Here is a 112,867-nt window from a genome sequence, read left to right as displayed (position 1 = left end):
GTACGACCGCCCATCACCGCGGAGATCAAACGCATCTGGCCTTCTGTTGCCGAGGCGACCAGGTTGTAACCCGCTGCGTCTGTGTGGCCGGTTTTAATGCCATCGACGTTCAGGCTGGTATCCCACAGCAAACCGTTACGGTTGGTCTGCTTGATATTATTAAAGGTGAAATCTTTTTCACGGTAAACCGCGTACTCATCGGGTACGTCACGGATCAGCGCCTGGCCGATCAACGCCATATCGCGCGGCGAGCTGTATTGGCCTTCGGCATCCAAACCGTGCACGGTCTGGAAGTGGGTGTTTTTCAGACCCAGCGCGCCAACGTAGTTGTTCATCAGGTTGACGAATGCGTCCTGGCTGCCAGCAACGTAATCCGCCATCGCTACACAAGCGTCGTTACCTGATTGCAGCACGATACCGCGCGTCAGCTGAGAAACCGGCACACGATCGCCAGGCTTGAGGAACATCAGTGATGAACCTTTGAATACCGGATTACCGGTTGCCCAGGCATCTTTACCCACGGTCACGATGTCATCGTTATGGATTTTTCCCGCTTTGACCGCCTGACCAATCACGTAGCTGGTCATCATCTTGGTCAGGCTTGCCGGATCGCGGCGTGCATCCGCGTTCTTTTCGGCCAGCACTTTGCCGGAGTTATAGTCGATCAGCACATAAGCTTCAGCATCAATGTCCGGTACACCCGGAATCATAGTCTTAAGATTAACATCGTCCGCAAATGCGGCATGGCTGAGAGAAAGGGCGACCAGTGATCCCACTGTCAGGCGTTTCAGAAAACGAGAAGGTTTCAGCGTATTCATGTTCAGGACTACAACATCCGTGGGTTTAGAGTGAAAAAAGTGCCTAACTATAGCAAACGTCCGATCGGGCGACATCTTGCTTTGCAAATCAGTTTCAGCAGGAAATGTCACTGTCCGTTACATCGATGGACGGGCAGTGGTAATAAATGAGCTCATTTGCGCTTCAGTGTTAAGACGTTGCTGCAAGGCAGCGGCTTCGGCACGGCTTTTATAGCCACCTAACTGAATGCGATAGACGTTGCCATTGGCTTCAACCGCGCCCGGCACGCCAAAGCGTTTACCCAGACTTTCGGCCAGCTGACGTGCACGCGCCGGATCGTTAATCGCGCCGACCTGAACCACATAACCGCTGCCGGCATGGGCATTCTGGCTGGTAGCGGGTGCGGCGGCTGGCGTGGAAGACGTTGCTGGGGCTGGGGCGGCAACCGGCTCGTTGCCTTCCAACACGCCCGTAGCTAACGGCTGTGGTGCGCCGAGAAAACCGCTGCTCTGGACGGGCGCACCCATGCTGTCATTGCTTCGCAAGGTGCTGTTATCGACAGCGCGCACATCCTGCGGTGCAGGCGCTGGCGCCGCATTGGCGCTGCCGCCCATCATCACCATGCCGCCGCCGAGATCGGGACGCGCGGGCAGGGCGTAGCTCTGTTTGGCGACGGTGGTACCGATGGTGCCGGGACCGGAAACGGAACCATCCGGCGCCACTTTAATGTAATCAACGCGCACGCGGGTGTTGTTAGAGATATTCAGGCGATCGCCCGCCGCACGCGACAAGTCGATAATGCGGCCTGGCGTGTAAGGGCCACGATCGTTGACGCGTACCACAATTTGGCGGCCGTTGGCGAGGTTAGTGACACGCACATAGCTCGGCAGCGGCAGCGTTGGATGCGCGGCGGTCATGCCTTCCGGATCGTAAGATTCACCGATAGCGGTGCGATTCCCCTGCGCTTCGTCACCGTACCAGGTGGCTAAACCCACTTCGCTGTAGTTCGAGGGATCTTTGATCACGCGGTAGTTTTTACCGTTGACGCTGTAATCCTGGCTGGTGGAAGGATTGATCGGTTCATAGCGTGGTTCCACGCCAGGAATTTCCACTACCGGGCCGTTATAGGCCGGTTGCGGTGGCGCAGTATTATTCTGCGGTTCCGGTGTGGAACAGGCAGCCAGTACCAATGATGCCAGTGCAACCCCAAGCCAGTCCTTACGCATGTGCAGCCTCTTAAACGCTTTTAGATAACATTTTTCGATGAGTATGGATCGACATCACGATGCCAAATCCAGCCATTAACACAATCAATGCCGATCCGCCGTAGCTCACCAGCGGCAGCGGTACGCCAACCACCGGTAAGATACCACTTACCATGCCAATGTTAACGAAAACATAAACGAATAAAATCAGCATCAAACCGCCCGCCATCACGCGACCAAAGGTGGTTTGCGCACGCGCCGCGATAATCAGTCCGCGCATGATCAGCAGCAAATAGAGTACCAGCAGTAACAACACGCCAACCAGACCAAGTTCTTCCGCTAAAACGGCAAAAATAAAGTCGGTATGGCGTTCAGGCAGGAATTCCAGCTGCGATTGGGTGCCGTGCAGCCAGCCTTTGCCGCGCAGGCCACCGGAACCGATAGCAATCTTCGACTGAATGATGTGATAACCGGCGCCGAGCGGATCGCTTTCCGGGTCCAGCAGCATCATCACGCGGGCGCGCTGGTAATCGTGCATCAGGAAGAACCACAAAATCGGGATAAAGGCGGCGACCAGCAATACCGCGATACCAATCAGCTTCCAGCTCATGCCGGATAAGAACAGTACAAACAGGCCGGAAGCGGCGATCAGAATCGAGGTGCCGAGATCGGGTTGTGCCGCCACCAGCAGCGTCGGCATGAAAATCAGAATCAACGCGATGCCGGTGTTTTTCAGCGTCGGCGGGCAGACATCGCGGTTAATAAAGCGCGCCACCATCAGCGGCACGGCAATCTTGGCAATCTCCGAGGGCTGAAAACGCACAAAACCAAGATCGAGCCAGCGCTGTGCGCCTTTACTGATGTGACCAAATGCGTCCACCGCTATCAGCAATATCACGCAGACAATATAGAGATAGGGCGCCCAGCTTTCATAGACGCGCGGCGGCACCTGCGCCAGCACCAGCATAACGATGATGCCCATGGCAATTTGCCCGAACTTACGCTCGGTCATGCCTGGATCCTGTCCGCTGGCGCTCCAGATGACGATGGCGCTGTAGGTCAGCAAGCTGAGAATGATCAGCATAAACAGGGGGTCGATATGGATGCGCGTCCAGATCGATCTTTTCTGCGGACTATCGTTCATGGACATTGTCATTCACCTTCGTAGCCGGGCGGTGTCGGTGCGGCTTCTGGCAGCACGGTATTGTTGTCGCCTAACATAATGTGGTCGAGAATCTGGCGCATCACGGTGCCGACAGCCGGGCCTGCGCCGCCGTTTTCCAGAATCATGGTGACGGCCACGCGCGGTTTATCGTAAGGCGCATAGGCAGTCATTAATTTATGGTCACGCAGACGTTCGGCAATCTTGTGCGCGTTATAGACTTCATTTTCTTTCAGTCCGTAAACCTGCGCGGTACCGGATTTGGCAGCGATTTTGTAGGGCGCATCGGCAAAGCTCTTGTGCGCGGTACCGTTGGCGCGGTTGGCTACGCCATACATGCCGTCTTTGGCAATTTCCCAGTAACCTGAATGAATATCGCCAATCGGCGCATCCGGAACCTGGCGATAGGGCACCATGACCTGGCCTTCACGCGTGGCGCGCAGTAAGTGCGGCACTTTGATCACACCGTCATTAATCAGGATCATCATCGCTTTGTTCATCTGAATGGGGGTCGCGGTCCAGTAACCCTGGCCGATACCCACCGGAATTGTATCACCTTGATACCACGGCTTCTTAAAGCGCTTCAGCTTCCATTCGCGCGTGGGCATGTTGCCCGCGCTCTCCTGCGGCAGATCAATGCCGGTGCGATGGCCGTAACCAAACTTGGTCATCCACTCTGACAGGCGATCGATGCCCATATCGTAGGCAACCTGATAGAAGAAGGTATCCGCCGATTCTTCCAGCGATTTAGTGACGTTCAGGCGACCGTGGCCCCATTTTTTCCAGTCACGATAGCGCTTTTCCGAGCCGGGCAGTTGCCACCAGCCGGGATCGAACAGGCTGGTATTGCGGTTGATCACGCCTGCGCTCAGCGCCGACACGGCAACGTAAGGTTTCACCGTTGACGCTGGGGGATAGGAGGCCTGCAGCGCACGGTTATACAGCGGACGGTTTTCGTCGCTTAACAGCGCTTTATAATCTTTGCTCGAGATACCGTCGACAAACAGGTTCGGGTCGTAGCTGGGGGTAGAAACCAGTGCAAGAATTTCGCCGGTGCGTGGATCGCTCACCACCACTGCCGCGCGGCTGCCGGTCAACAAGGTTTCGATGTACTGCTGCAGTTTGAGGTCAACCGTCAGGTAGATATCGCGTCCGGCCTGCGGAGATTGCTCGTGCAGCTGTCGAATGACGCGGCCACGGTTGTTAACTTCAACCTCTTCATAACCGGTTTTACCGTGCAGCACATCTTCGTAATAGTTTTCGATGCCGAGCTTGCCGATATCATGCGTAGCCGCATAGTTCGGCCATTTGCCTTCCTGATCGAGGCGTGTAACGTCGCGATCGTTGATTTTGGAGACGTAGCCCACTACGTGCGTCAGCGTCTGGCCATACGGATAGTAGCGGCGCTGATAGCCTTTTACTTCCACGCCAGGAAAACGGTATTGATTGACGGCGAAACGCGCCACCTGCACTTCGTTTAAACCGATTTTGACCGGAATCGAGGTAAAGCGGCGCGAGCGTTTGCGCTCTTTGTCAAACGCATCGAGATCGTCGTCGGTCAGATCCAGTACCGGACGCAGATCCTGCAAGGTCTGCTTCAGGTTGTCGACCTTTTCCGGCATCAGTTCGGCCTGATAAATCGTGCGGTTTACTGCCAGCGGGACGCCGGTGCGATCGAAAATAATGCCGCGGCTCGGTGCCACCGGCACCAGCTTAATGCGGTTTTCATTTGAACGGGTGCTGTAGTCGTCAAAGCGCAGAATTTGCAGGTGGTACATGTTGACCACCAGAATGCTGGAGAGCAGCAGAATGCCAACAAAAGCCACCAATGCTCGGCGGACAAAAAGTTTCTGTTCGGCAGTGTAATCGCGAAAGGCGTTGCTCTGTAATTTCATCCGCTACATTTATTGTCTGGGGTTGTCAGGCGTTTATTCACGATGATAAGGATGATTCGTGGTGATGCTCCACGCACGATACAGGCTTTCCGCTACCAGCACACGCACCAGCGGATGTGGCAACGTGAGCGCTGACAGTGACCAGCTTTGTTCAGCAGCGGCTTTGCACGCGGGCGCCAGTCCTTCCGGACCGCCGATTAACAGGCTGACATCGCGGCCATCCAGTTTCCAGCGTTCAAGCTGCTGCGCCAGCTGTGGGGTTTCCCACGGCTGTCCGGGGATATCCAGCGTGACAATACGATTGCCTTTACCCACGGCGGCCAGCATCGCTTCACCTTCTTTTTCCAGAATGCGTTTGATGTCAGCGTTCTTGCCGCGTTTGCCGGCAGTTACTTCGATCAGTTCAAACGGCATATCTTTCGGGAAGCGGCGCAGATACTCCATGAAACCGGTCTGAACCCAGTCGGGCATTTTGGTGCCGACGGCCACAAGCTGCAGTTTCACGTCTTAGCTCCAGAGTTTTTCCAGCTCGTACAGCTGGCGGCTCTCTGCTTCCATCACGTGCACAATCACGTCACCCAGGTCAACGACCACCCAATCGGAGGCGGTTTTACTGTCTACACCCAGCGGCTTAAGGCCCGCAGTGCGCGATTCCTGCACCACATGATCGGCGATAGAAGCGACGTGACGTGTTGAAGTGCCGGTGCAAATGATCATGCAATCGGTGATGCTGGATTTGCCCTGAACATCGATAGCAATGATGTCCTGGCCTTTGAGATCATCAATCTTATCAATAACGAACTCTTGGAGTGCTTTACCTTGCAAAAGGTTCCCCTTAAAAACAGGTGATTACGGACGGGCTAACGATGCGAGAAAGGTAGCCGAAAATGAAGCGGCGCAGTATAGCATGCTGCCTTTAGCTGCGATATAAGCCAACGCTATCGATGTAGCCGATCACTGCATCTGGCAGTAAATCCGCGCAGGAGATGCCCGCATGGCGGCGCTGACGGATTTCGGTGGCGGAAATGTCGAACAGCGGCGTATCCGCCAGCCAGATGTGTCCCGCCGGTGCGTGATGGAGTTGCTGCACCTCATCGGCGAGATGCTCATCAAGCCACTGCTGCATCTCTTTCGTCTCCATCTGCGCGGCGTAACCTGGACGCTTACACACCAGCAAATGGCACAGCGACAATAGATCCTGCCAGCGATGCCATTTGGCTAAAGTTAGCAGAGAATCCTGACCAATGATAAACCCGAGGGGCTGTTTTGGGCCGCGTTCCGCACGCAGTGCTTCCAGCGTGGCAACTGTCCAGGACGGCGTTGCACGCGCCAGTTCGCGCGTATCAATATCAAACAGCGGGCGATCGGCAATAGCACAGCGCAGCATCTCAACGCGCTGTTGTGCACAGGCTTCCGGCTGCGGGCGATGCGGCGGCACGTTGTTCGGCAGCAGCGTGACCTTTTTTAATCCCACTTGCTGTGCCAGCGCTTCTACCGGGCGCAAATGGCCGTAGTGAATCGGATCGAAGGTGCCGCCAAACAGAGCGTAGAGTTTAGACATCAGTAAAGCTCAATGGGAAATCGCGGTGACACAGTAGTAGCGACAGTGTTTCCAGCTGCGGCCACAGGTTTTGTCCGTAATCCTGCTTCATGCTGAGTTCCAGCTCTGCCAGCAAATGCACCGCGCGCTGTAAACGCTGTGCATCAAGGCGCTGCAAGGCTTCAGTAAACAGCGCGCGACGGTTTTGCCAGATACGTTGCTGATCCATCAGCGTGCGCAGCGCTTGTTTCGCCTGATTCCGCTGCAGGTGCAGCAGCGTGAGTAAATCGCGTTGCAGCGTGCGCAGTAGAATCACCGCTTCGCTGTCCTCTTTTTCCAGCTGATGCAGGATGTGCAGGGCGCGTTTACTTTTCCCTGCCAGCAATGCATCCACCCAATGGAACGGGGTAAAGTGCGCAGCATCGTTGACGGCGGCTTCCACGCGCGGCAGCGTTAATTTGCCATCCGGCCACAGCAGCGATAAGCGTTCCAGCGCCTGCGACAGCGCCAGCAGATTCCCTTCGTAGCAGTAGCAAAGCAGCTGGATCGCCGCATCATCTACGCTGAGTTTCATCGTTTTGGCGCGACTCGCCACCCAGCGCGGCAGCTGTGCCTGTTCAGGCGTCTGGCACGGAACCATTACCGCCTGCGTACTCAGCGCTTTGAACCAGGCGCTGTTCTCCTGCGCTTTGGTCAGTTTCGCCAGGCGCAGCACCAGCAAAATATCGCTGTGCAGCAGCGTGGAGAGTTTCACTAACTGCTCGGCGATAGCGGCATTGGGGCCGTTTTCGGGCAGTTGCAGCGTCAGGGTTTGGCGTTGGGTAAACAGGCTGAGCGATTGGCAGCTAACGAAGATCGCATCCCAATCGGTTTGCGCATCAATGGTGACGCTGAAGTGCTCTTCAAATCCCTGTGCGCTGGCGGTAGCACGGATTGCATCTGCGCTTTCCTGAATCAGCAGAGGTTCATTACCGGTAAGAAAATAACAGGCGCGCAGCCCCTCTCGAAGCTGCGCGCTCAGTTGTTCAGGATAAATCCTGATCATTGCAGACTGGTAGCTGACGAAGAGGACACTTCCGGTGAGTTCTGTCCCGGTGCAATCGTCTCAGGCTGCGGCAAAGTATCTTTGTTGCTTTCCTGCGCGGCATGCACGGTCAGCAGTTTACGTACTAACTGCTCGGACGCGCGCTGACGCATCTCCTGCACGATCATATCTTGCTCGGCATCCTTCGCCAGTGCGGCGTTCGGGTTGTCGAAGAAAGAACGATACACGGTGGTGCTGATCGGGTAGATACCTTTACCCGGCAGCAGAACCTGTGCGGTGACCGTCATCACCAGCGAGTATTCCGCGGTGGTACCGCTGATAAACACCGATGCGGTATCGCGTCCCTGGCCTTCAGCACCCAGACGCAGCGTTGGGTATTTGGCGCTGGCCGCTTTGCTGTCTTCAATGATGGTGACATTGTTGATGCGCAGCTGCTGGCGCACGGCACGTGCCAGTGGGCCATAGGGATCGCCGCTCTGGACGATAAGGGTTTTCATCTCACTCGGCACCGAGGTGGTGCCGCGCGGGTGGAAACCACAGCCTGCGGTAATCACTACCGCAAACAGGACAAACAGCCTGATAATCAGTTGTCGCACAGTTCCTCCTGAACTTAACCTACGACCAGGTTAAGCAGTTTGCCAGGGACATAAATCACTTTACGAATGGTGACGCCATCCAGATATTTCGCCACCAAATGCTCCTGCGCAGCACGCGCCTGCACCTGCTCCTGCGTGGCATCCGGCGCAACGGTAATCTTGCCGCGCACTTTGCCATTCACCTGCACCACCACCAGCAGCGAATCTTCCACCATGGCCGCTTCATCGGCTACCGGCCAGCTGGCTTCGTCGATGCTGCCTTCGCCGCCCAGCGCTTGCCACAATACATAGCTGGCGTGCGGGGTGAATGGATAGAGAAGACGCGTCACTGCGACCAGCGCTTCCTGCAGCAGCGCGCGATCTTGCTCGCTCTCCTGCGGGGCACGGATCAGTTTGTTCATCAGCTCCATAATGGCAGCGATGGCGGTGTTGAACGTCTGACGACGACCCACATCATCGGCCACTTTGGCGATGGTTTTGTGCAGATCGCGACGCAACGCTTTCTGGTCGTCATTCAGGTTATTGACGTCCAGCGCCACGGTCGCGCCTTTCGCAATGTGCTCGTAAGCCAGTTTCCATACGCGCTTCAGGAAGCGGTTAGCACCTTCAACGCCCGATTCCTGCCACTCCAGCGTCATCTCTGCTGGCGAAGCAAACATCATGAACAGACGAACGGTATCTGCACCGTAACGCTCAACCATCAGCTGGGGATCGATGCCGTTGTTTTTCGACTTCGACATTTTGCTCATGCCGGCGTAAACCACTTCACGACCTTCGTTGTCAGTGGCTTTGATAATGCGGCCTTTCTCGTCGCGTTCTACGGTCACGTCAACCGGAGAAACCCAGTTACGCTCGCCGTTCACGCCGAGGTAGTAGAACGCATCAGCCAGCACCATGCCCTGACACAGCAGGCGTTTAGCCGGCTCATCAGAGTTTACCAGGCCAGCATCACGCAGCAGCTTGTGATAGAAGCGGAAATACATCAGGTGCATGATGGCGTGTTCGATACCGCCAACATACTGATCGACCGGCAACCAGTAGTTCGCCGCCGCCGGATCCAGCATGCCTTCATGATAGTTGGCGCAGGTATAACGCGCGTAGTACCAGGATGACTCCATAAAGGTGTCAAAGGTGTCGGTTTCACGCAGCGCAGGCTGGCCATTAACGGTGGTTTTGGCCCACTCAGGATCGGCTTTGATTGGGCTGGTGATACCATCCATTACCACGTCTTCTGGCAGGATGACCGGCAACTGATCTTCTGGCGTTGGCATCACGGTGCCATCTTCCAGCGTCACCATTGGAATTGGCGCGCCCCAGTAACGTTGACGGGAAACGCCCCAGTCGCGCAGACGGTAATTGACTTTACGCACGCCCACGCCTTTGGCAGCCAGCGCATCGGCGATGGCGTTAAAGCCCGCCTGATGATCCAGACCGTTGTATTCACCCGAGTTGAACAGCGCGCCTTTTTCGGTCATCGCGGCAGCACTCAGGTCCGGTTCAGAACCGTCGAGATTCAGGATCACCGGCTTAATGTTCAGGTTGTACTTGGTAGCGAACTCCCAGTCACGCTGATCGTGGCCTGGAACAGCCATTACCGCGCCGGTGCCGTATTCCATCAGCACGAAGTTAGCGACCCACACCGGAATTTCTTCACCGGTCAGCGGATGGATAGCGAACAGGCCGGTGGCCACGCCTTTCTTCTCCATCGTTGCCATGTCGGCTTCGGCGACTTTGGTGGTACGGCATTCGTCGATAAATTCAGCCAGCGCAGGATTAGTGGCAGCTGCTTGCTGCGCCAGTGGGTGACCTGCGGCAACCGCCACATAGGTTGCACCCATAAAGGTGTCTGGACGGGTGGTGTAAACGGTCAGCTTCTCAGCGCTGTTGGCAACGTCAAAGGTGATTTCCACGCCTTCAGAGCGGCCAATCCAGTTGCGCTGCATGGTTTTGACCTGCTCCGGCCAATCTTCCAGCTTATCGAGATCGTTGAGCAGCTCTTCCGCATAGGCGGTGATTTTGACGAACCACTGTGGGATCTCTTTGCGCTCAACTTTGGTATCACAGCGCCAGCAGCAGCCGTCGATAACCTGTTCGTTGGCCAGCACGGTCTGATCGTTCGGGCACCAGTTCACCGCCGAGGTCTTTTTATAGACCATGTCTTTTTCATACAGCTTAGTGAAGAACCACTGTTCCCAGCGATAGTATTCTGGCTGGCAGGTCGCCAGTTCGCGGCTCCAGTCATAGCCAAAGCCCAGTAATTTCAACTGGTTCTTCATGTAAGCGATGTTGTCGTACGTCCACGGCGCCGGCGCGGTGTTGTTTTTCACCGCAGCACCTTCGGCTGGCAGACCAAACGCATCCCAGCCAATTGGCTGCAGAACGTTTTTGCCGAGCATACGCTGGTAACGCGCAATCACATCGCCAATGGTGTAATTACGCACATGCCCCATGTGCAGGCGGCCAGAAGGATAGGGCAGCATCGAAAGGCAATAATATTTCTCTTTGCCTTCCTGCTCGGTCACTTTAAAGGTTTCGTTTTCGTCCCAGTGTTGTTGGACGCGGGATTCTATCTCTTCCGGGCGGTATTGCTCTTGCATGGCTGCCTGTGGTCCTTTGTGAAAATCGCTAAGCATACTTTTAGATCCGCATAGCATACCCATAAGGCTGCGCATCAACAACTTTTCACGCCCTCGCCGGCCGGATTTCTGCCGAATGCGCCGCCGCTTTCACCCTTTTGTGATTTCTTAGGTTGCTGCCGATGCAATTGTGACAAAACCGCTAAACTTAACAGCAGTATCCGCAGCGGAAAGGAGAATAAAATGAATAACGTGGCGCAGGAATACCGTGCAACGATTGAAGCATTATCCCAACGATTGGATCATGGCGAGCGCGATGTTGATGCGTTGGTGGCCGAGGCGCGGCAAAGTTTGCTGGCGAAAAAAACGTTGTCACCCGCCGAGGTCAATGAAGTGATGCGCGCCGTGCGGCGCGATTTACACGAGTTTGCGCTGAGCTATCAGGAGTCTTCTGATGTGGTCGGCGATTCAGTGTTTTTGCGCGTGATTCGTGAAAGCCTGTGGAAAGAGCTGGCGGATATCACCGATAAAAGTCAGCTCGAGTGGCGTGAAGTGTTTCAGGATTTGCGCCATCACGGCGTCTACCAGAGCGGTGAAGTGGTGGGGCTGGGGAATTTAGTCTGTGAGAAGTGCGGCTTCACACGGGCGATTTATACGCCAGAGAGCTTAACGCGCTGCCCGGAGTGCGGGCACGATCAGTTCCAGCGCCAGCCGTTTGAACCCTGATTTTATGAATGTATAACCCCCGCGCGATGAATCGCGCCGCTACGGGTACGAGCACTTATCGTAGCGGCGCGATTTATTGCGCTAATCAGTGCAGGATCTTCGCCAGGAAGTCTTTCGCACGATCGGATTGTGGATTGTTAAAGAAGTCATCCTTATTGGTGTCTTCGATAATTTTCCCTTCATCCATAAAGATCACGCGGTTAGCGACTTTGCGCGCAAAGCCCATTTCATGCGTTACCACCATCATGGTCATGCCTTCATTCGCCAGCTCAACCATCACGTCCAACACTTCGTTGATCATTTCAGGATCAAGCGCTGACGTCGGCTCATCAAACAGCATCGCCACCGGATCCATGCACAACGCACGCGCGATTGCCACGCGCTGCTGCTGGCCGCCGGAAAGCTGGCCGGGAAACTTATCCGCGTGCGCAGAGAGCCCAACACGTTTTAGCAAGCCCTGCGCTTTCTCACGTGAGGCCGCTTTATCACGCTTCAGCACTTTGACCTGCGCCAGCGTCAGGTTCTCGATGATGCTGAGATGAGGGAACAGCTCGAAATGCTGGAACACCATGCCCACTTTGCTACGCAATTGAGCGAGGTTGGTTTTTTTGTTGTTCACTTCGGTGCCGGTCACCTGAATGCTGCCCTTTTGAATCGGCTCCAGGCCGTTCACGGTTTTAATCAGCGTTGATTTACCTGAGCCAGACGGACCGCAGACCACTACCACTTCACCTTTTTTCACTTCGGTGGAGCAGTCGGTCAGCACCTGAAAGTGCCCATACCACTTTGAAACATTTTTCAGGCTAATCATTTAAACCGTCCTCTTTCTTTTCAGATAGGTAACCAACAGCGAAGCGCTCAGGCTGATCACAAAGTAGACCAGACCAGCAAACAAAATCATTTCAACCTGGGTTCCGTCACGCTCACCTATGGTCGAAGCGGTGCGGAAGAAATCGGCCAGGCTCAGTACATACACCAGCGAGGTATCCTGGAACAGCACGATGCCCTGCGTCAGCAGCAGCGGCACCATGGCGCGGAACGCCTGCGGCAATACGATCAGTTTCATCGATTGCCAGTGCGTCATGCCGAGCGCCAGCGCGGCATTGGACTGCCCGCGTGAGATGCTCTGAATACCGGCGCGGATGATTTCCGAGTAGTACGCGGCCTCAAAGAGCGCAAATGCCACCATGGCAGAAATCAGGCGGATATCTGATTTAGGCGATAAGCCCAGCACCTGTTGCAGGAAGGCGGGCACCACCAAATAGAACCACAGCAGCACCATCACCAAGGGTACGGAGCGGAACAGGTTGACGTACAGCTTGGCAAACCAGCGTATCGGCGCAATCGGCGACAAGCGCATCACCGCCAAAATCGTGCCCCAGATAATGCCAAACACCACGGCAATCGCGGTGATCTTGAAGGTAATGATCAACCCGTTCCACAAGTAAGGCAGGCTGGGAACAATTGAACTCCAGTCAAACTCGTACATTATTTGCCTCCCATATTGCCAGGCAGGCGAATTTTGCGTTCTACCACACTCATAATCAGCATGATGACCAGGTTAATGCCGACGTACGCCAGAGTGATGGCGGTAAAGGATTCATAGGCATGCGCGGAGTAATCCAGCAGCTTGCCGGCCTGCGCCGCCATATCCACCAGTCCGATGGTTGAGGCGATCGCCGAGTTCTTCACCAGATTAAGCATTTCCGACGTCATCGGCGGCACAATCACGCGATAGGCATTCGGCAGCAGCACATAGCGATAGGTTTGCGGCAGCGTCAGGCCCATCGCCAGGCCGGCATTTTTCTGACCGCGTGGCAGCGACTGAATCGCCGCGCGTACCTGTTCACAGACGCGCGCTGCGGTGAACAAACCAAGGCAAATCGTCGAGGAGACGAAGAACTGAATATTGGGATCCAATTCTGACTTAAACCACATGCCCAGCTTTTCGCCCACCAGTTCTGGCGCAACCAGATACCAGAAGAAGAACTGCACAATAAGTGGGATATTACGGAATAGCTCCACGTAGCAGGTGCCAATTGCCGCCAACAGGCGGTTGGGCACGGTACGCAGAATGCCAAATAAGGAACCTACCAGGAAGGCGATAATCCAGGCGCAGCAGGACACCGCAATGGTGACCTGAAAACCGGACCACAGCCAGCCGAGGTAAGTCGTATTGCCGAACGGGGCCTGTTCAAGAAAAATGCCCCAGTTCCAATCGATACCCATAACGAGCTCCGGTAAAAAAAGGGTAGCGAGGCTACCCATAAGATTGTTGAGCGGTGTCTTGCATCCTGCTTCAGGGGAACGGCCTGTTACAGTCTGTCTGTCCGCACCGCATGTTCAGCAATCGAGAGGGCAGCGGGGCTGCCCTTGTTGTCGTTGTTAATTCAGAGTGCTTTGTCGTTCGGTGCTTTGAACAGGGCCTGCATATCGCTTGAGAGTTCGAAGTTCAGGTTCAGATTCTTCGGTGGAATCGGTTTTTTGAACCAGGTTTCAAACCATTTTGAGGCTTCGCCAGAGGTTTGCGCTTTAGCAATGGTTTCATCCATCAGCTGTTTGAACTGTGGATCCTGATTACGCAGCATGCAGCCGTAAGCTTCTTTCGACTGCGGTGTACCCACGATGTCCCAGTTGTCTGGCTTCTTGGCTTTGGCACGTTCACCTGCCAGCAGCGCGTCATCCATCATGAAGGCCACAGCACGACCGGTTTCCAGCGTACGGAAAGAATCGCCATGATCTTTCGCGCTGATGATACGCATATCCATTTTTTGCTCGTCGTTCAGTTTGTGCAGCAGAACTTCTGAAGTGGTACCGGAGGTCACGACAACGGTTTTACCCTTCAGATCAGGGAAATCTTTGATGTCGCCGCCTTTTTTCACCAGCAGACGCGTACCGATGATGAACACGGTGTCAGAGAATGCCGCTTGCTTCTGACGCTCCAGGTTGTTGGTGGTAGAACCGCACTCAAAATCGTAAGTTCCGTTCTGCAACAGAGGAATACGGTTCTGCGAAGTAATCGGCAGCATTTTGATCTGCAAATCAGGCTTATTCAGTTTGGCTTTAATAGCCGCGATGATGGCGTTTGAATAATCCTGTGAATAGCCAACCACTTTTTGCTGGTTGTCATAGTAAGAAAAGGGAACTGATGATTCACGATGCCCAACGACGATCACGCCGCTATCATTGATTTTTTTCAGGGTACCGGTGAGATCTTCCGCCTGGGCCGCTCCCGCTGCTGCTCCCAACAGCAAAAGAGATAATGCCACTTTGCGTATCTGCATGTTCCAACTCCTTCGTATGGATGTCGCGCAGAACATAAACTGCGCAGATTGTGATGTTGTGTGTATTTCGTGCTGCTTTTTTTGTTATCCCATAGCGCAACTGCACGCAGGATAGTGATTAACATAGCGAATTGTTAACGCAATGAAACAAAAAAGTTTCTTTTTTGCGAGCCGCTCCGCACCAATAAAAGGCAAAAATTCCCCGATGCGCTAATAGAGTGCGCATCATTGCCATAAATTAGTGCGTAAAGGTTGCACTACGCTGACAAAAGCCGATGTTTGCGAAAATCACTGAAATAAATAGCAATGATCGTGCCAGCACGATGAAGAAGTGTAAAAAGCCAGCAGAGAATCGGGGAAAGCACCACGGAAGGAAGAGAAAACAGCGCATAAAAAAGGCGAAGTATTCACTTCGCCTTTTTGCATAGCTGCCTGAACTAGTGGCGACGGCGCAGAATGGCCACCACAATGCTAATCAACGTCACTAGCCACACTGGCCAGATGCCCGCTTTCGCATACGGCGTTTCACCCTTGGTTGGCGTGACTTTGGCTTCCAGCACATTGCGTGTGAACTGCGGCAACGCTTTCTCCACCTCACCATTGGCATTTACTACTGCGGTAACACCGTTATTGGTAGAGCGCAGTAACGGACGTCCCAGCTCCAGCGCACGCATGCGCGCCATCTGGAAATGCTGCCACGGTCCGATGGAGTGACCGAACCAGGCATCGTTGGAGACGGTCAGCAGGAAGTTGGTATCGGGACGGAAGTTGGCGCGCACTTGTTCGCCCAGCACGATCTCATAGCAGATAGCGCTGGTCAGGTGATAACCCGCTACTTTCAGCTGCGGCTGGACATAGGCGCCACGGCTGAAGGAGGACATCGGCAAATCGAAGAACGGCGCCAGCGGACGCAGCAACGCTTCCAGCGGCACAAACTCACCAAATGGCACCAGATGATTCTTCTGATAGCGGTTCTGGCTTTGATAGCTGTAAGGCAGCTCACCACCCAGCACAATTACCGAGTTATAGTCGTGATAGCGATTATCGCCTTCCACGCGAGAATCCACGATACCGGTAATCAGTGAGCTGCCGCGCGCGCGCAGGTCAGCATCCAGCGCCCGCAGGAACGGCTGCTGGTTGCTTTCCAGATCGGTAATCGCTGATTCGGGCCAGATAATGATCGGTGCTTTGCCGATAAACGGCTGGCTATAGGAGGTGTAAACGCGCAGCGTGTTCAGCAGTTGCTGCGGATCCCACTTCATCGACTGCGGAATATTGCCTTGCACCATCACAACATCAACGCTGCGTTCCGGCAGCGGCTGATACCACTGCATCATGCGCAGCGGCCACGGCAGTAACAGCAGGAGCGCGGCGGCTATCAAGCTTTTCACGGTACGATGATGCAGCGCGTGCACCAGCAGGCCCGCGATCACCATTAACAGGAAGGTAATGGTTTCCACACCGGCCAGCGGCGCGAGGCCTTTTAGCGGACCGTCAATCTGGCTGTAGCCAAACTGCAGCCACGGAAAGCCGGTGAGCACCCAACCGCGCAGGAACTCGCTAATCTGCCACAGCGCGGGTGCCGCTAAAGCCAAACGCCAGATTGTGGCGCGCGGCCAGAAACGGTTGAGCAGGATGGCAAACAGCATCGGATAAAGCGACAGATAAGCCGCCAGCAGAATCACCAGTAAGATGTTTACCGGGCCGGGCATGCCGCCAAAGGTGGCGATGCTGACGTAAACCCAATTGATGCCGCTGCCAAACAGTCCAAAGCCCCAAGCGAAGCCGATTGCCGCAGCCTGCGCAGTGCGACGTTCCAGCAGCAACAGTTGCAGACCAAACAGCGAAATTATCGCCGCAGGCCAGAAATCGTAGGGGGAAAAGGAAAGGGTGCCAATGGCACCCGTAACTAACGCCAGCAGCAGGCGAACCCGCTGCTGCGAGTAAAGAGAGGCTAAAGCCATAAAGTTATTCGTCTTCCAGTTGCGGTTGTGGTGAGTCTTCCGGAATTTTTACATGCACCTGGATGATACGGCGGCTGTCAGCCATGGCGACTTTGAACTGATAGCCATCAATAACAATACTTTCGCCGCGAGCGGGAAGGTGGCCGAATCCCTGCATGACCAATCCGCCAATGGTATCGACTTCGTCATCGCTGAAATCGGTGCCAAAGACCTCATTAAAATCTTCAATTGGCGTTAAGGCGCGCATGGTATAGGTGTAACGATTGAGCTGGCGGATATCACGATCTTCTTCATCGTCATACTCATCTTCAATTTCGCCAACAATCAGCTCAAGAATATCTTCAATGGTCACCAGACCAGAGACGCCACCAAATTCGTCAATGACAATCGCCATGTGATAACGCTGCGAGCGGAACTCCTTCAGCATGCGATCGACGCGCTTGCTTTCAGGAACCACCACGGCGGTGCGCAGCACTTTTTCCATGCTGAACGGCTCAGACGCGCTGGCCATAAACGGCAGCAGGTCTTTGGCCATCAAAATGCCTTCGACGTGGTCTTTGTCTTCGCTGATCACCGGGAAACGTGAGTGGGCGGATTCAATAATCACCGCAAGGCACTCTTCCAGCGTTTGGTTGCGTTTCAGGGTGATCATTTGCGAGCGAGGGATCATGATGTCGCGCACGCGCTGTTCGGCAATGTCCAGCACCCCTTCGAGCATGTCGCGGGTGTCCTGATCAATCAGCTCTTTTTGCTCAGAATCGCGGATTAACCCCAGCAGTTCATCACGGTTTTTAGGTTCACCGTGAAACAGTTGGTTGATTAACAGGGAGAAAAATCCCTTTTTACTACTGGGTGCGTCGCTGTTTTGAGAATGGTCGTCGCTCATGGCGTTTTTATTTCGTTCTCTCTAATGAGGGATTGGGGCTGCTAGCATCCGCGCCAGCAGCGCAATAACCTGAACCAGCGGCTCAGGCGTCTTCTTTCTCCGAAATGTACGGATCAGGATAACCAAGAGCAAGCATTATCTCGGTCTCCAGCGCCTCCATCTCTTCGGCTTCTTCATCTTCGATATGGTCGTAACCCAGCAGATGCAGCGTACCGTGCACCACCATATGCGCCCAGTGGGCTTCGACGGTTTTGCCTTGTTCAGCAGCCTCTTGCTCGACAACCTGACGGCAAATAATCAGATCGCCGAGCAGTGGCAGTTCAATCCCCGGCGGTGCTTCAAACGGGAATGACAGCACGTTGGTCGGCTTATCTTTGCCGCGATAAGTCAGATTAAGCTCATTACTCTCGGCTTCATCCACCAGACGAATCGTGACTTCGCTTTCTGGTTGAAACGGCGTTACCGCCGCTTCCAGCCAGCGTTGAAAATCACTCTCCGCTGGCAGATGGTTTTCATCGGCGCAGGCCAGTTGTAAATCAAGAATCACCGCGCTCATGAACGCTCCTGCGGGCTGGTTTGGCTGGCAAGCTGAGCCGCGATAGCTTCGCGTTTGCGCTCTTCTGCCTGTTGATCACGGCGTTTCTGGTCGGCGGTTTCCCAGGCTTCATAAGCATTCACGATGCGTGCGACAACCGGATGACGCACCACGTCTTCGCTGTGGAAAAAGTTAAAGCTAATCTCATCGACTTCTGCCAGCACTTCAATGGCGTGGCGCAGGCCGGATTTGGTGCTGCGCGGCAAGTCAATCTGCGTGATATCGCCGGTAATGACCGCTTTCGAATTAAAGCCGATACGCGTCAGGAACATCTTCATCTGTTCGATAGTGGTGTTCTGGCTCTCATCGAGAATCACAAAGGCGTCGTTCAGCGTGCGTCCGCGCATGTAGGCCAGCGGAGCTACTTCAATCACGTTGCGCTCAATCAGTTTCTCTACGCGCTCAAAGCCGAGCATTTCGAACAGCGCGTCGTACAGCGGGCGCAGATAGGGATCGACCTTCTGGCTGAGATCGCCGGGCAGGAAGCCGAGTTTCTCACCCGCTTCAACCGCCGGACGCGTCAGCAGAATACGGCGAATCTCCTGACGCTCCAGCGCATCCACTGCGGCAGCGACCGCCAGATAGGTTTTACCGGTACCGGCCGGGCCGATACCAAAGGTAATGTCGTGCGAGAAGATATTGGCGATGTATTGCGCCTGGTTAGGGGTACGCGGTTTGATTACGCCACGCTTGGTTTTGATGTTCACCGCTTTGCCGAATTCCGGCACGCTCTCAGCGCTCTGTTCCAGAACGCCGCTCTCTTTGATTGCCAGGTGAATCTGGTCCGGTTCGATATCTTTGATCTGACCGCGCATTGGGGCGGTATCAACATACAGCGTGCGCAGGATATTGACGGCAGCGTCCACACACAGCGAGCGGCCGGTAAGCGTGAATTGGTTGTCACGGCGTTTGATTTCAAGGCCCAAACGGCGCTCCAGCTGTTTCACATTGTCATCCATCGGACCGCACAAGCTCATCAGTCGTTGGTTATCTGCCGGTTCAAGGGCGATTTCACGCGTTTCGATATTCAAATGAATCCTTAAGGTCACTCAGGGCCAGTTGAAAAGGTGTGCCGGATGTCGAAGAGCAATCTCTCCACATCTTTATGAAATTATTTATGGCGCTGCGCACTGGCGCAAGCTTCAGAGTCGATATTTGGGCAGCACTTGTGGAAAGCAAGGGCCTGGGGATGAAACAGGCGACAGCGCTTTGTGCGCTATCGCTCAACGTTCGAGGTTTCAAGGCTGGAACAGTCCGACGCCGATGTCGTTCTCTTTGCGGGTACGCGCAATCACTGACGCCGGGCTTTCGGCCACACGGAGCGCCATTTGATCTTCGGTGCGCACCAGCACGCCGCGCAGGGAGCTGGCATAGACATCAACAATTTCGACATCAACAAACTTCCCGATCATTTCAACCGGTGCTTCGAAGTTCACCACGCGGTTATTATCGGTGCGGCCGGTCAGTTCCATCACATTTTTACGCGAAATGCCTTCCACCAGCACGCGCTGCGTGGTGCCCAGCATGCGGCGGCTCCACGCCATCACCTGCTGATTGATGCGGTCCTGCAGGATGAAAAGACGCTGCTTTTTCTCCTCTTCTGTCACATCGTCGGGCAGATCGGCGGCCGGCGTGCCTGGGCGCATGGAGTAGATAAAGCTGAAGCTGACATCGAAATTCACTTCACCGACCAGCTTCATGGTCTGCTCAAAATCCTGCTGCGTTTCGCCGGGGAAACCGATGATGAAATCAGAGCTCAGCTGGATATCCGGACGTGCGGCTTTCAGCTTGCGGATAATCGCTTTGTACTCGAGTGCGGTGTGCGCGCGCTTCATCAGCGTCAGGATGCGATCTGATCCGCTCTGAACCGGCAGATGCAGGAAGCTCGCCAGCTCGGGTGTATCGCGGTAAACCTCGATGATGTCATCGGTAAATTCAATAGGATGGCTGGTGGTGAAGCGAATACGGTCAATGCCGTCGATCGCCGCCACTAAGCGCAGCAACTCAGCAAAGGTGCAGATATCGCCATCAAAGGTGGCGCCGCGATAGGCGTTGACGTTCTGGCCCAGCAGGTTGACTTCACGTACGCCCTGAGCGGCAAGCTGGGCGATTTCCAGCAGAATATCGTCGCTCGGACGGCTGACTTCCTCGCCGCGCGTGTAAGGCACCACGCAGAAAGTACAATATTTGTTGCAACCTTCCATGATCGACACAAAGGCGGTTGGGCCATCGGCGCGCGGTTCTGGCAGGCGATCAAACTTCTCAATTTCAGGGAAGCTGATGTCAACAACCGGGCTTTTACTGCCGCGCACGGTGTTAATCATCTCCGGCAGACGATGTAAGGTCTGCGGGCCAAAGACGATATCGACGTAACTGGCGCGCTGGCGCAGACGTTCACCTTCTTGTGAGGCCACGCAGCCACCCACGCCGATGATCAGATCGGGATTGCTCGCTTTCAGCTTTTTCCAACGGCCTAACAGAGCAAAAACCTTCTCCTGCGCCTTTTCACGGATGGAGCAGGTGTTGAGCAGCAGAACGTCCGCCTCTTCAGCTTCCTCGGTAAGGGTGTAGCCGTGCGTGCTGTTCAGCAGATCGGCCATCTTCGATGAATCGTATTCATTCATCTGACAGCCCCAGGTTTTGATGTGCAGTTTTTTGGTCATCGAACTAGCCATTGATTCAAGCGAAGTGCAGGGCGCGTATTGTAATGCTTCGACGCTGTTGTTACCAGGCTTCACGCATCTGCATCGCATCGCGCTGCTAATTTCCGGTACACTTTAGCTATCAACGTGATGCTGGAAGGTTTCACGGCAAAAAGAAGGATTAGAGTCGATGCAGGATTCACATTTTGATGTGGTGATCGTGGGCGGTGGCATGGTTGGTGCGGCGCTGGCGTGTGGCCTGGCGCAGCAGCAGTTTCGCGTAGCGGTCATTGAACGGGCGGAACCGGCAAGCTTTGATGCCGGCAGCGAGCCAGATGTGCGTATCTCCGCCATCGGTGCGTCGTCGGTTGCGCTGCTGCAGCAACTGGATGTCTGGCAGCGTGTGCAGGCGATGCGCTGTGCGCCCTATCGCCAGCTGGAAACCTGGGAGTGGCAAAACGCGCATGTGAAGTTTGATGCGGCGTCGCTTGGGTTGCCCGAGCTGGGCTTTATGGTGGAAAACAGCGTGCTGCAGCGTGCGCTGTGGGAAAAAATGCAGCAAGAGGGCATCACACTGATCTGCCCGGCGAGCTTGCAGGGTTTGCAGCCGCACAGCGCTGGCTGGCAGGTGCAACTCGATAACGGCCAAACGTTGGATGCGCGTTTAGTGGTCGGCGCAGATGGTGCTAACTCGCGTGTGCGTCAGTTAGCGGGTATTGGCGTGCGCGGCTGGAACTATGCGCAATCCTGCATGCTGATAAGCGTGGAGTGCGAGCAGGAGGCGGGCGATGCCACCTGGCAGCAGTTTACGCCGCAAGGGCCGCGCGCTTTCCTGCCGCTGTTTGATCGTCGTGCTTCGCTGGTGTGGTACGACGCGCCAGCACGAATTCGTCAGCTGCAAAGTTTGCCGCTCCCGCAACTGGAGAAAGAGATTTATGCTCACTTCCCGGCACGCGTTGGCCGTATTCAGGTCAAAACTGCGGCCTCTTTCCCGCTGGTGCGACGTCATGCAACACGTTATGTGATGCCGGGATTGGCGCTGGTGGGGGATGCGGCGCACACCATCAATCCGCTGGCCGGACAGGGCGTTAATTTGGGCTATCGGGATGTGAATGCGTTGATCACGACGCTGGTCGAGGCGCGCAACCAGGCGGAGCTCTGGTCATCGGATGCTGTGCTGCAGCGTTATCATCGTCAGCGTTACAAAGATAATTTACTGATGCAGGGCGGTATGGATCTGTTCTACTTCGCGTTTAGCAATAAACTGCCGCCGCTGCGTTTTGCGCGAAACTTGGCGCTGATTGCGGCGGAGAATGCCGGAGAGTTGAAACGTAAGGTGCTGCGTTACGCATTAGGTTTGTGATTGTATGGAGCGCATTGATGCGCTCTTGGTTAAAAGTTTGCTCGCCACTTTGCCAAACGCAGAAAACAATAAAGCCCGCATAAGCGGGCTTTATTGTGCAATTTGGCTGGGGTGCAGGGATTCGAACCCCGGAATGCTGGTATCAGAAACCAGTGCCTTACCGCTTGGCGACACCCCAATAGGTGTTTGATCAAATTGTCTTTTTATGGCTGGGGTGCAGGGATTCGAACCCCGGAATGCTGGTATCAGAAACCAGAGCCTTACCGCTTGGCGACACCCCAATAATTTGGTGGCTACGACGGGATTTGAACCTGTGACCCCATCATTATGAGTGATGTGCTCTAACCAGCTGAGCTACGTAGCCTTTGTACTGCTTACTGCGTCCGACGATGGCTGGGATACCTGGATTCGAACCAGGGAATGCCGGTATCAAAAACCGGTGCCTTACCGCTTGGCGATATCCCATTCGTCGACTTTGTATCCACAACATAATCCGGATTGGCTGGGGTACCAGGATTCGAACCTGGGAATGCTGGTATCAAAAACCAGTGCCTTACCGCTTGGCGATACCCCATCCGGCTGCCGAAGACTGAAATGGTGCGGGAGGCGAGACTTGAACTCGCACACCTTGCGGCGCTAGAACCTAAATCTAGTGCGTCTACCAATTTCGCCACTCCCGCAAAAAGATGGTGGCTACGACGGGATTTGAACCTGTGACCCCATCATTATGAGTGATGTGCTCTAACCAGCTGAGCTACGTAGCCATCTTTTTCGCGTAACCTTCATCGGCGTTGCGGGGCGCATTATGCGTATTGAGTCTTGTAGCGTCAACAATTTTTTTGCCGTTTTTCGCCTTAAAACGCCTGTTTGTCTGGCTTGTAACCAGGCTGGTGATTTATTCGGCTAATTTCACAGGCTGTACGATAGATTGCATAAAAAAGGGGCTCGAATGAGCCCCATATCTTGTTGAGTAAAAACCTTATTTATACGCGGACTGATGCACACCAACGGCACGACCAGAAGGGTCATCCATGGATTTAAAGGCTTCATCCCACTCGATCGCTTTAGCCGAAGAACAGGCCACCGACGGACCGCCTGGCACACACTCTGCGGCGCTGGCGATTGGGAACAATTCCTCAAAGATTTCGCGATACAGGTACGCTTCTTTCGAGTTCGGCGTGTTGTACGGGAAGCGGAAGTGCGCAGTCGACAGCTGTTGGTCGGTGATTTGCTTCGCCGCCACTTCTTTCAGCGTATCGATCCAGCTGTAGCCCACACCATCAGAGAACTGCTCTTTCTGACGCCACGCCACGCTCTCCGGCAGGTAAGAAGAGAAACATTCGCGTAGGATGTGTTTTTCCATCTTGCCGTTGCTGCCGCACAGTTTGTCTGCCGGGTTGATGCGCATCGCCACGTCGAGGAATTTCTTGTCGAGGAACGGCACACGCGCTTCCACGCCCCAGGCGGACATCGCTTTGTTGGCGCGAGCACAGTCAAACATGTGCAGAGCCAGCAGTTTACGTACGTTCTCTTCGTGGAATTCTTTGGCGTTTGGCGCCTTATGGAAATAGAGGTAGCCGCCAAAGACTTCATCCGCACCTTCACCGGACAACACCATTTTGATGCCCATCGCTTTGATCTTACGCGACATTAAATACATCGGCGTAGAGGCGCGAATGGTGGTCACATCATAGGTTTCGATGTGGTAAATCACGTCACGGATCGCATCCAAGCCTTCCTGCACGGTGAAATGGATTTCGTGGTGCACGGTACCGAGGTGTTCTGCGACTGATTTCGCTGCTTTCAGGTCTGGAGAACCTTCCAGGCCAACCGCGAAGGAGTGCAGCTGCGGCCACCATGCATCGCTCTTATCCGCATCTTCAACACGTTTCGCAGCAAAGCGTTTGGTCACGGCAGAGATGATGGATGAGTCCAGGCCGCCAGACAGCAGAACGCCGTAAGGCACGTCAGACATCAGGTGACTTTTTACTGACTCTTCCAGCGCATGTTTCAGCTCGGCGGCATCCGTGGTGTTGTGCTCAACAGCGGAATATTCCATCCAGTCACGCTGCCAGTAACGACGGATTTCACCATCGGCGCTCGACATGTAGCTTCCCGGCGGGAACTCTTTGATGCTGCGGCACACCGGCACCAGCGCTTTCATCTCGGAAGCGACATACAGGTTGCCGTGCTCGTCGTTGCCCATATACAGCGGGATAATGCCGATATGGTCGCGACCAATCAGATATTGTTGCTTCACGCTGTCCCACAGAATGAAGGCGAACATGCCTTGCAGCTCGTCGAGGAAATCGACGCCTTTTTCCTGATACAGCGCGAGGATCACTTCACAGTCAGAACCGGTCTGGAAAGCGTAACGATCGCTCAACTCAGCACGCAGCGCCTGATGGTTGTAAATTTCGCCGTTAACAGCCAGTACGTGGGTGTGGTCAGCGTTATACAGCGGCTGTGCGCCGTTGTTAACGTCAACAATCGACAGACGCTCATGCACCAGAATGGCTTTATCATCCGCATAAACACCTGACCAATCCGGGCCGCGGTGACGCATCAGACGAGAAGATTCCAGCGCTTTCTTGCGCAGCTCAATAGGATCGCTTTTCAGATCCAGCACACCAAAAATTGAACACATAACTGACTCCTGATCTCACCTTGTGGCGAAGTTATTTCTACGTTTGTCCGGCAGCCTTGGCTGCGTGATGTATAAGAAAATGCGCTAAATGGCGGTGTTAGTGCAAGCATAATTGCGATTCTTTGATAAAAAGAATGTTGATGGGCAAATAATATTGAATATTATTCAATTGATAAGCGTTTATTTTAGATGTCATCTAATAAAACTGCATTATCGTTCGTTTTGTAGGCATAAGGCGAGCGGTAAAGAAAGGCATAACCACAGAAAAAACAAAAGCCCTGCATAAGCAGGGCCATAAGAAGAGGTAATGGCTGGAATCAGAACAGGTCGATATCGGCGACCGATGGGTAAATCCAATCCGGGCGGAAAGGCATCGCATCAATATCACTCAGTGTGGAAACGCCAGACAGCACCAGAATGGTTTCCAGACCCGCCTGGAAGCCTGCCAGAATGTCTGTCCGCAGGTTATCGCCCACAATGACCGTCTCTTCCGAATGCGCATGCATTTTGTTTAACGCTGCGCGCATGATGTACGGACTCGGTTTTCCGACGTAAAACGGTTTACGGCCGGAGATGGTTTCGATACCGGCGCAGAGTGCTCCGCAGGCAGGAACAAAGCCGCGTGCATGTGTATCGGGATTAGTGGCGATAAAGCGGGCGCCATTGGCCACGAAGAAAGCGGCTTTGTGCATCATTTCCCAATTGAAGGAGCGGGTTTCGCCGACGATAACGAAATCTGGATTAACGTCAGTGATGGTGAAGCCAGCTTTATACAGCTCATGAATCAGCGCACCTTCGCCAATTACGTAGGCTTTTTTCCCTTCCTGACGGCGCAGGAAATCGGCGGTGGCCATCGCCGAGGTGTAAAACACCGAATCTGGTACGTCAATGCCGGCGTTGGCAAAGCGGTTCGCCAGATCCGGCGCGGTTTGCGAAGGATAGTTGGTCAACACCACCAACGGCATATCCTTCGCCAGAATTCGCTGCAGAAATTCTTTCGCGCCGGGAACGGCGGTATTGTCATGCATCAACACGCCGTCGATGTCACAGATTACGCTTTTAATCGTCATAGATTGCATCCGGTCGGGCCTGCTTGACAGCAGGCTGGTGATTACTCTTCCAGCAGATGTTGCAGCAAAATGCCATTCAGCATTGCGCGTTTTGCCAACGCAAAGGCGCCAATCGCCGAGCGATGATCGAGCTCGGAACGCACCACCGGCAGATTTTTACGAAAGGCAGGCAGCGTCTGCGTATTGATACACCCTTCAATAGCAGGAAACAGTACTTTATCCGCTTCAGTGATTTCACCGGCCAACACCACTTTTTGCGGATTGAACAGGTTGATGGCGATAGCAATCGCCTTGCCTAAATAGCGGCCGACATGTTCAATCACTTCGCACGCCAGCGCGTCGCCATGATTAGCGGCGCGGCAAATCTGCGGCATCAGGCAATCATTCAACGTTAATGAACTGGGATAGCCTTGATTCAGCAAGTGACGCACGCGGTTTTCAATCGCGCCGTTAGCCGCAATGGTTTCCAGGCAGCCAAAGTTACCGCAGTGGCAGCGTTCACCCAGCGGATCAACCTGAATATGGCCAATCTCGCCCACGTTGCCGTTACTGCCGAGGAAAATGTGGCCGTTGGCGATGATTCCGGCACCGGTGCCGCGATGCAAACGCACCAGAATGGAGTCTGCGCAATCGCGACTTGCACCGAAGTAGTGCTCGGCCAGCGCCAGGCTACGGATGTCATGACCAACAAAGCTGGTGACGTTGAAGCGTTTTTTCAGGCTGGAAACCAGCGGCCAATGACTTACCGCGATGTGCGGCATGTAGCGAATGATGCCGTTAATGGGATCGACCAATCCGGGCAGAATCACCGAGATAGCAATCAGTTCATGAATCTTACGCTGATGCGCGGCCATAAAGGCGCTGATGGCATTGAACAGCGCGTTCTCCAGCGTTTCCTGCGTGCGCTCGGGCAGCGGATAATCTTCCTGCGCCAGCGATTTCCCGCTCAGATCAAACAGCGTCAACGTCGCGTCATTACGCCCTAAGCGCACGCCGATAGTATGAAAATGACGGGTTTCAGTAATGATGGAGATCGCGCGACGCCCACCGGTGGAGGCTTGTTGCTCCACCTCTTTGATAAGGCCGCGCTCAATGAGCTGGCGGGTAATTTTGGTGACACTGGCGGGCGCAAGCTGACTGTGTTCGGCAATCTGAATGCGCGAAATTGGCCCCTGCTGATCGATTAGCCGATAAACGGCTGCACTATTGAGTTGTTTAACAAGATCAACATTTCCTATTTGAGACTGGCCGCCAGTGGTCATTCAATGCTTACTCGCTGAGGACGTTGTCTCCGTTGACGAACGTCTTAGTGATTTGATAATCGCGGGTAAAGACAGTCAGGTTGGCGACTTTTCCTGCTTCGACCGTGCCTAACTGCTTCTCCACACCCATCGCCTGCGCTGGATAGAGCGTCGCCATACGCAGCGCTTCATCAAGAGCGATACCGCAATGTTCAACGCTGTTCTGCACCGCTTCAATCATGGTCAAGGCAGAACCGCTGAGCGTACCGTTCTCGTCAACGCACAGGCCATCGCGATAGTATATTGTTTTGCCTGCAAAAATAAATTGATCAATCGATGCGCCCGCCGGTGCTGTGGCATCCGTCACTAACACCAGCTTGTCGCCTTTAATGCGTTTTGCATTGCGCACATTAGCGTAATGGACATGTAAACCATCCGCAATGATGCCGCAGTATACATCAGGCGAATCAAACAGCGCACCGATCAGACCTGGCTCACGTCCAGCGAAGGTTGGCATGGCATTGTAGAGATGCGTAGCAAAGCTGACGCCCGCGCTGAAGCCAGTTTTTGCTTCTTCATAGGTCGCGTTGGAGTGACCCGCTGACACGATGATGCCGGCATCACGCAGCTGACGAATCACCTCGCTGCCCGTATTTTCAGGTGCCAGCGTGACTTTAGTGATGACGTCGGCATTGGCGCAGAGGAAATCCACCAGCTCGGCATCCGGCAGGCGAATTAATTCAGGATTGTGCGTACCTTTTTTAGCTTTATTCAGCCACGGACCTTCCAGATGCAGGCCGATTGCCTGATTCTGATGCTTAGCCAGGTAGGCGCGCATGGTTTCGACTGCGCGTCTCATCAGCGCATCGGTGCTGGTAATCAGTGTTGGCAAATAGCTGGTGCAGCCTGATTTCTCGTTGGCGCGTTGCATGATCTCCAGCGTCTCAACGCTTAATGCATTGATGTCATCATTGAACTGCACGCCGCCGCAGCCGTTAAGCTGCAAATCAATAAAACCAGGAGCGATAAACGCACCAGCCACATCCTGCTGTGCAATTGCCGCGTCCAGGGCATCACGCGGACACACGCGCTCAATCAGGCCATCTGCAATCACAACTGCATGATTGTCCAGAATTTCATGACCAGTAAAAATCCGGCCGTTCACTAATGCGTACATCGTTTCTCTCTCCCGGCTAAGCCTGCTGCCTGAAAGCAGCAGGTTTTGTTACAACGTGTTTTCACACACCTTTCATATTTTCCGCTTCCATTTCGCGGAAATATTTCACGGTTTTCACTTTCAGTTCCATGGTGGCTGGCTCGTCACATACCACGACAGATTTGGCATGCAGCTGCAGGCAGCTAATGGTCCACATGTGGTTGACGTTACCTTCAACCGCAGCCTGCAGCGCTTGCGCTTTCAGGTGGCCGGTAACCAGAATCATCACTTCTTCAGCATCCAGCAGCGTACCGACACCAACCGTCAGGGCGTATTTCGGCACCTGATCCACATCACCATTAAAGAAGCGTGAGTTTGCAATGCGCGTATCGTGCGTCAGGGTTTTGATGCGGGTACGTGAGGAGAGGGAAGAAGCCGGTTCGTTAAAGGCGATGTGACCATCGTTGCCCACGCCGCCCATAAACAGGTTAATTTTGCCGTAAGCGCGGATCTTCTCTTCGTATTGGCGACATTCTGCGTCAATATCTTCGGCATTACCATTCAGAAGATTGATATTTTGCTGTTGAATATCAACATGATCGAAAAAGTTACGGTACATGAAACTGTGGTAACTTTCCGGATGCTCTTTTGGCAGGCCAACGTACTCATCCATGTTGAAGGTGACGACGTGCTTGAAACTAACCTGGCCCGCTTTGTGCATATCGATCAGGTGCTTGTAAGCTTCCAGCGGTGTTCCACCGGTTGGCAGACCCAGCACGAAGGGACGTTCTGCGCTAGGATTGAACGCATTAATGCGGTTAACAATGTGGCGTGCAGCCCATTTACCCACTTGGGTCGGTGTGGCCAAAGGGATCAGTCTCATGTCTTCACCTCAATTAAGATTGGAAATGTGGAGTTGCCGTTTCTCTGACAGTTTTTGCCCTTAAGCGTAATGCGTTTAAGCGTAGCCACCAGGGATAAGTGCGACTCGATATTTTTTATCATAAAATAAGTTTGTGGTGCTGGCTAGCATTTCGCATTATCAAACCACCATTTTGGTGATTAAAATCACAGTTGTAGTGGTTTTAATTTGCGAGGCGAATTAATTTATCTTTACACTGCGCCTCGTGGTGAAAAGTGTCATCAAGGTACCGGGCGACGGGATAATAAAATCAACCTGCGCCCCGGCAAAACGCCAGTCTCATAGGGGGAGAATAAGGTGAGTATTCTAGGATATCTGCAAAAGGTCGGCCGCGCGCTTATGGTGCCGGTAGCGACTTTGCCGGCAGCGGCAATCTTGATGGGCGTTGGATACTGGATCGATCCAGATAGCTGGGGCGCAGGCAATGCGCTGGCAGCACTGTTGATCAAATCCGGTTCGGCAATCATCGACAATATGCCAGTGCTGTTTGCCATTGGTGTGGCATACGGTATGTCAAAAGATAAAGATGGCGCTGCAGCTTTAACCGGTTTTGTCGGCTTTCTTGTTGTGACCACACTCTGTTCTCCGGCAGCGGTGGCAATGATTCAGAAGATGCCGGTGGAGCAAGTTCCCGCTGCCTTCGGTAAAATTAATAACCAGTTTGTTGGCATTCTTGTCGGGATTCTTTCTGCTGAAGTCTATAACCGCTTTAGTCATGTTGAACTGCCAAAAGCGTTGTCCTTCTTTAGCGGTCGCCGTCTGGTGCCGATCCTTGTATCGTTCCTGATGATCCTGGTTGCGTTCATTCTGATGTATATCTGGCCGATCATTTTCGGTGGACTGGTAAGTTTTGGTGAGCATATTCAGAAGCTGGGTTCCGTCGGTGCGGGCATCTACGCCTTCTTTAACCGTCTGCTGATTCCTGTTGGCTTACACCACGCATTGAACTCGGTATTCTGGTTCGATGTTGCCGGTATCAACGATATTCCTAAATTCCTTGGCGGCGCGCAGTCTATCGCTGAAGGTACAGGTATCCCAGGCATCACCGGTCGTTATCAGGCGGGCTTCTTCCCAATCATGATGTTTGGTCTTCCAGGTGCAGCGCTGGCAATTTACCACTGCGCACGCCCGGAAAACCGCGCTAAAGTCGGCGGCATTATGCTGGCGGCGGCCTTTGCCGCCTTCTTTACGGGTATCACTGAACCGCTGGAATTCTCCTTTATGTTCGTGGCGCCGGTGCTGTATGTGATTCACGCGGCACTGACCGGTCTTTCAGTTTTCATCGCCGCGAGCATGCAGTGGATTGCCGGTTTCGGCTTCAGTGCGGGTCTGGTGGATATGGTGCTGTCAACGCGTAACCCGCTGGCGGTGCACTGGTGGATGCTGATCCCACAAGGTCTGGTGTTCTTCGTTATCTACTACGTGGTATTCCGCTTCACCATCCAGAAATTCAACCTGATGACGCCGGGCCGCGAACTCTCTGCGGGCGATGAAACCGATGGTTATGACGTCAATGTCGATAACAGCGGCAACGGTGAAAGCCAAACTGAATCTCTGGCGCGTCGTTATATTGCGGCGGTAGGTGGCTCAGAAAACCTGACCAACATCGATGCCTGTATCACACGTCTACGTCTGAACGTTAAAGATTCCGCGCAGGTTAATGAAGGTGTCGCTAAACGTCTCGGCGCTTCAGGTGTGATTCGTCTGAACAAGCAGAGCGTACAGGTTATTGTCGGTACGCAGGCGGAAAGCATTGCAACAGCAATGAAAACCGTACTGAGCAAAGGTCCAGTTGCGGCATCTGCCGCGGCGTCAACGGCTGCTCCTGCTGCTGCAGTAAAACCGCAGGCGGTGCTGAACAGCGAAAAAGCCGTGATCGCTACGCTGCTGGCGCCAGTAACCGGTGACATCGTTACGCTGGAAAATGTGCCTGATGAAGCATTCGCCAGCAAGGCAGTCGGTGATGGTCTGGCCATCAAGCCAACCGGCAAAACCGTGGTTGCGCCAACCGCCGGAACCGTGGTGAAGATCTTCAATACCAACCATGCGTTCTGCCTTGAGGCGGAAAACGGCGTCGAGATCGTGGTACATATGGGGCTGGATACAGTAGCGCTGGAAGGCAAAGGCTTCACGCGTCTGGTTGAAGAGGGCGCAACGGTCACTGCAGGTCAGCCAATCCTGGAAATGGATCTGGACTTCCTCAATGCCAACGCCCGCTCGATGATCAGTCCGGTTGTGGTCAGCAATAGCGATGATTTCGCTGGTCTGAATTTACTGGCAACCGGTTCAGTGGTTGCAGGCGAAACCCCGCTGTACGAGGTTAAAGGCTAAGTCCTTGTGATTGAGCCAGAAGGCAGGAAGCGATTCCTGCCTTTTTTGTTTTAAAACGACCAACAAACGGTTGTTTCCCTCCTGCGCTTTGTGGATCATACTCCGTTACTTCGTGGTACAAATCACCCGTTATAGTTTTTGAGGATTTTGAGATGAGTGAGGCTGAAGCCCGCCCAACGAACTTTATTCGTCAGATCATCGACGAAGATTTGGCGAGCGGTAAGCACAACAGTGTGCATACCCGTTTCCCGCCTGAGCCCAATGGTTATCTGCATATTGGCCATGCGAAATCTATCTGCCTGAACTTTGGTATCGCGCAAGACTATCAAGGTCAGTGCAATCTGCGTTTCGACGACACTAACCCAGTTAAAGAAGATCTGGAGTTTGTCGAATCCATTAAGCGTGACGTGCAATGGCTGGGCTTTGAGTGGAGCGGCAACATTCGTTACTCCTCAGACTACTTCGACCAACTGTTCAACTATGCGGTTGAGCTGATCAACAAAGGTCTGGCTTACGTTGATGAACTGTCGGCGGATGAGATCCGTGAGTATCGCGGTTCACTGACGGCGCCGGGTAAAAACAGCCCATACCGCGATCGCAGCGTGGAAGAAAACCTGGCGCTGTTCCAGAAGATGCGCGATGGCGGTTTCGAAGAGGGCAAAGCCTGTTTGCGTGCCAAAATCGACATGGCGTCCAGCTTTATCGTGATGCGCGATCCGGTACTGTACCGCATTAAGTTTGCCGATCACCATCAGACCGGCAGCAAGTGGTGCATCTACCCGATGTACGACTTCACTCATTGCATTTCGGATGCGATCGAAGGCATTACGCACTCTCTCTGCACGTTGGAGTTCCAGGATAACCGTCGTCTGTATGATTGGGTGCTGGATAACATCACCATTCCGGTTCATCCGCGTCAGTACGAGTTCTCACGCCTAAATCTGGAATATGCGGTGATGTCGAAGCGTAAACTGACTCAGCTGGTGAGCGAGAAGGTGGTAGAAGGCTGGGACGATCCGCGCATGCTAACCGTTTCGGGTCTACGTCGTCGTGGTTATAGCGCCGCTTCTATCCGTGAGTTCTGCCGCCGTATTGGTGTGACCAAACAGGACAATATCGTGGAGATGGCTTCACTGGAATCGTGCATTCGTGACGATCTCAATGAAAACGCACCGCGTGCGATGGCGGTAATGGATCCGTTGAAAGTGGTGATCGAGAACCTGCCTGCAGGTCACGATGAGATCATCACTATGCCGAATCATCCGAACAAACCGGAGATGGGCACGCGTGAAGTGCCATTCAGCCGTGAAGTGTGGATCGATCGCGCTGACTTCCGTGAAGAAGCCAACAAGCAGTACAAACGTCTGGTGCTGGGTAAAGAAGTGCGTCTGCGTAATGCTTACGTGATCCGTGCCGAACGTGTGGCGAAGGATGCTGAAGGCAATATCACCTGCATCTATTGCACTTGTGACGTTGATACGCTAAGCAAAGATCCGGCCGATGGCCGTAAAGTGAAAGGCGTTATCCATTGGGTTTCTGCAATCCACGCGCTGCCAGCGGAATTCCGCCTGTACGATCGTCTGTTCAGTGTGCCAAATCCGGGCGCGGCTGAGGATTTCCTCACCACCATCAACCCAAACTCACTGGAAATCAAACAGGGCTTCGTTGAGCCTGGTTTACGTGCTGCCGATTCGATGGCACCGTACCAGTTCGAACGTGAAGGCTATTTCTGTGCTGATAGCGTCTATTCACAGCCCTCCAGGCTGGTGTTTAACCGCACTGTAGGTTTGCGTGATACCTGGGCAAAAATCGGCGATTAATAGTTTTAGTCGCGAGCACGATAAGATCATGAAAGGGCGAGCAATCGCCCTTTTTTATTATCTCAATTTGGCCAGATACGACCTTTTATGCTGCACGCCTCAATCCGCCTTTAATTCCCTATTTGCGACTATTCTGACTTTAGAAAAATTAACCCATTTGGCAGTGTGAAAAACTTTTTTTCAGGTAGGCTATGCGCTCTCAGACGTTGCTCTGCGGCTTATCTAAGGAAAAAAAATGACAACTCTCGCCCAGGAAGCCAGGCATAGCGTGGTGGTTTTACATCAGCTTATTGAACGTATTTTCAATCAGGCGGAAGGCAGCGACGACAGCATTGATCTGTTTTTGTCGCACTTTCATCCCGAGTTCAAAATGGTCACGCCGCAAGGCAAACGATTGGACCTCAATGAAATGGAAGTGCTGTTTCGCCAGTTGCAGGGGCAGCGTGAAGGCATGCGCATTGCCACCAGTGAGCACGCCATCATCTCGCAGCAAAGCGAGGAAGTGACGATTCAGTATCGTGAATTACAGATGATGAACGGCATCAATCAGAGCCGCATTTCACTGGCGGTATTGGATTGCAGCACCGCCATTCCGCGCTGGCGCTACCTGCAGGAAACGCTTGTCGCCTGATTACAGGCATAAAAAAACCGGCTCAAGCGCCGGCTTTTTTTATACTGCATAGCACACTCAATTACTTATCGTGGAGCGTATCGTCTTCGCGGCAGTCTCCCAGAGCACAATGACCGTACAGGTACAGGCTGTGGTTGCTGAGCTTAATGCCGTGGCGAGTGGCAATTTCACGCTGACGCGTTTCGATTGATTCATCGCTGAATTCTATAACTTTGCCACAATCCAGGCAGATCAAGTGATCGTGGTGATGCTGCTGAGTCAATTCGAAGACAGATTTGCCGCCTTCAAAGTTGTGACGGGTTACGATGCCCGCGTCGTCAAACTGGTTAAGAACGCGATACACCGTTGCCAGACCAATCTCTTCGCCCATATCAATCAGGCGCTTATACAAATCTTCCGCACTGACGTGATGGGACTCTGGGCCGGGTCCCTGAAGCACTTCCAGAATTTTCAGTCTGGGTAGCGTGACTTTCAGGCCAGCCTTCTTCAATGCGGAGTTGTTGTCAGTCATGCGGATATTGTCCTGTTACTTTGCTAGTCACTTGCGGCGCAGGGGCCTTGAATGTTTAGGTCAACGCGCATTCTCATTTGCGTCTCATTATAGAACTCAAGCAGTGAAATGAAAACCAAGGCAACGTCCTTAATCACCAAAGGTTGTAAGGATATCGTCACTAACGTCTTCAAGACGCTTGGGTTTTGGATTCCATTTCACTCAGCCTCATTCTACTGCCAGAGGAATAAGCGGATGACCATTGCGGGTATTCTACAGATTTGCGGGGAAAAGTTAAAAAACCGTAGCTATTATTTTTATAGGAAATTCCGTTACCCGATGTGAGGCAGTGCGCACATCGGGCAGAGCAGGGAATTAAGCTTCAATAATCTCTTTCAGCTGCAGCTCATCAAAGATCTGCTTCACCCACTTCTCAACGCGTTCGTTGGTCAATTCCGGCTGACGGTCTTCGTCAATGGCCAAACCAAGGAAGTTTTTGTCATCGGCCAGGCCTTTAGAGGTTTCGAAGTGATAGCCTTCGGTTGGCCAGTGACCGACGATCACCGCACCATTCGGCTCAATGATGTCACGAATAGTGCCCATCGCATCACAGAAGTACTCGGCGTAATCTTCCTGATCGCCACAACCAAACAGCGCTACCAGCTTGCCATTGAAATCAATCTCTTCCAGCGTCGGGAAGAAATCATCCCAGTCACACTGCGCTTCGCCGTAATACCAGGTTGGGATACCCAGCAGCAGGATGTCGAACGCTTCGAGATCTTCTTTGGTGCTCTTAGCAATGTCATGCACTTCGGCGACATCTTTACCCAGTTGTTTCTGGATCATCTTTGCAATGTTTTCAGTGTTGCCGGTATCGCTGCCGAAGAAAATGCCTACGATTGCCATGGGTTAGGTAACCTCTTAAATCCTGATTGTGAAAGTAAGTCAGTTGACTGCACAGTTATGTGAATAATAGCAGACCGGTAAAAAGTGCGGAACGTATAAAGCCGTGACTTTGTGTTCCAGCGTGCGGTCTTCGCGCGTTACGACAGTTTGAGCTGTGCCAGCAGCATTTGTTCAATCAATTCGCTGCGACTGATGTTTTGCTGATCGGCCAGCGTGCTGAGGGCGTCAACCGCCTCGCTCGACATCTTCAGCTCAACACGACGCAGCCCACGCACTTTATCGCGCTTGAGCTGATTGCGTTTGTTGATGCGTAACTGTTCATCACGCGTCAGCGGGCTGGTTTTCGGGCGACCAGGACGCCGCTCGTCTGCGAAGAGATCAAGCGTAGTGCGGTCTGTCTGTTCTTTTGCCATGGTTTGTAAAACTGAGTGGGCGCGAACGGCGGAAAGGCGCTGCGCGATTAAAACATTATCGGCCCGACCACGGCGAAAAAATATCCGTGGCAAATTTTTAGCGCGACATCATACTCCAGCGCCTTCCCTGACGCCAACCCTAAAGCGCAAGCGGCAAGCTTTTGCTTTTACAGGTTAAAAAAACGCCGAACGGCGCGTAACACCGCATCGGGTTTCTCGGCGTGCACCCAGTGTCCAGCACCGCTGATCACATGTGCATGTGCCTGCGGGAACTGACGCAGCAGCGCATCGCGATGTTGATTATCCAGATAAGGCGAGTCGCCGCCGCGGATAAACAGCGCCGGATGCGGCCACGCAGGAATCTCTTCCCAGCCGGAAATGGTGCTGTAGTTATCCCACAGCACCGGCACATTAAAGCGCCATTCGCCCTCTGCGAAAGATTTGAGGATGAACTGGATCACGCCTTCTTCATCTATATGCTGACGCATTACTTCAGCGGCTTCGCTGCGGCGCGTGACGCCCGCGGCGCTCACGGCCCGAATAGCGGCAAAAATTTCGTCATGGCGGCGCGTTTGGTAATCAACGGGCGCGATATCGATCATCACCATTTTATCGATACGTTCCGGCGCGATGGCACTCAGTGCCATGGCGATTTTGCCGCCCATTGAGTGGCCAATCACACCCGCGCGATCGATATGGTACGCATCCAGCGTTTCGACAATGTCCTGCGCCATCACGTGATAATTCATCTCATCGCTACGCGCCGACAAGCCGTGATTGCGCACGTCAACTTGCAGCGTCGGACGTGCGTCACGCACCCCACGCGCCAGCACGCCAAGGTTATCAAGGCTGCCAAAAAGACCATGGATCAACAGAATCGGCGTGGCATTGGGGGCAGATTGTTCAGTTTGCAGACGGGCGTTCAAAATCATGGCTAAAGTTCTTACGGTTGTGACCTTGGCTTAGGTTATCATGGATTCACCTGTCCAGCAGTCAGGCCGGTGGGCATTAGGGCATATTCCGACTTTTGCCCGTAAACGTTGCCAACGCTATCGGCTGCCACGGATTTAACTTTATAATCCTTATGTTAGAGCCCGCTCACGTTTTGCACGACTGGATTTTGCTAAGGACGTTGCAAGAATGCGTGGTTCTGTCATTTGCCAGAATCGTACGGAAAAAGATGAAAACGATTGAAGTTGACGAAGAACTCTACCGTTATATTGCCAGCCACACGCAGCACATTGGTGAAAGCGCCTCAGATATTTTGCGCCGCATGTTGAAGTTCACCGCCGGACAGAGCGCACCCGCTGCGCCCGCCGCTGGTGCATCAATCAAAGAAGCGCAACCTGCCAGCCGTGAAGCGCGTCCTCAGGATCGCGTCCGTGCGGTACGTGAGCTGCTGCTTTCCGATGAATATGCCGAGCAGAATAAGGCGGTTAACCGCTTCATGTTGGTACTGTCAACGCTCTATCGTCTTGATCCGGCTGCGTTTGCTGAAGCTACTGCCTCGCTGCAGGGCCGTACCCGCGTCTACTTTGCGGGCGACGAGCACACGCTGCTGCAAAATGGCACCCATACCAAGCCGAAGCACGTTCCCGGCACACCGTACTGGGTGATCACGAACACCAATACAGGTCGCAAATGCAGCATGGTGGAACACATCATGCTGGCTATGCAGTTCCCACAGGAACTGACAGAGAAAGTTCGCGGCACCATTTAACTGAAGCGTCAGGGAGAAGCGCCAATGGCCAATCACCCCCGTGCCGGGCAGCCTGCCCAGCAGAGCGATTTAATTAACGTTGCACAATTAACCTCGCAGTATTATGTCCTGAAGCCCGATGTGGCGAATCCGGATCATGCGGTGAAATTTGGCACTTCAGGCCACCGCGGTAGCGCGGGACGCCAAAGCTTCAATGAACAGCACATTTTGGCGATCGCGCAGGCGATTGCTGAAGAGCGTAAAAAGAATGGCATCACCGGTCCGTGCTACGTCGGTAAAGACACGCATGCACTGTCTGAGCCAGCGATTCTGTCGGTGCTGGAAGTGCTGGCCGCTAACGGCGTGGACGTAATTGTTCAGCAGGACAATGGCTACACGCCAACGCCTGCAATCTCGAACGCGATTCTTGAGCACAACAAACGCGGCGGCGCGCAGGCGGACGGCATCGTTATCACGCCTTCGCATAACCCACCGGAAGATGGCGGTATCAAATACAATCCGCCAAACGGTGGCCCGGCTGATACCAACGTTACCAAAGTGGTGGAAGATCGCGCTAACCAGCTGATCAAAGGCGAGCTGAAAGACGTGAAACGTCTGCCGCTGGATCAGGCATGGGCGAGCGGCCACATCGTTGAGCAGGATCTGATCCAGCCATACGTTGAAGGTCTGGCGCAGGTGATTGACTTCGCCGCCATTCAGAACGCCGGCCTGAAAATTGGCGTCGATCCGTTAGGCGGTTCCGGTATTGCTTACTGGCAGCGCATTGCTGAGCACTACAAACTGGATCTGACCATCGTGAACGATGCGATCGATCAGACTTTCCGCTTCATGCATCTGGATAAAGATGGCGTGGTGCGTATGGACTGCTCATCCGAGTGCGCGATGGCCGGTTTGCTGGCGTACAAAGACAAATTCGATCTGGCCTTTGGTAACGATCCTGATTACGACCGTCACGGCATCGTCACGCCTGCGGGTCTGATGAATCCGAACCACTATCTGGCGGTGGCGATCAACTACCTGTTCCAGCATCGCCCGCAGTGGGGCAAAGACGTTGCTGTAGGGAAAACCCTGGTTTCCAGCGCGATGATCGACCGCGTGGTCAACGACATTGGACGTAAGCTGGTGGAAGTGCCGGTTGGTTTCAAATGGTTCGTTGATGGTTTGTTCGATGGCAGCTTCGGTTTCGGCGGTGAAGAGAGCGCGGGCGCATCCTTCCTGCGTTTCGATGGCTCAGCCTGGTCAACCGATAAAGACGGCATCATTCTGTGCCTGCTGGCTGCTGAAATCACGGCGGTAACTGGCAAGAACCCGCAGCAGCACTATGACGAGCTGGCCGAACGCTTTGGTGCGCCAAGCTATAACCGTCTGCAGGCTCCGGCGACCTCTGCACAGAAAGCCGCGTTGTCTAAGCTGTCACCCGAAATGGTGAGCGCAGATACGCTGGCGGGTGATCCGATCACCGCACGCCTGACTGCCGCGCCAGGTAACGGTGCGTCAATCGGCGGTCTGAAAGTAATGACGGAAAACGGCTGGTTCGCCGCGCGTCCATCAGGTACAGAAGACGCGTACAAAATCTACTGCGAAAGCTTCCTGGGTGCTGAACATCGTCAGCAAATCGAGAAAGAAGCGGTTGAGATTGTTAGCGAAGTACTGAAAAACGCCTGATTGGGCAGTGAAGAAAAAAGGCCGCTTCGCGGCCTTTTTTTATGGCATAAATCGATAGCCGATGCCGGTTTCGGTCAGCAAATGGCTGGGCTGCGTGGGATTCGCTTCCAGCTTCTGCCGCAAGTGCCCCATATAGATGCGCAAATAATGGCTGTGCTCCACCGCATTGGGCCCCCAAACCTGATTCAGTAATTGACGCTGGGTCAGCACTTTTCCGGCGTTGTTCACCAGCAAACTCAGCAGACGGAATTCAGTCGGTGTCAGATGCACTTCCTGTTGGTTGCGCAGTACGCGGCGCGCCGCCAAATCGACGCTGACTTCGCCAAATTTCACAATCGGTTCTGGCTGGTTGCTTTGATGGCGACGCAGCGCCACGCGCACGCGCGCCAGCAGTTCACCTATGCCAAACGGCTTAGTGAGATAATCATCCGCACCCGCGTCCAGTGCATCGATCTTATCCTGCTCATCGCTCCGTGCCGACAGCACAATCACCGGCATGCTGCTCCATTGACGTACTTCACGGATAAAGTCATTGCCATCACCATCCGGCAAGCCGAGATCGAGGATCACCAGATCCGGCTTACGCGTCGCCGCTTCAATCAGGCCGCGCTGCAGTTGCTCCGCTTCCACAATCTTCAGGCCTTCGCTCTCCAGCGCAAGGCGCACGAAACGGCGAATCTCTTTTTCATCTTCCACTATCAAGATGGTCGTCACGCTGCCTCCAGCGGCAAAAAAGTTAACGCATCACTTTAGCAATAAAGCGGCCCGGCGTCCGTCACGAAGTTTTTAACTTGAGTGGATCGTTTGATTCACAATCTTGTAACTAACTTTCATCACCACACAAATTGCTGACAAAAAGCACAATATAGTGGTCGGATGAGTAGTAAAATTACACAATAACGGGTAATATCTGAACCAGATCACATTTCAACGCAATGTTTACCACAAGGGGGCCAAAGATGGATCGCGCATATCCACTGTATAAAATCGTACTGCGCCGCGTGCTGGTGGTAGCAATCGGTTTGCTGGCGTTGCCAGTGATGTTATTCCGCTCAGATCGCGCACGTTTGTACAGTTACCTGCATCGTATGTGGTGCAAAACCAGCACGAAACCCGTCTGGCTGGCGCAGTCTGAAGCGGCTGCCGGCATTCACTGGTAAGCGATTTTAGCGCACTATTAACCCGGCGACTTCACGTGAAGCGCCGGGTTTTTTTATCGATAATTTTCACGCCCACCGCGCGTTCCCGCTGTTATCTCCGCGCATTTCAGCTACACTTAAAACCTCTACAAGATTTATGAGGTTGTACAAGTATGAGCGAGAAAATTCCTGTTGGTATCAGCGCTTGCCTGCTCGGGGATAACGTCCGATTTGATGGTGGCCATAAACGTTTTGCTTTCGCCACGGACGAACTCGTGCCATTTGTGCGCTTTGAACCTGTATGTCCCGAAATGGCGATTGGCTTACCGACGCCGCGTCCGGCTTTGCGCCTGGTAAAAGAGAGCGATGAAAACATCCATCTCTGTTTCAGCAAAGATGGCGGCGAAGAGGTGACGGAAAAGATGCAGCGCTGGTCAGCCGAACGCGTGAAGTCGCTACATCACCTGTGCGGCTACATCCTCTGTGCCAAATCCCCTAGCTGTGGGCTGGAACGTGTCCGCGTTTACGAGCCTGAAACCAACAACAATCGCAAAGCGGGCACCGGCATGTTTACCGCATTTTTACAGAAAGAGATGCCGTGGCTGCCGCTGGAGGAGGATGGTCGTCTGCATGATGACGCTATCCGCGAAAACTTTATCGGCCGCGTCTATGCGCTGCATGAATTCAACGAAATGTGGCGCAGCGGATTATCGCGCCACAAGCTGATGGCCTTCCATAGTCGCTACAAATTATTGCTGCTATCTCATGCGCAGGACGAATACCGCGAGATGGGCCGCTTTGTCGCGGCGATGGACCAGTGGGATTCGCTGGAGGATTACGCTTTTGAGTACCGCAGTCGTCTGATGCACCTGATGTCACATCAGGCATCACGACGCAATCACACTAACGTGCTGATGCATGTACAAGGCTACTTCCGTCCGCAGTTGAGTTCGCCGCAGCGTCAGGAGCTGGCGCAACTGATTGATCGTTATCGTCAGGGCGTGCAGCCGCTGTTAGCACCGATCACTATGCTGAAACATTACATGGCGGAATACCCGCATCCGTGGCTGGCACAGCAGCGCTATTTTGATCCTTATCCGGAAGCGCTGCGTTTGCGCTACGGCCAATAATTTCGGGGCTTTATGACCACCCATTTAGTTTGGCTGCGCAACGATCTGCGCATCAATGACAACATGGCGTTGGCCGCTGCCTGCCGCGATAGCCAGGCCAAAGTGATTGCGCTGTTTATCGCCACACCGCAGCAGTGGCAGCAACACCATATGGCGCCAAAGCAGGCGGCGTTCATCCAGCAAAATCTCAGCTTGTTGCAGAAGTCACTGGCTGAACGCGGCATTCCTCTGCATTTCCATCAGTGTGATGACTTTGCCGCTTCGATTGAATATCTGGCGAAATTTTGCCAGCAGCAGCGGGTTGATGCGCTGTTCTACAATTACCAGTATGAAATCAACGAGCGTGAACGCGATGCGCAGGCGGAGAAACGTCTGGATGAGCAGGGCGTAGTATGTCAGGGATTCGATGACAGCTTGCTGTTGCCGCCGGGCAGCGTGCAAACCGGCAGCAACACCATGTTCAAAGTGTTCACGCCGTTCAGCAAAGCCTTTGTTCGTCGTTTACATCAGGGCTTACCGGAGTGCCATCAGGCACCGAAAGCGCGTGATGGTGCGCCCATCAGTATCGAAAAGAAGATTCCCGCTTTTGATTATCCTTGTGAAGCCTTTGATGAAAGCCTTTTCCCGGCGGGAGAAGAGGCGGCGTTAAAACAGCTGCGCCACTTCGCTAAACAGGCGGTGCAGCATTATCCGGATCAGCGTGATTTACCGGCCATTGACGGCACCAGCCGCTTATCGGTTTATCTAACCACTGGCGTGCTGTCGCCGCGCCAATGTCTTCATCGCGTGCTCAAAGAGCATCCCGATGCGCTCAACGAGGGCAAGGCCTTTACCTGGCTGAACGAACTGATCTGGCGCGAATTCTATCGTCATCTGATGGTGGCGTTTCCGGCGCTATGTAAGCATCAGCCGTTTGTTGACTGGACGCGCAACGTGGATTGGCAGCGAAACGACGCACATCTCACAGCCTGGCAACAGGGCAAAACCGGTTATCCGATTGTTGATGCGGCGATGCGCCAGCTCAACACGCTCGGCTGGATGCATAATCGCTTGCGCATGATTACCGCCAGTTTCCTGGTGAAGGATCTGCTGATCGACTGGCGTGAAGGTGAGCGTTATTTCATGCAGCAGCTGATCGATGGCGATCTGGCCGCCAACAATGGCGGCTGGCAGTGGGCCGCGTCAACTGGCACCGATGCCGCGCCCTATTTTCGTATCTTCAATCCCACCACGCAGGGCGAGCGCTTTGATAAACAGGGCGAATTTATCCGTCAGTGGCTGCCGGAACTCAGCGACGTGCCCGACAGCGATATCCATCAGCCGCAAGTGTGGGCGCAGAAAAATAACAAGAAACTCGATTATCCCGCGCCAATCGTGGAACATAAGGACGCACGTAAAAAGACACTAGACGCCTTTGAGCGCGCTCGCAGCGCGGCCTGAGGCGGTCAGGGAGCCGTAATGAATAATGTCGAGTTAGAACAGATCGTTAACCAGCAGCTGAATAACTGCGCCTTCAGCGACTACGCGCCGAACGGTTTGCAGGTGGAAGGGCGCGCCGAGGTGAAAACCATCATCACTGGCGTAACCGCTTGTCAGGCGCTGCTGGATGAGGCGGTGAAGCGCAACGCCGATGCGGTGCTGGTACATCACGGTTACTTCTGGAAAAGCGAAGCGCCGGTGATTAAAGGCATGAAGCGCCAGCGTCTGCGCACGCTGCTGGCCAATGATATCAATTTGTATGGCTGGCATCTGCCGCTGGATGCGCATCCCGAGTTGGGTAATAACGCGCAGCTGGCGCGTCTGTTTGATATTGCAGTGAAAGGCGAGATTCAGCCACTGGTACCGTGGGGCGAGCTGGCACAACCACTGAGTGGCGCGGCGCTGGCGGAAAAAATTGCCCAACGTTTAGGTCGCACACCGCTGCACTGTGGTGATAACGCGCCGGCATTGATCAAGCGCGTTGCCTGGTGCAGCGGCGGCGGTCAGGGCTTTATCGATAGCGCGGCAGCCTTTGGCGTCGATGCCTTTATTACCGGCGAAGTCTCCGAGCAAACCATCCACAGCGCGCGCGAACAAGGTTTGCACTTCTTTGCCGCAGGACACCACGCGACCGAACGCGGCGGCATCAAGGCGCTGGGCGAATGGTTAGCTGCCCATCATGGCCTTGATGTGACCTTTATCGACATCGACAATCCGGCCTGATTTCTCTCCTCTCACGCCCTTAACCTGCGTTAAGGGCGCAAATCTGTTGACACATCTCTGTCACTTTCGCATAACTTATGGCCTTTACGCATAAACGAGAAGTTCGGTCGCTATGAATGGCGATCCTGCAACTTTCGTTCTGCGACATGTAAGACTTTTACCAGGAGGTTGTTTTTGCAACGAGCACGTTGTTATCTGCTAGGTGAGCGCGCGGTGGTGCTGGAACTAGAGCCACCGGTTTCGTTGACCAGCCAGCAGCGCATCTGGGGATTGTGTCAGCGACTGCAGCAAAACGAGCAGGTTGAGGAAGTGATTCCTGGCATGAACAACCTGACGTTGCTGCTGCGCGATCCGCAACGCAATGCATTGGACGCGATTGAGCGTTTGCAGCGTTGGTGGGAAGAGAGCGAAGCGCAGCTGCCGGAATCGCGCCGCGTCGAGATTCCAGTTGTGTACGGCGGCGCAGGTGGGCCGGATCTGCAGGAGGTGGCGGAGCGCGCCAACATGACGGCCAGGCAAGCGGTAGAACTGCACAGCAGCATCGATTACGTGGTCTATTTCATCGGCTTCCAGCCTGGTTTCCCTTATCTCGGTGGCCTGGATGAGCGTTTACACACGCCACGCCGCGCTGAACCGCGCGTACTGGTGCCGAGCGGCTCGGTGGGCATCGGCGGCAGCCAAACCGGCATCTATCCCTTAGCCGCGCCCGGCGGCTGGCAACTGATTGGCCATACGCCGCTCAGCCTGTTCGACCCGCTTCAGCATCCACCGACACTGTTACGTCCCGGTGATAGCGTGCGCTTTGTGCCGCAGCAGGAGGGCGTATGTTGAAAATTCTCCGCGCGGGCATGATGACCTCGCTGCAAGACCACGGCCGCACCGGCTTCCGCCAATATGGCATCAGCGTGGGCGGCGCGCTCGATCAACCGGCAATGCGCACCGCCAATATGCTGGTGGGTAACCCCGAGCAGAGCGCGGTGCTGGAAATCGTGCTGGGACAATTTAAAACGCAGTTTACGCGCGATGGCTGGTTTGCATTGACGGGCGCAGGCTGCAATGCCGATCTGGACGGCAAACCGGTCTGGACCGGCTGGCGTCTGCCGGTGAAAAAAGGGCAGGTGCTGACGCTGGCAACGCCAACGCGCGGCATGCGCAGTTATCTGGCGGTCAACGGTGGTTTTGCCGTGCCGGACATGCTCGGTTCGGTCAGTACCGATCTCAAGGCAGCGTTTGGCGGCTGGCAGGGACGTAAACTGCAGGATGGCGATGAGCTGCCGTTGGGTAAACCGACGCGCGACTTCAAAGACAAAGCCGGCGTGCGTCAACTGCTGTGGGGCAACCGCATCCGCGCCTTAGCGGGCCCGGAATATAACGAGTTCTCGCGTGAGGCGCAGCAGGGTTTCTGGCGCAGCCCGTGGAAGCTCAGTCCGCAAAGTAATCGCATGGGTTATCGCCTGCAGGGACGGCAACTGCATCGCGATGCGACGCGCGATCTGCTGTCGCACGGTTTAGTGCCCGGCGTGGTACAGGTGCCGCCCAATGGCCAGCCAATTGTGTTGATGGCGGATGCACAAACCACCGGCGGCTATCCGCGCATTGCCTGCATCATCGAAGCCGATCTTTATCATCTGGCGCAAATTCGTCTCGGCGAACCGATTCACTTTATCCACTGCACGCTGGAAGACGCGATTCACGCCAAACAGCATCAACAACGTTCCTTCGACCAAATAGCCTGGGGATTGGCCCATGAAGATTGATCTTAACGCCGATCTCGGCGAAGGCAGCGCCAGCGATCGGGAGCTGCTGACGCTGGTGAGTTCAGCCAATATCGCCTGCGGCTTCCACGCTGGTGATGCGCAAACCATGCTGCAATCGGTGCGCTGGGCGAAAGCGTCTGGCGTGGCGATTGGCGCGCATCCGAGTTTCCCCGATCGGGAAAACTTTGGCCGTACCGCTATGCAGCTGCCGCCGGAAACGGTGTATGCGCAGATGATCTACCAGATTGGTGCGCTGAAAAGCATTGCCGAGAGCGAAGGCGAACGGCTGGTACACGTCAAGCCGCACGGCATGCTGTACAACCAGGCGGCGGGCGATCCGCAACTGGCGGATGCCATCGCGCGCGCGGTAAAAGCCGTGGATAGCGGATTGATTCTGGTCGGATTGGCGGGCAGCGCGTCGATTGCGGCGGCGGCGCATCATGGTCTGCGCACCCGCGAAGAGGTGTTTGCCGATCGCGGCTATCTGGCGAGCGGGGCGTTAGTGCCACGCAGCCAACCGCAAGCGATGATTGAAGATGCCGAACAGGCGCTGGCGCAAACGCTGGCGATGGTGCAGCAGCGTCAGGTGCAGAGCATCAGCGGAGAATGGGTCAAGGTTAACGCCGAAACCGTCTGTTTACACGGTGATGGCGCACATGCGCTGCAGTTCGCCCGCACGCTGCGCGCGGCATTTGCGACCAGTCAGATTGCGGTCACCAGCGCATAACGTTTTTACTCATTGCCCGGCATCACGCCGGGCTTTGTCTTTTCACATAAGGGAACAACATGGATAACGTGGTAAACCTCTGGCCGCTGCTGGGCATTGCCGCCATCATTCTGGGTTTTGTGCTGCGCTTTAACCCGGTGCTGGTGGTGATTGTGGCGGGCTTCGTCACCGGGCTGGCAGCGCATCTGCCGCTGGCAGACATTCTGGAAAAGCTCGGCTCTGGCTTCCTCAATACGCGTAATCTGCCGCTGATTCTGCTGCTGCCGCTGGCTGTTATCGGTTTGCTGGAGCGTCATGGCCTGAAAGAGCGGGCGCAAAGCTGGATTGCGCAGATCAAAACCGCCACCGCCGGCCGCTTGCTGATCGTCTACCTGTTTGTGCGTGAAGCCACCGCCGCGCTGGGCTTAACCAGCCTGGGCGGGCATCCGCAGATGGTGCGTCCGCTGCTGGCGCCGATGGCCGAAGGTGCCACAGAAAACCGCTACGGTGACGTCCCGCCAGACGTGCGCCATCGTCTGCGCGCCATGTCTGCGGCGACCGATAACGTCGGTCTGTTCTTTGGCGAGGATATCTTCGTTGCCTTTGGCGCGATTATCTTCATGCATAACTTTATGCAGGAATCTGCCGGTATCAGCACCGAACCGCTGCATATCGCGCTGTGGGGCATTCCTACCGCGCTCTGTGCTTTCCTCATTCATTCAGCTCGTCTGGTGCGTCTCGATCGCCAGCTGTCGCGTGAATTGGGCGCGTTAAACCAGCAGGCGCTGAACGCCAAAGGAGCGAAGTAATGTTCCAGCAACAATATTTAATGTGGCTGGCAGGGGTGATCCTGCTGGTGGTTGCCGTGCTTTCATGGCGTGACAGCGCTAACCCGCGCCGTTTTACCACCGGTCTGTTCTGGGCACTGTATGGCCTGATTTTTCTGATTGGCGACGGTGCTTATCAGCTGATGGGACAATGGGCGGGCGATGCGGAACTGGGCCGCCGCGGGTTGCATATCGGCGTGGGTGTGGCCGTGGTGTTGATGGCACTGATTGCCGGTTTCGGCGGCGTGCGTCTGGGGCGTTATCATCAGCGCAGCGATGAGCAGAAACAGGAAAGTGCTAAACGTCTGCACAACAAACTGTTCCTGCCAGCGCTGGCGATTCCACTGGTGACGGTGATTGGCGTGCTGGCGTTTAACCATATTCCCGGTTTGCAGGACACGGTGTTTGGTCCCGGCAATCACGCCACGCTGGTGACGCTGTTCTCCATGATGATTGGCTGCCTGCTGGGCTGGCTGATTGCGTTGAAAATCACCCATGAAAAGCCGCTGCAGTCGATGCAGGAAACCCGTCGCCTGCTGGATGCGGTCGGTTGGGCGTTTATTCTGCCGCAGATTCTGGCCACGCTTGGCCTGCTGTTCACCAGCGCCGGTGTCGGGACGGCAATTTCGCATCTCACCGAACAATATCTGGCGGTAGATAATCGCCTGATTGCCGTCGCGGTGTATGCGGGTGGCATGGCATTGCTGACCATGGTGATGGGCAATGCGTTTGCTGCCTTCCCGATTGTCACCGCCGGCATTGGTATTCCGATTCTGGTGCTGCAGCACGGCGGCAATCCGGCGGTAATGGCGGCGATTGGGATGTTCTCCGGCTATTGCGGCACGTTGATGACGCCAATGGCGGCCAACTTCAACATCGTGCCGGCGCGCCTGCTGGAGCTGCCGGACCGCAACGCGGTGATCAAGGCTCAGGTGCCAACCGGTGTGCTACTGTTGGTAGTGAATATTTTCCTGCTCTACTTCCTGATGTTCTTGTGAGGTTGCAATGAAAACGGTGTTAATGACGGCGTTTGAGCCTTTTGGTGGCGAAAACATCAACCCTTCGTGGGAAGCGGTGCGCACCTTCGACGGCAAAGAGATCGCCGGTGCACGCATTGTGGTACGCCAGCTGCCGGTGGTATTTGCCACTTGCGGTGAAGTGCTGACGCGCGCGCTGGAGGAGATTCAACCCGACCGCGTGTTGTGCGTCGGGCAAGCCGGCGGCCGCGCCGATATTACCGTTGAACGCGTTGCGATTAACGTGGATGACGCGCGCATACCGGATAACAACCAGCAGCAACCGATCGATCAGCCCATCGAGGCGGATGGCCCGGCGGCTTATTTCTCCACGCTGCCGATCAAAGCGATGGTTGCCGCGCTGCGTGAAGTGGGTGTGCCGGCCTCGGTATCGCAAACCGCCGGCACCTTCACCTGTAACCACGTGATGTACAGCCTGCTGCACTGGATCCACACCACCAACAGCAAGGCGCGTGGCGGTTTTGTTCATATCCCGTATATGCCGGAACAAGCGGTGCACCATCCTGGCGTGGCCAGCATGGCGACTGCAAGCGTGATTCAGGCGCTGGAAACCTCGCTGCAGGTGATCCTGAGTACCGAAAATGATATCCGCGTCGTCGGTGGCGCTACGCATTAAAAGGAGTCGTTATGCCTGAGGGACCGGAGATCCGCCGCGCGGCGGATCAGCTGGCAGAGGCAATGGTCGGCAAACCCCTCACCGATGTGTGGTTTGCCTTTCCACAGCTGAAAACCTACGAACCGGCGCTGATGGATGCCACCATCAACGCCTTCGAAACGCGCGGTAAAGCGCTGCTCACCCACTTCTCCAACGGTTTGACGCTCTACAGCCACAATCAGCTGTACGGCGTGTGGCGCGTGGTGCCAACCGGTACGCAACCGAATACCACGCGCCAGCTGCGCGTACGACTCGCGACGGCGGATAAAACCATTTTGCTGTATAGCGCCTCGGATATTGAGCTGCTCAACGCCGATACTTTAGCTGCGCATCCTTTTTTGCAGCGCGTGGGCCCGGATGTGCTGGATGCCAGCTTAACAGTGGAAGAGGTGCGCGAGCGTTTGCTGTCGCCGCGTTTTCGTCGTCGCCAGTTCAGCGGCTTGCTGCTTGATCAGGCCTTTTTAGCTGGCCTCGGCAATTATCTGCGCGTGGAGATTTTGTGGCATGCCGGATTGCTGGCGTCGCATCGGGCGCAGGACCTCAGCGAACAGCAGCTGACGGCGTTAAGTGAGGCGATGCTGGCGGTGCCGCGTTTGTCATACGAGATGCGTGGCAGCATGAAGAAGTATCATGAAGAAGCAGCGTTTCGCTTCGAGGTGTTTCATCGGCAGGGGAAAAAGTGCCGGCGGTGCGGCGCGGTGATTGAGAAGGGCGTGCTGTCATCGCGGCCGTTTTACTGGTGCCCGGGATGCCAGTTGTAGCGCTATAAAAAAGGCGGCCAGATGGCCGCCTTTCTCTTATTTATCCAGCGCCGAGGTGAATGGACGCTCGGTGTAACCGGTATACAGCTGACGCGGACGGGCGATTTTCATGCCTTCGTCGTGCATCTCTTTCCAGTGTGCAATCCAGCCCACGGTGCGCGCCATGGCGAAGATAACGGTAAACATGGAAGACGGAATGCCCATTGCTTTCAGGATGATGCCTGAATAGAAATCGACGTTTGGATAGAGTTTACGCTCGATGAAGTACGGGTCGTTCAGCGCGATGTGTTCCAGCTCCATCGCCACTTCCAGCAGATCATCTTTCATGCCCAGTTCGTTCAGCACTTCGTGACAGGTATCGCGCATCACGGTGGCACGTGGATCGTAGTTTTTGTACACGCGGTGGCCGAAGCCCATCAGACGGAACGAATCGTTCTTATCTTTCGCACGTTTAACAAACTCAGGGATGTGATCAACGGTGCTGATCTCTTCCAGCATGCGCAGAGTCGCTTCGTTGGCACCGCCGTGTGCTGGTCCCCACAGAGAAGCGATACCGGCGGCGATACAGGCAAACGGGTTCGCGCCTGAAGAGCCTGCGGTACGGACGGTAGAGGTAGAAGCGTTCTGCTCATGGTCGGCGTGCAGAATCAGAATACGGTCCATCGCGCGTTCCAGCACTGGATTCACTTTGTACTCTTCGCACGGCGTGGCGAACATCATGTGCAGGAAGTTACCGGCATAAGAGAGGTCGTTGCGCGGATAGACAAACGGCTGGCCAATCGAGTACTTGTAGCACATCGCTGCCATGGTCGGCATTTTCGACAGCAGGCGGAACGCAGCGATTTCACGGTGACGCTCAATGTTGACGTCTAAAGAGTCGTGATAAAACGCTGCCAGCGCACCGGTCACACCACACATTACTGCCATTGGATGCGAATCGCGGCGGAAGCCGTGGAACAGTCGGGTGATTTGCTCGTGAATCATGGTGTGGCGGGTAACGGTGGTGCGGAACTCTTCAAACTGGGCTTGGGTCGGGGCTTCGCCATTCAGCAAGATGTAACACACTTCAAGATAGTTAGAGTGGGTTGCCAGCTGATCAATCGGGAAACCGCGGTGTAACAGAATACCTTCGTCACCATCAATAAAGGTGATTTTAGATTCGCAGGACGCCGTAGAGGTGAAGCCGGGATCGAAGGTGAACAGGCCTTGTGAGCCAAGGGCGCGGACATCAACTACATCTTGTCCCAGCGTGCCTTGCATCACGTCCAGTTCAACAGAAGTATTATCTTGTAGGGTTAGCGTCACTTTTTTATCTGTCATTATTTCGTCTCCATAGCGCCTTTAAGGTAAGGATCTTAGACACCAGAATAGCCATGTTGTTACGTAAAACCACAATCTTCACAGCATCACTCTGCGGTAACGTTGGTCGTGCAGGGTTACAGAGTGAATGCTGAGCTGGGCCATTCGGTGGCATCGGGGCATGACATGCTGCACATCGAGGATGTTAAAGTTCCTGTCACGACATAACTTCTTGGTAACCAATAACCTGATGCTTTATATAACTTGTATTGGCAATGTTACATAACTTCAGCTTAGGGGAAAGTGTATCCCCATAACTTTTGTGCATCATAGGGCTTTAATGCGATTGTTTGTAACTGAAATGTTGATTCTTTGTCAAATCAGATAATTAAAAATGTATAAATTGTGAAAATCGTGAAGGTGATCACTGTTCAGCCTAAATGTGACCAAAGAGATTGTAGGGGAATTGTAATCAGAATGTGATCCTCCTATACTGCGGCCAGGTCTCCGGAACACCCTGACACCAGGAGCCACCCAGCGTTTTACCCGCTTTATTTAACACTGGATGTTGCTATTTTGGTGGCGGTTGCAGTCTGAACACACGCTGTGTCTCTGACGCAACTCAGGACCGGAGGAAGCAAAATAAAAAAGAGCTGTGTGGGCAAAACCGTGAAAAAACAAAGACCTGTTAACTTGGATCTCTCGACGATCCGGTTTCCCGTTACTGCAATATCGTCCATTCTCCACCGCGTCTCCGGCGTGATCACCTTTGTCGCTCTCGGAATTCTGCTCTGGTTACTGGGTCTCTCTCTCTCCTCTCCAGAAGGTTTCCAGCAAGCGGCATCCATCATGGATAGCTTCTTCGCCAAATTCATCATGTGGGGCATTTTAACTGCGCTGGCGTATCACGCTGTGAGCGGTATTCGCCATATGTTGGCTGATTTTGGTGTAACAGCAGAAACCCTGCAGGTGGGAACCCGTTCCGCGCAAGCGGCTTTTGTTATCACTGTCGTGCTCTCAATTTTGGCTGGAGTCCTCGTATGGTAAGCAATGCTTCTGCATTAGGACGCAACGGTATCCATGACTGGCTGTTACTGCGTGCTGCTGCAATCTTAATTACGCTCTATATTCTCTACATCCTCGGTTTTGTCGTGATGACAGGCACGCTGACGTATGACGTCTGGCATGGCTTCTTCTCGTCCGCCTTCACGAAAGTGTTCACCATGTTGACGCTGTTCTCGATTCTGATCCACGGCTGGATTGGAATGTGGCAGGTGCTGACTGACTACGTGAAACCTGTTGCAACCCGTTTGTTGCTGCAGTTTGTGATTGTGGTTGCGCTGTTGTCATATGCGATTTATGGAACCGTTGTTGTGTGGGGTGTGTAAATGAGTTTGCCAGTCAGAGAATTTGATGCCGTGGTGATCGGCGCGGGTGGCGCAGGAATGCGCGCCGCTCTGCAAATCTCCCAATCGGGCCAGACTTGTGCCCTGTTATCCAAAGTATTCCCAACCCGTTCCCATACCGTATCGGCGCAGGGCGGTATTACCGTTGCGCTGGGTAACACTCATGACGATAACTGGGAATGGCACATGTACGACACCGTCAAAGGTTCTGACTTTATCGGCGACCAGGACGCGATCGAATATATGTGTCATGTCGGTCCGGAAGCGATCCTGGAACTGGAACATATGGGATTGCCGTTCTCCCGTCTGGATGATGGCCGGGTGTATCAGCGTCCGTTTGGTGGTCAGTCGAAGAATTTCGGCGGTGAGCAGGCGGCGCGTACCGCAGCTGCGGCCGACCGTACCGGCCACGCCTTGCTGCATACGCTGTATCAGCAGAACCTGAAAAACAAAACCACCATCTTCTCCGAATGGTATGCGCTGGATCTGGTGAAAAACGAAGACGGCGCGATTGTCGGCTGTACGGCTATCTGCATGGAAACCGGCGAAACCGTCTATTTCAAAGCCAAGGCAACTATTCTGGCGACCGGCGGCGCGGGCCGTATTTACCAGTCCACCACTAATGCTCACATCAACACCGGTGATGGCGTTGGCATGGCGCTGCGCGCCGGCGTGCCGGTGCAGGATATGGAAATGTGGCAGTTCCACCCAACCGGTATTGCCGGTGCGGGCGTGCTGGTTACTGAAGGTTGCCGTGGTGAAGGTGGTTACCTGCTGAATAAGCACGGTGAACGCTTCATGGAACGTTATGCGCCGAACGCCAAAGATCTGGCGGGTCGTGATGTGGTTGCGCGTTCGATGATGGTGGAAATCCGTGAAGGTCGCGGTTGCGATGGCCCCTGGGGTCCGCACATTAAACTGAAACTCGACCATCTCGGTGCCGAAGTGCTGGAGTCGCGTCTGCCGGGCATCCTTGAGCTGTCGCGTACCTTTGCCCACGTCGACCCAATTAAAGAACCGATTCCGGTGATCCCGACCTGCCACTACATGATGGGCGGCGTGCCGACCAAAGTGACCGGCCAGGCGCTGCGTGTGAATGAGCAGGGCCAGGATGAGGTGATTCCGGGTCTGTTCGCCGTCGGCGAAATCGCCTGCGTATCGGTTCATGGCGCTAACCGCCTCGGCGGCAACTCGCTGCTCGATTTGGTGGTGTTCGGTCGCGCAGCCGGTGTGCATCTGCTGGAGTGTATTGAAGAGCAGGGCGAACTGCGTGAAGCCACGCCGGAAAATATCGATGCAGCGATGGCGCGCTTCAACCGCTGGGAAAATAACACCACCGGTGAAGATCCTGTCGAAATCCGTAAAGCGCTGCAGCGCTGCATGCAGAACAATTTCTCGGTGTTCCGCGATGGCGATGCGATGCGTGAAGGTCTGGAAGAGCTGAAAGTGATCCGTGAGCGTCTGAAATCAGCGCGTCTTGATGACCGTTCGCCAGACTTCAACACCCAGCGTATCGAGTGCCTTGAGCTGGATAACCTGATGGAAACCGCTTACGCCACCGCTGTTGCCGCCAACTTCCGTACCGAAAGCCGTGGCGCACATAGCCGCTTCGACTTCCCGGACCGCGATGATGAAAACTGGCTGTGCCACAGTCTCTATGTTCCGCAGACGGAAAGCATGACGCGCCGTGAGGTGAACATGCAACCGAAACTGCGTGCGGCCTTCCCGCCGAAAGCGCGTACCTACTAATTGCGGAGATCATCATGAGACTCGAATTTTCAATCTATCGTTACAACCCGGAAGTCGATGCCAAGCCGCGCATGCAGGAGTACACCCTGGAGTCGGAAGATGGTCGCGACATGATGCTGTTGGATGCGCTTATCCGTCTGAAAGAGAAAGACCCTACGCTGGCTTTCCGTCGCTCTTGCCGTGAAGGCGTGTGCGGTTCAGATGGTCTGAACATGAACGGTAAAAATGGTCTGGCGTGTATCACGCCGATCTCTGCGCTGGGCAACGGTTCGAAGAAAATTGTTATCCGTCCACTGCCAGGTTTGCCGGTGATCCGCGACCTCGTGGTAGACATGGGACAATTCTATGCACAGTATGAGAAGATTAAGCCTTTCCTGTTGAATAATGGGGAAAATCCACCGGCGCGCGAGCATTTACAGAGCCCAGCCGAGCGTGAGCATCTGGACGGTTTGTATGAGTGTATTCTCTGCGCCTGTTGCTCAACGTCGTGCCCGTCGTTCTGGTGGAATCCGGACAAGTTTGTCGGTCCGGCTGGCCTGCTGGCCGCTTACCGTTTCCTGATCGACAGCCGCGACACGGAAACCAATGCGCGTCTCGACAATCTCAACGATGCTTTCAGTGTTTTCCGCTGTCACAGCATCATGAACTGTGTGAGCGTGTGCCCGAAAGGCCTAAACCCAACGCGCGCCATCGGCCATATTAAGTCGATGCTGCTGCAACGCGGGGCGTAACAGAAAAAGTCACTCTCCGGGAACCTGGGTTCCCGGATGTTTATGGAAGCCTCTATAAGCGCGGTGCTGACCACGCTTATAAAGGTTCCCTTACGAGCCAGGCGCCGGTAGCGCACAGGTTCGTATCGCTGAACTCACTACGGCAAGCCGCGTAAGCGGTAAAAAATGAAACCTCATAAAAAGCAGATTAATGCTTAAGGGATCACAATGCAGAACAGCGCGATGAAACCCTGGCTGGACTCCTCCTGGCTGGCCGGCGCGAACCAATCTTACATAGAGCAGCTCTATGAGGATTTCCTGACCGATCCTGACTCAGTTGATGACATGTGGCGCGAGCTGTTCCAACAGCTGCCGGGCACTGGCGTGAAACCTGAGCAATTTCACTCCACCACGCGTGACTACTTCCGCCGCCTGGCTAAAGACGCTACGCGTTACACATCAACCGTGACCGATCCGGCAACCAACTCCAAACAGGTAAAAGTGCTGCAGCTGATTAATGCGTTCCGCTTCCGCGGCCATCAGCATGCAAACCTCGATCCGCTTGGCCTGTGGAAACAGGACACGGTAGCCGACCTCGATCCGGCTTATCACGATCTGACCGACGCCGATTTTCAGGAAAGCTTTAACGTAGGCTCTTTTGCTATCGGCAAAGAGACCATGAAGCTGGCCGATCTGTTTGCGGCGCTGCAGCAGACTTACTGTGGCTCGATTGGTGCTGAGTACATGCACATCAACAACACCGACGAGAAGCGCTGGATTCAGCAGCGTCTGGAATCGGTGGTGGGCCACGCGTCTTTCAGCAGTGACGAGAAAAAAGGTTTCCTGAAAGAGCTGACCGCGGCAGAAGGCCTGGAAAAATATCTGGGTGCAAAATTCCCGGGTGCGAAGCGCTTCTCGCTGGAAGGCGGCGATGCACTGGTGCCCATGCTGCGCGAGATGATTCGTCACGCGGGCAAGAGCGGTACGCGCGAAGTGGTGCTGGGTATGGCGCACCGCGGTCGTCTCAACGTACTGATCAACGTATTAGGTAAGAAGCCGCAGGATCTGTTCGACGAATTCTCCGGCAAGCACAAAGAACACCTCGGCACCGGCGACGTGAAGTACCACATGGGCTTCTCGTCTGACGTGGAAACCGAAGGCGGCTTAGTGCACCTGGCGCTGGCGTTCAACCCGTCGCATCTGGAAATCGTGAGCCCGGTAGTGATGGGTTCGGTGCGTGCGCGTCTGGATCGTCTGGCTGAGCCAAGCAGCAACAAAGTTCTGCCAATCACCATTCACGGTGATGCCGCTGTTATTGGTCAGGGCGTGGTGCAGGAAACCCTGAACATGTCGCAGGCGCGTGGCTACGAAGTGGGCGGTACCGTTCGCATCGTGATCAACAACCAGGTTGGTTTCACCACCTCCAACCCGAAAGATGCGCGCTCTACGCCGTACTGTACGGATATCGGCAAGATGGTGCTGGCACCGATTTTCCACGTTAACGCGGACGATCCGGAAGCCGTAGCCTTTGTGACGCGCCTGGCGCTGGATTATCGCAACACCTTTAAACGTGATGTCTTCATCGACCTGGTGTGCTATCGCCGTCACGGCCACAACGAAGCTGACGAGCCAAGTGCAACGCAGCCGTTGATGTACCAGAAAATCAAAAAGCATCCGACGCCGCGTAAACTCTATGCCGATCAGCTGGAAAGCGAAGGTGTAGCGACCAGCGAAGATGCCACCGAGATGGTCAATCTCTATCGCGACGCGTTGGATGAAGGCGAATGCGTGGTGCCAGAGTGGCGTCCGATGAGCCTGCACTCATTCACCTGGTCGCCGTATCTGAACCACGAGTGGGACGAAAGCTACCCGTCAACCGTGGAACTGAAACGCCTGCAGGAACTGGCGCGTCGCATCAGCAGCGTACCGGAATCGGTAGAAGTGCAGTCTCGCGTTGCCAAGATCTACAACGATCGCAAAGATATGGCCGAAGGCAACAAAGCGTTCGACTGGGGCGGTGCAGAAAACCTCGCCTACGCCACGCTGGTTGACGAGGGGATTCCGGTGCGTCTTTCCGGTGAAGATACCGGTCGCGGGACCTTCTTCCACCGTCATGCGGTAATCCACAACCAGACCAACGGCTCAACCTATACGCCGCTGCACCATGTCCATAACGGCCAGGGTCAGTTCAAAGTGTGGGATTCCGTACTGTCTGAAGAAGCGGTACTGGCTTTCGAATACGGTTATGCCACCGCAGAACCGCGCGTGCTGACCATCTGGGAAGCGCAGTTCGGCGACTTCGCCAATGGCGCGCAGGTCGTGATCGACCAGTTCATCAGCTCCGGCGAACAGAAATGGGGCCGTATGTGTGGCCTGGTCATGTTGCTACCGCACGGTTATGAAGGTCAGGGTCCTGAGCACTCCTCAGCGCGTCTGGAGCGTTATCTGCAACTCTGTGCTGAACAGAACATGCAGGTGTGCGTGCCTTCTACGCCAGCGCAGGTTTACCACATGCTGCGTCGTCAGGCGCTGCGCGGTATGCGCCGTCCGCTGATCGTCATGTCACCGAAATCACTGCTGCGCCATCCGCTGGCGATTTCCAGCCTGGAAGAGTTGGCCACAGGCAGCTTCCAGCCAGCGATTGGTGAGATCGACGATCTCGATCCACAACAGGTAAAACGCGTGGTGCTGTGTTCGGGCAAGGTTTATTACGATCTGCTGGAGCAGCGTCGTAAAAACGAGCAAACCGACGTGGCCATCGTGCGTATCGAACAACTCTATCCGTTCCCGCACAAAGTCGTGCAGGACGTATTGAAAAACTATGCTCATGTGCAGGATTTCGTGTGGTGTCAGGAAGAGCCGCTGAATCAGGGCGCATGGTATTGCAGTCAGCATCATTTCCGCGAAGTGGTTCCATTTGGTGCGTCACTGCGTTATGCAGGCCGTCCGGCTTCTGCTTCACCGGCCGTGGGCTACATGTCCGTACATCAAAAACAGCAGCAAGACCTGGTTAATGACGCGCTGAACCTTGGTTAATAAAAAGGAAAGAAAATGAGTAGCGTAGAAATTCTCGTTCCCGATTTGCCTGAATCCGTAGCGGACGCAACGGTTGCAACCTGGCACAAAAAACCTGGCGACTCTGTGAGCCGCGATGAAGTACTGGTAGAGATTGAAACTGACAAAGTGGTTCTGGAAGTGCCTGCTTCAGCGGATGGCATCCTGGAAGCCGTGCTGGAAGAGGAAGGCGCTACCGTCACTTCTCGTCAGATTCTGGGCCGTCTGAAAGAGGGCAACAGCGGCGGGAAAGAGACTGCGGCCAAAGCGGAAAGTAACGAATCTACACCGGCACAGCGCCAGACCGCTTCGCTGGAAGAAGAGAGCAACGATGCGCTCAGCCCAGCGGTACGCCGGCTGATTGCTGAAAACAACCTCGATGCCAGCCAGATCAAAGGCACCGGCGTTGGTGGCCGTCTGACGCGTGAAGATGTGGAAAAACATCTGGCGAAGAAAGCTGACGGTGGCAAAGCTGCACCGGCTGCAGCGCCAGCCGCTGCTGCACCGCAGGCCGCTGTGGCTAACCGCAGCGAAAAACGCGTACCGATGACGCGTCTGCGTAAGCGTGTTGCCGAGCGTCTGCTGGAAGCGAAAAACAGCACCGCGATGTTGACCACGTTCAACGAAATCAACATGAAGCCAATCATGGATCTGCGCAAGCAGTACGGCGATGCGTTCGAGAAACGTCACGGCGTGCGTCTGGGCTTCATGTCCTTCTACATCAAAGCGGTAGTGGAAGCGCTGAAACGCTTCCCGGAAGTGAACGCGTCTATTGATGGCGAAGATGTGGTTTACCACAACTATTTCGATGTGAGCATTGCGGTTTCTACCCCGCGTGGTCTGGTTACGCCGGTGCTGAAAGATGTTGATGCACTGAGCATGGCCGACATTGAGAAGAAAATTAAAGAGCTGGCGGTGAAAGGCCGTGACGGCAAGTTGACGGTTGAAGAGCTGACCGGCGGTAACTTCACCATCACCAACGGTGGTGTGTTTGGTTCGCTGATGTCTACGCCAATCATCAACCCGCCGCAGAGCGCGATTCTCGGCATGCACGCCATCAAAGATCGCCCAATGGCGGTTAATGGTCAGGTTGTGATTCTGCCAATGATGTATCTGGCGCTCTCTTACGATCACCGTTTGATTGATGGTCGTGAATCCGTTGGCTATCTGGTCGCGGTGAAAGAGATGCTGGAAGATCCAGCTCGCCTGCTGCTGGACGTCTAATTTCGCCGGGCGCGCGGTGTGAAGGCGCGCCCAAACTCATACCTGAATGGATAGAACATCATGAATTTACATGAATACCAGGCGAAGCAGCTGTTTGCACGCTATGGCATGCCAGCACCGACAGGCTACGCCTGCACCACGCCACGTGAAGCTGAAGAAGCCGCGTCTAAAATTGGCGCAGGTCCGTGGGTAGTGAAATGTCAGGTTCATGCCGGTGGCCGCGGTAAAGCGGGCGGCGTGAAAGTGGTGAACAGCAAAGAAGACATTCGTGCTTTTGCTGAACACTGGCTGGGCAAACGTCTGGTGACCTATCAAACTGATGCGCACGGTCAGCCGGTAAACCAGATTCTGGTTGAAGCCGCGACGGATATCGATCAGGAGCTGTATCTGGGTGCGGTTGTTGACCGTGCTACCCGTCGTGTCATCTTCATGGCTTCGACAGAAGGCGGTGTTGAGATTGAGAAAGTGGCAGAAGAAACGCCACACTTGATCCACAAGATGGCGCTCGATCCATTAGCGGGTCCACAGCCGTATCAGGGCCGCGAGTTGGCGTTCAAACTCGGCCTGACCGGCAAGCAAGTTAGCCAGTTCACCAAAATCTTCATGGGCCTGGCGACCATGTTCCTTGAGCGCGATCTGGCGATGGTTGAGATTAACCCGCTGGTGATCACCAAGCAGGGCGATCTGATCTGCCTCGATGGCAAACTGGGCGCGGACGGTAACGCACTGTTCCGTCAGCCGGAACTGCGTGAAATGCGCGATCCGAGCCAGGAAGATCCACGTGAAGCCCACGCAACGCAGTGGGAACTGAACTACGTTGCGCTGGATGGCAACATCGGCTGTATGGTGAACGGCGCCGGTCTGGCGATGGGCACCATGGACATCGTGAAACACCACGGTGGTGAGCCAGCAAACTTCCTGGACGTTGGCGGCGGCGCAACCAAAGAGCGCGTCACCGAAGCCTTCAAAATCATTCTGTCTGACGATGCAGTGAAAGCCGTGTTCGTTAACATCTTCGGCGGTATTGTGCGTTGCGACCTGATCGCAGACGGCATCATCGGTGCCGTGGCAGAAGTGGGTGTCAACGTGCCGGTTGTGGTACGTCTGGAAGGTAACAACGCTGAGCTGGGCGCTAAGAAATTGGCGGACAGCGGTCTGAACATCATTGCAGCAACCAGCCTGACAGACGCTGCACAGCGTGTTGTAGCTGCAGCGGAGGGTAAATAATGTCCATTTTGATCGACAAAAACACCAAAGTCATTTGCCAGGGTTTCACCGGTGGTCAAGGGACGTTCCACTCTGAGCAGGCGCTGGCTTACGGTACGCAGCTGGTTGGCGGTGTAACGCCAGGCAAAGGCGGCACCACGCATCTCGGCCTGCCGGTGTTCAACACCGTACGTGAAGCAGTAGAAGCCACCGGCGCAACCGCCACCGTGATCTACGTTCCAGCGCCGTTCTGCAAAGACGGTATCCTGGAAGCGATCGATGCGGGCATTAAACTGATCATCACTATCACCGAAGGTATCCCAACGCTGGATATGCTGACCGTGAAAGTGAAGCTGGATGAAGCTGGCGTGCGCATGATCGGCCCGAACTGCCCAGGCGTGATCACGCCAGGCGAATGTAAGATCGGTATCATGCCAGGCCACATTCACCAGCCAGGCCGCGTCGGTATCGTATCGCGTTCAGGTACGCTGACTTATGAAGCCGTTAAGCAGACCACTGACATCGGCTACGGCCAGTCAACCTGCGTAGGTATCGGTGGTGACCCGATCCCTGGCTCTAACTTCATCGATATCCTGAAATTGTTCCAGGAAGATCCACAGACCGAAGCGATCGTGATGATCGGTGAGATCGGTGGTAGCGCGGAAGAAGAAGCAGCAGCTTACATCAAAGCACACGTGACCAAGCCGGTTGTAGGCTACATCGCCGGTGTGACTGCACCCAAAGGCAAACGTATGGGCCACGCAGGCGCCATCATTGCCGGTGGTAAAGGTACCGCTGATGAGAAATTTGCTGCGCTGGAAGCGGCCGGTGTGAAAACCGTACGCAGTCTGGCAGACATTGGTGACGCGGTTAAAGCGGTTTTACCAATCAAATAAGCCAATACAGACTGACAATGAAAAGCCACCTTCGGGTGGCTTTTTTTTTGTAATAACCCGCCTGAAAGAGAGGGAAAAAAGCGCAACGGCTTCAAAAAATTGCGGCTATGCTTACTCTGTCATCAAGGTAAAGAAGGGAAAAGGCGCTGGATTTTTGTCAAGCAATTGGCGTGCGACTTTCCAAAATGAGGTTAAATAATTGCGGAAAAGGTAATTATATTCTTAATAATATGATGATGTTGTGACATCTAATTAACAACCACTTTAACACTACATATCCGGAAATTTATTGTCTTAATCTAGATCAATAATTGGCGACTTATAGGAAACTTTACCGCTAGCAAAAGGCCGACTAACCGGTATAAATTGCGCTGCATCAATTCAGTCTTCGTCATAATTTATCAGGAGTTTGTGCCAGGCGTTGTTATATCAATTCTGCCGCCTCCTCGTGTTACTCCTGCTTTAAATTGACTGAAAAGATCGGTTTTTAAGGGAATTTTATCACTGTTACTCGCTCTCTTCGGGCAACAGCTTTCTCTGTTCTATCAGTAACAAAACTGGAATCAATAATCAGTCGTTCCTGAATCTTGTTCTGCGCGTCAATGTCTGTTGTTTGCCGTTGTCATCCGCAGGGGAAGTTCATGCGAGGAGCAAGGAGTCATCATGTTAGATATTGTCGAGCTGTCGCGTTTACAGTTTGCCCTGACGGCGATGTACCATTTCCTGTTCGTGCCATTAACGCTGGGTATGGCGTTTTTATTGGCGATCATGGAAACGGTATATGTCCTGACGGGGAAACAAATTTATAAAGATATGACCAAGTTCTGGGGCAAGTTGTTTGGTATTAACTTTGCACTCGGCGTGGCTACCGGCCTGACCATGGAATTCCAGTTCGGTACCAACTGGTCATATTATTCACACTATGTCGGCGATATCTTCGGTGCGCCGCTCGCCATCGAAGGTTTAATGGCGTTCTTCCTCGAATCCACCTTTGTTGGCCTGTTCTTCTTCGGCTGGGATCGCCTCGGTAAGGTGCAACACCTTGCGGTGACCTGGCTGGTGGCGCTCGGTTCGAACATGTCCGCGCTGTGGATTCTGGTGGCGAACGGCTGGATGCAAAACCCCATTGCATCGGAATTCAATTTCGAAACCATGCGTATGGAGATGTTGAGTTTCTCCGAGCTGGTGCTGAACCCGGTTGCGCAGGTGAAGTTTGTCCATACCGTGGCCGCCGGTTACACCACGGGCGCGATGTTCATCCTTGGTATCAGCGCATGGTATCTGCTGAAAGGGCGCGACATTGCTTTCGCTAAACGCTCTTTCGCCATCGCAGCCAGTTTCGGTATGGCGGCGATTCTGTCAGTGATCGTACTGGGTGACGAATCCGGTTATGAAATCGGTGACGTGCAGAAAACCAAACTGGCGGCAATTGAAGCGGAATGGGAAACCCAACCGGCTCCGGCTGCGTTTACGCTGTTTGGTATTCCGGATCAGGAGACGCAGGAGAACAAATATGCGATTCAGATTCCGTATCTGCTCGGCCTGATCGCCACGCGTTCAGTGGATACGCCGGTCACCGGTTTGAAAGAGCTGCTGGCACAACATGAAGTACGTATTCGTAATGGCATGAAAGCCTACGCGCTGCTGAACGAACTGCGTGGTGGCAGTAAAGATCCTGAGGTGCGCAGCCAGTTTGAAGCCAGCAAACAGGATCTCGGTTATGGCCTGCTGCTGAAGCGCTATACGCCGGATGTGGCTAACGCCAGCGAAGAGCAGATTCAGAAAGCGACACAGGATTCGATCCCACGCGTTGCGCCACTGTACTTCGCCTTCCGCATCATGGTGCTGGGCGGTGTGCTGATGCTGGGCATTATTGCGCTCTCCTTCTGGAGCGTGATTCGTAACCGCATCGGTAAGTCTCGCTGGTTACTGAAAGCCGCGTTGTACGGCATTCCGTTACCGTGGATTGCGATTGAAGCGGGTTGGTTCGTTGCTGAGTATGGTCGCCAGCCGTGGGCAATTGGTGAGGTGCTGCCAACCGCGGTCGCTAACTCCTCATTGACCGTTGGCGATCTGCTGTTCTCAATGACATTGATTTGCGGTCTCTACACCTTGTTCCTTGTGGCGGAAATGTACCTGATGTTCAAGTTCGCGCGCCTCGGTCCGAGCAGCCTGAAAACCGGCCGCTATCATCATGAAACGCTGAAGACATCATCTCAGCCGGCGCGTGGATAAGGAGAGCGACCATGTTTGATTACGAAGTATTGCGCTTTGTCTGGTGGCTGCTGATTGGCGTGTTGCTGATCGGTTTCGCAGTCACCGATGGGTTTGATATGGGCGTTGGTATGCTGACGCGCATTCTGGGTCGTACTGATACCGAACGTCGCATCATGATCAATACCATTGCGCCGCACTGGGACGGAAACCAGGTTTGGCTGATCACTGCCGGTGGCGCGCTGTTTGCCGCCTGGCCAATGGTATATGCCGCCGCGTTCTCCGGCTTCTACGTGGCGATGATTCTGGTGCTGGCTTCACTGTTCTTCCGTCCGGTCGGATTTGATTACCGTTCAAAGATTGAAGATATGCGCTGGCGCGGCATGTGGGATTGGGGCATTTTCATCGGCAGCTTTGTTCCGCCGCTGGTGATTGGTGTGGCGTTCGGCAACCTGCTGCAAGGGGTGCCGTTCCATGCTGACGAATATCTGCGTCTCTTCTATACCGGCAATTTCTTCCAGTTGCTGAACCCGTTTGGCTTGCTGGCGGGTGTGGTGAGTGTGGCGATGATCCTGACGCAAGGCGCAACCTATCTGCAGATGCGTACTGCCGGTGAGTTACACGTCCGCAGCCGCAGCACCGCGCAAATCTCGGCGCTGGTAATGATGGTGTGCTTCATTCTCGCGGGTGTGTGGGTGAAATACGGCATCGACGGTTATGTGCTGAAAAGCGTTATCGATCATCACGCGGCATCCAACCCGTTGGGTAAAGATGTGGTGCGTGAAGCCGGTGCGTGGATGGTGAACTTCGATCAGATGCCAGTACTGTGGCTGTTCCCGCTGTTGGGCGTGGTGTTGCCGCTGCTGACCATTCTCTGCTCGCGTATCGAGAAGGGCGCTCTGGCGTTTATCTCGTCTTCATTGACTTTGGCTTGCGTGATTATGACGGCCGGGATTGCGATGTTCCCCTTCATCATGCCATCCAGCACCGTGCCGGGCATCAGCCTGACCATGTGGGATGCCACGTCTAGCCTGCTGACGCTGAAAGTGATGACCATTGCCGCTATCATCTTTGTACCGATTATCCTGGCGTACACCGCCTGGTGTTATTACAAGATGTTTGGCCGTATCACCAAAGAACACATTGAGAGCAATACGCACTCCCTGTACTGATTAAGGAGATTGAGCATGTGGTATTTTGCCTGGATTCTTGGCACCTTGCTGGCCTGTGCGTTCGGTGTGATTACGGCGCTGGCGCTGGAGCACGTTGAAGAGAGCAGCGCGAAGGACGAGCAAGTCTGATGCGCACACTGATTCAGACGCTTTATCGTCTGATGGACAAGGGCCCGCTTCGGGCCCTTTCGCTAATCCTCGCGTTGTGGCTGGCGGGCTGTGTCATTTGGCAGCCTTCACGCTTTGCCGCGCGCACCAGTGATTTAGCGATATGGCACGGAATGCTGCTGATATGGGCCGTTTGTACCGGCGTGATACACGGCACCGGATTTCGCCCTCAGCGCCTACGCTGGCAAGCGCTCTTCTCGCCGTTGCCCGCGATGATAGTTTTAGTGGCAGGAATTTTCTGGTTCTACTATTAAGTCCAGGCTCAGGACTTAAAAACGCCGCAATTTCAGACGCTGACGTGAGGTTTTGTCAGCGTCCGGTCAAGAAACATCCTATAAATCCTTCCAGTTGTTAACCTGTGATAATTATTTTCTCGCGGCGTCAGCGGACCATTCCCAAGCCGATCTCTCTTGCGTATAGTAGCAACGTTTAAAATGAGACCGGGATGTAGAGTGAGTACAACGCTGTTTCGCTGGCCGGTTCGTGTCTATTACGAAGACACCGATGCCGGTGGTGTGGTTTACCACGCCAGTTATCTTGCTTTCTATGAACGAGCACGTACCGAAATGTTGCGCCAGCACCATTTCAATCAGCAGGTCCTGTTGGAAGAGCAGGTGGCTTTTGTGGTACGACGCATGACGATCGATTTTGTTGCGGCTGCACGTCTGGACGATCTTTTGGAAATTCAAACAGAAGTGACCTCAATGACGCGTGCAACGATGACGTTCTCGCAGCGTATCGTGAATGCAGAAGGCAAAGTGCTAAATGAAGCAGAAGTCCTGATTGCCTGCATCAACCCACATCTAATGAAGCCAATTGCGCTTCCCAAGTCTATTGTCGCGGAGTTCAAGCAGTGACTGACATGAATGTTCTTGATTTGTTCCTGAAGGCGAGCCTTCTGGTCAAACTTATCATGTTGATTTTGATCGGCTTTTCTATTGCCTCATGGGCGATCATTATTCAGCGTACGCGCATTTTGAATGCGGCGGGGCGCGAAGCCGAAGCGTTTGAAGATAAGTTCTGGTCGGGTATTGAGCTGTCACGCCTGTATCAGGAAAGCCAGGGACGCCGCGATGAACTGAGCGGATCTGAGCAAATTTTCTATTCGGGTTTCAAAGAGTTTGCGCGTTTGCATCGTGCTAATAACCATGCGCCAGAAGCGGTCGTTGAGGGCGCGAGCCGTGCGATGCGTATCTCCTTCAATCGTGAACTGGAAACGCTGGAAACTCACATTCCTTTCCTTGGCACCGTTGGCTCCATCAGTCCGTATATCGGTCTGTTTGGTACGGTGTGGGGGATCATGCACGCCTTTATCGCCCTCGGTGCGGTAAAACAGGCCACGCTGCAGATGGTTGCACCGGGTATTGCCGAAGCGTTGATCGCTACCGCAATCGGTCTGTTTGCGGCCATTCCTGCCGTTATGGCGTACAACCGTCTGAACCAGCGCGTTAACAAGCTGGAACAGGGCTACGACAACTTTATGGAAGAGTTCACGGCTATCCTGCATCGTCAGGCTTTCTCCACCGACAACACGAAGTAAGTCGAGGTTTACGATGGCCAGAACCCGTGGTCGCGGTAAACGCGACCTTAAGTCGGAAATCAACATTGTTCCACTGCTGGACGTGCTGTTGGTGTTGCTGCTCATCTTTATGGCAACCGCGCCGATTATTACCCAGAGCGTGGAAGTGGATCTGCCGGATGCGACAGATTCAAAAACCGTCTCAACTGATGATAATCCACCGGTGATTGTTGAAGTGTCTGGTGTTGGCCAGTACAGCCTGGTGGTGGATCACGATCGTATGACTCAATTACCGCCGGAGCAGGTGGTGAGCGAAGCGCAGCGCCGGATTGAAGCCAATCCGAAAACGGTCTTCCTGATCGGCGGTGCGAAAGACGTCCCTTACGACGAAATCATCAAGGCGCTGAACCTGTTACATCAGGCAGGCGTGAAATCTGTCGGTTTGATGACGCAGCCGATTTAAAGCGAACCGTTTTTTGGGAACCGAGTGTGTCGAAGGCAACCGAGCAGAACGACAAGTTAAAGCGCGCGATAATCGTTTCGGTGATTCTGCACATCGTGCTGATCGCCCTACTGATTTGGAGCTCGTTTAACGAAAAAATCGAATCCAGCGGCGGTGGCGGTGGCAGTGATATTGACGCAGTGATGGTCGATTCCGGCGCCGTGGTTGAGCAGTATAACCGCCAGCAGAATCAGCAACGAGACAGTCAGCGCGCCGAGCAGCAGCGTCAGAAGCAGTCGCAGCAGCATGCCGAAGAGTTACAGCAGAAACAAGCTGCTGAGCAGCAGCGCCTGAAAGAGATGGAAAAAGAGCGCTTGCAGGCCCAGCAGGAAGCCAAAGAGCAGGCGAAGCAGCAGGCTGAGCAGCAGAAAGCCGCTGAAGCCGCCGCTAAGCAGGCCCAGGAACAGCAGAAAACTGCCGAAGCCGCCGCAGCGAAAGCCAAGGCTGATGCCAAAGCGGAAGCTGATGCCAAAGCGGAAGCTGATGCGCAGGCAAAAGCAGCGGCTGACGCCAAAGCCAAAGCGGTAGAAGAAGCCAAGCAAGCCGCAGCTGACGCGAAGAAGAAAGCAGAAGAGCAGGCGAAAGCCGCTGCCGCTGAAGCAGCGAAAGAGAAAGCGGCGCAGCAGGCAAAAGCGGCCGCAGAATCGAAAGCCAAAGCGGACGCTGAAGCCAAAGCGCAGGCTGCTGCCGATGCCAAGGCGAAAGCGGCTCAGGAAGCCAAAGAGGCTAAAGAGCAAGCGGCTGCTGAGGCGAAGGAAAAAGCCGCAGCAGAAGCCAAAGAGAAGGCTGCCGCCGAGGCGAAAGCCAAGGCCGATGCGGCTGCTAAGGCCAAAGCGGATGCAAAAGCGAAAGCGGCTGCGGATGCCAAAAAAGCCGCCGCTGAAGCTGCGAAGAACGAAAATGCGGTTGATGACCTGTTAGGTGGTTTGTCTTCTGGTAAGAATGCACCGAAAAGCGGCACCGCATCGGGTGGCGCTGCAGGGCAGGGCAATCAGAAGAAAGCGGGCGCGTCAGGCGCAGATATCAATAATTATCTGGGGCAAGTGGTCGGGGCGATTCAGAGCCGTTTCTACGATGCAGATTTGTACAAAGGTAAAGAGTGTAACCTGCGTATTAAACTGGCACCGGATGGTTTGCTGATTGACGTTAAATCGGAAGGTGGCGACCCCGCTTTGTGTCAGGCGGCAATTGCTGCCGCGAAGCAGGCGCGGATTCCGAAGCCGCCTTCGCAGGCGGTGTATGAAGTGTTTAAAAACGCACCGATGCGTTTCAAACCAGAATAATGCAGTAACGTACGGCAGGTTGAACTAAGGTTAGCTTGCCATACTCTATGAGTACTCGTGTTTTTCAGGAACTGTGCGAATTATCATGAACCTCTGGTTCAGGTAAGGGAGAAAAAATGAAGCAGGCACTTCGTGTAACCTTAGGTTTTTTTGTACTGCTGTGGGCAGCAATGCTTCATGCAGAAGTCCGTATTGAAATTACGCAGGGCGTTAACACCGCACGTCCTATTGGTGTGGTTCCGTTCCAATGGGCTGGCCCAGGCGCGGCACCAGAAGACATCGGCGGGATCGTTTCTGCTGACTTACGTAACAGCGGTAAATTTAATCCGCTCGATCGTTCTCGTCTGCCACAACAGCCAGCCAGCGCACAGGAAGTTCAACCTGCCGCATGGAGCGCATTGGGTATTGATGCGGTCGTAGTTGGTCAGGTAACGCCTAACGCTGACGGCAGCTATCAAGTTGCCTATCAGTTGGTGGACACCGGCGGCGCGCCAGGCACCGTGCTGGCGCAGAACTCTTATAAAGTGACTAAGCAGTGGCTGCGTTACGCAGCGCACACCGCCAGTGACGAAGTGTTCGAAAAGCTGACCGGCATCAAAGGCGCATTCCGTACCCGCATTGCCTATGTGGTGCAGACCAATGGCGGTCAGTTCCCGTATGAGTTGCGCGTGTCGGATTACGATGGCTACAACCAGTTTGTGGTTCACCGTTCACCGCAGCCATTGATGTCTCCGGCCTGGTCGCCAGATGGCAGCAAAGTGGCTTACGTGACCTTCGAAAGCGGCAAATCTGCGCTGGTGGTTCAGACGTTGTCTAACGGTGCAATCCGTCAGGTGGCTTCTTATCCGCGTCACAACGGTGCGCCAGCCTTCTCACCAGACGGTTCTAAACTCGCCTTCGCGCTGTCGAAAACCGGTAGCCTGAACCTGTATGTGATGGATCTGGCTTCTGGTCAGACGCGTCAGGTGACTGATGGTCGCTACAACAGCACTGAACCAACGTGGTTCCCGGACAGCCAGACACTGGCTTACACCTCGGATCAGGCCGGTGCGCCCCAGATTTATAAAGTTGGTATCAACGGCGGTGCGCCACAACGTATTACCTGGGAAGGTGCGCAAAACCAGGATGCGGATGTGTCAACCGACGGTAAAACTATGGTGATGATCAGCAGCGCCGGTGGCGCTCAGCACGTCGCCAAACAGGATCTGGTAACGGGAGCCGTTCAAACAATAACGGACACGTTCCTGGATGAAACGCCGAGTCTGGCGCCAAACGGCACAATGGTAATCTATAGCTCTACTCAGGGGATGGGTTCCGTGTTGCAATTGGTTTCAACCGACGGGCGTTTCAAAGCGCGTCTTCCGGCAACTGATGGGCAGGTCAAATTCCCTGCCTGGTCGCCGTATCTGTGATGCATAGGTCCCCTGCACGGCGGGGGATTAAAATGTATGGCAAACAAAATAATAGGATAAAGAAATGCAACTGAACAAAGTGCTGAAGGGTTTGATGCTGGCTCTGCCGGTTATCGCAGTAGCTGCATGTAGCTCACACAAAAACAACAACAACGATCAGACTGGCATGGGCGCTAACGACGGTGCTTATGGTGCTGGTCAGAACGGCGGTAACATGTCTTCTGATGAACAAGCGCGCCTGCAGATGCAGCAGCTGCAGCAGAACAACATCGTTTACTTCGGTCTGGACAAGTATGACGTGGCTTCTGACTACGCTCAGATGCTGGATCAGCACGCTGCATTCCTGCGTGGCAACCCGTCTTACAAAGTGACCATCGAAGGTCATGCGGATGAGCGCGGTACCCCAGAATACAACATCGCCCTGGGCGAACGTCGTGCAAGCGCCGTTAAGATGTATCTGCAAGGCAAAGGCGTTTCTGCTGACCAGATGTCTATCGTTTCTTACGGTAAAGAAAAACCAGCTGTACTGGGTCATGACGAAGCGGCTTACGCTAAAAACCGTCGTGCCGTACTGGTTTACTAAGAAAATATCATGATGAGTAACTTCAGACTTCATCTGTTGAGTCTGTCGTTACTGGTTGGTTTAGCGGCTCCTTTGGGGGCCGCTAATGCCCAGGCGTCAATCAGTAGCGTTGGCTCAGGCTCGGTCGAAGACCGCGTCACCACTCTTGAACGTATCTCTAATGCCCAGGCTCAGCTTTTGCAGCAATTGCAGCAGCAGATGAGCGACAACCAAAGCGATATCGATTCGCTGCGCGGGCAAATCCAGCAAAACAGCTATCAGCTTAATCAGGTGATTGAGCGCCAGAAGCAGCTCTATCAGCAAATCGACAGCCTTAGCTCCGGCAGTAACGGTGCGCAGGCGAGCGGTGGTGCTGATGCCGCTGCAGCGGGCGCTGCGGCTTCTGCGGATAGCGGTAGCAGCGCCAGTTCGGCCGCGCCAGCGCAAACCGGCGATGCCAACACGGACTACAATGCTGCGGTTGCGCTGATTCTGGAGAAGAAGCAGTACGATCAGGCGATCACTGCCCTGCAGGCTTGGGTGAAGAAATATCCTGATTCTACCTATCAGCCGAATGCCAATTACTGGCTTGGTCAGCTGTATTACAACAAGGGTAAAAAAGACGATTCGGCTTATTATTTTGCCACTGTGGTAAAAAATTACGCGAAATCGCCAAAAGCCCCGGAAGCGCTGTTTAAGGTTGGTGTGATCATGCAAGAGAAGAACGACACGGCGAAAGCCAAGGCTGTCTTCCAGCAAGTGATCAAACAATTCCCAAATAGTGATTCTGCTAAGCAGGCGCAAAAACGTCTTGCTGGGTTGTAATTTGTGCCTAAAAGACCGGATTTCGTGTGATTTCTGGTCTTACAGCATGAAAGGTAAGCAATTGAGACATTTAGTGGAAAATAAGGGTTGCGCCCTCCCGCTAAATCAGTAATATATGCCGCCGTTGCCGGGACATATCTTAACAAGTATCGGCAGCACTGAAGATGGGTCGTTAGCTCAGTTGGTAGAGCAGTTGACTTTTAATCAATTGGTCGCAGGTTCGAATCCTGCACGACCCACCATCTCAACCCGTTGTAAGTGAGATGATTTCTTCAGTAAGCTTCACAACCTTGATGGGTCGTTAGCTCAGTTGGTAGAGCAGTTGACTTTTAATCAATTGGTCGCAGGTTCGAATCCTGCACGACCCACCATCAAGTAAAGGTTGTAAGCCCCACAGCGGGTCGTTAGCTCAGTTGGTAGAGCAGTTGACTTTTAATCAATTGGTCGCAGGTTCGAATCCTGCACGACCCACCAGTTATGTAGAAAGGCGCCCTAAAGGCGCCTTTTTGCTTTTTTACGTTTTAATAAAATTTTTGCAGTGTTGCTTTGGGATGGGGGCCGGGCTCTAAAAGGCGGGACGGATCGCGAAGACACATCACATCCCTGTGGATCGGCCTCGCAAGTACTTGCCTCATCCATGAGGCTCGCCCGCAAGCGGGCAACGCTTCGCGTTGTGCAAAAACGCTCCCGGCATTTTTGTCCATGGCTCGGGCGCTTCGTTCCTTCCGCTCCCGCCTTTTCTGGCCCATACGCTAAATTATCTCTTTTAAAAAAGTGCACATATTTGCATGAAGGCGGGGATAAGGGGCGGTGGAGTAAAGCTTCCGGCGCATGGATGCGCCGGCAGAGCCTACAGGGATGTATCCACGGCGACTTTACGTAACCGCCCCTTATTTCCGCCTGAAACGCACTATTTGGATTTCTTAACCGGCGTCAGACTCTTCCAGATATGCAGCACCGCATAGCTGCGCCACGGCCGCCAAACCTGCGATAACTGCTCCGCTACTTTGGCATTCACGCCGCCGAGATTATTACGAATCGCAATATCCTCTTTGGGAAACGCATCAGGCCAGCGCAGTGCGCGCATCGCGATATAACTTGCCGTCCACGGCCCAATGCCTTTTAGCGCCAGTAACTGCTGCTGAACCACATCTGGATTCACCGCACCGTTAAAGCGTAATGCGCCGGAAGCACAGGCCTGCGCCAACGCCTGAATGGCATGTGAACGCGCACTGACGATTCCCAGGCTGGCAATATCATCAATGCTCGCCGCCGCCAGCGACTCCGCATTTGGCGGCAAACGCGAAAGTTCTGACCACGGCGTCACCAGCGGCTCACCAAAGCGCTGTGCCATTCGGCTGCTTAGCGTGGTTGCGGCTTTGACGGTAACCTGCTGGCCGAGTATCGCGCGCACACCCAACTCAAAGCCGTCAAACGCACCAGGAACGCGCAAACCCGGAAAGCGCGATAAGCTCTCGGCTAAAAGCGGATCGTGGCTTAGATGCTCAGCTATGCGCTGTGGCTGCGCATCCAAATCAAACAGATCGCGTAGCCGACGCAGCAAAGCGGGCAGCACTGGCGTTAGCGACGTTGTGAATTGCACCTTCAGCGACTGTTTCCCCGCAACATGGCTCACACGCACCCAGCCGCGACAGTTGCCCAGCGCCACGGTGCGGTGATACATGCCCTCGTTCACCCATTCCACTTCCTTCATCACGCGCTGTTGCAGGAAATCGAGCATCGCATCCCAATCGTAAGGCGGCCGATAACTCAGGCGCAGTTCGGCGCTCTCCTGCGTGGTTTTCACGGCGTCGGGTTGATTCTGCTTGCGCAGGCGGGAGGGCGTCATGCGATAGCGCGCCTGGAACACATCGTTAAAGCGCCTCAAACTGCGGAAGCCGCTGGCGTAAGCAATTTCCGTGACCGGCAAAAAGGTTTCTGTCAGAAGTTGCTTGGCTAGCAGCATACGACGTGTCTGACGCAGCTCTAAAGGCGATACGCCGAGCTCCTGCTGCACCACGCGACGCAATTGACGTTCACTGAGGTCAAACTCGCCAGCGATGTCTGCCAGCGTCTCCTGCTCTTCCAGCAAGCCCTCTTCGATGCGGCGAATTAAACGATCGGCAATGCGGTGATGGCTATCCACCGGCGCAGAGCCGGGCGCCAGTTCCGGACGGCAGCGTAAACACGGACGGAAGTGCGCTTTCTCGGCGGCCTCTGCGCTGCTAAAAAACAGGCAGTTCTTCTGCATCGGCGCTTTCACTGGACAAATGGGGCGGCAATAAATGCCGGTGGATGTCACGCCAACAAAAAACAGCCCGTCGAAGCGGCTATCGCGCGACGTCAGCGCCTGGTACGCAATTTCAGCATCAAACATCATCGTCTCCGGCAAATAAACGGCATAGTCGCGCAAGCTGAACAGGAAAACTCGCTGCTTTCGGACAGCTAACCAGTTTATGCTGATGACCGAAAACAGCCAGTTTCCTGCGACGGAAATGCGATAATCGCCAGCAGAGAATATGCCGGAGGTGCACCATGTATCATGCCAAAATCATCGCGACGCCCGTTGGTGAGCTCACGCTTGTTGCCACCGATAAAGGATTGTCGGCGATTCTGTGGGAAAACGAAGGGGCGCAGCGCGTGCCGCTGAAACCGATCAGCCGTAACGATCAGCATCCGATTCTGTGTGAGGCCGAACGCCAGCTGCGCGAATATTTCGCCGGTGAGCGTCAGCAGTTTGATATGCCGTACGACACCGTCGGCACCGAGTTCCAGAAAAAAGTGTGGCAGGCGCTGCTCACCATCCCGTTTGGAGAAACGCGCAGCTACCTGCAAATCGCCGAGCAGATCGGCAATCCGAAAGCGGTGCGCGCCGTGGGCGCAGCGAACGGTAAAAACCCGCTGTCGATTATGGCGCCGTGCCATCGCGTGATTGGCAGCAACGGCAAACTCACCGGTTTTGCAGGCGGACTCACCGTTAAAGCCTTCCTGCTGGAGCTGGAAAGTCCGCAGAAAACGTTGAGCAGCGCATTGTTGCTGTAGAGCGCGCAAAAAAGAGACGACACTCTCGCGCAATTCCGCTATCGTGTTTAGCATATAAAACACGATAGCGGTTTTGATGCCGCATCATTGCCGTAACAGGCAATTTTGTTAAATTGAGAAAACGAGAGCCGTGTCATGAGCCTGATGTTCGATCCTGAAAGCGCGATCTATCCTTTCCCGCCGAAACCGGCACGTCTCAGCGACGATGAAAAAGCCCACTACAAAAACAAAATCAAACGCTTGCTGAAAGAACGCGATGCGGTGATGGTGGCGCATTACTACACCGATCCCGAAATTCAGGCGCTGGCGGAAGAGACCGGCGGCTGCGTATCGGACTCACTGGAAATGGCGCGTTTCGGCAGTACTCATCCCGCTAAAACCTTGCTGGTGGCGGGCGTGCGTTTTATGGGTGAAACCGCAAAAATCCTTAGCCCGGAAAAAACCGTGCTGATGCCCACCTTGCAGGCGGAATGCTCGCTCGATCTCGGTTGCCCAATTGAAGAGTTTAACCGCTTCTGCGATCAGCATCCCGATCGCACGGTGGTGGTGTATGCCAACACCTCGGCGGCGGTTAAAGCGCGTGCGGATTGGGTCGTCACCTCGAGCATCGCGGTTGAGCTGATTGAGCATCTTGACAGCCTCGGCGAGAAAATCATCTGGGCACCGGATCGCCATCTCGGCCGCTACGTCACGCAAAAATCCGGCGCGGATGTGCTGTGCTGGCAGGGTGCCTGTATTGTGCATGACGAATTCAAAACACAGGCTTTGCAACGCATGAAGGCGCTCTATCCGCATGCGGCGGTGCTGGTGCATCCTGAATCACCGCAGGCGATTGTCGATCTGGCTGATGCGGTGGGATCCACCAGTCAGCTGATTCAGGCGGCGCAAAGTTTGCCGCATCCGCAGATGATCGTCGCCACCGATCGCGGCATCTTCTACAAAATGCAGCAGGCGGTGCCGAACAAAGAGTTGCTGGAAGCGCCCACCGCAGGCGAGGGCGCCACCTGCCGCAGCTGTGCGCACTGTCCTTGGATGGCGATGAACGGCCTGAAAGCGATTGCTGAAGGACTGGAGCGTGGCGGCAGCGCGCATGAGATCCATGTGGATAGCGCGTTGCGTGAGGCCGCGTTGCTACCGCTCAACCGCATGCTATCCTTTGCTGCAGATCTTAAACTTAAAATCAAAGGGAATGCATGACGGGCTCCCGTTACACAGGCACCTAATATGGACTTCTTTAGCACGCAAAATATTCTGGTTCACATTCCGATCGGCGTTGGCGGTTACGATCTCTCATGGATCGAAGCCGTTGGTACCCTTGCGGGCCTGCTGTGCATCTGGCTCGCCAGCCTTGAGAAAATCATCAACTACTTTTTCGGGCTGATAAACGTCACGCTGTTCGCGGTGATTTTCTTCCAGATTCAGCTCTACGCCAGCTTGTTGCTGCAACTGTTCTTCTTCGTCGCCAACGTTTACGGCTGGTACGCGTGGAGTAGGCAAACCTCTAACTACGAAACGGAGCTGAGAATTCGCTGGCTGCCGCTGCCGAAAGCATTGGGCTGGGGCGCGGCGTGCGTGGTGGCGATTGCGCTGATGACGGTGTACATCGATCCGGTCTTTGCCTTCCTGACCAAAACAGCGGTCGGCATCATGCAAAGTCTGGGGCTTAACGTGGCGATGCCGCAACTGCAGCCGGATGCGTTCCCATTCTGGGATTCGTGCTTGATGGTGCTGTCGATTGTGGCGATGATTTTGATGACGCGTAAGTACGTTGAGAACTGGCTGCTTTGGGTGGTGATCAACGTTATCAGCGTGATGATCTTTGCGCGTCAGGGCGTATATGCTATGTCACTGGAGTACGCGATTCTGACGCTGATTGCGCTTAACGGTTCGCGCCTGTGGATGCAAAGCGCACGCGAACATGGCTCGCGCGCGCTGTCCCATCAGTGATGATGAGCGTGACCTTCCAGCGCAGCATGATCGTGGTGATCGTGCTGCGCGGCGCTATTATCTAAACACAACTCGCAGTCCGGCCCGCTGCACGGCTGATATTCCATCTGCACCGTGGCGTGGGCAATCTGATAGTGCTCATGCAAATAGTGGTGAATGCGCTTAAGCAGGCCGTCATGATCGTATGGCGGAATCACCTGCACATGCAGCGTCAGCACCGGTTTTTCACCCACTTGCCACAAATGAACGTGATGCACGTTACGTACTTCATCGATATTGCGCGTCAGCTCGCGTGACAGTTTATCCGCGTTGATATGGCCCGGCGCACCTTCCAGCAACTCATGCAGGCTCTCGCGCAGCAGCGACCAGGCGCTACGTACCACCAGCAATGACACCAGCAGCGACAAAATTGGGTCGATTGGCGTCCAGCCGGTCAGCATGATGATCACCGCCGCGACAATCGCACCGACCGAACCCAGCAAATCGCCCAGCACATGCAATGCCGCCGCACGTACGTTGAGATTCTTCTCTTCGCTGCCGCGATGCAGCAGCCAGAACGACAGCAGATTGGCCAGCAGACCGGCAATGGCGATGCCGAGCATCAATCCGCCGGCAATCGGCTGGGGTTCATAGAAGCGACGCAGCGCTTCCCAGACAATCAGCACCGTAATCACCAATAGCGCAATGGCGTTGACGAACGCCGCTAAGGTGGTGAGACGCAGCAAGCCGAAGGTATGGCGCGCGTTAGGCTTGCGCTGAGCAAACTGCACCGCGAGTAACGCCATCAGCAGCGCGGCGGCATCGGTCAACATATGTCCGGCATCGGCCAGCAGCGCCAGCGAGCCAGAAACCAGCCCGCCGATCACTTCGGCCACCATAAACAGCGCCGTTACGCCAAACGCCGCGGCCAGTCGTTTGCGGTTGCCGTTAGCGGTCCCGTGAGAATGCGTGTGTGCCATAATTATCCAGTTGTTTAAGTAACCTGTTTGTTAATGATATCAGTAAATTGAGATCATCAAGCGGCAACTGCTGCTGTTTAACCTGCTCAATCAACTGCTGACAGCGCTCGGCTACCTCATCAATGCCTAGCATCAACCAGCTGCCCTTCATGCGGTGTGCAGCCTGTTCCAGGGCCGTACAATTTTGTGTATCGCGCGCGTTCAACAGCAAATCCCGATCCTGTTGCAGCGTGCGCTGCAAGGTTTGACAGATGCGCGGAATAAATGCCTGATTATCCTGCGCCAGAATCAGTAAGCTGTTTGGCAAGACATCCAATGGATCTTTTACTGCGCGCGCCAGCAGCGGTGCCAGATGATCGAGCTCAATGGGTTTGAGCAGCAGAGCTTCGTCATCCAGCAAGGCGATTTTCAGCAACTGAACATCTGCAGAGCAGAGCACGCGCAGCGAGGTGCTGCCGCGCTGGCGCTGACGACGGCGCAGAATACGCAGCAGCGTTAAACCATCCGGGCGCGGCATCATCTGGTCGATAAACAGAATATCGAAGGCGCGCTGAGCATCGGCGCGCAGCAGCGCTCGGCCCTCTTCAAATACCTGCGCCTCAACGCCAAACATCGCCAGCTGCTGCTGCATCACCAAAAGATTGGTCGGGTGATCGTCCACAATGGCCACGCGCAGCTGCGGGTAAACAGGCCAGCTGGCTGTGCGCTCGGTTAACGGCTCTTGGCTCACGACTAATGGCAACTGCACGCTGACCGTGGTGCCGCTGCCCGGTGCTGAAGTGAGCGTTAGCGTACCGCCCATTCGTTGCACAATCTCGCGACAGATAAACAAACCTAAGCCGCTGCCTTGCACCGCATGGCTTTTGCCAGACGGCGCCTGATACCACGGCTCAAACAGTTGTGCCTGCTCGTTAAGCGGGATGCCGCTGCCGGTGTCGGCGACCGTAAGCTGGATAAGCTCACTCACCGCCAGCGACAGGCGCACTTCGCCTTCGCGGGTAAATTTCAGGGCGTTGGCCACCAGATTATTCACCACCTGCTGCAGGCGATCGCCATCCAGCAACACGCTGGCAGGCAGCGGCGTCAGCGCTTCGGCGATCAGGTTCGGCCCGGCATCGCGCATTAACGGATGATAAAACTGCTGCTGTTGCTGCAGCCAGAGCGTCAGATTGAGCGGGCGCGGTGCCAGACGGAAGCTCTGGCTCTCAATACGCGCGTGATCCTGCAAGTCGTTCAATAGCGCCATCAGCGACCGCGCGCTGCTGTGCATCAGCGCCAGCCGTTCACTCGGATGCTGCTGCTGTTCCAGCTCCAGCAAACCGAGAATCGCCTGCATCGGCGTGCGCAGTTCGTGGCTGGCAGTGGCAAGAAACTGGCTTTTGGCGGCATTGGCGCGTTCGGCCTGCTCACGCTGCAATCGGTCACGGCGCTGCTGCCAGTAACGACGCGCCAGCAAGCCCAACAGCAACAGAATAATTACGCCTGCCGCAAGCAAAATCATCAGCGGAATATTGCGCATCGCCATCGTCGTGCCGGGCTGCGGCGGCTGTGACCAGCTGACGCGCATCTGGTTGAGCGTATCAGGCGGGATTTGCTGCAATGCATGGTCGAGCAGGGCGCGCAGCTCAGGCTGTTCAGCACTGACCTGCGGTGCCAGCGGCCAGGCGATATCGCTGGCAGCAAACGCCAGATGCACACGATTATCTTCGTGACTCGCCATACGCCAGCGGGCAGAGAGCACGTTATCTACCAGCACATCGATCTGACCGTTATTCAGCGCTTGCCACAGCTGCGTCCGATCGTCGAACGGCTGCGGCGTAATACCTGACGGCAGCAAACGTATGGCGAGATCGTCGCGTAATACGCCCACGCGCTGGCCTTGTAGCGATTGCCAGTTCATTGGCTGATGCGTGTCAAGCGTGTAAATGCCCCAAATGGCGCGCCATACCGGCAAAGTATTGCTGCCGGGATCGTCGCCATACAGCGGCTGCAACAGGTTGAGCATCACCTGCTGTTGCTGCAGTAGCGTGGCGGCCTGCTGCGGATTGTTGACCCAGCGCGGGGTAAAACGCAGGCCGGTACTTTGGCTCAGTGCGTTCAGCATGTCGATGCCGAAGCCGCGCGCGTTGCCGCTGCTGTCGCGATAACTCCAGGGCGCGTTATCCGCCTCAACCGCATACGGAATCTCAGTATGTTGCGCCAGCCACTGCTTTTCGCTGGCCGACAGCATCAGAGTTTGTGTGTCCTGATAACGCAGCAGCGGCGGGCTCCAGCGCTGCTGGACCCGACTGCTGAACTCGGCGGGCAGCAGGCGCAGCTGGCTGTTAAGCCAGTGGATCAGCGCGGCATTGCGCGTCATTGCGCGTAGCGTTAATTCGCCCGCGCCAGGATCGGCAGTGATTTGGTAAATTTGTCCTTGCTGCAGCTGGCCCAGCAAGAAACCGGCGCTGGCTTCATCGGCGACCAGATAATCGCTTTGCTGATTGAGCAGCGCATACAGCGCCTGCAGATCGCCCGGCAAGGTGTGCCAGCGATGCTGCTGCACAAATTCAGTGGGCAACTGCGCCAGCGTCGCTTCGGCAATGGTGAGCTGCGCGGTTTCGCTATTGAACATCACCGCGCGCTGATTATCCCGGTTGCGATAGATGCGAATCGGGCTGCTGTACCAGCTGTCGCTGAGCAGCACATCGGATGGGAGCTGGGCATGTTGATTACTTAACACCAAATCCACCTCGTCGCGCTGCAAGGCTGCCAGTTGCTGCGCGCGATCGGCATAGCTTTGCAGCGTGAAATGCGTACCGGTCAACTGGCTTAGGGCGCTGAGATAGTCGGCGTCGATGCCCCAGAGGTGATCGCCAATACGCATCGCCCAGGGTGCGCTGTTTTGTGCCGGCACCGCGACGCGCAACGTTGCGCCAGGCCACGGCTCGGCGTGTGGGGCCGGCATCATCGCGGGTAACATCACGCTGCTGGCGGGTTGCAGATCGGCTTTCGCCATCACACTCAGCAGCAGCGTACACAGCAGCAAACAGATCCTCACTGCTGCGCTTTCCACAGCTCAGCCAGCTCAACCACCGACTGTACGCCGGTTTTCTCCAGGATGTTCTTCTTGTGGGTGCTAACGGTTTTATTGCTGATATGCAGCTGTTCGCCAATCTGCAGATTCGAGAGGCCGCGCACCAGCAGCGCTACAATCTGCTGCTCTTTCTCGGTTAACGGCAGTTCGATACGTTCCGGCAGCGGCGGAAAAGCCTGCTGGCCGCCGAGCACCGCCAGAATCGCGCTCAACAGTTGCGCCATGCTTTGGCTTTTCACCACGTAACCGGCAGCGCCAAGCGACACGGCGCTGAGCAGCGTGTGGCGGCTCTGCTGCGCGGAATAGATCAACACCGGGCAGTGCTGATTACGCACGCGCAACCGGCGCAGCAGTTCGAGTCCGTCGCAATCGGGTAAACCGATATCCAGCACAATTAAATCGATGGGATGTTGTTGAAGCAGTTGGCGCGCCTGCGCTTCGTCGCCAGCGGCGTGAATATTCAACATGATAGGAGCATTAACGCAAGCCGCTTCCAGTGCGACGGCAACTAACGGGTGATCATCAATAAGCAGCAATGAAGCCATGAAACAGTTCCTGTGAATTTCATTGCTTCAGCATAGCGGAAAAGGGCGGGGGGCAAAATAAAAGGGAGAGCCGAAGCTCTCCCTTGATCAAACAGAAGGAAACTTATTGCGAAGTACCGTCTGTTTTATGTTTCACGTGGCCGCCACCCTCTTTGGTGTCGACTTTTTTATTCATGTCCGGGCATTTGCCGTCTTTGCACATGCTGTTTTTGTGCACCTGGTTGGCTGACATATTGCTTGAGTCAGTGCCTGACGTTGCTGCGCTGTTGGTATTGGTGCTACCGCTGTTAATTTTGCTGTTATCAACATTATTAGGTGGCAGATTTTGTTTTGCACCGCCAGCTGCTGCACCGGCTTCAGCTGAAGCGTTGGCCGCACCATTGTTGTTATCCGCAGCCATTACAGCACCGCTACCCATGGTCATCGCTGCTGTCAGAAAGATCATTGCAAACTTATTCATCATTATGCTCCAGTAATTAATGGATAGTTGCCGTCTAACACCCGCTGGTGTTGAGTGACGAAAATAGCGTGCCGCGATGGAATAAAATCCACCTTATACGCTTCACTTAAAAATTTAATTTTGCAAACACATCATTCCTTAGTGCTTACATTTAAAAAGCTTAGTGCATGGATATATAAATGCAAATTTGAGATGTACATTTTAAGCGCGGTGCGTAATTTACACCCACCGCGTGAAGGGCTAAAGTGGGCGGGTTGCGCCCGACGGACGTTGGGCCAGAAATTTGAATGGAATTGTGTATGGATTACCAGAACGATGATTTACGCATCAGAGAGATCAAAGAGTTACTGCCTCCTGTTGCTTTGCTTGAAAAATTCCCCGCCACCGATAAAGCGGCTGCAACCGTAGCGCAGTCACGTCAGGCGATTCACCGCATTCTGCATGGCGAAGACGATCGTCTGCTGGTGGTGATCGGTCCGTGCTCAATTCACGATACCCAGGCTGCGCAAGAGTATGCGACGCGCCTGCTGGCACTGCGTGATGAGCTAAAAGACGATCTCGAAGTGGTGATGCGCGTTTACTTTGAAAAACCGCGCACCACGGTGGGCTGGAAAGGGCTGATCAACGACCCGTTTATGGATGGCAGCTTCCAGATCAATGACGGCCTGCGCCTGGCGCGCAAGCTGCTGGTGGATATCAACGATATCGGGTTGCCAGCCGCCGGTGAGTTCCTCGATATGATCACGCCACAATATATGGCCGACCTGATGAGCTGGGGCGCGATTGGCGCACGTACCACCGAATCGCAGGTGCATCGCGAACTCTCTTCCGGCCTCTCTTGCCCGGTGGGCTTCAAAAACGGTACCGACGGCACCATCAAAGTGGCGATTGACGCCATCGGTGCGGCCAGCGCGCCACACTGCTTCCTGTCAGTCACCAAATATGGTCACTCGGCGATTGTCGAAACCAGCGGTAACGAAGACTGCCACATCATCCTGCGCGGCGGCAAAGAGCCGAACTACAGCGCCGAACACGTGGCGGCCGTGAAAACCGGTCTGGAGAAAGCAGGCTTGCGTCCGCAAGTGATGATCGACTTCAGCCATGCTAATAGCAGCAAGCAGTTCCAACGTCAGATGGTGGTTGCCGACGACGTGGCACAGCAAATTGCCGGTGGTGAGCAGGCGATTACTGGCGTGATGATCGAGAGTCATCTGGTGGAAGGTAATCAGAGCCTCGAAAGCGGCAAACCGCTGGTGTACGGCCAGAGCGTGACCGATGCCTGTATCGGCTGGGAAGACACTGAGAAGGCGTTGCGTCAGCTGGCTGAGGCGGTCAAACAGCGCCGCAGCTAAGCCAATGCGGCAATAAAAAAGGCCAGACTTGCGTCTGGCCTTTTTGCGTTTCAGCGTTCGCTTACTTCGCTTTACCCTGGTTTGCTACGGCTGCGGCTTTCGCAGCGATCTCGTCAGCATCACCCAGATAGTAACGCTTGAGCGGCTTAAAGTTCTCATCGAACTCATACACCAACGGCACGCCAGTTGGGATGTTCAGTTCGAGGATCTCGTCTTCGCTCAGGTTGTCGAGGTATTTAACCAGCGCACGCAGTGAGTTGCCGTGTGCAGCAACGATCACTTTCTCACCGCTCTTAATGCGCGGCAGAATGCTTTCGTTCCAGTAAGGAATCACGCGTTCGATGGTCAGCGCCAGGCTTTCGGTGGTTGGCAGCTGCGCGTCAGTCAGTGAAGCGTAACGCGGATCGTGGCCTGGGAAACGCTCATCAGCGCGATCCAGTTCTGGTGGCGTGATAGCAAAGCCACGACGCCACTGTTTCACTTGCTCGTCACCGTATTTAGCGGCGGTTTCTGCTTTATCCAGACCTTGCAGCGCACCGTAGTGACGCTCGTTCAGACGCCAGGTTTTTTCAACCGGCAGCCAAGCCTGATCCAACTCATCCAGCACATTCCACAGGGTGTGAATAGCGCGCTTCAGCACTGAGGTGTAAGCGAAATCAAACACGAAACCTTCTTTTTTCAGCAGCTGACCGGCTGCTTTGGCTTCAGTGCGACCTTTGTCAGACAGGTCAACGTCGTACCATCCGGTGAAGCGGTTTTCCTGGTTCCACTGGCTTTCGCCGTGTCGCACCAGTACCAGCTTAGTTACGGCCATAGCTTTACTCCTTAATGCTCGATTTACGATTAGTATTGAAACCGGCTGCGGCCACTGAGAAGCGGCTCACTAATAGCGCCATACCATAGCGGAAAACAACGCACGGCGTAAGCCTGTCGGCAGCGCAGTGCGCGTTTTTCATCCGGTCGCTCAGTGCGGCGTGAAGCGATAACGCGTCACGGACTGCCAGCTGTCGCCGGGTTGCAGCCAGCAATCGGGCTGCGGCCACTCTGCATGGTTAGGCGAATCCGGTAAAAATTCGCTCTCCAGAGCGATGCCCTGGAAAGCAGTATAGCTGTCCTGCTCACGGGCGCGTGTTCCCGCCAGATAGTTGCCGGTGTAGAACTGCAGCGCCGGAGCGGCAGTAAACACGCTCAGCTCCAGCTTGCCATCGGCAGACCATAAATGGGCGGCGGGCTGGCTGCTGTCGCCAGCGGTGTTAAGCAAAAAGGCGTGGTCATAGCCTTTCACCGCTTTTTGATCGTCATCGGCGAGGAACTCATCGGCGACGCGCTTCGGCTGGCGGAAATCAAAACTGTTTCCCGCCACCTCTTTCAGCGGCGCGTTAGGAATGCCTTCGCTGTCCACCGGCAGGTAACGATCGGCGTGCAGTTGTAAGCGATGCTGGCGCGCATCACCATGATGCGCATCAAGATTAAAGTAAGCATGGTTGGTGAGATTGACCGGGCAAGGCTTGTCGGTTTGCGCTTCATAGCGAATCGACAAGCAATTATCGTCATCAAGTTGATAGATGACATTGGCGATCACATTGCCGGGATAACCCTGATCGCCATCGGGCGAATCGAGGCGATAGTGCACCTCGCTTTCGCTCTGACTGAGAATCTGCCAGCGACGTTTATCGAAACCTTGCGGCCCGCCGTGCAGCTGATGTGCGCCCTGATTAGCCGCCAGCTGTAGATTGAGTTGCTTAAGTTCGGCCGAGGCGATGCGGTTCGCGTAGCGGCCAATCGTCGCGCCAAGATAAGCATCCTGATGCAGATAATCGGACGGCGTGGCACAGCCGAGCAGCGCTTCACGCACGCTGTGATCCAACATTGGCACGCGCGCTGACAGCCAGGTCGCGCCCCAATCCATAAAAGTAGCCACCATGCCGTTGCGATTGCGCAGCACAGTGATGCGCCACGGTTGCCCGTCTGGCGCGTGTGAATTCACATCACTTACCATTGGCCTGCTCCTGCGGACGCTTTGCACACGTAGAAGGTCTCTTTGATGCCGGTTTGCGCTTCATACTTCTCGGCCACCGCCGCTTTCACCGCATCGACCAGATCGGTTGGTATCAGCGCCACGATGCAGCCACCGAAACCGCCGCCGGTCATACGCACGCCGCCGCGCGGGCCGATTTCTGTTTTCACAATCTCAACCAGCTGATCGATTTGCGGCACGGTGATTTCGAAATCGTCACGCATCGAGGCGTGCGATTCGGCCATCAGTTCGCCCATGCGTTTCAGATCGCCCGCGCTTAACGCATCGGCTGCTTCCAGCGTGCGCGCATTTTCGCTAATCACGTGACGCACGCGTTTTGCCACCAACGCATCCAGCTCACCAGCAGAGGCTTCAAACTCTTCCAGCGTCACATCGCGCAGCGCCGGTTTATTGAAGAAGCGTGCGCCAGTTTCACACTGTTCACGACGCGTATTGTATTCGCTGCCCACCAGGCTACGACGGAAGTTGGAGTTGATGATCACCACCGCGACATCTTCCGGCATTGATACCGCGCGCGTGCCGAGCGTACGACAATCCAGCAGCATGGCGTGATCCGGCTGACCGAGCGCGGAGATCAGCTGATCCATGATGCCGCAGTTGCAGCCGACAAACTGGTTTTCCGCTTCCTGACCGTTCACCGCAATCGCTGCGCCATCGAGGTTTAATGCATACAGCTGCTGGAATACGGTACCTACCGCCACTTCCAGCGACGCCGAAGAACTCAGGCCCGCGCCTTGTGGCACGTTGCCGCTGATCACCATATCAACGCCGCCAAAGCTGGCATCGCGTTTTTGCAGATGTTTCACCACGCCGCGCACGTAGTTGGCCCACATTGGCTCTTTCAGCGGCTCAATCGGCGCATCCAGCGAGAAGCTGTCCTGCTGATTGTCGTAATCGACAGCAATCACACGCACCTGGCGATCGTCGCGTTTGGCGCAGGCAATCACGGTTTGATAATCGATGGCGCACGGCAGCACAAAGCCATCGTTGTAGTCGGTGTGTTCGCCAATCAGATTGACGCGGCCCGGTGCCTGAATGCTGTGTGTCGCCTGATAGCCGAAAGTGTCAGCGAAAACCTGTTGAGTAATGGATTTTAATGACATTTATTGCGCCTCGCGGAAATGGACATCGCTGACAGAACGCAGACGTTCAGCTGCCTGTTCCGCCGTTAAATCACGTTGGGTTTCGGCCAGCATTTCATAGCCAACCATAAATTTGCGTACCGTGGCTGAACGCAGCAGCGGCGGATAGAAGTGTGCGTGCAGCTGCCAGTGATCGTTGGCTTCGCCGTTGAACGGCGCGCCGTGCCAGCCCATCGAATAGGGGAAAGAGCATTGGAACAGGTTGTCGTAGCGGCTGGTGAGCTGCTTAAGCGCCAGCGCCAGATCGGTGCGCTGCGGCTCGGAGAGATCGGTGATGCGTTTCACATGGGCTTTCGGCAGCAGCAAGGTTTCAAACGGCCACGCCGCCCACCACGGCACCACGGCCAGCCAGTGTTCGGTTTCCACCACCGTACGGCTGCCATCGCTCAACTCACGCGTAGCGTAATCGACCAGCAGCGGCGTGCCTTTCTCGGCAAAATAGTGACGTTGATTGTCATCTTCTTTCTGCGCTTCGTTTGGCAGGAAGCTGTTGGCCCAAATCTGGCCATGCGGATGCGGGTTGGAGCAGCCCATCGCCGCACCTTTGTTTTCAAACACCTGCACCCAAGGATAGTGCTGGCCGAGATCGGCAGTCTGTTCCTGCCAGGTCCGCACGATATCTTCCAGCCCGCTCAGCGGCAGTTCCGGCAGCGTTTTGCTGTGATCCGGCGAGAAGCAGATCACCCGGCTGGTACCGCGCGCGCTTTCGCAGCGCATCAACAGATCGTCGCTTTGCGGTGCGTCTGGCGTGTTAGTCATCAGCGCGGCAAAGTCATTGGTGAACACGTAAGTGCTTTTATAGTTGGGGTTTTTGTCACCGGTAATGCGGGTGTTTCCGGCACAGAGGAAACAGTCAGGATCGTGCGCTGGCAGTTGCTCCAGTGCCGGGGTTTCCTGCGCACCTTGCCACGGGCGCTTAGCGCGATGGGGTGAGACCAGCACCCATTGATCGATCAATGGGTTATAACGGCGATGCGGGTGATCGACCGGGTTAAATTTTTCCATGATGAGTCCTGGTAAACGGCAAACAGATAAAAATGATTTTGATCAAAGTAGCACAAAGACCAGCGTGAAAGCGTGATCCAGTCTGGATAAATGGTATCGTTTACACAAGGTGACGATTCTCATTTTGTGGGGTTGTTGCGTGTGTTTGTTGAATTACCAGGCGATGAAATGGTAACGCTTACATTGCCTTCATACTTCGAACTGCTGCTGCTTGCCGCAGCTCGAATTATTTTGGCAATGGCGCTATGCACGTTAGATGTTTGTAGGATTGCCACTTATGGCAACCGCTATTTAACGCAGCGACTCTTGCAGGAAACCGTAACCCTGTTCCTGCGCGACAAAACTCAGGCGATGGGTGATGCACTGCGGCGCATCCTCGGCGTGGTGGGAGACAAACAGCAGTTGCGTACGGCCTTCGCCAATCAGCACATCAACAAAGCGGCGCACTAGCTGACGGTTAATCGGATCAAGCCCTTGCAACGGTTCATCGAGAATGAGTAGCGTGGGATGTTTCACCAGCGCGCGCGCAATCAGCACCAGCCGCTGCTGGCCCCACGACAAACTGTGGAACGGCGCATCCGCCAGCTGATTATCCATACCGAGCAGCGCCAGCCACTGACGCGCCAGCGCTTTTTGCCGATCGGACACCGCCTGATACAGACCAATCGAATCGAAGAAGCCGGAGAGCACCACGGTGCGCACATTACAGCTGACGCGATAATCGAGGTGCAGGCTGCTGCTGACGTAACCGATGTGCTGCTTGATGTCCCAGATGGTTTCACCGCTGCCGCGTCGGATGCCGAACAGCGTCAAATCGTTGCTGTAACCCTGCGGATGATCGCCGGTTACCAAACTGAGCAGGGTGGATTTACCCGCGCCGTTCGGCCCCACAATCTGCCAGTGTTCACCGGGATTAACCTGCCAGTTCAGGCCATCAATCACCGCTTTGTCGTTGTACGACACCACGCCGTTGCGCAGTATCACGCGCGGCGCATCTTCGGCCAGCTGCGGCAGTTGATCGGGTTGATCCGCCTCCGGCAGTGCCATGCCAGCAAGCTTCTCGCTATGCGCCAGCTGCGCCACCAGCGCTTCGGCCAGAATCGCGCGCCGTTCGCCCACGTGGGTTAACGTGCATTCGGCCAACACGCCGACCTTCCCGACAAAATCGGGAATATCATCAAAGCGATTGAGCACCAGCACTACGCTAAAACCGCTTCGATGCAGATCGTTGAGGGTTTGCGCCAGGCTGGCGCGTGACGCCACATCCAGCCCATCGAAAGGTTCATCGAGGATCAGCAGATCCGGCTGCGCCATCAGCGCCTGGCACAACAGCGTTTTGCGCGTCTCGCCGGTGGAGAGATATTTGAAGCGACGATCGAGCAGATAAGTGATGCCAAACTGCTGCGCCAGCGCCTGACAGCGCGCCTCATCTTGCACTTCATCCTGAATGATCTGTGCGGCGGTGCGACCGGTATCGTCTTCGCCTTCACTTAGCAAATCGGTGTTGTTGCGTTCCCACTCATCGCTGACCAGTTTCTGTAGCTGCTCCAGCGACAGGCGCGTGCGGCGTTGAAAATCCTGCTGCACGCTGCCTTTACCGGGCTGCAACTCGCCGGAAAGGGCGCGCGCCAGCGATGACTTGCCGCTGCCGTTGGCGCCGACAAATGCCCAGCTTTCGCCGCTGTTGAGGGTTAAATCGTTAAGGGACAGTGCTCGGGTGTCGCTAAGGTGAAACGTGCCTTGCGAAATTTGCAATGAAGCCATGATCTATTCCGTTTTATGCATCGTGTTGTCCAGTTTTAGCCAGCGATGCAGGCGAAGTCAAATCATGGCGTGGATTTCAGAGCAGTGTGGCGATGATGGCGTGTTCGGCATTAAAACTGGCGGTGACGCTGGCGCCAACCTGCAGATTCTGCTGTTTCACCGCCTCATTGGTGACGGTCGCGCACAGCGTTTCGCCACTCGGCAACGCCATCAATACTTCGCTAAGCTGATCGCCGGGCTCAATTGCGCTGATCTGCGCAGCCAGTTGATTGTCGCTGCTGGCGGCGGCGTGACTGACGTGAATCCACGGTGCTTTAATCAGCACCAGCACCTCTTTGCCGCTATCGAGCTGCAAGCGTTCGGCACTGCGTGCGGTGATCGCCACCTGCAGGCGCGTTACGCCATCGGCGAGCAGCACCTCAAGGTGCTGCTGCACCTGCTGATGATCGCTGGCCAGCACCGTACCAAACAGCTGATTGCGCGCGCTGGTTTGCAGCGAGAAACGCGCAATCGCCGCCAGCAAACTGTCGAGCGGCAAGCTGTCGTTTTGCAGCACATCGAAAGCCTTTTGTTGGATCTGCTCCATCAACTGGAACAGCTGAATCAGCCGCTCGCCATAACGCGTCAGCTGCGCGCCGCCGCCGCCTTTACCGCCGGTGGCGCGATCCACCAGCGTTTTGTCGGCCAGCTGATTCATCTCATTGATCGCATCCCAGGCACTTTTGTAACTGATGCCCGCCAGTTTCGCGCCCTGGCTGATGGAGCCGGTTTGCTGCACGCGTTTCAGTAATTCGATGCGACGCGGATCGGCAAACAGCTTTTGCTGAAGACGAATATGGAGAGAAAGTTCTGCCTGCATGTCAGCTCCTTAGGTTAATCCGCTCAGTTTACTGCTTAAAAGTAAAAGCACGAAAAGGGCAGTGCGTTTTTTTCGCTAACCGTTACAATCACTTTTTTATTTTCTGCGTGAGGTTTCCATGCTGGAACTGTTAAAAAGCCTGGCTGTGGCTATCATCATGGTGCCGATTGTGATGGCGATTATGCTCGGTTTGATTTACGGCCTGGGTGAAGTTTTCAACGTCATCTCAAAATTTGGCCGCCGCGACGATCGTCCTGCCAACAGCTCACAACACTAATTTCTCAACGCCCGCTTCCTGCGGGCGTTTTGTTTCTGAACTTCCGTAAAATCCTGCCGATATAAAGCTCATGACGCATTTGCGCGTACGTTGTATTATAAAATATATAACGTAACAAGGAGCAACAAATGCGAACCATCAAGTACCGTTGGGCTGCTGCAACCGTTTTAAGCGTTTCATTGGCCGGTCATGCCGCGGCCGCAGAGAAAATCACCGTGTTTGCAGCGGCATCGCTGACCAATGCGCTGCAGGACATTGCGACGCAGTACCAGAAGAAAAGCGGTGTAGAAGTGGTATCCTCTTTTGCCTCTTCTTCGGTGCTGGCGCGCCAGATTGATCAGGGCGCACCGGCCGATCTGTTCATCTCTGCCGATCAGCAGTGGATGGACGATGTGGTGGCAAAAAACAGCGTGGTGAGCAGCACGCGCTATACGCTGCTCGGCAATGATTTAGTGCTGATTGCACCGAAAAGCGACGCGGCTAAAGCGGTCACCCTTGATAGCAAAACCGACTGGAAAAGCCTGCTGAAAGGCGAGCGTCTGGCGGTGGGCGATCCGGATCACGTGCCGGCCGGCATTTATGCCAAAGAAGCATTACAAAAACTCGGCGCGTGGGACGCTTTATCCCCGCAGCTGGCGCCAGCCAACAATGTGCGCGCCGCGCTGGCACTGGTTGAGCGTAACGAAACGCCGTACGGCATCGTGTATGGTTCGGACGCGGTGGCCAGCCAAAAAGTGCAGGTCGTAGGACGATTCCCGGAAGATAGCCACAAGCCAGTGGAATATCCGATGGCGATTGTCAAAGAACATCAGAACGCAACGGTGAAAGCCTTCTACAACTATTTGCAGGGGCCGGATGCCGCTGCCGTGTTTAAACAGTATGGATTCACGCCGAAGAAATGATATTGAGCGATCCCGAATGGCAGGCCGTTTTTCTCAGCCTGAAAGTGTCCTGTGTAGCTGTGATATGCAGCTTGCCGTTTGGCATCCTGATGGCCTGGATTCTGGCGCGCTGCCGCTTTCCGGGCAAAACCCTGTTGGACAGCATCGTCCACCTGCCGCTGGTGCTGCCGCCGGTGGTGGTCGGCTATCTGCTGCTGATCGCCTTAGGCCGGCGCGGTTTTATTGGCGAATGGCTGTATGACTGGTTCGGTTTCACCTTTGCTTTTAGCTGGCGCGGCGCGGTGATCGCTTCGGCGGTGATGGCGTTTCCGCTGATGGTGCGTGCAATTCGTCTTGCGCTGGAAGCGGTGGATACCAAACTGGAGCTGGCCGCACGCACGCTGGGTGCCGGGCGCTGGCGCGTATTTTTCACCATCACGCTTCCGCTCACCTTGCCGGGCATTATTGTTGGCACGGTGCTGGCCTTTGCCCGTTCGCTGGGCGAATTTGGTGCCACCATCACGTTTGTCTCCAACATTCCCGGCGAGACGCGCACCATTCCGTCGGCGATGTTTACCCTGATTGAAATGCCGGGCGCGGAAGGCACCGCAGCGCGCCTCTGTGCGGTGGCGATAGCGTTAGCGCTGATGTCGCTGGTGGCGTCTGAGCTGCTGGCGCGCTGGGGCCGTAAACGGCTGGGAGCGGCATAATGCTCAATCTGCAACTTTCTCAGCAGTTGGGCGATCACCTGCTCGACGTTAACGTCAATATTCCCGCCAGCGGCATTACCGCCATTTTCGGCGTGTCGGGTGCGGGCAAAACCTCGTTGATTAACGCGATTGGCGGATTAACCCAGCCGCAGAGCGGACGTATTGAGTTAAACGATCGCCTGCTGTTCGATTCGGCCACGCGCGTGAATTTGCCGCCGGAAAAGCGCCGTATCGGCTATGTGTTTCAGGACGCGCGGCTGTTTCCGCATTATCGCGTGCGCGGCAATCTGCAATACGGGATGGCGGCCTCCATGAAGCCGCAGTTCAACGCGCTGGTGGCGCTGCTGGGTTTAGAATCGCTGCTGACGCGTTTTCCTGCGTCGCTTTCGGGCGGTGAAAAACAGCGCGTGGCGATAGGCCGCGCGTTGCTGACGGCGCCCGATATTCTGCTGATGGATGAGCCGCTGGCGTCGCTCGATCTGCCGCGCAAACGTGAGCTGATGCCCTATCTGCAAAAGCTGGCGAAGCAGGTCGATATTCCCATTCTTTACGTATCGCACAGCCTGGATGAAATCCTGCAGCTGGCGGATAACGTGCTGGTGCTGGATGCCGGTCAGGTGAAAGCCTTTGGTCCGCTGGAAAAAGTGTGGAGCAGTTCGGCGATGCGTCCGTGGCTGCCGATCGCCGAGCGCACCAGCGTGCTGCGTGTGCAGGTGCTGGAGCAGCATCCTGATTACCCGATGACCGCGCTGTCGCTTGGCGATCAGCATATTTGGGTGAGCCGGGTGAATCAGCCGCTGAAAACGCCGCTGCGTATTCGCATCGCCTCAGCCGATGTGTCGCTGGCATTGCAGCCGCCGCATAACACCTCGATCCGCAATATATTGCCGGCACAGGTGGTTGAGCTGCTGGAGATTGACGATCAGGTGGAAGTGAAGCTGCGCATTGGGATAAGCGAACTGTGGGCGCGCATTTCGCCGTGGGCGCGCGATGAGCTGGGCATTCGACCGGATCAGTGGCTGTATGCGCAGATCAAGAGCGTGTCGATAGCAGCGTAAATTGATTCATTGCGCGGTGTGAGAAAAATCCGCGCCATGAATTGCGCACTACATCCTACGGTTACAGAACCTCTTGATAGATCATTTCGGCGATGCCCGGCTCCAGATTGGTGCCAATCACCTTTTTGGCGCGCGCTTTGATGGCGTCATCGGCATTGCCCATCGCCACGCCTAATCCCACCTGTTCCAGCATGCTGAGATCGTTGTAGTTGTCGCCAAACGCCAGCACGTCTTGCATGCTAAAGCCCTGACTCTCAACCCACTGCGCCAGACGCTTGCCTTTGCTGTTGCCGCCTTTGGCGATATCCACCTGATCGTGCCACGACCATTCACACGCCAGACCGAGTTCGGCTTCGGTGCGTTCGGCAAACTGCTGCAGCGCGCGCGTGTCGGGATGCGACAGCGCGAATTTCCAGATCGAATCAGCCTCAATCGCCGCCTGCGCCAGGCTTGGCACCTGCAGGAACAGCGGACGCTGCGCTTCCGGCAACGATTGCGCCCAGTTAAGCGTACGCGTCACATGGCCGGTTGGCGTTTGGTACAGCATCGCATCATCGACATACAGCAGACCGTGGATGTTCTCTTCATCCAGCATCTCAATCACACGTGCGGCTCGGCTTTTATCCAGCGGATCGGCGGCCAGCACCTGTTTCGCGGGATAATCATACAAATAGGTACCATTACAGCAAATTGCGGGTGTATCCAGCTTAAGTGCCTGATAAAAAGGGTGGATAGCGCAGTGGTGGCGACCGGTAACGATCAACACTTTCACGCCCGCCTGTTGCGCGCGGGCCAGCGCTTCGATGGATTCAGGCAAGATGGTTTTGTTCGGGGTCAGCAGGGTGCCGTCGAGGTCAAGGGCGATTACGCGGTAGCTCATTACACTTTCCGTTCGGGAGTTGGCAAAGCATTGAGTCTACACCCGGCAGCGGCCCTGAGACAAAAAACAGGGCACAAATGAATCCAGCGCGACAAAATGAAACGCGCTACAGTTATCCCTTTCATCAGGCAGCGAATAAGGAAAACGCATGAAACAAGTCGTGTATACCGCCAGTCCCGAGAGCCAGCAGATTCATGCCTGGCAGTTGCAGGAAGATGGCGCACTGACGTTATTGCAGGTAACGGATGTTGCCGGCCAGGTGCAGCCGATGGTGGTGAGCCCGAAGAAAGATTTTCTCTATGTCGGTGTGCGTCCGAATTTTCGCGTGCTGGCGTTTCGCATTGCGGCCGACGGCACGCTGAGCCTCGCCGGTGAAGCACCGCTGCCGGGCAGCCCGACCCACATCTCCACCGATCGTCAGGGCAATTATCTGTTCTGCGGCTCGTATAACGATGCCTGCGTCAGCATCAGCCCGATTGGCAGCGATGGTTTGCCGCAAGCGCCAGTTCAGGTGATCAGCGGGTTAGACGGTTGCCACTCCGCCAATATCGATCTGAATAACCAAACGCTGTTTGTACCGGCACTGAAGCAGGACCGCATCTGCCTGTATCAGTTGAACGCAGACGGCACCCTGGCTCCGCGCGAACAAGCGCAGGTCACCACCGTTGAAGGTGCCGGTCCGCGTCACATGGCCTTCCATCCGAACGGCGCATATGGCTACGTAGTGAACGAGCTGGATAGCACCGTGGATGTCTGGGCGCTGAACAATGTGCACGGCCAGGTTGAGCGCGTGCAGAGCCTTGATATGATGCCGAAAGATTTCAGCGACACGCGCTGGGCGGCGGACATCCACATCACGCCGGATGGCCGTTTCCTCTATGCCTGCGACCGTACCAGCAGCACCATTACGGTATTCAGCATCAGTGAAGATGGCTCGGTGCTGGCGATTGAAGGCTACCAGCCAACTGAAACCCAGCCGCGCGGCTTCAATATTGATCACAGCGGTCAATATCTGGTAGCGGCGGGACAGAAATCGCACCACATCGAAGTGTATAAGATTCAGGAACGCGGCCTGCTTAATCCGCTGGCGCGTTACGCGGTAGGACAAGGCCCAATGTGGGTGGTTATCCACTCGTTGGGATAAGTGAAATGCCTGCCTGATCAAACAGGCAGGCATATTCCCTAACAGCGCGATTCTGAACTGTTACGCGTACTTCACCGTAATCGACGCACTGGCCAGCGCATGGAAATGCACATTAAAGCCAACCATCGCGCCGCTCGCGCCTTCATCCACGTCAATTTTATCCGTATCCAGCGCATGCACCGTAAAGATGTAGCGATGGGATTCGCCCTGCGGTGGCGCTGCGCCGCCGTAGCCGGTTTGGCCAAAATCGGTACGCGTCTGAATGGCGCTCTCCGGCAAGTCCGCCACGCCGGAACCGGCACCCTGCGGCAACACGGTAACGTCAGCCGGAATGTTCGCTACCACCCAATGCCACCAGCCGGAACCGGTAGGCGCGTCAGGATCGTAGCAGGTGACAACAAAGCTTTTTGTGCCTGCCGGTACATCATCCCACGCCAGATGCGGTGACAGATTGTCGCCCTGGTAACCCATGCCATTGAAAACGTGTCGCTCTGGCATCTTATCGCCGTCGTTAAAATCCTGGCTAACTACGCGCATGATCGCTCCTTTTATGGTTGTGCAGAACCCTCAATCATGGTGGAAATGCGCCGCAACATCCAGTGCCGCACCGACCGCTTGCGTCAGTTTCGTCAGTTCGGCGGCAGAAATCAGATAAGGTGGCATCAGGTAGAGCAAGCGCCCAAATGGACGAATCCACACGCCGCGTTCAACGAAGAAGTGCTGCAGCGCCGCCATGTTCACGGCCTGATGGGTTTCGATCACGCCAATCGCACCCAGCACGCGCGCATCGGCCACCGCGTGATGACGGCGCAGCGGCAGCAGCTCGGTGCGCAGCTGCTGTTCGATGTGCGCCACCTGCGTTATCCAGCCGCCTTCACTGATCATCTTCAGACTTTCCACCGCCACCGCGCAGGCCAGCGGATTGCCCATAAAAGTAGGGCCGTGCATAAAGCAGCCCGCTGCGCTGCGGCTGATGGTGTCGGCGACTTCACGCGTGGTCAGCGTGGCGGAGAGCGTCATGGTGCCGCCGGTCAGCGCTTTGCCCAGGCAGAGAATGTCCGGCGTGATACCCGCATGGTCGCAGGCAAACAGCTTGCCGCTGCGGCCAAATCCGGTGGCGATCTCATCGGCAATCAGCAGCAAACCGTAGCGATCGCACAGCTCGCGCACCTGCTGCAGATAGCGCGGATGGTAGAAACGCATCCCGCCAGCGCCTTGCACAATCGGCTCCAGAATCACCGCCGCAATCTCCCGATGGTGGATTTCCACCAGCTGCGCAAAATCGGCGAAATCGGCCTCGTTCCACGCGTCATCGAAAGCGCACTGCGGCGCGTTAGCGAACAGATGTTCCGGCAGATAGCCGCGCCACAGGCTGTGCATCGAATTTTCCGGATCGCACACCGACATCGCGGCAAAGGTATCACCGTGATAGCCGCGCTTCAGCGTAAGGAATTTCTGTCGCGTTTGGTTGCGTCCCAGCCAGTATTGCAGCGCCATTTTCATCGACACTTCGACGGCGATCGAACCCGAATCGGCGAGGAACACGCACTCCAGCGCATCAGGCGTCATGGCAACCAGCTGGCGGCTCAGTTCCACCGCCGCCGGATGGGTGATGCCGCCAAACATCACATGCGACATCTGCGTTATTTGCTGCTGCAGCGCCTGATTGAGACGCGGATGGTTGTAGCCGTGGATTGCCGCCCACCACGACGACATGCCGTCCACCAGTTCACGTCCATCGGCCAACTGCAGCTGGCAGCCGTGCGCCGCCACAACCGGATAACAGGGCAGGGGATCGCGCATCGACGTGTAGGGATGCCAGATATGCTGACGGTCAAAGTTGAGGTCATCCTGAGTGAACATGTGAGTTGTAAACCATTTTAAAAAGATTTAGTTTACAAGTATAACCACGTTAATCGTCGGGATGAACCCCCTTTTTCTGGAGTAAGCAATGGCAAACCGCTGGACACTGGCACAAGCTCAGGCACTTTTCGATAAACCTTTCCTTGAGTTGATGTTTGAAGCGCAGCAAGTGCATCGTCAACACTTCGATCCACGCCAGGTGCAGGTCAGCACGCTGCTATCAATCAAAACCGGCGCCTGTCCGGAAGACTGTAAATACTGTCCGCAGAGCGCGCGTTACAAAACCGGGCTGGAATCGGAACGTCTGATGGAAGTGGATGCGGTGCTGGAATCGGCGCGCAAAGCCAAAGCGGCGGGATCGAGCCGTTTCTGCATGGGCGCCGCGTGGAAAAACCCGCACGAGCGCGACATGCCTTACCTTCAGCAGATGGTGCAGGGCGTGAAAGCGATGGGCATGGAAACCTGCATGACGCTTGGCACGTTGGATGGCGACCAGGCGCAGCGCCTCGCCGAAGCGGGACTGGATTTCTACAACCACAACCTCGACACCTCGCCAGAGTTTTACGGCAACATCATCACCACGCGCAGCTATCAGGAACGTCTGGATACGCTGGATAAAGTGCGCGGCGCGGGCATCAAAGTGTGTTCCGGCGGCATCGTGGGTTTAGGTGAAACGGTGAAAGATCGTGCGGGCTTGCTGGTGCAGCTGGCGAATCTGCCGACGCCGCCCGAAAGCGTACCGATCAACATGCTGGTAAAGGTCAAAGGCACGCCGCTGGCCGATAACGATGATGTTGAACCCTTCGAATTTATTCGCACCATCGCGGTGGCGCGCATCATGATGCCCTCGTCGCATGTGCGTCTTTCTGCCGGACGCGAGCAGATGAGCGAGCAAACGCAGGCGATGTGCTTTATGGCCGGCGCTAACTCGATTTTCTACGGCTGCAAACTGCTTACCACGCCAAATCCGGAAGAGGACAAAGATCTGATTCTGTTCCGCAAATTGGGCCTGAATCCGGAGCACACCGCGACGACGGCGGGTGACAATGAGCAGCAGCATCAGCTCAGCGAGCAGCTGCTGCACGCGGATACCGCGCAGTTCTACAACGCGGCTGTGTAAATGGGCTGGTCACAACGTATCGACGAGGCGCTGACGGCGCGGCGTGCCGCGGATGGCTGGCGTTTACGGCGTCGCGTTGAGCACAACAGCGTGCGGGAAATTATGCTGGAGGGGCAGCGCTATCGGCACTTCTCCAGCAACGACTATCTTGGCTTGAGCCAGCATCCGGCGGTGATTGCCGCGTGGCAGCAGGGCGCGGCCGAGACGGGTGCTGGCGCGGGTGCATCCGGGCATGTGACCGGCTACAGCCGCCACCATGCGCAGCTCGAAGCGGAGCTGGCGGACTGGCTGGGCTATTCGCGCGCGCTGCTGTTCATTTCGGGGTTTGCCGCCAATCAGGCGGTGATCCATCTGCTGGCGGAAAAGCAGGATCGCATCTTTGCCGATAAGCTGGCGCACGCTTCACTGCTGGATGCCGCCAGCCACAGCCCGGCGAGCCTGCGCCGTTTTGCCCACAATCAGCCGGAAAGCCTGGCGAAGCTGCTGGCAACGCCGTCGCAAGGCGGCACGCTGGTGGTGACCGAAGGCGTGTTCAGCATGGACGGCGACAGCGCTCCGCTAACACAGATCGCTGCGGAGACGCGGCGCGGCAACGGCTGGCTGCTGGTGGATGATGCGCACGGTATCGGCGTGAGCGGCGCGCAAGGGCGCGGCAGCTGCTGGCAGCAGCAGGTCAAACCGGAACTGCTGATCGTTACCTTCGGCAAAGGGTTTGGCGTCAGCGGCGCGGCGCTGCTGTGCGATGACGCCACCGCTGATTACGTCGAGCAGTTTTCCCGCCATCTGATCTACTCCACCGCGATGCCACCGGCGCAGTGCTACGCACTGCTGGCGGCACTGCGGCAGATTCAACAAGGTGATGCGCTGCGCGAAAAACTGCGCAGCCACATTGCGCGTTTCCGCGCCGCTGCGGCGGATTTGCCGTGGCAGCTGGTCGATTCTGCGAGCGCCATCCAGCCGCTGATCGTTGGCGAAAACAGCGCGGCAATGGCGTTGTCGCAGCGGCTGGCGCAGGCCGGCTGTTGGGTCAGTGCGATTCGGCCACCAACCGTGCCGCCGGGCACCGCGCGGCTACGCATCACGCTTACCGCTGCACATCACACCGATGACATTGATCGTTTGCTGGAGGCTCTGTATGACGCTGCAGGTTAACAAACAGGCCGTGGCGCAGGCTTTTGGTCGTGCGGCTGCGCATTACGAGCAGCACGCGCAGTTACAGCGGCTGAGCGGCGATGCGCTGCTGGCGCTGGCGCCCGCTGGTTTTGGTCCGCACCTGCTGGATGCCGGGTGCGGTACCGGCTGGTATAGCCGCTACTGGCGCGATCGCGGGCGTACGCTGACGGCGCTCGATCTGTCGCCCAACATGCTGCAAACCGCGCGCGATCAGCAATCGGCGCAGCACTATCTGTTGGGCGATATCGATGCGGTGCCGCTGCCGGACGCCAGCGTTGACGGCGTGTGGAGCAATCTGGCGGTGCAGTGGAGCAGCGACTTGCATACTGCGCTGCAGCAGTTTTTGCGCATCACTCGGCCGGGCGGCACGGTGCTGTTTTCCACGCTGCTCGACGGTTCGCTGCACGAAGTGCATCACGCGTGGGCGCAGCTGGATGGTCGCCAGCACGCCAACCGTTTCCTCAGCGCTGCCCAGTTTCATGCGGCCACCGCGACGCTACCGATTGCTGCGCAGCAGCAGGTTATCACGCTGCATTTTCCCAGCGCGCTCAGCGCTATGCGATCGCTGAAAGGCATTGGGGCCACGCACCTGCACGATGGTCGCGGTGCCAGCGTGCTAACGCGTTCCCAACTGGCACAACTTGAGCAGCGCTGGCCGCAGGACGAGTCCGGTTATCGCCTGAGTTATCACCTGATGTATGGAGTTTTAAGCAAATGACACGCTGGTTTATTACCGGAACGGATACCGAAGTGGGCAAAACCGTGGCCAGCGGCGCGCTGCTGCAGGCGGCAAGCGCCGCCGGTTTACGCACCGCAGGCTATAAGCCGGTGGCATCCGGTTGCGAAATCACGCCGCAAGGCATTCGCAACAGCGATGCGCTGGCGTTGCAGCGCTACAGCACCTTGTCGTTAAGCTACGAGCAGGTGAACCCGCTGGCGTTTGTCGAGCCAACCTCGCCGCATATCATTAGCGCGGAAGAGGGCAGGCCGATTAGCTTTGCCACGCTGTCAGCGGGCTTGCGCACGCTGGAGCAGCAGGCAGAATGGGTGTTAGTCGAAGGTGCAGGCGGGTGGTTTACGCCGCTGTCGGAGACGCAAACTTACGCCGATTGGGTGGAAGCCGAGCAGTTGCCGGTGATTCTGGTGGTGGGCGTGAAGTTAGGCTGCATCAATCATGCCATGCTCACCGCCGAAGCGGTTAAAGCGCGCGGATTGCGCCTTTCGGGCTGGATTGCCAATGATATTCAGCCGCCCGGCAAACGTCATCAGGAGTATATGGCCACGCTGCGTCAGCGCATTGATGCGCCGTTCCTCGGTGAGATTCCGCACCTACGCGACGAGTCGCAGCAGGCCGAGTGCGGGCGTTATTTGACGTTGCCGCAATAAATAACCCGGGTCGCCATTCACGGCGACCTGGCTACATCTTCACCTTGCGGTCAGCCACTTATTCACCGTCAAATCATCCAGCTGCGCCACTTTGCCGTGCGCCACATTGCGTCCGCGATGCAGCAGCAGGAAATAATCGGCGACGCGGCGGACAAACGAGACGTGCTGCTCCAGCAGCAGAATGGTTAAACCATACTCACGGTTTAACCGACGAATCAGATTGCCCATCTCCTCTTCCAGCCACGGCGACATCCCTTCTGTCGGCTCATCCAGAATCACCAGCTTGGGTTGCAGCACCAGCGCACGCGCCAGGGCCAAATGTTGCTGCTGTTCCATTGGCAACTCGGCGCTGCGCTGATGGCGCAATGAATAGAGTGCCGGGAACAGGTCGAACACCATTTCCGGAATGGCACGGCTACGATCGTCCTGTGCCGCCATCAGGGCGATCAGCAGGTTATCCTCCACGCTCATTTGCGAGAAAATATGCCGTCCTTGCGGCACATAACCAATGCCGGTGCGCGCGCGCAGTTCGGCCGGTTGCAACAGTAAATCTTCCGGCGGCGCGCCATCTTCCTGCCAGGTCATCGAGCCGCTGTTAATTGGCAGGCGGCCCATAATGCAGTTCACCAACGTGGTTTTGCCCATGCCGGGACTGCCCAGCACGCCGGTACAGGTGCCCGGCGGCAGATCGAGATCGACATCCCACAGAATGTGATTTTGACCGTAAAACTGATTCACCGAACGTAAACTCAGCATCTGACATACTCCTTCCAGATTATTAGCCTGAATGCTCCCGCTCTGTGTCGTCTGGCATACAGTCGTGCACGATTGATGGACACCGCTGTCGTCGGCAAGCGCCGATATGGACTCGTCACTCCATAGTGCTAACACTGCAATTCCCAGGCCAGGTTAGGAATTCAGGCGCAACTGCGGCGGAAACCTGACAAATCAGCGGCTAAAAGTTGAGAAACGCTTAACAATTGCCAGCGGTGATAAACCGACTGCACTTTGACGGTGCTGACTGCTTAACGTTTCTGGTGCATTTGATCGTTCGTAAGGCAATAACCGGAGAAATAAATGGCCTTAACGCCTGACTTTTCGCCGGGCACGGGAAGGTAAAGCCGGAAAAAGGGAGGTAATGCGACACGCACGGCGGGAAAAATAAATGCGAAAAAATTTTTTTTCACGCTTAAGAATGGGCGGGAGAAAATTATACACAGCTGATGGGCTCGGGGCTGGATTCACTTATCCACCATTACTGTGGATAACCTTGTGCATTAGCGACTGAAAACCGTGTGGAAGCGAGTAAATTCGCGGCCTTCCTACATTATGATGAGAAACTGGGCTTTTGAGTCAAAGTGAATTAAAACAGCAGGTTAGTTAAAATCAAGCATGCGAATTATCTGCCTTGTCATCGGACTGCAATTTAATGACACTCTATTGACAAATGTTAAAAGCATCCTCCGCCTGGGGATAACATTGCGCAACAACAACTTGCCGCCTGCCGCTTAAATTGCACTGAAGAGAATCGCCGTCAGGTGCCATTATCGTGCAAGGTTACTGTGATTATGTCCAGTATTTTTTTCTGGCAAATTCGCCATAGCAGAGTAGAATTAGCAGCCTGCCCGCCGACTTCATCTGCTGGAACCGCTAAAACATGAGCAAAGTCTTTAAACTCAACTCCGCTTTCAAGCCTTCAGGGGATCAACCTGAGGCGATTCGCCGTCTCGAAGAGGGACTGGAAGATGGACTCGCGCATCAAACGCTGTTGGGCGTGACCGGCTCAGGTAAAACCTTTACCGTGGCGAATGTGATTGCCGACCTCAACCGCCCGACGATGGTGCTGGCGCCAAATAAAACCCTGGCGGCGCAGCTCTACGGGGAGATGAAGGAGTTCTTCCCGGATAACGCGGTGGAGTTTTTCGTCTCATATTACGATTACTATCAGCCTGAAGCCTATGTGCCGAGTTCTGACACCTTTATCGAAAAAGATGCCTCGGTGAATGAGCACATTGAGCAGATGCGTCTGTCGGCGACCAAAGCGCTGCTGGAGCGCCGTGATGTCATCGTCGTGGCCTCGGTTTCGGCGATCTACGGTTTGGGCGATCCCGATCTCTACCTGAAAATGATGCTGCATCTGACGCGCGGCATGATTATTGATCAGCGCAGCATTTTGCGTCGTCTGGCGGAGCTGCAGTACAGCCGCAACGATCAGGCCTTCCAGCGCGGCACCTTCCGCGTGCGCGGCGAAGTGATTGATGTGTTCCCGGCGGAATCGGACGACATTGCGCTGCGTATTGAGCTGTTTGATGAAGAAGTTGAGCGGCTGTCGCTGTTTGATCCGCTCACCGGCCAGATTGATTCGGTGATCCCGCGCTTTACCGTCTATCCGAAAACGCACTATGTGACGCCGCGTGAGCGCATTCTTAAGGCGATGGAAGAGATCAAAGATGAGCTGGTGGTGCGCCGCAAAGTGCTGCTGGAGAACAATAAGCTGCTGGAAGAGCAGCGTATTTCCCAGCGTACGCAGTTCGATCTCGAGATGATGAACGAGTTGGGTTACTGCTCCGGCATCGAAAACTACTCGCGCTATCTCTCCGGGCGCGGACCGGGCGAGCCGCCGCCGACCTTGTTCGACTATTTACCGGCGGATGGCTTGCTGGTGGTTGACGAATCGCATGTCACCATTCCGCAGATTGGCGGCATGTATCGTGGTGACCGCGCGCGTAAAGAGACGCTGGTGGAGTACGGTTTCCGCCTGCCGTCGGCGCTGGATAACCGTCCGATGAAGTTTGAAGAGTTTGAAGCAGCCGCTCCGCAAACCATTTACGTGTCGGCCACGCCGGGCAATTACGAGCTGGAAAAATCGGGTGGCGAAGTGATCGATCAGCTGGTGCGTCCAACCGGCCTGCTGGATCCGATTCTGGAAGTGCGGCCGGTGGCGACGCAGGTCGACGATTTGCTGTCGGAAATCCGCAAACGTGTTGAGATTAACGAGCGCGTGCTGGTGACTGTGCTGACCAAGCGTATGGCGGAAGATCTTACCGAATACCTGGTGGAGCACGGCGAGAAGGTGCGCTATCTGCACTCGGATATCGATACTGTGGAACGTATGGAGATCATCCGCGATTTACGTCTTGGCGAATTTGATGTGCTGGTTGGCATCAACTTGCTGCGAGAAGGTCTGGATATGCCGGAAGTGTCGCTGGTGGCGATTCTCGATGCTGATAAAGAGGGCTTCCTGCGTTCGGAGCGTTCGCTGATACAGACCATTGGTCGCGCCGCGCGTAACATCAATGGCCGGGCGATTCTCTACGCCGATAAAATCACGCCGTCGATGGAGCGCGCGATGGGCGAAACCGAGCGTCGTCGTGAGAAGCAGCAGAAATACAACGAAGAGAATGGCATTACGCCGCAAGGGCTCAACAAGAAGATCACCGATATTCTTGAGCTCGGCAAAAACGTAGTGAAAACACGCGGTAAAGGCAAAACCGCCTCACGTACCGCAGCAGAAGCGGAAGCCAACTATATGGCGCTTACGCCGCAGGCGATGCAGAAGAAGATTCACGAGCTGGAAGGGCAGATGCAGCAGCACGCGCAGAATCTGGAGTTTGAAGAGGCTGCCAGCGTGCGCGATCAGTTACATCAATTGCGCGAGCTGTTTATTGCGGCTTCGTGATTGTGGTATCCAGGCCGCCATGAATGACGACCCTACAGGAATTCAGCGCGGTTTTCGTAGGGTGCGCATTCATGCGCACCTGGAAATTAAACGGCCTGAATCGCATGTTCCAGCGCGATGCGCAGCAGCTGGCGGTCATGGCGATATTTGATGTCGGCGGCCTCCAGCGGCTCGCGAATGATTAAACGCTCTTCCACGCCGCGAATATCGGCGGCTGGACTCACCACCACCGCATCAATCACCCGCTTGCCAATCGCTTTCTCCATGATCGCCAACTTATCGGCCACATTCAGGCTAGCCGCCGCTGGGCTCAGTTCGCGGCCCAGATTGCCGATAAACACCATGGTGGCAGGCGTACGGCGCAGCGCGCGCGCCATCTCTTCCATCAGCAGAATCGGCATCAGGCTGGTGTAGAAGCTGCCGGGGCCAATCAGAATCAAATCCGCTTCACCAATTGCCTCGATGGCTTCACGGGTTGGCAACACATTCGGATGTAACATCAACTCTTCGGGCGGCTGCTTCATCTCATCTATTGCCGTTTCGCCGTACACCATATTGCCTTCGCCATCCTGCGCCACCAGATCGACCGGCTGTTCCGACATCGGGATCAGAAACGCATCGACCTTGAGCAGATTGCGGATGATGTTGATGGCTTCGAGCGGGCGCACGCTGAGATGATCAAGCGCCTTCAGCATTAGGTTGCCGAGATTGTGTCCGGCCAGCTCGCCATTGCCGGTGAAGCGATACTCAAACATCGCGGTGGCGACGCTCGGTTCGGTGATCAGCTGATTGATGCAATTACGCATATCGCCCCACGCAATGCCGCCTTCCGAGCGGCGAATGCGGCCGGTGGATCCGCCGTTGTCGGTGGTGGTGACGATGCCGGTCAGGCGCGAACCTAACGGTGCCAGCGCCGACATCACGCGGCCCAAACCGTGTCCGCCACCTAATGCCACTACGCGATCCAAATCTGCCAGGGTTCGATTCATGTTTCTCCTTTGTCACTGACGTCCTCGCGTTGAGGCGTAGTTGAACTGATGTGCATCAATATCTGTGGTGTATTTTACCGTATCCTGTCGCGAAAATGCGGTGAAAAAACGTTATGCATCAAGATATATAGCGAAAATCACTCATGGATGCTAACCGTTAATCGCGCTACCATTCGTTTTAACCGTGTTGTCCATAATGACAACAAACTCCCAAGCCTGGTTTCCTAAGTCGTTATAGATATGGAAGCCAGGCCGCAGCCTTGAGCTGCCAGGGTGCAGAAAGAAATGACTGCATCTCCCGACTTTGGAAAGGTGTTCAGGTGCCACAATTTACAGATGCCTATGCGCGCAGCTTTTACTATCTGCGCCTGTCGGTCACGGATGTGTGTAACTTCCGTTGTACCTACTGTTTGCCGAACGGCTATAAGCCGAACGGTACGCACAATAAAAGTTTTCTCTCGCTGGATGAGATTCGTCGCGTGACGCGTGCCTTTGCGGCGGCGGGCACGGAAAAAGTGCGCCTGACGGGCGGCGAACCCTCCATGCGGCGTGATTTCACCGACATCATCGCTGCAGTGCGTGAAAACGCCGCCATTCGCCAGATCGCGATGACCACCAACGGTTATCGCATGGCGCGTGACGTAGGTGCCTGGCGCGCTGCCGGTCTCACCCATATCAACGTCAGCGTCGATAGCCTCGACGCACGCCAGTTTCACGCCATTACCGGCCAGGATAAATTTGCCGAGGTGATGGCGGGAATCGACGCCGCCTTTGATGCCGGTTTCGAGAAAGTGAAAGTCAACAGCGTGCTGATGCGCGATGTGAACAGCCACAGCCTCAGCACCTTCCTTGAGTGGCTGCGCCTGCGACCGATTCAACTGCGCTTTATCGAACTGATGGAAACCGGTGAAGGCAGCGATCTGTTCCGCCGTCATCACATCTCCGGTGAAGTAATCCGCGATCAGCTGATCCTGCAAGGCTGGCAACGCCAGTCGCGCGGCCGCAGCGACGGTCCAGCGCAGGTGTTCCGTCATCCCGATTATCAGGGCGAAGTCGGCCTGATCATGCCGTACGAGAAAGATTTCTGTGCCAGCTGCAACCGCCTGCGCGTCTCGGCGCTGGGCAATCTGCATCTGTGCCTGTTTGGTGACGGCGGCGTGTCGCTGCGCGATCTGCTGGCCTCTGACGATCAGCAAGATGAGTTGCAGGCGCGCATTGCGCACAGCCTTGGACAGAAAAAGCAGACGCATTTCCTGCATCAGGGCAACACCGGCATCACGCAAAATCTCTCCTTTATTGGTGGCTAAACACAGGAGTTACGGCCATGGGTAAACCTTCCGGCGAATTTGTCGCCTTAAATGTGGCGGTGATGACCGTCTCGGATAGCCGCGATGCCAGCAATGACACATCGGGCGATTATCTGCGTGAAGCGCTGGCGGAAGCCGGGCATCAGGTGGTTGATCGCGCGATTGTGCCAGATAACCGCTATCGCATTCGCGCCACGGTATCGCGCTGGATTGCCAGCGACGATGTGCAAGTGGTGATCGTTAACGGCGGCACCGGTTTCAATAGCAAAAACAGCACGCCAGAAGCGTTGCTGCCGCTACTGGACCGCGAAATCGAAGGCTTTGGCGAGCTGTTCCGCATGATCTCCTATGAAGAGATCGGCAGCTCGACGCTGCAGTCGCGCGCGGTGGCTGGATTAGCCAATCAGACGCTGATTTTTGCCGTGCCGGGATCGACCAACGCCTGCCGCAGCGCCTGGGAGCGCATTATCGAAGATCAGCTGGATGCGCGTACGCGTCCGTGTAATTTCGTCTCACATTTGAAGAAGTTGTAAGCATGTCATCGTTAACTCATATCAATGCCGCTGGCGAAGCCCACATGGTGGATGTCTCTGGCAAAACCGAAACGGTGCGCGAAGCGCAGGCCGAAGCACTGGTGCTGATGAGCGCCGAAACGCTGCAGATGATTATTGACGGCAGCCATCACAAAGGTGACGTGTTCGCCACCGCGCGCATCGCCGGTATTCAGGCGGCAAAACGCACCTGGGAACTGATTCCGCTCTGTCATCCGCTGATGCTGAGCAAAGTGGAGGTTACCTTGCTGGCGGAACCGCAGCATAATCGCGTGCGCGTCACCTCACTCTGTCGTCTCACCGGCAAAACCGGCGTTGAGATGGAAGCGTTGACGGCGGCGTCCGTCGCAGCGCTGACCATCTATGACATGTGCAAAGCGGTGCAAAAAGACATCGTCATCGACCAGCTGCGTTTGCTGACTAAAAGCGGCGGCAAATCCGGCGACTTCAGGGCGGTGAGCCATGATTAAGGTGCTGTTTTTTGCTCAGGTGCGGGAATTAACCGGCACCGCTTCACTGGATTTGCAGCCTGACTACGCCGATGTCGCCACGCTGCGCGCGGCGTTAGCAGAGAAGGGCGATCGCTGGGCGCTGGCGCTGGAATCCGGCAAGCTGCTGGCGGCGGTAAACCAAACGCTGGTGCCGATGAGTCATCCGCTGCGTGCGGGTGATGAAGTGGCCTTTTTCCCGCCGGTCACGGGAGGCTGATGATGGAAACGCGGATTCGTGTGGGTTCAGAGCCGTTCAACGTCGGCGAAGAGTACGAAAAACTCGCCGCCCATGACAGCGATGGTGCGGTCGTCACCTTCACCGGCAAAGTGCGCAATCACAATCTCGGTGCCAGCGTGGCGGCCTTGACGCTGGAGCACTATCCCGGCATGACGGAAAAAGCGCTGGCGGAGATCGTGGAAGACGCGCGTCAGCGCTGGGCGCTGAAGCAGGTTACGGTGATCCATCGCGTTGGCGAACTGTTTCCCGGCGATGAGATCGTGTTTGTGGGCGTCAGCAGCGCGCATCGCGGCAGCGCATTCGCCGCCACCGAGTTCATCATGGATTACCTGAAAACCCGCGCGCCGTTCTGGAAGCGTGAAGCCACCGCCACAGGCGACCGCTGGGTTGATGCCCGTGATAGCGATCATCAGGCCGCTGAACGCTGGAGCTAGCGCGCAAAATCCTCCCGCTCCGATAGCGGCAGGCCACTGAAAACGTTAAGGTACGGTTTTTGTTGGCGTCAGGGAGCAGGATGAACACGAGCAAGATGATGAAAGGCGCAGCTTTGCTGGCTGCGCTGGTGCTGGCCGGTTGTAGCACGAAAAAAGAGCCGCAGGCGCCCGCGCGTCAGCCCGCCGATGTAAAAAGCCAAATCCAGCAGTTGTTGCCCAGCGACGTTAAACAGAAATCCGCCTGGGCCGACGATATCTATACCGCGTTCCGCGTGCAGCAAATTGATGCCAGCGTCAGCAACCTCTGCGCGGTGATTGCCGTTACCGATCAGGAGTCTAACTTCAGCGCCGATGCGGTGGTGCCGGGCTTACCGAAAATCGCCTGGGGCGAGATTGATCGCCGCGCCGCCAAAGTGCATGTGCCGGCATTTCTGGTGCGCACCGCACTGCTGATCAAATCACCGAATGGCGAAAGCTATGCCGCACGTCTGGATAAGGTGCGCAGCGAGAAAGAGCTGAGCGCCATTTTTGATGATTTCATCGATATGGTGCCGATGGGGCAAAAGCTGTTTGGCAACCTCAACCCAATTCATACCGGCGGGCCGATGCAGGTCAGCATTGCGTTTGCGGAAGCGCACGCCAAAGGCTATCCGTATGCGGTTGACGGCTCGATTCGTCGTGAAGTCTTCACTCGTCGCGGTGGTATCTACTTCGGCACGCTGCATCTGCTTGGCTACCCGGCCGATTACAGCCAGCCGCTGTATCGCTTCGCCGACTTCAACGCCGGTTGGTACGCCAGCCGCAACGCCGCATTTCAGGCGGCCATCGCGCGCGCCAGCGGCATCAAGCTGGCACTGGATGGCGACCTGATCGTCTATGGCAGCGATCAGGCCGGTTCCACCGAACTGGCGGTGCGCAGCCTGAGCAAGCAGCTGGATATGAGCAATCGCGAAATCCGCCGCGATCTGGAGAAGGGCGACAGCGAAGATTTTGCTAACAGCACGCTGTGGAAGCAGACCTTTATCCTCGCCGATAAGATGGCCGGAAAACGTCTGCCGCGCGAAATGCTGCCGGGCATCAAGCTGGAGAGCCCGAAAATCACCCGCAATCTCACTACCGCGTGGTTTGCTCAGCGCGTAAATGGCCGCTATCAACAGTGCTTGACGCGCCGTTGACGCAAACGGGTGTACACTCCACACTTACAGAGTTTGTTAACGTAACCGCTAATGAGGCGCTTCATGGATCGATATCCACGTAATGATTCAATTGTGCAGCAGGCATCCACCTCGCTGCAGACCTACATGGCGCAGGTGTATGGCTGGATGACCTGCGGCTTGCTGCTCACCGCGTTTGTTTCGTGGTTTGCTGCCCGCACACCTGCAGTAATGGAACTGGTGTTTGCTAACCGCATCACTTTCTTTGGCTTGATCATCGCGCAGTTAGCGCTGGTGTTTGTGTTGTCTGGCATGGTGCATCGCCTGAGCGGCGCGGTCGCCACCGCACTGTTTATGCTCTATTCGGCGCTAACCGGATTAACCATGGCGAGTATTTTCCTCGTTTACACCTACTCATCCATCGCCAGCACCTTCTTCGTGACGGCCGGGATGTTCGGTGCCATGAGCTTCTACGGTTACACCACTAAGCGCGACCTGAGCCGTTTTGGCAGCCTGCTGTTTATGGCGCTGATCGGTATTTTGCTGGCGTCACTGGTGAACTTCTGGCTGAAAAGCCCGGCGCTGATGTGGGCGATTACCTATATCGGCGTGGTGGTGTTTGTTGGCTTAACCGCCTATGACACGCAGAGGCTGAAGGCGATTGGCGAGAATATCAACGTCAATGACAAAGAGAACCTGCGTCGCGCCTCAATCATGGGTGCGTTAACGCTGTATCTCGACTTCATCAACCTGTTCCTGATGCTGCTGCGCATCTTCGGCAACCGCCGCTAAATCCCGCACCAGACTGTCCCCTTTCCCGCCTGCGGGAGAGGGGAACTCCGCACAAACTCACCGCGATACCGATTTCTCCATCTTCTGCTCATTCTTCTGCCGTAAATGCTTCGCGCGGCTCTCCAGCCACAAATAGAGCACCAGCGCCACCAACAGCGGCAGAATAAAATAGAGCACGCGGTAAGCCAGCAGCGCTGCAATAATGGTGCCGTGCGAGGCGTGTTGCCCACTGAGCAGCGCCAAAAATACCGCTTCCAGCACGCCAATCCCGGCCGGGATGTGAATGATCACACCGGCGATACTGCTGATCAGCAACACGCCTAACACAATCGGATAATCCACCTGACGCGCCAGCAGTAGCCAGATAATCATGCCCATCACCATCCAGTTGGCGCAGGAGACCGCAAACTGGAACAGCGCCATGCGCAGCGAAGGCAGCTGCAGATGCTGGCCTTTAACCGTCCAGCGGCGCTTCTTCGCGAAGGCGCAAGCCCACAAATAGACCGCCACCATCACCAGCAGCACCGCGCCAATGATGCGCAGCGTGGTTTCACCAATGAACCAACCGGAGGGAATCGGCACCATGCCCGCCGCAAACACCACGCCGGCCAGCAGAATATAGCCGAGCCAGTTGGTGGCGATGCTCAGCGAGAAAATGCGCGTAATGGTGTTGCCCGGCAAACCCAGTCTTGAGTAGAGCCGATAGCGCATCGCCACGCCGCCAACCCAGGTGCTGAGCGTCAGGTTGAAGGCATAACAGATAAACGACACCAGCATCACCTGGCGCTTCGCCAGCTTATGGCCGCAGTAGGCTCGTCCAATCAGGTCGTACAAGCCATAGGTCAGATAACTCACCACCACTAGTGCAGCAGCGCTTAGCACCACATAGCGGTTATAGCCGACGATCACCGTATAGACGTCTTCCCAGTTCACCTTGCGCGCATACACCACCAGCAGCACAATCACCGCAATAAAAAACAGCCAGGTGAGGATTTTCTTCGCCAGTTGCCAGCGCGGATTCTTTTTCGACATTAGGATTTTGCTCCTGAATTATCGGCTTCAACCCGATCCTGAGTTTCCATTTCGGGTTGTACGGGGGGAGCAACTTGCGACAAGTGTGGCGTGTGCGCAGGCAACCATCCGGCAATAGCCGGGAAGTGACGTAAAAAGTGGAACACAATCACGCCCTTGGTGAGCTGCCACCAGTTGCGCGGCGGCAGCTTGTCATCCTCCACGCGCACGCAGTCCTGCTGAATCAGCAGTTCCAGATTGTCGCGCAGTGTCTGGTTGAAAGCGCGATCGTGCACCATCAAATTGGCTTCCAGATTGAGGGATAAACTCAGTGGATCGAGGTTGCTGGAGCCGACGGTGGACCACTGCTGATCCTGCACCGCAATTTTGCCGTGCAGCGGGCGGCGGCAATATTCATACACTTCCACACCGCCATCGACCAGGTAGTTGTACAGCAGCTCGGCACCGACTTTGACGATCGGCATATCGGGCTCGCCCTGCACAATCAGCCTGACGCGCACGCCGCGCTGAGCCGCGCTGCGCATTTCGCGCAGCAGACGATAGCCGGGGAAGAAGTAGGCGTTGGCAATAATCACATCCTTCTGTGCTTTGCGCAGCATGGCGAGATAGTGCTGTTCGATGTCGTCGCGGTGTTCGTCGTTATCGCGGTAGACAAACAACACCTGCGCTTCACCGGGCATGGCGTTGACCGCCGGGCGATGGGAGCGCGCACCCCACCAGCGCCGCGTGTGCTGTTCGCTGCCCATTTGTTGCTGCACGTATTGGGCAATATCCAGCACCACCGGGCCTTTCACCTCCACGGCATAATCCTGTTTGGCCTCTGCACCGAAATCGATGTTATGTTCAGCGGAGAAGTTGATGCCGCCGACAAAGGCGATCTGTTCATCGATCACCACAATCTTGCGGTGCAGGCGACGAAACACATTGGTGCGCATGCCGAGCACCAGCGGACGCGGATCGTAATAGATAAAGCGCACGCCCGCGGCCGTCAGGCTATCCACAAATCGGTCGGAGAGATCTGGCGAGCCGTAGCCATCGACCATCACCTCGACTTTGACCCCGCGCCGCGCCGCCTTGAGCAGCTGTTCGTGCAGATCGTTGCCGACTTCGTCCTCAAACAGGATGAAGGTTTCCAGCAGCAGCGTGCGCTCGGCGCGTTGGATCGCGCCTGATACGCGCGGGAAAAACTGGTCACCATTTTCTAACAGACGGAGCTGATTACCGTCGCGCCAATTGAAACTCATAGGAAAATCTCCACCGCTAACGGCGCATGATCGGACAGGTGAGACCAGGGTTTAACCGGCAGCGCCCACGGCTTACTCACCGTAGCGTTGCGGATGTAGATACGATCTAGCCGTAACAGCGGAAAACGCGCCGGGAAGGTGCGGGCAGGGCGGCCGGTTTTGATGCTGAACACTTCCTCTAAGCCCACCGCGCGTTTGAGAAAGCGATTGGCGCTGACCTGCCAGTCATTAAAATCACCGGCCACCACCAAAGGCGCATCGGGCGGCAGCGTATCGATAAAGTCGCACATCATCTTCATCTGCGCCTGGCGATGTTTCTCCTTCAGACCGAGATGTACGCAGAACACATGCAGCGGTTCCGCCCGATCCGGCAGGCGGATTTGGCAGTGCAACATGCCGCGTTTTTCACTTCCGGCGACGGAAATATCGCGGTTTTCATATTCAACGATGGGAAAGCGTGACAATATCGCGTTCCCGTGATGTCCCTCGGGATAAACCGCGTTGCGGCCATAGGCAAAATCGTTCCACATGGTATCGGCCAGAAATTCGTAATGGGAGGTTTCCGGCCAGTTTTCAATGTGCAGCGAATGGATGGCGTGGGTACCCATTACCTCTTGCAGGAAGACGATATCCGCCGATGTGGCGCGAACAGCATCACGCAATTCCGGCAGGATAAAGCGGCGATTAAAGCTGGTGAAACCCTTGTGGGTATTGATCGTCAGGACTTTAAATGAAAATCCTTGCGTATTTTGTGGCATACTTCGACGCGCTCCTTTTCATCATCAACAGCACAAAGTGTAGTCTTTGTCACAAATGGATGGTGTTAAGGGCAGAAAATTAGGGCGTAATCCGAAATTTGCTTTACATTGAGGACGTTCGTCTGGCCTCCAGCCAGATACACTTGGGCGACCTGTTGGGTCTGCCAGGAGAAGAGAATGAAATGGTCTAATCGTGTTCAGATTGTTACCGGACAAACTTGTTTGCACATTGCAATGCACCTGCTGGTGATTGCCGCACTGGTTTGGGGCTGGAAACATAGGGCGCTGGTTGAAGTGAGCAGTACCCTGGTGGCAGCTTATGCGGTGGTATTCATTACCATGCTGGTCATGCAGCGTAGTGCCCGTTTACGTAGAATGGGTGATTCCCTCGAAGAGGTGACCACCACTTACTACTTTGGCGCAGCGATGTTAACGCTGTTCCTGATCTCCCGCTTTATCCATAACAACCTGCTGATTGGTCTCCTCGGCGTGGTGATGTTGGTGGGACCGGCGCTGGTTTCACTGCTGGCGAAAGAGCCGGTTCAGCGCATCGAGAAGAAGCGCAGTTGATCGATTAGGGACCGCAACCCTGCGGACCTGACAAAAAGGAGCCCAATGCGGCTCCTTTTTTTATGGATGCTGTCTGCGCGGAAAGCTGCTAAACTCGCGCCCTTACGCATGGTAGTTTGTGCCCTTTTCACACGTGAGCCCCGCGCTTGCGTCATATCCCTCCTGAAAACTACATCGCCTACGGCGGTCAGGACGGTTCGGAGTAATACACCTGCATGTCATTTGACTCTCTCGGCTTAAGTG

Annotated in this window: 109 protein-coding genes, 10 tRNA genes and 1 riboswitch (2 of these 120 only partly in view); of the genes, 63 read left to right on the top strand and 56 right to left on the bottom strand. The window is 55.2% G+C overall.

What is annotated here, in order from left to right; all coding sequences use genetic code 11:
- From dacA to leuS, 10 genes are all read right to left on the bottom strand, one after another.
- Nucleotides 1–818: the 5' portion of a D-alanyl-D-alanine carboxypeptidase DacA gene (gene dacA, locus PZBJ_RS15815; protein WP_101763253.1), read on the bottom strand. The gene continues 394 nt to the left of window position 1, outside the view; 818 of the gene's 1,212 nt are visible here — the first part of the coding sequence; its start codon is at nt 816–818; the stop codon falls past the left edge of the window.
- 117 nt (nt 819–935) lie between these two features.
- Entirely contained in the window at nt 936–2,024 is a 1,089-nt protein-coding gene (rlpA, locus tag PZBJ_RS15810; RefSeq protein ID WP_101763252.1) for an endolytic peptidoglycan transglycosylase RlpA, read from the bottom strand.
- 10 nt (nt 2,025–2,034) lie between these two features.
- Nucleotides 2,035–3,147, bottom strand: a complete 1,113-nt coding sequence (gene mrdB / locus PZBJ_RS15805; protein ID WP_101763316.1) for a peptidoglycan glycosyltransferase MrdB — start codon at nt 3,145–3,147, stop codon at nt 2,035–2,037.
- Nucleotides 3,148–3,155: 8 nt separating this feature from the next.
- Nucleotides 3,156–5,060: a peptidoglycan DD-transpeptidase MrdA gene (gene mrdA / locus PZBJ_RS15800; protein ID WP_101763251.1), complete on the bottom strand. Its 1,905-nt coding sequence runs from the start codon at nt 5,058–5,060 to the stop codon at nt 3,156–3,158.
- A gap of 33 nt (nt 5,061–5,093) precedes the next feature.
- The gene (gene rlmH, locus PZBJ_RS15795; RefSeq protein WP_008103678.1) at nt 5,094–5,564 is read right to left on the bottom strand and encodes a 23S rRNA (pseudouridine(1915)-N(3))-methyltransferase RlmH; all 471 of its coding nucleotides are present in this window, start codon (nt 5,562–5,564) and stop codon (nt 5,094–5,096) included.
- Nucleotides 5,565–5,567: 3 nt separating this feature from the next.
- Complete coding sequence (gene rsfS, locus PZBJ_RS15790; RefSeq protein WP_008103673.1) at nt 5,568–5,885, bottom strand: ribosome silencing factor; 318 nt, start codon at nt 5,883–5,885, stop codon at nt 5,568–5,570.
- Nucleotides 5,886–5,976: 91 nt separating this feature from the next.
- Complete coding sequence (nadD, locus tag PZBJ_RS15785) at nt 5,977–6,621, bottom strand: nicotinate-nucleotide adenylyltransferase (protein ID WP_101763250.1); 645 nt, start codon at nt 6,619–6,621, stop codon at nt 5,977–5,979.
- Nucleotides 6,614–7,645, bottom strand: coding sequence for a DNA polymerase III subunit delta (holA, locus tag PZBJ_RS15780; RefSeq protein WP_101763249.1), 1,032 nt, complete (start codon nt 7,643–7,645; stop codon nt 6,614–6,616). The genes nadD and holA overlap by 8 nt, the downstream gene beginning before the upstream one ends.
- A complete protein-coding gene (gene lptE, locus PZBJ_RS15775) occupies nt 7,642–8,241 on the bottom strand; it encodes an LPS assembly lipoprotein LptE (RefSeq protein ID WP_101763248.1) in 600 nt (199 codons plus the stop codon). Before lptE ends, holA begins: the two co-directional genes overlap by 4 nt.
- A gap of 14 nt (nt 8,242–8,255) precedes the next feature.
- Nucleotides 8,256–10,838: a leucine--tRNA ligase gene (gene leuS, locus PZBJ_RS15770; RefSeq protein ID WP_101763315.1), complete on the bottom strand. Its 2,583-nt coding sequence runs from the start codon at nt 10,836–10,838 to the stop codon at nt 8,256–8,258.
- Nucleotides 10,839–11,060: 222 nt separating this feature from the next.
- On the opposite strand from leuS, the gene PZBJ_RS15765 reads away from it, so the two are divergent.
- On the top strand, nt 11,061–11,543 hold the full coding sequence (locus tag PZBJ_RS15765) for a zinc ribbon-containing protein (RefSeq protein WP_007890691.1): 483 nt from the start codon (nt 11,061–11,063) through the stop codon (nt 11,541–11,543).
- A gap of 85 nt (nt 11,544–11,628) precedes the next feature.
- Here the strand turns inward: PZBJ_RS15765 and PZBJ_RS15760 are convergent, their stop codons facing one another.
- The 9 genes from PZBJ_RS15760 to miaB all read right to left on the bottom strand — a co-directional run bounded on the left by PZBJ_RS15760 (nt 11,629) and on the right by miaB (nt 20,935).
- The gene (locus tag PZBJ_RS15760) at nt 11,629–12,354 is read right to left on the bottom strand and encodes an amino acid ABC transporter ATP-binding protein (RefSeq protein ID WP_008103661.1); all 726 of its coding nucleotides are present in this window, start codon (nt 12,352–12,354) and stop codon (nt 11,629–11,631) included.
- Nucleotides 12,355–13,032, bottom strand: a complete 678-nt coding sequence (gene gltK, locus PZBJ_RS15755; RefSeq protein ID WP_101763247.1) for a glutamate/aspartate ABC transporter permease GltK — start codon at nt 13,030–13,032, stop codon at nt 12,355–12,357.
- Entirely contained in the window at nt 13,032–13,772 is a 741-nt protein-coding gene (locus PZBJ_RS15750; RefSeq protein WP_061717388.1) for an amino acid ABC transporter permease, read from the bottom strand. The genes gltK and PZBJ_RS15750 overlap by 1 nt, the downstream gene beginning before the upstream one ends.
- A 161-nt stretch (nt 13,773–13,933) precedes the next feature.
- Nucleotides 13,934–14,827 carry a glutamate/aspartate ABC transporter substrate-binding protein gene (locus PZBJ_RS15745; protein ID WP_101763246.1) on the bottom strand — a complete coding sequence of 298 codons (894 nt, stop codon included), beginning with the start codon at nt 14,825–14,827 and terminating at the stop codon, nt 13,934–13,936.
- A gap of 437 nt (nt 14,828–15,264) precedes the next feature.
- Nucleotides 15,265–16,791 carry an apolipoprotein N-acyltransferase gene (gene lnt, locus PZBJ_RS15740; RefSeq protein ID WP_101763245.1) on the bottom strand — a complete coding sequence of 509 codons (1,527 nt, stop codon included), beginning with the start codon at nt 16,789–16,791 and terminating at the stop codon, nt 15,265–15,267.
- 4 nt (nt 16,792–16,795) lie between these two features.
- Nucleotides 16,796–17,677, bottom strand: a complete 882-nt coding sequence (gene corC / locus PZBJ_RS15735) for a CNNM family magnesium/cobalt transport protein CorC (protein ID WP_101763244.1) — start codon at nt 17,675–17,677, stop codon at nt 16,796–16,798.
- Nucleotides 17,678–17,759: 82 nt separating this feature from the next.
- Complete coding sequence (gene ybeY / locus PZBJ_RS15730) at nt 17,760–18,233, bottom strand: rRNA maturation RNase YbeY (protein WP_008103651.1); 474 nt, start codon at nt 18,231–18,233, stop codon at nt 17,760–17,762.
- On the bottom strand, nt 18,230–19,303 hold the full coding sequence (locus PZBJ_RS15725) for a PhoH family protein (protein ID WP_101763243.1): 1,074 nt from the start codon (nt 19,301–19,303) through the stop codon (nt 18,230–18,232). The genes ybeY and PZBJ_RS15725 overlap by 4 nt, the downstream gene beginning before the upstream one ends.
- 207 nt (nt 19,304–19,510) lie before the next feature.
- Nucleotides 19,511–20,935, bottom strand: coding sequence for a tRNA (N6-isopentenyl adenosine(37)-C2)-methylthiotransferase MiaB (gene miaB, locus PZBJ_RS15720; protein WP_101763242.1), 1,425 nt, complete (start codon nt 20,933–20,935; stop codon nt 19,511–19,513).
- Nucleotides 20,936–21,104: 169 nt separating this feature from the next.
- On the opposite strand from miaB, the gene ubiF reads away from it, so the two are divergent.
- Nucleotides 21,105–22,277, top strand: coding sequence for a 3-demethoxyubiquinol 3-hydroxylase (gene ubiF / locus PZBJ_RS15715; protein WP_101763241.1), 1,173 nt, complete (start codon nt 21,105–21,107; stop codon nt 22,275–22,277).
- A gap of 103 nt (nt 22,278–22,380) precedes the next feature.
- On the opposite strand, the gene PZBJ_RS15710 is transcribed toward ubiF, so the two are convergent.
- The 12 genes from PZBJ_RS15710 to nagB form a co-directional block, all read right to left on the bottom strand.
- Nucleotides 22,381–22,455 (bottom strand) — tRNA-Gln (locus PZBJ_RS15710).
- Between the two features lie 28 nt (nt 22,456–22,483).
- Nucleotides 22,484–22,558 (bottom strand) — tRNA-Gln (locus tag PZBJ_RS15705).
- A gap of 6 nt (nt 22,559–22,564) precedes the next feature.
- Nucleotides 22,565–22,641, bottom strand: a tRNA-Met gene (locus tag PZBJ_RS15700).
- Nucleotides 22,642–22,667: 26 nt separating this feature from the next.
- Nucleotides 22,668–22,742: transfer RNA gene (locus PZBJ_RS15695), tRNA-Gln, on the bottom strand.
- Between the two features lie 34 nt (nt 22,743–22,776).
- Nucleotides 22,777–22,851 (bottom strand) — tRNA-Gln (locus PZBJ_RS15690).
- 21 nt (nt 22,852–22,872) lie between these two features.
- Nucleotides 22,873–22,957 (bottom strand) — tRNA-Leu (locus tag PZBJ_RS15685).
- A gap of 7 nt (nt 22,958–22,964) precedes the next feature.
- Nucleotides 22,965–23,041: transfer RNA gene (locus tag PZBJ_RS15680), tRNA-Met, on the bottom strand.
- 215 nt (nt 23,042–23,256) lie between these two features.
- Nucleotides 23,257–24,924 carry an asparagine synthase B gene (gene asnB / locus PZBJ_RS15675; protein WP_008107047.1) on the bottom strand — a complete coding sequence of 556 codons (1,668 nt, stop codon included), beginning with the start codon at nt 24,922–24,924 and terminating at the stop codon, nt 23,257–23,259.
- Between the two features lie 317 nt (nt 24,925–25,241).
- Entirely contained in the window at nt 25,242–25,994 is a 753-nt protein-coding gene (locus tag PZBJ_RS15670; protein WP_101763240.1) for an HAD-IIA family hydrolase, read from the bottom strand.
- 41 nt (nt 25,995–26,035) lie between these two features.
- Nucleotides 26,036–27,256 carry a DNA-binding transcriptional regulator NagC gene (nagC, locus tag PZBJ_RS15665; RefSeq protein ID WP_101763239.1) on the bottom strand — a complete coding sequence of 407 codons (1,221 nt, stop codon included), beginning with the start codon at nt 27,254–27,256 and terminating at the stop codon, nt 26,036–26,038.
- Between the two features lie 7 nt (nt 27,257–27,263).
- Nucleotides 27,264–28,412: an N-acetylglucosamine-6-phosphate deacetylase gene (gene nagA / locus PZBJ_RS15660; RefSeq protein ID WP_101763238.1), complete on the bottom strand. Its 1,149-nt coding sequence runs from the start codon at nt 28,410–28,412 to the stop codon at nt 27,264–27,266.
- Between the two features lie 61 nt (nt 28,413–28,473).
- Nucleotides 28,474–29,274 (bottom strand): glucosamine-6-phosphate deaminase, encoded by an 801-nt coding sequence (nagB, locus tag PZBJ_RS15655; RefSeq protein ID WP_101763237.1) that lies wholly within the window; start codon nt 29,272–29,274, stop codon nt 28,474–28,476.
- 342 nt (nt 29,275–29,616) lie between these two features.
- On the opposite strand from nagB, the gene nagE reads away from it, so the two are divergent.
- The 3 genes from nagE to PZBJ_RS15640 all read left to right on the top strand — a co-directional run bounded on the left by nagE (nt 29,617) and on the right by PZBJ_RS15640 (nt 34,095).
- Nucleotides 29,617–31,644, top strand: coding sequence for an N-acetylglucosamine-specific PTS transporter subunit IIBC (gene nagE / locus PZBJ_RS15650; RefSeq protein WP_101763314.1), 2,028 nt, complete (start codon nt 29,617–29,619; stop codon nt 31,642–31,644).
- 152 nt (nt 31,645–31,796) lie between these two features.
- Entirely contained in the window at nt 31,797–33,464 is a 1,668-nt protein-coding gene (gene glnS / locus PZBJ_RS15645) for a glutamine--tRNA ligase (protein ID WP_101763236.1), read from the top strand.
- Between the two features lie 235 nt (nt 33,465–33,699).
- A complete protein-coding gene (locus PZBJ_RS15640; protein WP_101763235.1) occupies nt 33,700–34,095 on the top strand; it encodes a hypothetical protein in 396 nt (131 codons plus the stop codon).
- A 61-nt stretch (nt 34,096–34,156) separates the two neighbouring features.
- Here PZBJ_RS15640 and fur read toward each other — a convergent pair whose 3' ends face one another.
- The 4 genes from fur to ybfF all read right to left on the bottom strand — a co-directional run bounded on the left by fur (nt 34,157) and on the right by ybfF (nt 36,836).
- Nucleotides 34,157–34,606, bottom strand: coding sequence for a ferric iron uptake transcriptional regulator (gene fur, locus PZBJ_RS15635; protein WP_007890672.1), 450 nt, complete (start codon nt 34,604–34,606; stop codon nt 34,157–34,159).
- 354 nt (nt 34,607–34,960) lie between these two features.
- Nucleotides 34,961–35,491, bottom strand: a complete 531-nt coding sequence (gene fldA, locus PZBJ_RS15625) for a flavodoxin FldA (RefSeq protein ID WP_101763233.1) — start codon at nt 35,489–35,491, stop codon at nt 34,961–34,963.
- Nucleotides 35,492–35,628: 137 nt separating this feature from the next.
- Nucleotides 35,629–35,904 (bottom strand): LexA regulated protein, encoded by a 276-nt coding sequence (ybfE, locus tag PZBJ_RS15620; RefSeq protein ID WP_007890670.1) that lies wholly within the window; start codon nt 35,902–35,904, stop codon nt 35,629–35,631.
- 167 nt (nt 35,905–36,071) lie between these two features.
- The gene (ybfF, locus tag PZBJ_RS15615) at nt 36,072–36,836 is read right to left on the bottom strand and encodes an esterase (protein ID WP_101763232.1); all 765 of its coding nucleotides are present in this window, start codon (nt 36,834–36,836) and stop codon (nt 36,072–36,074) included.
- Between the two features lie 248 nt (nt 36,837–37,084).
- Between ybfF and seqA the strand changes: the two genes are divergently transcribed.
- Nucleotides 37,085–37,624 carry a replication initiation negative regulator SeqA gene (gene seqA / locus PZBJ_RS15610; protein WP_101763231.1) on the top strand — a complete coding sequence of 180 codons (540 nt, stop codon included), beginning with the start codon at nt 37,085–37,087 and terminating at the stop codon, nt 37,622–37,624.
- Nucleotides 37,625–37,648: 24 nt separating this feature from the next.
- The gene (gene pgm, locus PZBJ_RS15605; RefSeq protein ID WP_101763230.1) at nt 37,649–39,289 is read left to right on the top strand and encodes a phosphoglucomutase (alpha-D-glucose-1,6-bisphosphate-dependent); all 1,641 of its coding nucleotides are present in this window, start codon (nt 37,649–37,651) and stop codon (nt 39,287–39,289) included.
- A gap of 39 nt (nt 39,290–39,328) precedes the next feature.
- On the opposite strand, the gene kdpE is transcribed toward pgm, so the two are convergent.
- A complete protein-coding gene (gene kdpE, locus PZBJ_RS15600) occupies nt 39,329–40,003 on the bottom strand; it encodes a two-component system response regulator KdpE (RefSeq protein WP_101763229.1) in 675 nt (224 codons plus the stop codon).
- 245 nt (nt 40,004–40,248) lie between these two features.
- On the opposite strand from kdpE, the gene PZBJ_RS15595 reads away from it, so the two are divergent.
- From PZBJ_RS15595 to nei, 11 genes are all read left to right on the top strand, one after another.
- Nucleotides 40,249–40,449: a YbfA family protein gene (locus PZBJ_RS15595; RefSeq protein WP_008107019.1), complete on the top strand. Its 201-nt coding sequence runs from the start codon at nt 40,249–40,251 to the stop codon at nt 40,447–40,449.
- A gap of 152 nt (nt 40,450–40,601) precedes the next feature.
- Complete coding sequence (locus tag PZBJ_RS15590; protein ID WP_101763228.1) at nt 40,602–41,558, top strand: YbgA family protein; 957 nt, start codon at nt 40,602–40,604, stop codon at nt 41,556–41,558.
- A gap of 12 nt (nt 41,559–41,570) precedes the next feature.
- A complete protein-coding gene (gene phrB, locus PZBJ_RS15585) occupies nt 41,571–42,998 on the top strand; it encodes a deoxyribodipyrimidine photo-lyase (RefSeq protein WP_101763227.1) in 1,428 nt (475 codons plus the stop codon).
- Between the two features lie 18 nt (nt 42,999–43,016).
- Nucleotides 43,017–43,760 (top strand): type 2 GTP cyclohydrolase I, encoded by a 744-nt coding sequence (locus PZBJ_RS15580; RefSeq protein WP_101763226.1) that lies wholly within the window; start codon nt 43,017–43,019, stop codon nt 43,758–43,760.
- A 174-nt stretch (nt 43,761–43,934) separates the two neighbouring features.
- On the top strand, nt 43,935–44,591 hold the full coding sequence (pxpB, locus tag PZBJ_RS15575) for a 5-oxoprolinase subunit PxpB (protein WP_101763225.1): 657 nt from the start codon (nt 43,935–43,937) through the stop codon (nt 44,589–44,591).
- Nucleotides 44,585–45,517: a 5-oxoprolinase subunit PxpC gene (gene pxpC, locus PZBJ_RS15570; RefSeq protein WP_101763224.1), complete on the top strand. Its 933-nt coding sequence runs from the start codon at nt 44,585–44,587 to the stop codon at nt 45,515–45,517. The genes pxpB and pxpC overlap by 7 nt, the downstream gene beginning before the upstream one ends.
- Complete coding sequence (gene pxpA / locus PZBJ_RS15565) at nt 45,507–46,244, top strand: 5-oxoprolinase subunit PxpA (protein WP_101763223.1); 738 nt, start codon at nt 45,507–45,509, stop codon at nt 46,242–46,244. The genes pxpC and pxpA overlap by 11 nt, the downstream gene beginning before the upstream one ends.
- A gap of 59 nt (nt 46,245–46,303) precedes the next feature.
- Nucleotides 46,304–47,032 carry a DUF969 domain-containing protein gene (locus PZBJ_RS15560; RefSeq protein WP_101763222.1) on the top strand — a complete coding sequence of 243 codons (729 nt, stop codon included), beginning with the start codon at nt 46,304–46,306 and terminating at the stop codon, nt 47,030–47,032.
- The gene (locus PZBJ_RS15555) at nt 47,032–48,048 is read left to right on the top strand and encodes a DUF979 domain-containing protein (RefSeq protein ID WP_101763221.1); all 1,017 of its coding nucleotides are present in this window, start codon (nt 47,032–47,034) and stop codon (nt 48,046–48,048) included. The genes PZBJ_RS15560 and PZBJ_RS15555 overlap by 1 nt, the downstream gene beginning before the upstream one ends.
- 7 nt (nt 48,049–48,055) lie before the next feature.
- A complete protein-coding gene (gene pcp, locus PZBJ_RS15550) occupies nt 48,056–48,703 on the top strand; it encodes a pyroglutamyl-peptidase I (protein ID WP_101763220.1) in 648 nt (215 codons plus the stop codon).
- An 11-nt stretch (nt 48,704–48,714) separates the two neighbouring features.
- Nucleotides 48,715–49,503 (top strand): endonuclease VIII, encoded by a 789-nt coding sequence (gene nei / locus PZBJ_RS15545; RefSeq protein WP_101763219.1) that lies wholly within the window; start codon nt 48,715–48,717, stop codon nt 49,501–49,503.
- Between the two features lie 36 nt (nt 49,504–49,539).
- On the opposite strand, the gene PZBJ_RS15540 is transcribed toward nei, so the two are convergent.
- Nucleotides 49,540–50,823, bottom strand: coding sequence for a citrate synthase (locus PZBJ_RS15540; protein WP_008107361.1), 1,284 nt, complete (start codon nt 50,821–50,823; stop codon nt 49,540–49,542).
- Nucleotides 50,824–51,459: 636 nt separating this feature from the next.
- Here PZBJ_RS15540 and sdhC point away from each other — a divergent pair.
- The 22 genes from sdhC to PZBJ_RS15430 all read left to right on the top strand — a co-directional run bounded on the left by sdhC (nt 51,460) and on the right by PZBJ_RS15430 (nt 71,178).
- Nucleotides 51,460–51,849, top strand: a complete 390-nt coding sequence (gene sdhC / locus PZBJ_RS15535) for a succinate dehydrogenase cytochrome b556 subunit (protein WP_101763218.1) — start codon at nt 51,460–51,462, stop codon at nt 51,847–51,849.
- A complete protein-coding gene (sdhD, locus tag PZBJ_RS15530; RefSeq protein WP_049850912.1) occupies nt 51,843–52,190 on the top strand; it encodes a succinate dehydrogenase membrane anchor subunit in 348 nt (115 codons plus the stop codon). The genes sdhC and sdhD overlap by 7 nt, the downstream gene beginning before the upstream one ends.
- On the top strand, nt 52,191–53,957 hold the full coding sequence (gene sdhA / locus PZBJ_RS15525; protein ID WP_101763217.1) for a succinate dehydrogenase flavoprotein subunit: 1,767 nt from the start codon (nt 52,191–52,193) through the stop codon (nt 53,955–53,957). It abuts the gene before it with no gap.
- 14 nt (nt 53,958–53,971) lie between these two features.
- Nucleotides 53,972–54,688 carry a succinate dehydrogenase iron-sulfur subunit gene (locus tag PZBJ_RS15520; protein WP_007890649.1) on the top strand — a complete coding sequence of 239 codons (717 nt, stop codon included), beginning with the start codon at nt 53,972–53,974 and terminating at the stop codon, nt 54,686–54,688.
- Nucleotides 54,689–54,895: 207 nt separating this feature from the next.
- A complete protein-coding gene (gene sucA, locus PZBJ_RS15515; RefSeq protein ID WP_101763216.1) occupies nt 54,896–57,703 on the top strand; it encodes a 2-oxoglutarate dehydrogenase E1 component in 2,808 nt (935 codons plus the stop codon).
- Nucleotides 57,704–57,718: 15 nt separating this feature from the next.
- Nucleotides 57,719–58,945, top strand: coding sequence for a 2-oxoglutarate dehydrogenase complex dihydrolipoyllysine-residue succinyltransferase (gene odhB / locus PZBJ_RS15510; RefSeq protein WP_101763215.1), 1,227 nt, complete (start codon nt 57,719–57,721; stop codon nt 58,943–58,945).
- Nucleotides 58,946–59,005: 60 nt separating this feature from the next.
- A complete protein-coding gene (sucC, locus tag PZBJ_RS15505; RefSeq protein ID WP_007890646.1) occupies nt 59,006–60,172 on the top strand; it encodes an ADP-forming succinate--CoA ligase subunit beta in 1,167 nt (388 codons plus the stop codon).
- On the top strand, nt 60,172–61,047 hold the full coding sequence (sucD, locus tag PZBJ_RS15500; RefSeq protein ID WP_101763214.1) for a succinate--CoA ligase subunit alpha: 876 nt from the start codon (nt 60,172–60,174) through the stop codon (nt 61,045–61,047). The genes sucC and sucD overlap by 1 nt, the downstream gene beginning before the upstream one ends.
- Before the next feature lie 663 nt (nt 61,048–61,710).
- Nucleotides 61,711–63,282 carry a cytochrome ubiquinol oxidase subunit I gene (cydA, locus tag PZBJ_RS15495; protein WP_101763213.1) on the top strand — a complete coding sequence of 524 codons (1,572 nt, stop codon included), beginning with the start codon at nt 61,711–61,713 and terminating at the stop codon, nt 63,280–63,282.
- Between the two features lie 11 nt (nt 63,283–63,293).
- Nucleotides 63,294–64,433, top strand: a complete 1,140-nt coding sequence (cydB, locus tag PZBJ_RS15490) for a cytochrome d ubiquinol oxidase subunit II (protein ID WP_101763212.1) — start codon at nt 63,294–63,296, stop codon at nt 64,431–64,433.
- Between the two features lie 15 nt (nt 64,434–64,448).
- Nucleotides 64,449–64,562, top strand: coding sequence for a cytochrome bd-I oxidase subunit CydX (gene cydX, locus PZBJ_RS15485; RefSeq protein ID WP_007890642.1), 114 nt, complete (start codon nt 64,449–64,451; stop codon nt 64,560–64,562).
- On the top strand, nt 64,562–64,855 hold the full coding sequence (ybgE, locus tag PZBJ_RS15480) for a cyd operon protein YbgE (protein WP_101763211.1): 294 nt from the start codon (nt 64,562–64,564) through the stop codon (nt 64,853–64,855). The genes cydX and ybgE overlap by 1 nt, the downstream gene beginning before the upstream one ends.
- A 198-nt stretch (nt 64,856–65,053) precedes the next feature.
- Complete coding sequence (ybgC, locus tag PZBJ_RS15475; protein ID WP_008107385.1) at nt 65,054–65,458, top strand: tol-pal system-associated acyl-CoA thioesterase; 405 nt, start codon at nt 65,054–65,056, stop codon at nt 65,456–65,458.
- Nucleotides 65,455–66,141, top strand: a complete 687-nt coding sequence (tolQ, locus tag PZBJ_RS15470) for a Tol-Pal system protein TolQ (protein WP_101763210.1) — start codon at nt 65,455–65,457, stop codon at nt 66,139–66,141. The genes ybgC and tolQ overlap by 4 nt, the downstream gene beginning before the upstream one ends.
- A gap of 13 nt (nt 66,142–66,154) precedes the next feature.
- Nucleotides 66,155–66,583: a colicin uptake protein TolR gene (gene tolR / locus PZBJ_RS15465; RefSeq protein WP_008107389.1), complete on the top strand. Its 429-nt coding sequence runs from the start codon at nt 66,155–66,157 to the stop codon at nt 66,581–66,583.
- Between the two features lie 26 nt (nt 66,584–66,609).
- Entirely contained in the window at nt 66,610–67,905 is a 1,296-nt protein-coding gene (tolA, locus tag PZBJ_RS15460) for a cell envelope integrity protein TolA (protein WP_101763209.1), read from the top strand.
- 116 nt (nt 67,906–68,021) lie between these two features.
- Nucleotides 68,022–69,317, top strand: coding sequence for a Tol-Pal system beta propeller repeat protein TolB (tolB, locus tag PZBJ_RS15455; RefSeq protein ID WP_101763208.1), 1,296 nt, complete (start codon nt 68,022–68,024; stop codon nt 69,315–69,317).
- Between the two features lie 64 nt (nt 69,318–69,381).
- The gene (gene pal / locus PZBJ_RS15450) at nt 69,382–69,900 is read left to right on the top strand and encodes a peptidoglycan-associated lipoprotein Pal (protein ID WP_101763207.1); all 519 of its coding nucleotides are present in this window, start codon (nt 69,382–69,384) and stop codon (nt 69,898–69,900) included.
- Between the two features lie 9 nt (nt 69,901–69,909).
- Entirely contained in the window at nt 69,910–70,704 is a 795-nt protein-coding gene (gene cpoB, locus PZBJ_RS15445) for a cell division protein CpoB (RefSeq protein WP_101763206.1), read from the top strand.
- Nucleotides 70,705–70,870: 166 nt separating this feature from the next.
- Nucleotides 70,871–70,946 (top strand) — tRNA-Lys (locus PZBJ_RS15440).
- A gap of 53 nt (nt 70,947–70,999) precedes the next feature.
- Nucleotides 71,000–71,075, top strand: a tRNA-Lys gene (locus PZBJ_RS15435).
- 27 nt (nt 71,076–71,102) lie between these two features.
- Nucleotides 71,103–71,178 (top strand) — tRNA-Lys (locus tag PZBJ_RS15430).
- A gap of 436 nt (nt 71,179–71,614) precedes the next feature.
- On the opposite strand, the gene PZBJ_RS15425 is transcribed toward PZBJ_RS15430, so the two are convergent.
- Complete coding sequence (locus PZBJ_RS15425; protein ID WP_101763205.1) at nt 71,615–73,081, bottom strand: AlkA N-terminal domain-containing protein; 1,467 nt, start codon at nt 73,079–73,081, stop codon at nt 71,615–71,617.
- A gap of 158 nt (nt 73,082–73,239) precedes the next feature.
- Here PZBJ_RS15425 and PZBJ_RS15420 point away from each other — a divergent pair, with 158 nt between their 5' ends.
- From PZBJ_RS15420 to pnuC, 3 genes are all read left to right on the top strand, one after another.
- Complete coding sequence (locus tag PZBJ_RS15420; RefSeq protein ID WP_101763204.1) at nt 73,240–73,746, top strand: methylated-DNA--[protein]-cysteine S-methyltransferase; 507 nt, start codon at nt 73,240–73,242, stop codon at nt 73,744–73,746.
- 135 nt (nt 73,747–73,881) lie between these two features.
- Nucleotides 73,882–74,943, top strand: a complete 1,062-nt coding sequence (gene nadA / locus PZBJ_RS15415; RefSeq protein ID WP_101763203.1) for a quinolinate synthase NadA — start codon at nt 73,882–73,884, stop codon at nt 74,941–74,943.
- A gap of 27 nt (nt 74,944–74,970) precedes the next feature.
- The gene (gene pnuC / locus PZBJ_RS15410) at nt 74,971–75,693 is read left to right on the top strand and encodes a nicotinamide riboside transporter PnuC (RefSeq protein WP_101763202.1); all 723 of its coding nucleotides are present in this window, start codon (nt 74,971–74,973) and stop codon (nt 75,691–75,693) included.
- Here the strand turns inward: pnuC and zitB are convergent.
- From zitB to PZBJ_RS15390, 4 genes are all read right to left on the bottom strand, one after another.
- Nucleotides 75,687–76,652 (bottom strand): CDF family zinc transporter ZitB, encoded by a 966-nt coding sequence (zitB, locus tag PZBJ_RS15405; protein ID WP_101763201.1) that lies wholly within the window; start codon nt 76,650–76,652, stop codon nt 75,687–75,689. The two genes, pnuC and zitB, sit on opposite strands and share 7 nt — an antisense overlap.
- Complete coding sequence (locus tag PZBJ_RS15400) at nt 76,621–79,707, bottom strand: ATP-binding protein (RefSeq protein WP_167391197.1); 3,087 nt, start codon at nt 79,705–79,707, stop codon at nt 76,621–76,623. Before PZBJ_RS15400 ends, zitB begins: the two co-directional genes overlap by 32 nt.
- On the bottom strand, nt 79,689–80,273 hold the full coding sequence (locus tag PZBJ_RS15395; protein WP_101763200.1) for a response regulator transcription factor: 585 nt from the start codon (nt 80,271–80,273) through the stop codon (nt 79,689–79,691). The genes PZBJ_RS15400 and PZBJ_RS15395 overlap by 19 nt, the downstream gene beginning before the upstream one ends.
- Nucleotides 80,274–80,376: 103 nt before the next feature.
- The gene (locus tag PZBJ_RS15390) at nt 80,377–80,733 is read right to left on the bottom strand and encodes a YbgS-like family protein (protein ID WP_192236776.1); all 357 of its coding nucleotides are present in this window, start codon (nt 80,731–80,733) and stop codon (nt 80,377–80,379) included.
- 299 nt (nt 80,734–81,032) lie between these two features.
- Between PZBJ_RS15390 and aroG the strand changes: the two genes are divergently transcribed.
- A complete protein-coding gene (gene aroG, locus PZBJ_RS15385) occupies nt 81,033–82,085 on the top strand; it encodes a 3-deoxy-7-phosphoheptulonate synthase AroG (protein ID WP_101763198.1) in 1,053 nt (350 codons plus the stop codon).
- 61 nt (nt 82,086–82,146) lie between these two features.
- Here aroG and gpmA read toward each other — a convergent pair whose 3' ends face one another.
- The 6 genes from gpmA to modE all read right to left on the bottom strand — a co-directional run bounded on the left by gpmA (nt 82,147) and on the right by modE (nt 88,893).
- The gene (gene gpmA / locus PZBJ_RS15380) at nt 82,147–82,899 is read right to left on the bottom strand and encodes a 2,3-diphosphoglycerate-dependent phosphoglycerate mutase (RefSeq protein WP_008109047.1); all 753 of its coding nucleotides are present in this window, start codon (nt 82,897–82,899) and stop codon (nt 82,147–82,149) included.
- Nucleotides 82,900–83,049: 150 nt separating this feature from the next.
- Nucleotides 83,050–84,084 (bottom strand): galactose-1-epimerase, encoded by a 1,035-nt coding sequence (gene galM, locus PZBJ_RS15375; RefSeq protein WP_101763197.1) that lies wholly within the window; start codon nt 84,082–84,084, stop codon nt 83,050–83,052.
- Nucleotides 84,078–85,226 (bottom strand): galactokinase, encoded by a 1,149-nt coding sequence (gene galK, locus PZBJ_RS15370; RefSeq protein ID WP_101763196.1) that lies wholly within the window; start codon nt 85,224–85,226, stop codon nt 84,078–84,080. Before galK ends, galM begins: the two co-directional genes overlap by 7 nt.
- A complete protein-coding gene (gene galT / locus PZBJ_RS15365) occupies nt 85,227–86,270 on the bottom strand; it encodes a galactose-1-phosphate uridylyltransferase (protein ID WP_101763195.1) in 1,044 nt (347 codons plus the stop codon).
- A 291-nt stretch (nt 86,271–86,561) separates the two neighbouring features.
- Nucleotides 86,562–88,034, bottom strand: coding sequence for a molybdate ABC transporter ATP-binding protein ModF (gene modF, locus PZBJ_RS15360; RefSeq protein WP_101763194.1), 1,473 nt, complete (start codon nt 88,032–88,034; stop codon nt 86,562–86,564).
- Nucleotides 88,035–88,110: 76 nt separating this feature from the next.
- On the bottom strand, nt 88,111–88,893 hold the full coding sequence (modE, locus tag PZBJ_RS15355; protein ID WP_101763193.1) for a molybdenum-dependent transcriptional regulator: 783 nt from the start codon (nt 88,891–88,893) through the stop codon (nt 88,111–88,113).
- A gap of 118 nt (nt 88,894–89,011) precedes the next feature.
- On the opposite strand from modE, the gene PZBJ_RS15350 reads away from it, so the two are divergent.
- The 4 genes from PZBJ_RS15350 (at nt 89,012) to modC (ending at nt 91,819) form a co-directional block, all read left to right on the top strand.
- Complete coding sequence (locus PZBJ_RS15350; protein ID WP_007890616.1) at nt 89,012–89,170, top strand: AcrZ family multidrug efflux pump-associated protein; 159 nt, start codon at nt 89,012–89,014, stop codon at nt 89,168–89,170.
- Nucleotides 89,171–89,298: 128 nt separating this feature from the next.
- Complete coding sequence (gene modA, locus PZBJ_RS15345) at nt 89,299–90,072, top strand: molybdate ABC transporter substrate-binding protein (protein ID WP_101763192.1); 774 nt, start codon at nt 89,299–89,301, stop codon at nt 90,070–90,072.
- Entirely contained in the window at nt 90,069–90,761 is a 693-nt protein-coding gene (modB, locus tag PZBJ_RS15340) for a molybdate ABC transporter permease subunit (protein ID WP_101763191.1), read from the top strand. Before modA ends, modB begins: the two co-directional genes overlap by 4 nt.
- Nucleotides 90,761–91,819 (top strand): molybdenum ABC transporter ATP-binding protein ModC, encoded by a 1,059-nt coding sequence (gene modC / locus PZBJ_RS15335; protein ID WP_101763190.1) that lies wholly within the window; start codon nt 90,761–90,763, stop codon nt 91,817–91,819. Before modB ends, modC begins: the two co-directional genes overlap by 1 nt.
- A 61-nt stretch (nt 91,820–91,880) precedes the next feature.
- On the opposite strand, the gene PZBJ_RS15330 is transcribed toward modC, so the two are convergent.
- Complete coding sequence (locus PZBJ_RS15330) at nt 91,881–92,699, bottom strand: pyridoxal phosphatase (protein WP_101763189.1); 819 nt, start codon at nt 92,697–92,699, stop codon at nt 91,881–91,883.
- A gap of 148 nt (nt 92,700–92,847) precedes the next feature.
- Between PZBJ_RS15330 and pgl the strand changes: the two genes are divergently transcribed.
- Complete coding sequence (gene pgl / locus PZBJ_RS15325; RefSeq protein ID WP_101763188.1) at nt 92,848–93,843, top strand: 6-phosphogluconolactonase; 996 nt, start codon at nt 92,848–92,850, stop codon at nt 93,841–93,843.
- Between the two features lie 60 nt (nt 93,844–93,903).
- On the opposite strand, the gene PZBJ_RS15320 is transcribed toward pgl, so the two are convergent.
- Together PZBJ_RS15320 and bioA are read right to left on the bottom strand one after the other, a co-directional pair.
- On the bottom strand, nt 93,904–94,380 hold the full coding sequence (locus tag PZBJ_RS15320; protein ID WP_101763187.1) for a kinase inhibitor: 477 nt from the start codon (nt 94,378–94,380) through the stop codon (nt 93,904–93,906).
- A 30-nt stretch (nt 94,381–94,410) separates the two neighbouring features.
- Nucleotides 94,411–95,706 carry an adenosylmethionine--8-amino-7-oxononanoate transaminase gene (gene bioA, locus PZBJ_RS15315; RefSeq protein WP_101763186.1) on the bottom strand — a complete coding sequence of 432 codons (1,296 nt, stop codon included), beginning with the start codon at nt 95,704–95,706 and terminating at the stop codon, nt 94,411–94,413.
- Between the two features lie 88 nt (nt 95,707–95,794).
- Here bioA and bioB point away from each other — a divergent pair, with 88 nt between their 5' ends.
- From bioB to bioD, 4 genes are read left to right on the top strand one after another with little or no spacing between them, the layout of a single operon-like run.
- Nucleotides 95,795–96,826 carry a biotin synthase BioB gene (gene bioB, locus PZBJ_RS15310; protein WP_101763185.1) on the top strand — a complete coding sequence of 344 codons (1,032 nt, stop codon included), beginning with the start codon at nt 95,795–95,797 and terminating at the stop codon, nt 96,824–96,826.
- Complete coding sequence (gene bioF / locus PZBJ_RS15305) at nt 96,827–97,978, top strand: 8-amino-7-oxononanoate synthase (protein WP_101763184.1); 1,152 nt, start codon at nt 96,827–96,829, stop codon at nt 97,976–97,978. It begins immediately after the preceding gene.
- Nucleotides 97,962–98,717 (top strand): malonyl-ACP O-methyltransferase BioC, encoded by a 756-nt coding sequence (bioC, locus tag PZBJ_RS15300; RefSeq protein ID WP_101763183.1) that lies wholly within the window; start codon nt 97,962–97,964, stop codon nt 98,715–98,717. The genes bioF and bioC overlap by 17 nt, the downstream gene beginning before the upstream one ends.
- Nucleotides 98,714–99,385 carry a dethiobiotin synthase gene (gene bioD / locus PZBJ_RS15295; RefSeq protein ID WP_101763182.1) on the top strand — a complete coding sequence of 224 codons (672 nt, stop codon included), beginning with the start codon at nt 98,714–98,716 and terminating at the stop codon, nt 99,383–99,385. Before bioC ends, bioD begins: the two co-directional genes overlap by 4 nt.
- A 39-nt stretch (nt 99,386–99,424) precedes the next feature.
- On the opposite strand, the gene PZBJ_RS15290 is transcribed toward bioD, so the two are convergent.
- Nucleotides 99,425–100,141, bottom strand: a complete 717-nt coding sequence (locus PZBJ_RS15290; protein WP_101763181.1) for an ABC transporter ATP-binding protein — start codon at nt 100,139–100,141, stop codon at nt 99,425–99,427.
- A gap of 901 nt (nt 100,142–101,042) precedes the next feature.
- Here PZBJ_RS15290 and uvrB point away from each other — a divergent pair.
- Nucleotides 101,043–103,064: an excinuclease ABC subunit UvrB gene (gene uvrB / locus PZBJ_RS15285; protein WP_101763180.1), complete on the top strand. Its 2,022-nt coding sequence runs from the start codon at nt 101,043–101,045 to the stop codon at nt 103,062–103,064.
- 86 nt (nt 103,065–103,150) lie between these two features.
- Here uvrB and PZBJ_RS15280 read toward each other — a convergent pair whose 3' ends face one another.
- Nucleotides 103,151–104,053, bottom strand: coding sequence for a gluconeogenesis factor YvcK family protein (locus PZBJ_RS15280; RefSeq protein WP_101763179.1), 903 nt, complete (start codon nt 104,051–104,053; stop codon nt 103,151–103,153).
- Between the two features lie 195 nt (nt 104,054–104,248).
- A riboswitch (molybdenum cofactor riboswitch) is annotated at nt 104,249–104,385 on the top strand.
- Here PZBJ_RS15280 and moaA point away from each other — a divergent pair.
- The 7 genes from moaA (at nt 104,374) to PZBJ_RS15245 (ending at nt 109,020) form a co-directional block, all read left to right on the top strand.
- Nucleotides 104,374–105,360, top strand: a complete 987-nt coding sequence (moaA, locus tag PZBJ_RS15275; RefSeq protein ID WP_101763178.1) for a GTP 3',8-cyclase MoaA — start codon at nt 104,374–104,376, stop codon at nt 105,358–105,360. (Overlaps the previous riboswitch by 12 nt.)
- A gap of 17 nt (nt 105,361–105,377) precedes the next feature.
- The gene (gene moaB / locus PZBJ_RS15270) at nt 105,378–105,893 is read left to right on the top strand and encodes a molybdenum cofactor biosynthesis protein B (protein WP_101763177.1); all 516 of its coding nucleotides are present in this window, start codon (nt 105,378–105,380) and stop codon (nt 105,891–105,893) included.
- Between the two features lie 2 nt (nt 105,894–105,895).
- Entirely contained in the window at nt 105,896–106,381 is a 486-nt protein-coding gene (moaC, locus tag PZBJ_RS15265; protein ID WP_101763176.1) for a cyclic pyranopterin monophosphate synthase MoaC, read from the top strand.
- On the top strand, nt 106,374–106,619 hold the full coding sequence (gene moaD / locus PZBJ_RS15260; RefSeq protein WP_101763175.1) for a molybdopterin synthase sulfur carrier subunit: 246 nt from the start codon (nt 106,374–106,376) through the stop codon (nt 106,617–106,619). The genes moaC and moaD overlap by 8 nt, the downstream gene beginning before the upstream one ends.
- Entirely contained in the window at nt 106,619–107,074 is a 456-nt protein-coding gene (gene moaE / locus PZBJ_RS15255; protein ID WP_206098219.1) for a molybdopterin synthase catalytic subunit MoaE, read from the top strand. The genes moaD and moaE overlap by 1 nt, the downstream gene beginning before the upstream one ends.
- Nucleotides 107,075–107,154: 80 nt before the next feature.
- On the top strand, nt 107,155–108,249 hold the full coding sequence (locus PZBJ_RS15250; RefSeq protein WP_101763173.1) for a DUF1615 domain-containing protein: 1,095 nt from the start codon (nt 107,155–107,157) through the stop codon (nt 108,247–108,249).
- A 63-nt stretch (nt 108,250–108,312) separates the two neighbouring features.
- The gene (locus tag PZBJ_RS15245) at nt 108,313–109,020 is read left to right on the top strand and encodes a Bax inhibitor-1/YccA family protein (RefSeq protein WP_101763172.1); all 708 of its coding nucleotides are present in this window, start codon (nt 108,313–108,315) and stop codon (nt 109,018–109,020) included.
- Between the two features lie 57 nt (nt 109,021–109,077).
- Here PZBJ_RS15245 and PZBJ_RS15240 read toward each other — a convergent pair whose 3' ends face one another.
- From PZBJ_RS15240 to PZBJ_RS15230, 3 genes are read right to left on the bottom strand one after another with little or no spacing between them, the layout of a single operon-like run.
- Entirely contained in the window at nt 109,078–110,052 is a 975-nt protein-coding gene (locus PZBJ_RS15240) for a lysylphosphatidylglycerol synthase domain-containing protein (RefSeq protein ID WP_101763171.1), read from the bottom strand.
- Entirely contained in the window at nt 110,052–111,296 is a 1,245-nt protein-coding gene (clsB, locus tag PZBJ_RS15235; RefSeq protein ID WP_101763170.1) for a cardiolipin synthase ClsB, read from the bottom strand. Before clsB ends, PZBJ_RS15240 begins: the two co-directional genes overlap by 1 nt.
- Entirely contained in the window at nt 111,293–112,054 is a 762-nt protein-coding gene (locus tag PZBJ_RS15230; protein ID WP_101763169.1) for an endonuclease/exonuclease/phosphatase family protein, read from the bottom strand. Before PZBJ_RS15230 ends, clsB begins: the two co-directional genes overlap by 4 nt.
- 177 nt (nt 112,055–112,231) lie before the next feature.
- Between PZBJ_RS15230 and PZBJ_RS15225 the strand changes: the two genes are divergently transcribed.
- Both PZBJ_RS15225 and rhlE read left to right on the top strand, forming a co-directional pair.
- Nucleotides 112,232–112,624 carry a YbhQ family protein gene (locus PZBJ_RS15225; protein WP_101763168.1) on the top strand — a complete coding sequence of 131 codons (393 nt, stop codon included), beginning with the start codon at nt 112,232–112,234 and terminating at the stop codon, nt 112,622–112,624.
- Between the two features lie 215 nt (nt 112,625–112,839).
- Nucleotides 112,840–112,867, top strand: the 5' end (the start) of a protein-coding gene (gene rhlE, locus PZBJ_RS15220) for an ATP-dependent RNA helicase RhlE (protein WP_008102680.1). Its footprint extends 1,361 nt past the window's final position; only the first 28 of its 1,389 coding nucleotides appear in the window; it begins with the start codon at nt 112,840–112,842; the stop codon falls past the right edge of the window.

The organism is Pantoea endophytica, assembly GCF_002858935.1.
Taxonomy (GTDB): Bacteria; Pseudomonadota; Gammaproteobacteria; order Enterobacterales; family Enterobacteriaceae; genus Pantoea; species Pantoea leporis.
The sequence above is the reverse complement of the archived record's forward strand: the minus strand, read 5'-3'. Positions and strand labels throughout refer to the sequence as shown.

What these genes read in the sequence shown, in the direction of transcription:
- PZBJ_RS15250 (WP_101763173.1), top strand. Translation starts at nt 107,155, where the DNA reads ATGAACACGAGCAAGATGATGAAAGGCGCAGCTTTGCTGGCTGCGCTG.
- moaE (WP_206098219.1), top strand. Translation starts at nt 106,619, where the DNA reads ATGATGGAAACGCGGATTCGTGTGGGTTCAGAGCCGTTCAACGTCGGC.
- bioA (WP_101763186.1), bottom strand. Translation starts at nt 95,706, where the DNA reads ATGTTCACTCAGGATGACCTCAACTTTGACCGTCAGCATATCTGGCAT.
- galK (WP_101763196.1), bottom strand. Translation starts at nt 85,226, where the DNA reads ATGTCATTAAAATCCATTACTCAACAGGTTTTCGCTGACACTTTCGGC.
- clsB (WP_101763170.1), bottom strand. Translation starts at nt 111,296, where the DNA reads ATGAGTTTCAATTGGCGCGACGGTAATCAGCTCCGTCTGTTAGAAAAT.
- PZBJ_RS15595 (WP_008107019.1), top strand. Translation starts at nt 40,249, where the DNA reads ATGGATCGCGCATATCCACTGTATAAAATCGTACTGCGCCGCGTGCTG.
- fldA (WP_101763233.1), bottom strand. Translation starts at nt 35,491, where the DNA reads ATGGCAATCGTAGGCATTTTCTTCGGCAGCGATACCGGCAACACTGAA.
- PZBJ_RS15395 (WP_101763200.1), bottom strand. Translation starts at nt 80,273, where the DNA reads ATGGCTTCATTGCTGCTTATTGATGATCACCCGTTAGTTGCCGTCGCA.
- galM (WP_101763197.1), bottom strand. Translation starts at nt 84,084, where the DNA reads ATGGTAAGTGATGTGAATTCACACGCGCCAGACGGGCAACCGTGGCGC.
- gpmA (WP_008109047.1), bottom strand. Translation starts at nt 82,899, where the DNA reads ATGGCCGTAACTAAGCTGGTACTGGTGCGACACGGCGAAAGCCAGTGG.
- glnS (WP_101763236.1), top strand. Translation starts at nt 31,797, where the DNA reads ATGAGTGAGGCTGAAGCCCGCCCAACGAACTTTATTCGTCAGATCATC.
- ybgE (WP_101763211.1), top strand. Translation starts at nt 64,562, where the DNA reads ATGCGCACACTGATTCAGACGCTTTATCGTCTGATGGACAAGGGCCCG.
- PZBJ_RS15290 (WP_101763181.1), bottom strand. Translation starts at nt 100,141, where the DNA reads ATGCTGAGTTTACGTTCGGTGAATCAGTTTTACGGTCAAAATCACATT.
- PZBJ_RS15760 (WP_008103661.1), bottom strand. Translation starts at nt 12,354, where the DNA reads ATGATTAGCCTGAAAAATGTTTCAAAGTGGTATGGGCACTTTCAGGTG.
- cydA (WP_101763213.1), top strand. Translation starts at nt 61,711, where the DNA reads ATGTTAGATATTGTCGAGCTGTCGCGTTTACAGTTTGCCCTGACGGCG.
- pxpA (WP_101763223.1), top strand. Translation starts at nt 45,507, where the DNA reads ATGAAGATTGATCTTAACGCCGATCTCGGCGAAGGCAGCGCCAGCGAT.
- PZBJ_RS15420 (WP_101763204.1), top strand. Translation starts at nt 73,240, where the DNA reads ATGTATCATGCCAAAATCATCGCGACGCCCGTTGGTGAGCTCACGCTT.
- PZBJ_RS15225 (WP_101763168.1), top strand. Translation starts at nt 112,232, where the DNA reads ATGAAATGGTCTAATCGTGTTCAGATTGTTACCGGACAAACTTGTTTG.
- pcp (WP_101763220.1), top strand. Translation starts at nt 48,056, where the DNA reads ATGAAAACGGTGTTAATGACGGCGTTTGAGCCTTTTGGTGGCGAAAAC.
- sdhD (WP_049850912.1), top strand. Translation starts at nt 51,843, where the DNA reads ATGGTAAGCAATGCTTCTGCATTAGGACGCAACGGTATCCATGACTGG.
- modE (WP_101763193.1), bottom strand. Translation starts at nt 88,893, where the DNA reads ATGCAGGCAGAACTTTCTCTCCATATTCGTCTTCAGCAAAAGCTGTTT.
- PZBJ_RS15560 (WP_101763222.1), top strand. Translation starts at nt 46,304, where the DNA reads ATGGATAACGTGGTAAACCTCTGGCCGCTGCTGGGCATTGCCGCCATC.
- nadA (WP_101763203.1), top strand. Translation starts at nt 73,882, where the DNA reads ATGAGCCTGATGTTCGATCCTGAAAGCGCGATCTATCCTTTCCCGCCG.
- PZBJ_RS15230 (WP_101763169.1), bottom strand. Translation starts at nt 112,054, where the DNA reads ATGCCACAAAATACGCAAGGATTTTCATTTAAAGTCCTGACGATCAAT.
- sucC (WP_007890646.1), top strand. Translation starts at nt 59,006, where the DNA reads ATGAATTTACATGAATACCAGGCGAAGCAGCTGTTTGCACGCTATGGC.
- mrdB (WP_101763316.1), bottom strand. Translation starts at nt 3,147, where the DNA reads ATGAACGATAGTCCGCAGAAAAGATCGATCTGGACGCGCATCCATATC.
- PZBJ_RS15640 (WP_101763235.1), top strand. Translation starts at nt 33,700, where the DNA reads ATGACAACTCTCGCCCAGGAAGCCAGGCATAGCGTGGTGGTTTTACAT.
- bioF (WP_101763184.1), top strand. Translation starts at nt 96,827, where the DNA reads ATGGGCTGGTCACAACGTATCGACGAGGCGCTGACGGCGCGGCGTGCC.
- nagC (WP_101763239.1), bottom strand. Translation starts at nt 27,256, where the DNA reads ATGACCACTGGCGGCCAGTCTCAAATAGGAAATGTTGATCTTGTTAAA.
- ybfE (WP_007890670.1), bottom strand. Translation starts at nt 35,904, where the DNA reads ATGGCAAAAGAACAGACAGACCGCACTACGCTTGATCTCTTCGCAGAC.
- nagA (WP_101763238.1), bottom strand. Translation starts at nt 28,412, where the DNA reads ATGTACGCATTAGTGAACGGCCGGATTTTTACTGGTCATGAAATTCTG.
- ubiF (WP_101763241.1), top strand. Translation starts at nt 21,105, where the DNA reads ATGCAGGATTCACATTTTGATGTGGTGATCGTGGGCGGTGGCATGGTT.
- PZBJ_RS15350 (WP_007890616.1), top strand. Translation starts at nt 89,012, where the DNA reads ATGCTGGAACTGTTAAAAAGCCTGGCTGTGGCTATCATCATGGTGCCG.
- asnB (WP_008107047.1), bottom strand. Translation starts at nt 24,924, where the DNA reads ATGTGTTCAATTTTTGGTGTGCTGGATCTGAAAAGCGATCCTATTGAG.
- pgl (WP_101763188.1), top strand. Translation starts at nt 92,848, where the DNA reads ATGAAACAAGTCGTGTATACCGCCAGTCCCGAGAGCCAGCAGATTCAT.
- PZBJ_RS15540 (WP_008107361.1), bottom strand. Translation starts at nt 50,823, where the DNA reads ATGACAGATAAAAAAGTGACGCTAACCCTACAAGATAATACTTCTGTT.
- uvrB (WP_101763180.1), top strand. Translation starts at nt 101,043, where the DNA reads ATGAGCAAAGTCTTTAAACTCAACTCCGCTTTCAAGCCTTCAGGGGAT.
- bioC (WP_101763183.1), top strand. Translation starts at nt 97,962, where the DNA reads ATGACGCTGCAGGTTAACAAACAGGCCGTGGCGCAGGCTTTTGGTCGT.
- PZBJ_RS15750 (WP_061717388.1), bottom strand. Translation starts at nt 13,772, where the DNA reads ATGGGTATCGATTGGAACTGGGGCATTTTTCTTGAACAGGCCCCGTTC.
- sucA (WP_101763216.1), top strand. Translation starts at nt 54,896, where the DNA reads ATGCAGAACAGCGCGATGAAACCCTGGCTGGACTCCTCCTGGCTGGCC.
- rlpA (WP_101763252.1), bottom strand. Translation starts at nt 2,024, where the DNA reads ATGCGTAAGGACTGGCTTGGGGTTGCACTGGCATCATTGGTACTGGCT.
- bioB (WP_101763185.1), top strand. Translation starts at nt 95,795, where the DNA reads ATGGCAAACCGCTGGACACTGGCACAAGCTCAGGCACTTTTCGATAAA.
- nei (WP_101763219.1), top strand. Translation starts at nt 48,715, where the DNA reads ATGCCTGAGGGACCGGAGATCCGCCGCGCGGCGGATCAGCTGGCAGAG.
- leuS (WP_101763315.1), bottom strand. Translation starts at nt 10,838, where the DNA reads ATGCAAGAGCAATACCGCCCGGAAGAGATAGAATCCCGCGTCCAACAA.
- odhB (WP_101763215.1), top strand. Translation starts at nt 57,719, where the DNA reads ATGAGTAGCGTAGAAATTCTCGTTCCCGATTTGCCTGAATCCGTAGCG.
- PZBJ_RS15745 (WP_101763246.1), bottom strand. Translation starts at nt 14,827, where the DNA reads ATGCAGATACGCAAAGTGGCATTATCTCTTTTGCTGTTGGGAGCAGCA.
- PZBJ_RS15765 (WP_007890691.1), top strand. Translation starts at nt 11,061, where the DNA reads ATGAATAACGTGGCGCAGGAATACCGTGCAACGATTGAAGCATTATCC.
- cydB (WP_101763212.1), top strand. Translation starts at nt 63,294, where the DNA reads ATGTTTGATTACGAAGTATTGCGCTTTGTCTGGTGGCTGCTGATTGGC.
- moaC (WP_101763176.1), top strand. Translation starts at nt 105,896, where the DNA reads ATGTCATCGTTAACTCATATCAATGCCGCTGGCGAAGCCCACATGGTG.
- tolB (WP_101763208.1), top strand. Translation starts at nt 68,022, where the DNA reads ATGAAGCAGGCACTTCGTGTAACCTTAGGTTTTTTTGTACTGCTGTGG.
- PZBJ_RS15390 (WP_192236776.1), bottom strand. Translation starts at nt 80,733, where the DNA reads ATGAATAAGTTTGCAATGATCTTTCTGACAGCAGCGATGACCATGGGT.
- modB (WP_101763191.1), top strand. Translation starts at nt 90,069, where the DNA reads ATGATATTGAGCGATCCCGAATGGCAGGCCGTTTTTCTCAGCCTGAAA.
- nagB (WP_101763237.1), bottom strand. Translation starts at nt 29,274, where the DNA reads ATGAGACTGATCCCTTTGGCCACACCGACCCAAGTGGGTAAATGGGCT.
- modF (WP_101763194.1), bottom strand. Translation starts at nt 88,034, where the DNA reads ATGGCTTCATTGCAAATTTCGCAAGGCACGTTTCACCTTAGCGACACC.
- sucD (WP_101763214.1), top strand. Translation starts at nt 60,172, where the DNA reads ATGTCCATTTTGATCGACAAAAACACCAAAGTCATTTGCCAGGGTTTC.
- PZBJ_RS15670 (WP_101763240.1), bottom strand. Translation starts at nt 25,994, where the DNA reads ATGACGATTAAAAGCGTAATCTGTGACATCGACGGCGTGTTGATGCAT.
- modA (WP_101763192.1), top strand. Translation starts at nt 89,299, where the DNA reads ATGCGAACCATCAAGTACCGTTGGGCTGCTGCAACCGTTTTAAGCGTT.
- galT (WP_101763195.1), bottom strand. Translation starts at nt 86,270, where the DNA reads ATGGAAAAATTTAACCCGGTCGATCACCCGCATCGCCGTTATAACCCA.
- tolR (WP_008107389.1), top strand. Translation starts at nt 66,155, where the DNA reads ATGGCCAGAACCCGTGGTCGCGGTAAACGCGACCTTAAGTCGGAAATC.
- aroG (WP_101763198.1), top strand. Translation starts at nt 81,033, where the DNA reads ATGGATTACCAGAACGATGATTTACGCATCAGAGAGATCAAAGAGTTA.
- corC (WP_101763244.1), bottom strand. Translation starts at nt 17,677, where the DNA reads ATGAGCGACGACCATTCTCAAAACAGCGACGCACCCAGTAGTAAAAAG.
- PZBJ_RS15280 (WP_101763179.1), bottom strand. Translation starts at nt 104,053, where the DNA reads ATGAATCGAACCCTGGCAGATTTGGATCGCGTAGTGGCATTAGGTGGC.
- holA (WP_101763249.1), bottom strand. Translation starts at nt 7,645, where the DNA reads ATGATCAGGATTTATCCTGAACAACTGAGCGCGCAGCTTCGAGAGGGG.
- pnuC (WP_101763202.1), top strand. Translation starts at nt 74,971, where the DNA reads ATGGACTTCTTTAGCACGCAAAATATTCTGGTTCACATTCCGATCGGC.
- ybeY (WP_008103651.1), bottom strand. Translation starts at nt 18,233, where the DNA reads ATGAGCGCGGTGATTCTTGATTTACAACTGGCCTGCGCCGATGAAAAC.
- moaB (WP_101763177.1), top strand. Translation starts at nt 105,378, where the DNA reads ATGGGTAAACCTTCCGGCGAATTTGTCGCCTTAAATGTGGCGGTGATG.
- miaB (WP_101763242.1), bottom strand. Translation starts at nt 20,935, where the DNA reads ATGACCAAAAAACTGCACATCAAAACCTGGGGCTGTCAGATGAATGAA.
- seqA (WP_101763231.1), top strand. Translation starts at nt 37,085, where the DNA reads ATGAAAACGATTGAAGTTGACGAAGAACTCTACCGTTATATTGCCAGC.
- pxpC (WP_101763224.1), top strand. Translation starts at nt 44,585, where the DNA reads ATGTTGAAAATTCTCCGCGCGGGCATGATGACCTCGCTGCAAGACCAC.
- mrdA (WP_101763251.1), bottom strand. Translation starts at nt 5,060, where the DNA reads ATGAAATTACAGAGCAACGCCTTTCGCGATTACACTGCCGAACAGAAA.
- bioD (WP_101763182.1), top strand. Translation starts at nt 98,714, where the DNA reads ATGACACGCTGGTTTATTACCGGAACGGATACCGAAGTGGGCAAAACC.
- fur (WP_007890672.1), bottom strand. Translation starts at nt 34,606, where the DNA reads ATGACTGACAACAACTCCGCATTGAAGAAGGCTGGCCTGAAAGTCACG.
- PZBJ_RS15245 (WP_101763172.1), top strand. Translation starts at nt 108,313, where the DNA reads ATGGATCGATATCCACGTAATGATTCAATTGTGCAGCAGGCATCCACC.
- nadD (WP_101763250.1), bottom strand. Translation starts at nt 6,621, where the DNA reads ATGTCTAAACTCTACGCTCTGTTTGGCGGCACCTTCGATCCGATTCAC.
- gltK (WP_101763247.1), bottom strand. Translation starts at nt 13,032, where the DNA reads ATGTACGAGTTTGACTGGAGTTCAATTGTTCCCAGCCTGCCTTACTTG.
- PZBJ_RS15555 (WP_101763221.1), top strand. Translation starts at nt 47,032, where the DNA reads ATGTTCCAGCAACAATATTTAATGTGGCTGGCAGGGGTGATCCTGCTG.
- PZBJ_RS15580 (WP_101763226.1), top strand. Translation starts at nt 43,017, where the DNA reads ATGAATAATGTCGAGTTAGAACAGATCGTTAACCAGCAGCTGAATAAC.
- pgm (WP_101763230.1), top strand. Translation starts at nt 37,649, where the DNA reads ATGGCCAATCACCCCCGTGCCGGGCAGCCTGCCCAGCAGAGCGATTTA.
- PZBJ_RS15240 (WP_101763171.1), bottom strand. Translation starts at nt 110,052, where the DNA reads ATGTCGAAAAAGAATCCGCGCTGGCAACTGGCGAAGAAAATCCTCACC.
- cydX (WP_007890642.1), top strand. Translation starts at nt 64,449, where the DNA reads ATGTGGTATTTTGCCTGGATTCTTGGCACCTTGCTGGCCTGTGCGTTC.
- PZBJ_RS15320 (WP_101763187.1), bottom strand. Translation starts at nt 94,380, where the DNA reads ATGCGCGTAGTTAGCCAGGATTTTAACGACGGCGATAAGATGCCAGAG.
- pal (WP_101763207.1), top strand. Translation starts at nt 69,382, where the DNA reads ATGCAACTGAACAAAGTGCTGAAGGGTTTGATGCTGGCTCTGCCGGTT.
- PZBJ_RS15520 (WP_007890649.1), top strand. Translation starts at nt 53,972, where the DNA reads ATGAGACTCGAATTTTCAATCTATCGTTACAACCCGGAAGTCGATGCC.
- ybfF (WP_101763232.1), bottom strand. Translation starts at nt 36,836, where the DNA reads ATGATTTTGAACGCCCGTCTGCAAACTGAACAATCTGCCCCCAATGCC.
- PZBJ_RS15425 (WP_101763205.1), bottom strand. Translation starts at nt 73,081, where the DNA reads ATGTTTGATGCTGAAATTGCGTACCAGGCGCTGACGTCGCGCGATAGC.
- modC (WP_101763190.1), top strand. Translation starts at nt 90,761, where the DNA reads ATGCTCAATCTGCAACTTTCTCAGCAGTTGGGCGATCACCTGCTCGAC.
- cpoB (WP_101763206.1), top strand. Translation starts at nt 69,910, where the DNA reads ATGATGAGTAACTTCAGACTTCATCTGTTGAGTCTGTCGTTACTGGTT.
- lnt (WP_101763245.1), bottom strand. Translation starts at nt 16,791, where the DNA reads ATGGCTTTAGCCTCTCTTTACTCGCAGCAGCGGGTTCGCCTGCTGCTG.
- zitB (WP_101763201.1), bottom strand. Translation starts at nt 76,652, where the DNA reads ATGGCACACACGCATTCTCACGGGACCGCTAACGGCAACCGCAAACGA.
- PZBJ_RS15330 (WP_101763189.1), bottom strand. Translation starts at nt 92,699, where the DNA reads ATGAGCTACCGCGTAATCGCCCTTGACCTCGACGGCACCCTGCTGACC.
- sdhA (WP_101763217.1), top strand. Translation starts at nt 52,191, where the DNA reads ATGAGTTTGCCAGTCAGAGAATTTGATGCCGTGGTGATCGGCGCGGGT.
- PZBJ_RS15590 (WP_101763228.1), top strand. Translation starts at nt 40,602, where the DNA reads ATGAGCGAGAAAATTCCTGTTGGTATCAGCGCTTGCCTGCTCGGGGAT.
- phrB (WP_101763227.1), top strand. Translation starts at nt 41,571, where the DNA reads ATGACCACCCATTTAGTTTGGCTGCGCAACGATCTGCGCATCAATGAC.
- moaD (WP_101763175.1), top strand. Translation starts at nt 106,374, where the DNA reads ATGATTAAGGTGCTGTTTTTTGCTCAGGTGCGGGAATTAACCGGCACC.